Source organism: Bacillus sp. C-3-6, assembly GCF_054509685.1.
Genome location: NZ_JBSSBE010000002.1, coordinates 57,672 through 173,014, shown reverse-complemented (window position 1 = coordinate 173,014; position 115,343 = coordinate 57,672). Strand labels below are relative to the sequence as shown.

General features: G+C 32.1%; 105 protein-coding genes and 21 pseudogenes (1 of these 126 only partly in view). 94 read left to right on the top strand and 32 right to left on the bottom strand.

Annotation, left to right across the window (positions count from 1 at the left end; genetic code table 11):
• Window positions 1–1,990: 1,990 nt before the first annotated feature.
• The 5 genes from ACW0JX_RS27700 to ACW0JX_RS27680 all read left to right on the top strand — a co-directional run bounded on the left by ACW0JX_RS27700 (window position 1,991) and on the right by ACW0JX_RS27680 (window position 9,040).
• Window positions 1,991–3,304: a DUF3854 domain-containing protein gene (locus ACW0JX_RS27700; RefSeq protein ID WP_000021185.1), complete on the top strand. Its 1,314-nt coding sequence runs from the start codon at window positions 1,991–1,993 to the stop codon at window positions 3,302–3,304.
• A gap of 440 nt (window positions 3,305–3,744) precedes the next feature.
• Complete coding sequence (locus tag ACW0JX_RS27695; RefSeq protein ID WP_000533697.1) at window positions 3,745–3,975, top strand: hypothetical protein; 231 nt, start codon at window positions 3,745–3,747, stop codon at window positions 3,973–3,975.
• A 22-nt stretch (window positions 3,976–3,997) separates the two neighbouring features.
• Window positions 3,998–4,969 (top strand): sigma-70 family RNA polymerase sigma factor, encoded by a 972-nt coding sequence (locus ACW0JX_RS27690; protein WP_459245949.1) that lies wholly within the window; start codon window positions 3,998–4,000, stop codon window positions 4,967–4,969.
• A gap of 313 nt (window positions 4,970–5,282) precedes the next feature.
• Window positions 5,283–6,872, top strand: a complete 1,590-nt coding sequence (locus ACW0JX_RS27685) for a hypothetical protein (RefSeq protein WP_459245948.1) — start codon at window positions 5,283–5,285, stop codon at window positions 6,870–6,872.
• Window positions 6,873–6,892: 20 nt separating this feature from the next.
• Window positions 6,893–9,040, top strand: a complete 2,148-nt coding sequence (locus ACW0JX_RS27680; RefSeq protein ID WP_459245947.1) for an adhesin — start codon at window positions 6,893–6,895, stop codon at window positions 9,038–9,040.
• A 119-nt stretch (window positions 9,041–9,159) separates the two neighbouring features.
• Here the strand turns inward: ACW0JX_RS27680 and lepB are convergent, their stop codons facing one another.
• On the bottom strand, window positions 9,160–9,696 hold the full coding sequence (lepB, locus tag ACW0JX_RS27675) for a signal peptidase I (protein WP_454497116.1): 537 nt from the start codon (window positions 9,694–9,696) through the stop codon (window positions 9,160–9,162).
• Between the two features lie 286 nt (window positions 9,697–9,982).
• Between lepB and ACW0JX_RS27670 the strand changes: the two genes are divergently transcribed.
• The 4 genes from ACW0JX_RS27670 (at window position 9,983) to ACW0JX_RS27655 (ending at window position 11,536) form a co-directional block, all read left to right on the top strand.
• The gene (locus ACW0JX_RS27670) at window positions 9,983–10,504 is read left to right on the top strand and encodes a peptide ABC transporter ATP-binding protein (RefSeq protein WP_454497118.1); all 522 of its coding nucleotides are present in this window, start codon (window positions 9,983–9,985) and stop codon (window positions 10,502–10,504) included.
• Between the two features lie 23 nt (window positions 10,505–10,527).
• Window positions 10,528–10,710 carry a hypothetical protein gene (locus ACW0JX_RS27665; RefSeq protein WP_459245946.1) on the top strand — a complete coding sequence of 61 codons (183 nt, stop codon included), beginning with the start codon at window positions 10,528–10,530 and terminating at the stop codon, window positions 10,708–10,710.
• Between the two features lie 343 nt (window positions 10,711–11,053).
• Window positions 11,054–11,371 (top strand): hypothetical protein, encoded by a 318-nt coding sequence (locus tag ACW0JX_RS27660; protein ID WP_454497119.1) that lies wholly within the window; start codon window positions 11,054–11,056, stop codon window positions 11,369–11,371.
• Window positions 11,372–11,407: 36 nt separating this feature from the next.
• Entirely contained in the window at window positions 11,408–11,536 is a 129-nt protein-coding gene (locus ACW0JX_RS27655; protein WP_427272818.1) for a hypothetical protein, read from the top strand.
• Window positions 11,537–11,728: 192 nt separating this feature from the next.
• On the opposite strand, the gene ACW0JX_RS27650 is transcribed toward ACW0JX_RS27655, so the two are convergent.
• Entirely contained in the window at window positions 11,729–12,700 is a 972-nt protein-coding gene (locus ACW0JX_RS27650) for a hypothetical protein (RefSeq protein WP_454497120.1), read from the bottom strand.
• 473 nt (window positions 12,701–13,173) lie between these two features.
• Between ACW0JX_RS27650 and ACW0JX_RS27645 the strand changes: the two genes are divergently transcribed.
• The 16 genes and pseudogenes from ACW0JX_RS27645 to ACW0JX_RS27570 form a co-directional block, all read left to right on the top strand.
• Window positions 13,174–13,422: a hypothetical protein gene (locus tag ACW0JX_RS27645; protein ID WP_454497121.1), complete on the top strand. Its 249-nt coding sequence runs from the start codon at window positions 13,174–13,176 to the stop codon at window positions 13,420–13,422.
• Between the two features lie 85 nt (window positions 13,423–13,507).
• Window positions 13,508–13,852 carry a hypothetical protein gene (locus ACW0JX_RS27640; protein WP_454497122.1) on the top strand — a complete coding sequence of 115 codons (345 nt, stop codon included), beginning with the start codon at window positions 13,508–13,510 and terminating at the stop codon, window positions 13,850–13,852.
• 448 nt (window positions 13,853–14,300) lie between these two features.
• Window positions 14,301–14,642: a DUF4257 domain-containing protein gene (locus tag ACW0JX_RS27635; RefSeq protein WP_025118342.1), complete on the top strand. Its 342-nt coding sequence runs from the start codon at window positions 14,301–14,303 to the stop codon at window positions 14,640–14,642.
• A gap of 93 nt (window positions 14,643–14,735) precedes the next feature.
• Window positions 14,736–14,930 (top strand): hypothetical protein, encoded by a 195-nt coding sequence (locus tag ACW0JX_RS27630; RefSeq protein WP_000087400.1) that lies wholly within the window; start codon window positions 14,736–14,738, stop codon window positions 14,928–14,930.
• A 1,316-nt stretch (window positions 14,931–16,246) separates the two neighbouring features.
• Window positions 16,247–16,447: a hypothetical protein gene (locus ACW0JX_RS27625; protein WP_000572102.1), complete on the top strand. Its 201-nt coding sequence runs from the start codon at window positions 16,247–16,249 to the stop codon at window positions 16,445–16,447.
• A gap of 1 nt (window position 16,448) precedes the next feature.
• The gene (locus ACW0JX_RS27620) at window positions 16,449–16,625 is read left to right on the top strand and encodes a hypothetical protein (RefSeq protein ID WP_168410769.1); all 177 of its coding nucleotides are present in this window, start codon (window positions 16,449–16,451) and stop codon (window positions 16,623–16,625) included.
• A gap of 53 nt (window positions 16,626–16,678) precedes the next feature.
• Window positions 16,679–17,235, top strand: a pseudogene (locus ACW0JX_RS27615) (Sak single strand annealing protein).
• A complete protein-coding gene (locus ACW0JX_RS27610; RefSeq protein ID WP_000472844.1) occupies window positions 17,235–17,456 on the top strand; it encodes a hypothetical protein in 222 nt (73 codons plus the stop codon). The pseudogene ACW0JX_RS27615 and the gene ACW0JX_RS27610 overlap by 1 nt, the downstream one beginning before the upstream one ends.
• Before the next feature lie 125 nt (window positions 17,457–17,581).
• Window positions 17,582–17,737: a DeoR family transcriptional regulator gene (locus tag ACW0JX_RS27605; protein WP_377901793.1), complete on the top strand. Its 156-nt coding sequence runs from the start codon at window positions 17,582–17,584 to the stop codon at window positions 17,735–17,737.
• 7 nt (window positions 17,738–17,744) lie between these two features.
• Window positions 17,745–17,933: pseudogene (locus ACW0JX_RS27600) on the top strand (hypothetical protein); the annotation flags it as partial.
• Window positions 17,906–18,170: pseudogene (locus ACW0JX_RS27595) on the top strand (hypothetical protein). The pseudogenes ACW0JX_RS27600 and ACW0JX_RS27595, both read left to right, overlap by 28 nt.
• Window positions 18,085–18,372: a hypothetical protein gene (locus ACW0JX_RS27590; protein WP_031313036.1), complete on the top strand. Its 288-nt coding sequence runs from the start codon at window positions 18,085–18,087 to the stop codon at window positions 18,370–18,372. Before ACW0JX_RS27595 ends, ACW0JX_RS27590 begins: the two are co-directional and overlap by 86 nt.
• The gene (locus ACW0JX_RS27585; protein ID WP_168410771.1) at window positions 18,369–18,632 is read left to right on the top strand and encodes a hypothetical protein; all 264 of its coding nucleotides are present in this window, start codon (window positions 18,369–18,371) and stop codon (window positions 18,630–18,632) included. The genes ACW0JX_RS27590 and ACW0JX_RS27585 overlap by 4 nt, the downstream gene beginning before the upstream one ends.
• 13 nt (window positions 18,633–18,645) lie before the next feature.
• On the top strand, window positions 18,646–19,059 hold the full coding sequence (locus ACW0JX_RS27580) for a hypothetical protein (RefSeq protein ID WP_000973345.1): 414 nt from the start codon (window positions 18,646–18,648) through the stop codon (window positions 19,057–19,059).
• Window positions 19,060–19,067: 8 nt separating this feature from the next.
• Window positions 19,068–19,202, top strand: coding sequence for a Fur-regulated basic protein FbpA (locus ACW0JX_RS27575; protein ID WP_000375383.1), 135 nt, complete (start codon window positions 19,068–19,070; stop codon window positions 19,200–19,202).
• A gap of 520 nt (window positions 19,203–19,722) precedes the next feature.
• A pseudogene (locus ACW0JX_RS27570) lies at window positions 19,723–19,987 on the top strand (dUTP diphosphatase); the annotation flags it as partial.
• A gap of 306 nt (window positions 19,988–20,293) precedes the next feature.
• Here ACW0JX_RS27570 and ACW0JX_RS27565 read toward each other — a convergent pair.
• The 3 genes from ACW0JX_RS27565 to ACW0JX_RS27555 form a co-directional block, all read right to left on the bottom strand.
• Entirely contained in the window at window positions 20,294–20,458 is a 165-nt protein-coding gene (locus ACW0JX_RS27565; RefSeq protein WP_459245945.1) for a hypothetical protein, read from the bottom strand.
• Window positions 20,459–21,830: 1,372 nt separating this feature from the next.
• The gene (locus ACW0JX_RS27560) at window positions 21,831–22,019 is read right to left on the bottom strand and encodes a hypothetical protein (protein WP_001145518.1); all 189 of its coding nucleotides are present in this window, start codon (window positions 22,017–22,019) and stop codon (window positions 21,831–21,833) included.
• A 390-nt stretch (window positions 22,020–22,409) separates the two neighbouring features.
• On the bottom strand, window positions 22,410–22,622 hold the full coding sequence (locus tag ACW0JX_RS27555) for a hypothetical protein (RefSeq protein ID WP_078386046.1): 213 nt from the start codon (window positions 22,620–22,622) through the stop codon (window positions 22,410–22,412).
• A 546-nt stretch (window positions 22,623–23,168) separates the two neighbouring features.
• Here ACW0JX_RS27555 and ACW0JX_RS27550 point away from each other — a divergent pair.
• Both ACW0JX_RS27550 and ACW0JX_RS27545 read left to right on the top strand, forming a co-directional pair.
• Window positions 23,169–23,360, top strand: a complete 192-nt coding sequence (locus ACW0JX_RS27550) for a hypothetical protein (protein WP_098629858.1) — start codon at window positions 23,169–23,171, stop codon at window positions 23,358–23,360.
• A 218-nt stretch (window positions 23,361–23,578) separates the two neighbouring features.
• Window positions 23,579–23,785 (top strand): hypothetical protein, encoded by a 207-nt coding sequence (locus tag ACW0JX_RS27545; RefSeq protein ID WP_078386047.1) that lies wholly within the window; start codon window positions 23,579–23,581, stop codon window positions 23,783–23,785.
• Between the two features lie 510 nt (window positions 23,786–24,295).
• Here the strand turns inward: ACW0JX_RS27545 and ACW0JX_RS27540 are convergent.
• Together ACW0JX_RS27540 and ACW0JX_RS27535 are read right to left on the bottom strand one after the other, a co-directional pair.
• Window positions 24,296–24,674, bottom strand: a pseudogene (locus ACW0JX_RS27540) (YxeA family protein).
• A 1,259-nt stretch (window positions 24,675–25,933) separates the two neighbouring features.
• Complete coding sequence (locus tag ACW0JX_RS27535; protein WP_098629856.1) at window positions 25,934–26,224, bottom strand: hypothetical protein; 291 nt, start codon at window positions 26,222–26,224, stop codon at window positions 25,934–25,936.
• A gap of 150 nt (window positions 26,225–26,374) precedes the next feature.
• On the opposite strand from ACW0JX_RS27535, the pseudogene ACW0JX_RS27530 reads away from it, so the two are divergent.
• Together ACW0JX_RS27530 and ACW0JX_RS27525 are read left to right on the top strand one after the other, a co-directional pair.
• Window positions 26,375–26,812: pseudogene (locus ACW0JX_RS27530) on the top strand (Holliday junction resolvase RecU).
• A 284-nt stretch (window positions 26,813–27,096) separates the two neighbouring features.
• The gene (locus ACW0JX_RS27525) at window positions 27,097–27,264 is read left to right on the top strand and encodes a hypothetical protein (RefSeq protein ID WP_098629855.1); all 168 of its coding nucleotides are present in this window, start codon (window positions 27,097–27,099) and stop codon (window positions 27,262–27,264) included.
• 393 nt (window positions 27,265–27,657) lie between these two features.
• Here ACW0JX_RS27525 and ACW0JX_RS27520 read toward each other — a convergent pair whose 3' ends face one another.
• Both ACW0JX_RS27520 and tnpA (ACW0JX_RS27515) read right to left on the bottom strand, forming a co-directional pair.
• On the bottom strand, window positions 27,658–28,770 hold the full coding sequence (locus tag ACW0JX_RS27520; RefSeq protein ID WP_459245944.1) for an RNA-guided endonuclease TnpB family protein: 1,113 nt from the start codon (window positions 28,768–28,770) through the stop codon (window positions 27,658–27,660).
• An 11-nt stretch (window positions 28,771–28,781) separates the two neighbouring features.
• Window positions 28,782–29,180 (bottom strand): IS200/IS605 family transposase, encoded by a 399-nt coding sequence (gene tnpA, locus ACW0JX_RS27515; protein ID WP_098629610.1) that lies wholly within the window; start codon window positions 29,178–29,180, stop codon window positions 28,782–28,784.
• A gap of 143 nt (window positions 29,181–29,323) precedes the next feature.
• On the opposite strand from tnpA (ACW0JX_RS27515), the pseudogene ACW0JX_RS27510 reads away from it, so the two are divergent.
• The 9 genes and pseudogenes from ACW0JX_RS27510 to ACW0JX_RS27470 form a co-directional block, all read left to right on the top strand.
• Window positions 29,324–29,769, top strand: a pseudogene (locus tag ACW0JX_RS27510) (hypothetical protein); the annotation flags it as partial.
• Between the two features lie 175 nt (window positions 29,770–29,944).
• A complete protein-coding gene (locus ACW0JX_RS27505) occupies window positions 29,945–30,376 on the top strand; it encodes a hypothetical protein (RefSeq protein WP_098220127.1) in 432 nt (143 codons plus the stop codon).
• Window positions 30,377–30,557: 181 nt separating this feature from the next.
• On the top strand, window positions 30,558–30,821 hold the full coding sequence (locus ACW0JX_RS27500; protein WP_098629665.1) for a DUF3937 family protein: 264 nt from the start codon (window positions 30,558–30,560) through the stop codon (window positions 30,819–30,821).
• Window positions 30,822–30,993: 172 nt separating this feature from the next.
• Window positions 30,994–31,350 (top strand): hypothetical protein, encoded by a 357-nt coding sequence (locus ACW0JX_RS27495; protein WP_098629662.1) that lies wholly within the window; start codon window positions 30,994–30,996, stop codon window positions 31,348–31,350.
• A gap of 186 nt (window positions 31,351–31,536) precedes the next feature.
• A complete protein-coding gene (locus ACW0JX_RS27490) occupies window positions 31,537–31,971 on the top strand; it encodes a hypothetical protein (RefSeq protein ID WP_098629661.1) in 435 nt (144 codons plus the stop codon).
• 648 nt (window positions 31,972–32,619) lie between these two features.
• The gene (locus tag ACW0JX_RS27485) at window positions 32,620–33,219 is read left to right on the top strand and encodes a hypothetical protein (protein WP_078386656.1); all 600 of its coding nucleotides are present in this window, start codon (window positions 32,620–32,622) and stop codon (window positions 33,217–33,219) included.
• A gap of 63 nt (window positions 33,220–33,282) precedes the next feature.
• Window positions 33,283–33,738: pseudogene (locus tag ACW0JX_RS27480) on the top strand (hypothetical protein).
• A gap of 180 nt (window positions 33,739–33,918) precedes the next feature.
• The gene (locus ACW0JX_RS27475) at window positions 33,919–34,083 is read left to right on the top strand and encodes an aspartyl-phosphate phosphatase Spo0E family protein (protein ID WP_078386654.1); all 165 of its coding nucleotides are present in this window, start codon (window positions 33,919–33,921) and stop codon (window positions 34,081–34,083) included.
• Window positions 34,084–34,372: 289 nt separating this feature from the next.
• A complete protein-coding gene (locus tag ACW0JX_RS27470; RefSeq protein WP_109737069.1) occupies window positions 34,373–34,888 on the top strand; it encodes a transposase in 516 nt (171 codons plus the stop codon).
• 134 nt (window positions 34,889–35,022) lie between these two features.
• Here ACW0JX_RS27470 and ACW0JX_RS27465 read toward each other — a convergent pair.
• Window positions 35,023–35,128: pseudogene (locus ACW0JX_RS27465) on the bottom strand (IS6 family transposase); the annotation flags it as partial.
• A 344-nt stretch (window positions 35,129–35,472) separates the two neighbouring features.
• Between ACW0JX_RS27465 and ACW0JX_RS27460 the strand changes: the two are divergent.
• A complete protein-coding gene (locus ACW0JX_RS27460; RefSeq protein ID WP_422118101.1) occupies window positions 35,473–37,074 on the top strand; it encodes an S-layer homology domain-containing protein in 1,602 nt (533 codons plus the stop codon).
• Between the two features lie 385 nt (window positions 37,075–37,459).
• Here ACW0JX_RS27460 and ACW0JX_RS27455 read toward each other — a convergent pair whose 3' ends face one another.
• Window positions 37,460–37,909, bottom strand: coding sequence for a MarR family winged helix-turn-helix transcriptional regulator (locus tag ACW0JX_RS27455; protein ID WP_459245943.1), 450 nt, complete (start codon window positions 37,907–37,909; stop codon window positions 37,460–37,462).
• A 256-nt stretch (window positions 37,910–38,165) separates the two neighbouring features.
• Between ACW0JX_RS27455 and ACW0JX_RS27450 the strand changes: the two genes are divergently transcribed.
• A complete protein-coding gene (locus tag ACW0JX_RS27450) occupies window positions 38,166–39,440 on the top strand; it encodes an alpha/beta hydrolase (protein WP_459245942.1) in 1,275 nt (424 codons plus the stop codon).
• An 812-nt stretch (window positions 39,441–40,252) separates the two neighbouring features.
• On the opposite strand, the gene ACW0JX_RS27445 is transcribed toward ACW0JX_RS27450, so the two are convergent.
• A complete protein-coding gene (locus ACW0JX_RS27445) occupies window positions 40,253–41,767 on the bottom strand; it encodes a sensor histidine kinase (protein ID WP_459245941.1) in 1,515 nt (504 codons plus the stop codon).
• Window positions 41,760–42,425 (bottom strand): response regulator transcription factor, encoded by a 666-nt coding sequence (locus ACW0JX_RS27440; RefSeq protein ID WP_087952324.1) that lies wholly within the window; start codon window positions 42,423–42,425, stop codon window positions 41,760–41,762. Before ACW0JX_RS27440 ends, ACW0JX_RS27445 begins: the two co-directional genes overlap by 8 nt.
• 163 nt (window positions 42,426–42,588) lie before the next feature.
• On the opposite strand from ACW0JX_RS27440, the gene ACW0JX_RS27435 reads away from it, so the two are divergent.
• The 4 genes from ACW0JX_RS27435 to ACW0JX_RS27420 all read left to right on the top strand — a co-directional run bounded on the left by ACW0JX_RS27435 (window position 42,589) and on the right by ACW0JX_RS27420 (window position 47,149).
• A complete protein-coding gene (locus tag ACW0JX_RS27435) occupies window positions 42,589–42,762 on the top strand; it encodes a hypothetical protein (protein WP_459245940.1) in 174 nt (57 codons plus the stop codon).
• A 589-nt stretch (window positions 42,763–43,351) separates the two neighbouring features.
• Entirely contained in the window at window positions 43,352–44,560 is a 1,209-nt protein-coding gene (locus ACW0JX_RS27430) for a S1C family serine protease (protein ID WP_459245939.1), read from the top strand.
• Between the two features lie 469 nt (window positions 44,561–45,029).
• Window positions 45,030–46,451 carry an FtsX-like permease family protein gene (locus tag ACW0JX_RS27425; protein WP_459245938.1) on the top strand — a complete coding sequence of 474 codons (1,422 nt, stop codon included), beginning with the start codon at window positions 45,030–45,032 and terminating at the stop codon, window positions 46,449–46,451.
• Window positions 46,452–46,462: 11 nt separating this feature from the next.
• Window positions 46,463–47,149 (top strand): ABC transporter ATP-binding protein, encoded by a 687-nt coding sequence (locus ACW0JX_RS27420; protein ID WP_087952327.1) that lies wholly within the window; start codon window positions 46,463–46,465, stop codon window positions 47,147–47,149.
• Between the two features lie 153 nt (window positions 47,150–47,302).
• Here ACW0JX_RS27420 and ACW0JX_RS27415 read toward each other — a convergent pair.
• Window positions 47,303–47,576 (bottom strand): annotated as a pseudogene (locus ACW0JX_RS27415) (HU family DNA-binding protein).
• 84 nt (window positions 47,577–47,660) lie between these two features.
• Here ACW0JX_RS27415 and ACW0JX_RS27410 point away from each other — a divergent pair.
• A pseudogene (locus ACW0JX_RS27410) lies at window positions 47,661–48,304 on the top strand (sensor histidine kinase); the annotation flags it as partial.
• A 370-nt stretch (window positions 48,305–48,674) separates the two neighbouring features.
• Here ACW0JX_RS27410 and blaIII read toward each other — a convergent pair.
• Window positions 48,675–49,625 (bottom strand): class A beta-lactamase BlaIII, encoded by a 951-nt coding sequence (gene blaIII / locus ACW0JX_RS27405; RefSeq protein ID WP_087966404.1) that lies wholly within the window; start codon window positions 49,623–49,625, stop codon window positions 48,675–48,677.
• A gap of 673 nt (window positions 49,626–50,298) precedes the next feature.
• On the opposite strand from blaIII, the gene ACW0JX_RS27400 reads away from it, so the two are divergent.
• The 8 genes and pseudogenes from ACW0JX_RS27400 to ACW0JX_RS27365 all read left to right on the top strand — a co-directional run.
• Complete coding sequence (locus tag ACW0JX_RS27400; RefSeq protein ID WP_213747455.1) at window positions 50,299–51,138, top strand: peptidylprolyl isomerase; 840 nt, start codon at window positions 50,299–50,301, stop codon at window positions 51,136–51,138.
• 809 nt (window positions 51,139–51,947) lie between these two features.
• On the top strand, window positions 51,948–52,898 hold the full coding sequence (bla, locus tag ACW0JX_RS27395; RefSeq protein ID WP_459245937.1) for a class A beta-lactamase: 951 nt from the start codon (window positions 51,948–51,950) through the stop codon (window positions 52,896–52,898).
• A 271-nt stretch (window positions 52,899–53,169) separates the two neighbouring features.
• Window positions 53,170–53,874, top strand: coding sequence for a response regulator transcription factor (locus tag ACW0JX_RS27390; protein WP_065705734.1), 705 nt, complete (start codon window positions 53,170–53,172; stop codon window positions 53,872–53,874).
• Window positions 53,874–54,860, top strand: coding sequence for a sensor histidine kinase (locus ACW0JX_RS27385; protein ID WP_459245936.1), 987 nt, complete (start codon window positions 53,874–53,876; stop codon window positions 54,858–54,860). The genes ACW0JX_RS27390 and ACW0JX_RS27385 overlap by 1 nt, the downstream gene beginning before the upstream one ends.
• Window positions 54,861–55,002: 142 nt before the next feature.
• On the top strand, window positions 55,003–55,773 hold the full coding sequence (locus ACW0JX_RS27380; RefSeq protein ID WP_065706018.1) for an ABC transporter ATP-binding protein: 771 nt from the start codon (window positions 55,003–55,005) through the stop codon (window positions 55,771–55,773).
• A complete protein-coding gene (locus ACW0JX_RS27375; protein WP_459245935.1) occupies window positions 55,748–57,721 on the top strand; it encodes an FtsX-like permease family protein in 1,974 nt (657 codons plus the stop codon). Before ACW0JX_RS27380 ends, ACW0JX_RS27375 begins: the two co-directional genes overlap by 26 nt.
• 32 nt (window positions 57,722–57,753) lie before the next feature.
• Complete coding sequence (locus ACW0JX_RS27370; protein WP_459245934.1) at window positions 57,754–58,497, top strand: lipoprotein BA_5634 family protein; 744 nt, start codon at window positions 57,754–57,756, stop codon at window positions 58,495–58,497.
• A gap of 143 nt (window positions 58,498–58,640) precedes the next feature.
• Window positions 58,641–58,790 (top strand): annotated as a pseudogene (locus ACW0JX_RS27365) (6-phospho-beta-glucosidase); the annotation flags it as partial.
• Between the two features lie 115 nt (window positions 58,791–58,905).
• Here the strand turns inward: ACW0JX_RS27365 and ACW0JX_RS27360 are convergent.
• Window positions 58,906–59,241, bottom strand: a pseudogene (locus tag ACW0JX_RS27360) (IS6 family transposase); the annotation flags it as partial.
• A 306-nt stretch (window positions 59,242–59,547) separates the two neighbouring features.
• On the opposite strand from ACW0JX_RS27360, the gene ACW0JX_RS27355 reads away from it, so the two are divergent.
• Complete coding sequence (locus ACW0JX_RS27355; protein ID WP_053564459.1) at window positions 59,548–60,081, top strand: RNA polymerase sigma factor; 534 nt, start codon at window positions 59,548–59,550, stop codon at window positions 60,079–60,081.
• Complete coding sequence (locus ACW0JX_RS27350; RefSeq protein WP_089172193.1) at window positions 60,071–60,901, top strand: anti-sigma factor; 831 nt, start codon at window positions 60,071–60,073, stop codon at window positions 60,899–60,901. The genes ACW0JX_RS27355 and ACW0JX_RS27350 overlap by 11 nt, the downstream gene beginning before the upstream one ends.
• Before the next feature lie 11 nt (window positions 60,902–60,912).
• Here the strand turns inward: ACW0JX_RS27350 and ACW0JX_RS27345 are convergent, their stop codons facing one another.
• Window positions 60,913–62,664, bottom strand: coding sequence for a peptidoglycan D,D-transpeptidase FtsI family protein (locus ACW0JX_RS27345; RefSeq protein WP_459245933.1), 1,752 nt, complete (start codon window positions 62,662–62,664; stop codon window positions 60,913–60,915).
• Window positions 62,665–63,932: 1,268 nt separating this feature from the next.
• On the opposite strand from ACW0JX_RS27345, the pseudogene ACW0JX_RS27340 reads away from it, so the two are divergent.
• Window positions 63,933–64,595: pseudogene (locus tag ACW0JX_RS27340) on the top strand (acyltransferase family protein); the annotation flags it as partial.
• A 168-nt stretch (window positions 64,596–64,763) separates the two neighbouring features.
• Window positions 64,764–65,420 carry a lysozyme family protein gene (locus ACW0JX_RS27335; RefSeq protein ID WP_459245932.1) on the top strand — a complete coding sequence of 219 codons (657 nt, stop codon included), beginning with the start codon at window positions 64,764–64,766 and terminating at the stop codon, window positions 65,418–65,420.
• Between the two features lie 170 nt (window positions 65,421–65,590).
• On the opposite strand, the pseudogene ACW0JX_RS27330 reads toward ACW0JX_RS27335, so the two are convergent.
• Window positions 65,591–65,668: pseudogene (locus tag ACW0JX_RS27330) on the bottom strand (IS6 family transposase); the annotation flags it as partial.
• 163 nt (window positions 65,669–65,831) lie between these two features.
• Between ACW0JX_RS27330 and ACW0JX_RS27325 the strand changes: the two are divergent.
• Complete coding sequence (locus tag ACW0JX_RS27325) at window positions 65,832–67,016, top strand: FtsW/RodA/SpoVE family cell cycle protein (protein WP_459245931.1); 1,185 nt, start codon at window positions 65,832–65,834, stop codon at window positions 67,014–67,016.
• 348 nt (window positions 67,017–67,364) lie between these two features.
• On the opposite strand, the gene ACW0JX_RS27320 is transcribed toward ACW0JX_RS27325, so the two are convergent.
• Window positions 67,365–67,640 (bottom strand): hypothetical protein, encoded by a 276-nt coding sequence (locus ACW0JX_RS27320; protein WP_050845109.1) that lies wholly within the window; start codon window positions 67,638–67,640, stop codon window positions 67,365–67,367.
• A gap of 210 nt (window positions 67,641–67,850) precedes the next feature.
• On the opposite strand from ACW0JX_RS27320, the pseudogene ACW0JX_RS27315 reads away from it, so the two are divergent.
• Window positions 67,851–68,045 (top strand): annotated as a pseudogene (locus tag ACW0JX_RS27315) (sigma-70 family RNA polymerase sigma factor); the annotation flags it as partial.
• 131 nt (window positions 68,046–68,176) lie between these two features.
• Here the strand turns inward: ACW0JX_RS27315 and ACW0JX_RS27310 are convergent.
• The 4 genes from ACW0JX_RS27310 to ACW0JX_RS27295 form a co-directional block, all read right to left on the bottom strand.
• A complete protein-coding gene (locus ACW0JX_RS27310; protein ID WP_459245930.1) occupies window positions 68,177–69,289 on the bottom strand; it encodes an RNA-guided endonuclease TnpB family protein in 1,113 nt (370 codons plus the stop codon).
• Window positions 69,290–69,300: 11 nt separating this feature from the next.
• Window positions 69,301–69,699: an IS200/IS605 family transposase gene (gene tnpA, locus ACW0JX_RS27305; RefSeq protein ID WP_459245929.1), complete on the bottom strand. Its 399-nt coding sequence runs from the start codon at window positions 69,697–69,699 to the stop codon at window positions 69,301–69,303.
• Window positions 69,700–70,299: 600 nt separating this feature from the next.
• Window positions 70,300–70,920 carry an HAD family hydrolase gene (locus ACW0JX_RS27300; RefSeq protein ID WP_454471588.1) on the bottom strand — a complete coding sequence of 207 codons (621 nt, stop codon included), beginning with the start codon at window positions 70,918–70,920 and terminating at the stop codon, window positions 70,300–70,302.
• A 19-nt stretch (window positions 70,921–70,939) separates the two neighbouring features.
• Window positions 70,940–71,704, bottom strand: coding sequence for a DeoR/GlpR family DNA-binding transcription regulator (locus ACW0JX_RS27295; protein ID WP_459245928.1), 765 nt, complete (start codon window positions 71,702–71,704; stop codon window positions 70,940–70,942).
• A 369-nt stretch (window positions 71,705–72,073) separates the two neighbouring features.
• Here ACW0JX_RS27295 and ACW0JX_RS27290 point away from each other — a divergent pair, with 369 nt between their 5' ends.
• Together ACW0JX_RS27290 and ACW0JX_RS27285 are read left to right on the top strand one after the other, a co-directional pair.
• Window positions 72,074–73,426, top strand: a complete 1,353-nt coding sequence (locus ACW0JX_RS27290) for an ABC transporter permease (RefSeq protein WP_459245927.1) — start codon at window positions 72,074–72,076, stop codon at window positions 73,424–73,426.
• Window positions 73,427–73,437: 11 nt separating this feature from the next.
• On the top strand, window positions 73,438–74,118 hold the full coding sequence (locus ACW0JX_RS27285; RefSeq protein WP_168411578.1) for an ATP-binding cassette domain-containing protein: 681 nt from the start codon (window positions 73,438–73,440) through the stop codon (window positions 74,116–74,118).
• A gap of 246 nt (window positions 74,119–74,364) precedes the next feature.
• On the opposite strand, the gene ACW0JX_RS27280 is transcribed toward ACW0JX_RS27285, so the two are convergent.
• Window positions 74,365–74,796 carry an Lrp/AsnC family transcriptional regulator gene (locus tag ACW0JX_RS27280; RefSeq protein WP_048564971.1) on the bottom strand — a complete coding sequence of 144 codons (432 nt, stop codon included), beginning with the start codon at window positions 74,794–74,796 and terminating at the stop codon, window positions 74,365–74,367.
• A 167-nt stretch (window positions 74,797–74,963) separates the two neighbouring features.
• Here ACW0JX_RS27280 and ACW0JX_RS27275 point away from each other — a divergent pair, with 167 nt between their 5' ends.
• The 3 genes from ACW0JX_RS27275 to ACW0JX_RS27265 all read left to right on the top strand — a co-directional run bounded on the left by ACW0JX_RS27275 (window position 74,964) and on the right by ACW0JX_RS27265 (window position 77,435).
• A complete protein-coding gene (locus ACW0JX_RS27275; RefSeq protein WP_459245926.1) occupies window positions 74,964–75,545 on the top strand; it encodes a beta-class carbonic anhydrase in 582 nt (193 codons plus the stop codon).
• 31 nt (window positions 75,546–75,576) lie between these two features.
• Window positions 75,577–76,026, top strand: coding sequence for a cyanase (gene cynS, locus ACW0JX_RS27270; protein WP_048564973.1), 450 nt, complete (start codon window positions 75,577–75,579; stop codon window positions 76,024–76,026).
• A gap of 128 nt (window positions 76,027–76,154) precedes the next feature.
• Window positions 76,155–77,435 carry a purine/pyrimidine permease gene (locus ACW0JX_RS27265; protein WP_459245925.1) on the top strand — a complete coding sequence of 427 codons (1,281 nt, stop codon included), beginning with the start codon at window positions 76,155–76,157 and terminating at the stop codon, window positions 77,433–77,435.
• Between the two features lie 332 nt (window positions 77,436–77,767).
• Here ACW0JX_RS27265 and ACW0JX_RS27260 read toward each other — a convergent pair whose 3' ends face one another.
• Window positions 77,768–79,198, bottom strand: a complete 1,431-nt coding sequence (locus ACW0JX_RS27260) for an IS4 family transposase (protein ID WP_459245924.1) — start codon at window positions 79,196–79,198, stop codon at window positions 77,768–77,770.
• A gap of 174 nt (window positions 79,199–79,372) precedes the next feature.
• On the opposite strand from ACW0JX_RS27260, the gene ACW0JX_RS27255 reads away from it, so the two are divergent.
• From ACW0JX_RS27255 to ACW0JX_RS27235, 5 genes and pseudogenes are all read left to right on the top strand, one after another.
• The gene (locus ACW0JX_RS27255) at window positions 79,373–79,567 is read left to right on the top strand and encodes a helix-turn-helix transcriptional regulator (RefSeq protein ID WP_033700006.1); all 195 of its coding nucleotides are present in this window, start codon (window positions 79,373–79,375) and stop codon (window positions 79,565–79,567) included.
• 17 nt (window positions 79,568–79,584) lie between these two features.
• Entirely contained in the window at window positions 79,585–79,971 is a 387-nt protein-coding gene (locus ACW0JX_RS27250) for a hypothetical protein (protein ID WP_089172254.1), read from the top strand.
• Between the two features lie 45 nt (window positions 79,972–80,016).
• Entirely contained in the window at window positions 80,017–80,349 is a 333-nt protein-coding gene (locus ACW0JX_RS27245; protein WP_089172253.1) for a hypothetical protein, read from the top strand.
• 393 nt (window positions 80,350–80,742) lie between these two features.
• A complete protein-coding gene (locus ACW0JX_RS27240) occupies window positions 80,743–83,286 on the top strand; it encodes a PBP1A family penicillin-binding protein (RefSeq protein ID WP_459245923.1) in 2,544 nt (847 codons plus the stop codon).
• Window positions 83,287–83,354: 68 nt separating this feature from the next.
• Window positions 83,355–84,254: pseudogene (locus ACW0JX_RS27235) on the top strand (IS4 family transposase); the annotation flags it as partial.
• Between the two features lie 245 nt (window positions 84,255–84,499).
• Here ACW0JX_RS27235 and ACW0JX_RS27230 read toward each other — a convergent pair.
• On the bottom strand, window positions 84,500–85,090 hold the full coding sequence (locus tag ACW0JX_RS27230) for an HAD-IA family hydrolase (protein ID WP_390212499.1): 591 nt from the start codon (window positions 85,088–85,090) through the stop codon (window positions 84,500–84,502).
• Between the two features lie 335 nt (window positions 85,091–85,425).
• Between ACW0JX_RS27230 and ACW0JX_RS27225 the strand changes: the two genes are divergently transcribed.
• The 11 genes and pseudogenes from ACW0JX_RS27225 (at window position 85,426) to ACW0JX_RS27175 (ending at window position 96,347) form a co-directional block, all read left to right on the top strand.
• A complete protein-coding gene (locus tag ACW0JX_RS27225; protein ID WP_459245922.1) occupies window positions 85,426–86,097 on the top strand; it encodes a hypothetical protein in 672 nt (223 codons plus the stop codon).
• Between the two features lie 486 nt (window positions 86,098–86,583).
• A pseudogene (locus ACW0JX_RS27220) lies at window positions 86,584–87,239 on the top strand (helix-turn-helix domain-containing protein); the annotation flags it as partial.
• Window positions 87,240–87,391: 152 nt separating this feature from the next.
• The gene (gene tnpA, locus ACW0JX_RS27215; RefSeq protein ID WP_063538542.1) at window positions 87,392–87,790 is read left to right on the top strand and encodes an IS200/IS605 family transposase; all 399 of its coding nucleotides are present in this window, start codon (window positions 87,392–87,394) and stop codon (window positions 87,788–87,790) included.
• Between the two features lie 11 nt (window positions 87,791–87,801).
• Window positions 87,802–88,929 (top strand): RNA-guided endonuclease TnpB family protein, encoded by a 1,128-nt coding sequence (locus ACW0JX_RS27210; protein WP_459245921.1) that lies wholly within the window; start codon window positions 87,802–87,804, stop codon window positions 88,927–88,929.
• Between the two features lie 569 nt (window positions 88,930–89,498).
• Window positions 89,499–90,590 (top strand): low temperature requirement protein A, encoded by a 1,092-nt coding sequence (locus ACW0JX_RS27205; RefSeq protein WP_459245920.1) that lies wholly within the window; start codon window positions 89,499–89,501, stop codon window positions 90,588–90,590.
• A gap of 75 nt (window positions 90,591–90,665) precedes the next feature.
• Window positions 90,666–90,861, top strand: a pseudogene (locus tag ACW0JX_RS27200) (hypothetical protein); the annotation flags it as partial.
• 167 nt (window positions 90,862–91,028) lie between these two features.
• Complete coding sequence (locus tag ACW0JX_RS27195; protein WP_071680125.1) at window positions 91,029–91,721, top strand: response regulator transcription factor; 693 nt, start codon at window positions 91,029–91,031, stop codon at window positions 91,719–91,721.
• The gene (locus tag ACW0JX_RS27190) at window positions 91,718–92,713 is read left to right on the top strand and encodes a sensor histidine kinase (RefSeq protein ID WP_078386253.1); all 996 of its coding nucleotides are present in this window, start codon (window positions 91,718–91,720) and stop codon (window positions 92,711–92,713) included. Before ACW0JX_RS27195 ends, ACW0JX_RS27190 begins: the two co-directional genes overlap by 4 nt.
• 114 nt (window positions 92,714–92,827) lie before the next feature.
• On the top strand, window positions 92,828–93,589 hold the full coding sequence (locus ACW0JX_RS27185; protein WP_459245919.1) for an ABC transporter ATP-binding protein: 762 nt from the start codon (window positions 92,828–92,830) through the stop codon (window positions 93,587–93,589).
• Window positions 93,579–95,426, top strand: coding sequence for an FtsX-like permease family protein (locus ACW0JX_RS27180; protein ID WP_459245918.1), 1,848 nt, complete (start codon window positions 93,579–93,581; stop codon window positions 95,424–95,426). The genes ACW0JX_RS27185 and ACW0JX_RS27180 overlap by 11 nt, the downstream gene beginning before the upstream one ends.
• Before the next feature lie 210 nt (window positions 95,427–95,636).
• On the top strand, window positions 95,637–96,347 hold the full coding sequence (locus ACW0JX_RS27175; protein ID WP_071729441.1) for a TraX family protein: 711 nt from the start codon (window positions 95,637–95,639) through the stop codon (window positions 96,345–96,347).
• Between the two features lie 137 nt (window positions 96,348–96,484).
• On the opposite strand, the gene ACW0JX_RS27170 is transcribed toward ACW0JX_RS27175, so the two are convergent.
• Window positions 96,485–97,003 (bottom strand): GNAT family N-acetyltransferase, encoded by a 519-nt coding sequence (locus ACW0JX_RS27170; protein WP_459245917.1) that lies wholly within the window; start codon window positions 97,001–97,003, stop codon window positions 96,485–96,487.
• Window positions 97,004–97,695: 692 nt separating this feature from the next.
• Here ACW0JX_RS27170 and ACW0JX_RS27165 point away from each other — a divergent pair.
• The 3 genes from ACW0JX_RS27165 (at window position 97,696) to ACW0JX_RS27155 (ending at window position 101,757) form a co-directional block, all read left to right on the top strand.
• The gene (locus ACW0JX_RS27165) at window positions 97,696–99,426 is read left to right on the top strand and encodes a methyl-accepting chemotaxis protein (RefSeq protein ID WP_459245916.1); all 1,731 of its coding nucleotides are present in this window, start codon (window positions 97,696–97,698) and stop codon (window positions 99,424–99,426) included.
• A 355-nt stretch (window positions 99,427–99,781) separates the two neighbouring features.
• The gene (locus ACW0JX_RS27160) at window positions 99,782–100,501 is read left to right on the top strand and encodes a tRNA-dependent cyclodipeptide synthase (protein WP_069604038.1); all 720 of its coding nucleotides are present in this window, start codon (window positions 99,782–99,784) and stop codon (window positions 100,499–100,501) included.
• A 35-nt stretch (window positions 100,502–100,536) separates the two neighbouring features.
• Complete coding sequence (locus ACW0JX_RS27155) at window positions 100,537–101,757, top strand: cytochrome P450, cyclodipeptide synthase-associated (RefSeq protein ID WP_098818587.1); 1,221 nt, start codon at window positions 100,537–100,539, stop codon at window positions 101,755–101,757.
• A gap of 123 nt (window positions 101,758–101,880) precedes the next feature.
• Here the strand turns inward: ACW0JX_RS27155 and ACW0JX_RS27150 are convergent, their stop codons facing one another.
• Window positions 101,881–102,351: a MarR family transcriptional regulator gene (locus ACW0JX_RS27150; RefSeq protein WP_459245915.1), complete on the bottom strand. Its 471-nt coding sequence runs from the start codon at window positions 102,349–102,351 to the stop codon at window positions 101,881–101,883.
• Between the two features lie 286 nt (window positions 102,352–102,637).
• Here ACW0JX_RS27150 and ACW0JX_RS27145 point away from each other — a divergent pair, with 286 nt between their 5' ends.
• Window positions 102,638–103,114 carry a MarR family transcriptional regulator gene (locus tag ACW0JX_RS27145; RefSeq protein WP_069604036.1) on the top strand — a complete coding sequence of 159 codons (477 nt, stop codon included), beginning with the start codon at window positions 102,638–102,640 and terminating at the stop codon, window positions 103,112–103,114.
• Window positions 103,115–103,171: 57 nt separating this feature from the next.
• Entirely contained in the window at window positions 103,172–104,386 is a 1,215-nt protein-coding gene (locus ACW0JX_RS27140) for an MFS transporter (protein WP_459245914.1), read from the top strand.
• 226 nt (window positions 104,387–104,612) lie between these two features.
• Here ACW0JX_RS27140 and ACW0JX_RS27135 read toward each other — a convergent pair whose 3' ends face one another.
• The gene (locus ACW0JX_RS27135) at window positions 104,613–105,608 is read right to left on the bottom strand and encodes a helix-turn-helix domain-containing protein (RefSeq protein WP_000189802.1); all 996 of its coding nucleotides are present in this window, start codon (window positions 105,606–105,608) and stop codon (window positions 104,613–104,615) included.
• Window positions 105,609–105,982: 374 nt separating this feature from the next.
• Here ACW0JX_RS27135 and ACW0JX_RS27130 point away from each other — a divergent pair, with 374 nt between their 5' ends.
• From ACW0JX_RS27130 to ACW0JX_RS27100, 7 genes and pseudogenes are all read left to right on the top strand, one after another.
• Window positions 105,983–107,155 carry a tyrosine-type recombinase/integrase gene (locus ACW0JX_RS27130; protein WP_459245913.1) on the top strand — a complete coding sequence of 391 codons (1,173 nt, stop codon included), beginning with the start codon at window positions 105,983–105,985 and terminating at the stop codon, window positions 107,153–107,155.
• A 144-nt stretch (window positions 107,156–107,299) separates the two neighbouring features.
• Window positions 107,300–107,431: pseudogene (locus ACW0JX_RS27125) on the top strand (small, acid-soluble spore protein, alpha/beta type); the annotation flags it as partial.
• A gap of 647 nt (window positions 107,432–108,078) precedes the next feature.
• On the top strand, window positions 108,079–109,080 hold the full coding sequence (locus ACW0JX_RS27120; protein WP_071715036.1) for a YncE family protein: 1,002 nt from the start codon (window positions 108,079–108,081) through the stop codon (window positions 109,078–109,080).
• Window positions 109,081–109,142: 62 nt separating this feature from the next.
• Window positions 109,143–109,823, top strand: a complete 681-nt coding sequence (locus tag ACW0JX_RS27115) for a hypothetical protein (protein ID WP_459245912.1) — start codon at window positions 109,143–109,145, stop codon at window positions 109,821–109,823.
• Window positions 109,804–111,075, top strand: coding sequence for an MFS transporter (locus ACW0JX_RS27110; RefSeq protein ID WP_459245911.1), 1,272 nt, complete (start codon window positions 109,804–109,806; stop codon window positions 111,073–111,075). Before ACW0JX_RS27115 ends, ACW0JX_RS27110 begins: the two co-directional genes overlap by 20 nt.
• On the top strand, window positions 111,059–112,273 hold the full coding sequence (locus ACW0JX_RS27105) for a DNA glycosylase AlkZ-like family protein (protein ID WP_459245910.1): 1,215 nt from the start codon (window positions 111,059–111,061) through the stop codon (window positions 112,271–112,273). The genes ACW0JX_RS27110 and ACW0JX_RS27105 overlap by 17 nt, the downstream gene beginning before the upstream one ends.
• Before the next feature lie 518 nt (window positions 112,274–112,791).
• Window positions 112,792–113,561 (top strand): annotated as a pseudogene (locus ACW0JX_RS27100) (hypothetical protein).
• 166 nt (window positions 113,562–113,727) lie between these two features.
• Here the strand turns inward: ACW0JX_RS27100 and ACW0JX_RS27095 are convergent.
• Window positions 113,728–113,820 (bottom strand): DUF5065 family protein, encoded by a 93-nt coding sequence (locus ACW0JX_RS27095; protein WP_459245966.1) that lies wholly within the window; start codon window positions 113,818–113,820, stop codon window positions 113,728–113,730.
• 231 nt (window positions 113,821–114,051) lie between these two features.
• Between ACW0JX_RS27095 and ACW0JX_RS27090 the strand changes: the two genes are divergently transcribed.
• Window positions 114,052–114,249, top strand: a complete 198-nt coding sequence (locus ACW0JX_RS27090) for a helix-turn-helix transcriptional regulator (protein ID WP_000116560.1) — start codon at window positions 114,052–114,054, stop codon at window positions 114,247–114,249.
• A 1-nt stretch (window position 114,250) separates the two neighbouring features.
• Complete coding sequence (locus ACW0JX_RS27085) at window positions 114,251–114,721, top strand: DUF6773 family protein (RefSeq protein WP_247610968.1); 471 nt, start codon at window positions 114,251–114,253, stop codon at window positions 114,719–114,721.
• A 292-nt stretch (window positions 114,722–115,013) separates the two neighbouring features.
• Here the strand turns inward: ACW0JX_RS27085 and ACW0JX_RS27080 are convergent, their stop codons facing one another.
• The gene (locus tag ACW0JX_RS27080) at window positions 115,014–115,214 is read right to left on the bottom strand and encodes a helix-turn-helix domain-containing protein (protein ID WP_168411525.1); all 201 of its coding nucleotides are present in this window, start codon (window positions 115,212–115,214) and stop codon (window positions 115,014–115,016) included.
• Window positions 115,204–115,343: the final stretch of a DUF3796 domain-containing protein gene (locus ACW0JX_RS27075; RefSeq protein ID WP_000791799.1), read on the bottom strand. It continues 220 nt past the right edge of the window; 140 of the gene's 360 nt are visible here — the last part of the coding sequence; its start codon lies off the right edge, out of view; the stop codon is at window positions 115,204–115,206. The genes ACW0JX_RS27080 and ACW0JX_RS27075 overlap by 11 nt, the downstream gene beginning before the upstream one ends.

Genomic DNA, 115,343 nt, shown 5'->3' with positions numbered 1-115,343 from the left:
TTTCTTTTTTAATTTTTCAATAGAAACCTGTTGTGGTAGATAAATTTTTAACTAATGCAAATTTCGAAGATCCAAGATCTGCATCTATGCGTATTACAACTACATAATTGTTAATGTTATATCAATGTTTAACGAAAGTTGTTGATATAACATTAACAATATAGACAGTATTTCTCACTACGTATCGCCTTTAGACCATATATCAATGATAAACAAAGGCTGAAAAGCATTGAATTACCGTCGTCATTTGTTATTGTAATTAAATTTTAACTATTTTTTGATAGTGTGAAAACAACTTCTAGGATAGATCATCACTAGATTCGCTTCGAGCAAACCGCCACAGAAGAAAAAAATCACCAATATAGTTTTGGAAATCTTGAAAGTTATAAACACTTCTCCTTTTTGACACCTTATTGTTAATGTTATATCAATATTAATCAGAATAATATCGATAACAAAAGAAAACAATCACTTAACATGTTAATTTCAGGTTATATGTCAATGATAGACAAAGGAAAAACTGTTAATTTTTCGGTGTCACTAATAAGAAACTATCAACTGTATGGAGTTCTTGTTAGTTTCTATGTGCAATTATAGTTCTATTAGAGTATTTTTGATTTTTCATTAGAAAACTGTTGTAGTAAATAAATTTATAATTAATACAGATCGCCAAGACCTGTATTAATGCGTATTTGAACTACTTAATTGTTAATGTCATATTAATGTTAAATGAAAATTATTGATATGACATTAACAATATAGATAGCATTCCTTTCTATGTGTTGTTTTTAGACTATATGTTAATGATAAATAAAGGGTAAAATGCTGTCATTATTTATTATCCCGATTAAATTTTCAACTATGTTTTGATGGTGTCAAGTCATTTTCTAGGATAGATCGTCACTAGATTCACTTCGAGAAAACTGCCGCAGCAGAAAAATTTCAACCGATATAGATTTTGAAATCTTGAAAGCTATAAATGATTCTTCTTTTTTGACACCTTATTGTTAATGTTATGTCAATCTTATTCGAAACGATATCGATAACAAAAGAAAACAGTCAGTTAACATGTTAATTTCAGTTGATATGTTAATAACAAATGAAAAGGTTAAAAACCAGTTATCTTTCCTTCGGTATTAACATGAGATTGATAGTTTCAGGGTGTTTCTTTTTTATGTCTTACTAGCATTGAAACATTTTTATAGGTAGTTTATTAATTAACTTATTTCCGCGCAATCTGTTGCAATGGACTAATGTTCAACTAATATAAATCTTGAAGTTTAGATAGGTGCAAACGTTTTTGATAAGTAATCGCTTGTTAATGTTATGTTGATGTTAACCGGTGGATACTAGTGATAAAGTTGGTGCGCTTCATTTGATATGTTAATCTTAGTTGATATATCAATGTCAAATATAGGTGAGATGTATTGATTTTCTGTTGGTATCAACATGAGATTGATAATTATATGACTGTTTTATAGTCCTTATTCTAAAGTGGTTTTGGGTAGAATTAATTAATTTCAAACAAAATATAATGTTATGATGATTATTTACAAGAAACTGATTATGGTTAACAAGATTGTGCTTAATAGCGCAATTAATTGGTTAGTAGAGATTATACTGTACCAAAAAAAGTATGCAGAAAACCATTAGTGAACGGTTAATAAGGAGGTCCCTTATAGTTTAGTAAATATAGATTGCTAAAATAGTATCTAATTCCGAAGAAGTTCTCGCTTCAAAAGGTCCAAAGGGGGTTAAGCAGTGAGATGCCCATGTATAATTATAGTGTGGAGTTTAATAATATTATAATTAACCTCTAGATTAAATAAAGAATTTTTAGTATATTCTTATTATAACTTGTTAATTTTTTAAATTTCTAGTGATTACATGAAGCCCTTCGGGTTACGGATTAAATTACACGTTTGTGTGGTATTTAACCTCCGTATTCCAAAGGGCTTTTTTATTTGCTCAAGGGGAAAGGAGATATGTGATGTCAATTGAAAAGTTAGCAGCAAGTAGAATATTAAGGCCAGTAAGAAGCATGAATAAGGGGAGTAATGAGAGATGGTTTGAATATTATAGAACAACGTGCCCTATATGTGGTAAGCAAGGATGGTGCATGGTTAATGATTCTGAAACTAAAATAATATGTGGACGAATTTCATCTGAAACAGTATTCGGGGAAGCAGGCTATTTACATATAATAGCTGAAGATCAAAAAAGGGGATATGACTTTTCTCAAAATCAGATGATTAAGGAACATAAGAAGAAAAATGATTACAACCTTGATATTATTTACACTTTATTCCTAGAATTTTTAGACGTGCGAGATGAACATATTAAAATGTTAATGGGATCAAAACGTAGGATTACAAGAGAAGTAATAAATGTTAGAAATTACAAAAGTTTTCCTATTAAACCTTGGGATACTACGAAAGAGCTAATAAAAAAAGTAGGGGGGAAAACAAGCTATATTGTTGGAATTCCAGGATTTTATGCAAAAGAAACAAAGGATGGAAGATATTTTACGTTTGCAGGAAGGAGAGATTCTTTATTAATACCGCAGAGAAATATATATAATCAGATATGCGGTTTTCAATGTAGAATTGATAATCCTGAATATATGACAGTTGTAAAAAATCATAAACCAAGCTTTAAGGCAGAAGTTATTGAGCAGCCCAATACTATAGAGGTGACCTATAAAATCAATGGGAAGATAGAGTCTATATTTAAAGGTAAAATCGATGTTACAGAATGGTATGAGATTAATTATGAAGGTGAAAAATTAGGTGAAGTACAATTAAAGTTAGAAAGTAAATATATTTGGATCAGCTCAGGTGGGAAATTCCATGGAACAGCAGCTGGGAACCCATTGCCAATACATGTAGCAGTACCTAGTCGAGAGTTGAAAAGTTTGGAACGTGGAGAACTAATAAAAAAGGATAATGTATGGATTTCAGAAGGGAGTCTAAAATCTGATATTTCTGCTGAAAACTTAGAGGAGCTTCTAACAAATGAGGAAAAAGTAATGTATGGTACCACAGTTGTATCAATACCAGGGGTTAAAGTATGGAGAATATTAATTGAACCATTAAAAAAAATGGGAGTTAAACAGGCGACGTTCGCTTTAGATATGGACATGATTACAAATTCAGATGTTCAACGGTCGTTATTAGAATGTGCGCAAGCGCTTTATCAAGAAGGGATAAGTATTAATTATGCAAGTTGGGATATTAATCTTGGAAAGGGGCTAGATGATTTACTGTTAAACGATTATATTCCAGCAATAGAGAAAGTGAGATAAACGCTATTTTTATTGAAATAAATTAAGATATATATATTAATAAGGGGTAGAAATGATTAAGTACTTTTCTATACTATAACTAGAATGAGTGGGTTTTATAAAATCGAGGGATGTATTGTATAGAAAAATACAATACATCCATTGTTTTATACGTGTTCTTGATAGTCATCAGGGTTTAAATTGTATATATAAACCTTGATGATTATCAAGATTTATATAAATATAATTAGTTTAATCATAAGTAAATGATGGATATTTTAATATCCTGGTATTTTTTGAAATTTTTAGAATAATTTATTTTACATTTTGTTATAATCCTATATCATATACATACAGGAGAAATTTGGAAGAGTTTTGAAGGCGAAGTTTCGTATCTATGTAATACCGATAGTAGTTTTTAATTAATAAATAATACTATTCATGTATACGAGGTGAAACAAATGGGGAGACGAGTAAGCGAGAAGAAAACAAAAGAGCAGTTTTTATATGAAAGAAGAAGACAATTAGAAATAATGGAAGGTATTAGTAGCATCTGCAAAGGATGCGATATTTATATAGAATTGAGAAAAACGAAAGCACATAAAGAAGTTGCCAATACATGCGCAAGGAATTGTAAGTTGATTAGTAACGTACAAAAGGAGACAAAAATGTTTTTAGAAACAATTCGTTAAAAATGAGAAGGGAGGAATAGGTATGAATCAATCATATAGCAGCTTGAATCGCGATGATTCATTAAATAAAACTATTACACAAGGTTCTACTGCAAGAAGTATTAAGCCAATGGCAAATCTAGAAGAAAACACTTTTGAAATTAAGGAAATTGGGAATTATAAGGTACTATCAAAACAAGAAAGTTTAAAATTATTTCAGCGGTACAAACATGGTGAAAAGGATCTACGTGAGTATTTGTTTCATGTGAATGTAGGACTAGTATTATCTATTGCAAGAAAGTACAAAAACAAGCACCCTGATATAGAGTTTGATGATCTGGTCCAAGAAGGTAATGAGGGAATGTTACGGGCAATGGAAGATTTTAATCCGGCATTAGGGTATTGCTTTTCCACGTACGCTTTTTGGTGGATACAAAAAAGTATGTTAGGAATTATATGTAAAAAAAAGTCCGGATCTTTTAAAATCCCTAATTATGTGAATCAATTTAATTTAAGATATGTCGAGTTAGAAGATAAATATCTACAAATGTACAACAGAACCCCTTCAGTGGAAGAAGTAGCAAAAGAGTTAAATGTAACTAGCGAAACAGTCATTAAGCACAACGTATATTATAAGCGAGCTACTACTATTACTTTGGATGTAGATACAATAAATGAAGATATAGGTATATTAAATCCATTCTATGATGATAGTTCAGCAATTCCGTCAACAAATGAGATGGTAATTGAAGACTTAAATTACGAGATATGGTTAATATTTGATGAAGTATTAAACCCAAAGCAAAAGATGGTACTAAATCTATGTTTTGGTCTTCTAGATGGTATAGTATATTTGCATAAAGAAATTGCAAAAGCACTTATGATAACAACTGAAAGAGTGTCACAAATAAAGGATGAAGCAATTAAAAAATTGAAGAAATGTGACTATAAAGAAGAAATTTTTAATCTATTACATGAAAAGTTGAAAGTAATGGATGAACTTAATATGGTGTGAAAATATATTTTTGTATTCATCAGAATATACAGTATAACGAGCGTGTTGTATCCTTTTTCTGTCTGAAATTTTTAAAAAAGGGGTGTGTTAAGGGGATAACATGTACTAAAAACTCAATAGATGTAAAATAAAAAGAAGGATAAATGGGTGCTACCTGTTTATCCTTTTTTATTTATCATGCTTAAAAAAATAATATTATCTTTATTTTTCCTTAGTTTTTCTATAGAAATATCTCATGATTAATTATGAAGGATAAATAATTTAATTACTCTCATTTATGAGGTACCAATAGAAAGGAGGCCATTGTTGTTATATGCATAATAATAGAAAAAGAAACGTAATTAAAGAAAGGATTAGACAAGAAAAAGAACGACGTGAGCGATTACTAGCAGAGGAAGAAGAACAATATGAGGATGTCTATAAAGATACAATAAGTGAGCAAATACCACAAGAGCATTCAGAACAACCGCGGAACCAACGTGAAGAAAGTGTAAATGTAAATTCACCTAAAAATGAATCTTCAAATAGTAACCCAGCTCTTGATTGGATCACTACAATTCAAAAACAGGCAGGCACTTCTGAAAATGATTTAAAAATAGAAGAAGCAAGGGAACGTGAAGAAGTAGAAGCACGTAGAAAGGCAGAAGAAGAAGCAAGAAAACGAGCAGAAGCGGAAGCACGTAGAAAGGCAGAAGAAGAAGCAAGGAAACGTGAAGAAGCGGAAGCGCGTAGAAGGGCAGAAGAAGAAGCAAGGAAACGTGAAGAAGCGGAAGCGCGTAGAAAAGCAGAGGAAGAAGCAAGAAACCAGGAAGAAGCGGAAGCGCGTAGAAAAGCAGAGGAAGAAGCGAGAAACCAGGCAGAAGCGGAAGCGCGTAGAAAAGCAGAGGAAGAAGCAAGAAAACGAGCAGAAGCAGAAGCGCGTAGAAGAGCCGAAGAAGAAGCAAGAAACCAGGCAGAAGCGGAAGTGCGTAGAAAAGCAGAGGAAGAAGCAAGAAAACGAGCAGAAGCAGAAGCGCATAGAAGGGCCGAAGAAGAAGCAAGAAAAGAGGTAGAAGCTCGACGGAAAGAAGAAGAGAGAAAACTTGAAGAAGTAAGAAAAAGAAGATTAGAGGAAGAAAAGAAAATAAAAGAAGCACAACAGAGACAAAAAATAGTTGTAGCTAAAAGTGAACCAGAAAGTGATGAGATTAATTTAAATAAGGAAAGAGATCTACTAAGTGAAACTAAACCTGAACATGAAGAGAAAGTAGTAATAGATAAAAAAGGAATCCTAAATAATATAAAAAAATATAAGTACGCTATTATAGGAATCGCATCGATTGTTTTATTCATATTAGCAGGTCTTACCTTTAGTAATTTGAAGAATTTACAGGCTGCATCTGCAAATGATGTAAATAGTTTAGAAGTTAATGTGAATTTAATAAATGGATTAAGATTATCTGCAGTTCAAAAATATCAAGATGCTGCCTTGGAATTTGATAAAGTGGATTATAAAAAGTTAGGAAAAGAAGATAAAAAGGCAGTTTTATTTACTTATCTTTTAAGCGGTAAAGCACAAAAGGCTATTGACTTAGAGCAAGATTTTGCAGAATCAGTAGTTTCATATTATATAGCTGTTGATAACTTGAAAAAGGTAAAAGAACTTAAAACTAAAAATTCACTAATTAATTTTGAAATTGCTGCGTTAGATAACAAACATGAAGAAGTTATCAAATTAATAGATCAAGTGCCACTAGATGGTAGAAGAGAAGGAATTATTGTTAATAGTTATTTGAAATTAAATAAATCTGAGGAAGCTAAAAAGTTTGCTCAAAAGGTTGGAAATAAAGATTTACTCGAAAAAATTAGTAATTCTACACCTAATAGTTCTGCTACATCTGTTGCAACTATAAGTGCAGGTTAAGTAATGGGGAGGAATTGATTGTGCCTTTAGATTATTCAAAAATCTTCAAGAAAGTTTTACTTGCAACTACTGCTACTACCTTAAGTGTTGGGGTAGTTTCAGGCTGCTCGCTGTTTTCTTCGGAAAAAAAGAGCACCAAAACAGCATCAGTATCTAAAAAGAAAAAAGATACTGAAAAAGAAAAGAAGAAAGATGAGAAAAAAGATGAAAGTAAGAATGAAACGAATGAAAATTTAAATACTAACGATTTTGATGAAATCATTGATAATGCAAAACGTAGCTCTGATCAAAATTTAGCCGGAATCATTGAAAATAACAAAACTAAAAAGAAATTTGATGATTTAACTGATTCAATTGCTACCGCGGCTATAAATTCAGATAGAAATCTAGCATCAGTTATTGACGGTGATAAATCAAATAATCGTTTTTCAGATTTAAATACTTCAATAGCATCAGCAACAAACAATCCTTCTGTTTCGGATAATAAGGATAGTAAGAACTTTGTATTTGGTGGCGATTTAAATATCAATGATGGGGTTGCTATTGCAGATAATTCAATGCCTCCAGTTAATCATGATAAAAAACCGCCAGCTTCTGGAGATTCTAGTAACGTAGGAGATGCAAAACCACCAACAGGTGGTGAAGGTAATAGTGGCGGGGGAGATATAAAACCATCAACAGGTGGTGAAGGTAATAATGGTGGAGGAAATACAAAACCACCAACAGGCGGAGACGGTAATGATGGTGGAGATGGTAATGATGGTGGAGGCGGTACAAAACCACCAACAGGCGGAGATGGTAATGATGGTGGTACAACAAAACCGGAGAAACCTGAAAAAGATACAGTGGCACCAGTAATTACAGCAAAGCAAGGTGTAACTATACATGTAGGAGATAGTTTAAGTGCAGGCGATTTAGTAGAAGTAAAAGATAATAAAGATCCAAACCCAGTGGTAATAGTGGGAGCGTACGATACAGGTAAGGTAGGGGAAATTCAAGTAACAGTAACGGCAACAGATGCATCAGGAAATAGCTCAAGTACAACAGTAACCGTCAACGTAGTCGAAAAAGAAGAAGAAAAGGATACAGTAGCACCAGTAATTACAGCGAAACAAGGTGTAACTGTTTATGTAGGAGATAGCTTAAATGCAGGAGATTTAGTAGACGTAAGAGATAATAAAGATCTAAACCCAGTAGTAATAGTAGGAGCGTACGATACAAGTAAGGCAGGAGAAATTCAAGTAACAGTAACGGCAACAGATGCATCAGGAAATAGCTCAAGTACAACAGTAACTGTCAACGTAGTCGAAAAAGAAGAAGAAAAGGATACAGAAGCACCAGTAATTACAGCGAAACAAGGTGTAACTGTTTATGTAGGAGATAGCTTAAATGCAGGAGATTTAGTAGACGTAAGAGATAATAAAGATCCAAACCCAGTAGTAACAGTTGGAGTGTATGATACAAGTAAACCAGGTACAATATCAGTTCAAGTAACGGCAACTGATAAGGCGGGTAACAGCTCAACTGCAACGGTAACAGTAAAAGTAGTGGAAAAGGAAGAGGAGAAGGATACGGAAGCACCAGTAATAACAGCAAAACAATATGTAACCGTACATGCGGGAGATAAATTGAGTCCAGGAAGTTTAGTGAGTGTAAAAGATAATAAAGATTCAAACCCAGTAGTAACAGTGGGAGCATACGATACAAGTACGCCAGGTACAATATCAGTTCAAGTAACGGCAACTGATAATACGGGTAACAGCTCAACTGTAACGGTAACAGTAAAAGTAGTAGAAAAGGAAGAGGAGAAGGATACGGAAGCACCAGTAATAACAGCGAAACAAGGTGTAACCGTACATGTGGGAGATAAAGTAAGTCCAGAAAGTTTAGTGAGTGTAAAAGATAATAAAGATCCAAATCCAGTAGTAACAGTAGGAGCGTATGATACAAGTAAGCCAGGCACAATATCAGTTCAAGTAACGGCAACCGATAAGGTAGGAAATAGCTCAACTGAAACAGTAAATGTTATAGTTCTTGAGAAAGAAAAGCCAGAGCAGAAACCAGAGCAGAAACCCGAACAAAAACCAGAACAGAAAACTGCAGGAGCAACTTCTAAAGAGCAGGATAATGGATTACTTGCATCAAATTTTAATGGTGTAGCTAAATAAGATTTTAGAAGGTTCATCTATAAGTTTTTTATCAGTCGAACTTAACTAATCAAAATCATATTGTAAAAAGGTCCGACTTTCCTACAGTTGGACCTTTTTTATATGTTTAATTAATTGTATTAAAATTTCATAAATTTATTTAATGGTTTATAGCGTAAAATTACCTTACCTTCAATATCATTCAAAGATATAAATCCTATTTCTTTAAATCTACTGTCTAAGCTTTCATCACGATTATCCCCTAATACAAAAATTGTATTATTTGGAACCCTTTCGAAACCATAAATATTTTTCAATGAAAAATCAGCTGTTTTACCTTTTGAGTATGCATCTTTTACCTGAAGTCCATTTATATAAAGCATCTGTGATTTATATTCTATTCTATCTCCAGGTAAACCAACTACTCTTTTTATAATTGTTTTTTTATTAGAAGTGTTTTCTAGGGGGGAATTAACAACAACTATATCAAATCTTTGCAGATCGTCTATTGAATGGGTGAGGTGATTAATTAAAACCTTGTCATTATTAAATAAGGTATTTTCCATAGAGACTCCAGAAACCTTATATGGAAAAAAAACGAACTGTCTTAGTAAAAGTAAGGTAACGCCAATTATAAATATTAATATTGGAAAAACAGAAATTAGACGTTTTTTCAATTGTAAATCAAACTCCATTCTGAGGGTTTATAATATTCATCATAACATAAATTTAATGGATTAAATATTCTGAAGATTGTTGTTTTTAAAGGTGTAATTTGTTAAAATTAAGTATACCTTTTTTAATTTCAATTTTTTATATCCATAACTACTATAGCCCTTTCGGGGTTTGAATTTTCAAAGATAGTTTAAGTTTTTTACTTTTACTTTCTTTTTAAATATAACTCCGAAAAGGGCTTTTTTGCGTTTTTTGGAGAACATCACATTGTGAAAGGATGAAGATTTTATGAAGATCAAAAGATTATTTTTAGTATTAGGCGTTTTAGCTATGATGTTTGCTTTTTATAACACCTTTATAAAGGATGAACCTCAAACAGATGCTTTAACTCCAATCAAAATAGAGGATTTGAAACAAAAGATTCAATACGATTACCTGTTTGAAGATGAATTATCACAAAATGTGATTAATGACTTAGGAGGGCAATTCAAATTAATATTTGATGATATTGATAAGAACGGTCACTTAACCATTTATCAAAACAAAAAAGAACTAGAAATGTTTTTAGGAAATCATGTAACTACTGCAGAATTAGCTGATGAATTTACATCAGACTATTTTAGTACAAATAAGAATTACAAAATTACTTATAAAAGTAAACCAAGTTTATTTAATTATGAAGAACCAAGAACTGTTACAAAAGTGAAAAAAGGATTGTTTTTGGTAAAACAAAACGACTTAATTCTGGAATTTAAATATGTACCAAAAATAGATGGATTTCGAATTTCTGAGATTACATATTTAAAATAAAAAATTATTAGGGGGAACTTATTATGGTAAAAATTAGAACGGTGATTGCTGATGCTTTAAGAATTGATGAAGAAGTGAATAGTTTTTTGAAATATTGTAATAATCAAGGGAAAATAGCTAAAGAAATAAAACCAAGTGGGATCATTAATCGTGAATATGATCAAGGCCAACCACTTGTAACCGTTATGGTTGTTTATGAAGAATAAAATTAACTGCAGTTATGAAAGAGACGAGGGTCAGTTCCTTGTCTTTTTTATTTTCTAAGAAGGGCGGATATATAGACTATGAAAATATTGAAAAAAGTAGCCGTCTTTAATTACAAAGAATTTGAGAATTCTTTGTTAGAGATGAATAATTGTGAATTAGATGTGGCTGATATAATGGTACTTGTTGATTTAGCTAAAGTTTATTCGTAAAGATTCATTCTCAGTTAAAGAGCTATTGGATCAGAACTTTCAACTTGAATCTATAGTGGCAGCTGTTGATTATATGCGGCCTAAAATAGTTGGAAATCATACTGTTTTATACAAGATTACAAGGAATAATGCAGTGGATTTGATAAAAGGAAACCCAAGTAAGGAAATAATTAAACAACAAGGAGAAAGTGGGTATACAGAGCAAACAGTGACAGGATTAAGAGTAAAAGGTAAAACTATTTTAGCAATTGTAGCCCAGTTATATCAAGATGTCTTAACAGATGAAGATACTATAGCATCTAGCGACATTTCATGTGATCGAGTAGTAGAATCACAACCACAAAGATGTAATACCAATCGATATTTGATTGTAAACCATCGTATTGTATTTCATGCAAAAAAGGATATAGTAGGGTATTTCCTACAACTGAAGAACAAAGGCAGCATATAATTTAATTTTGTATTTTCATAAAAAGGAGAATGCAAAATGAATAAATGTACATTTGGTGGCAGAGAATCAGATTTTCATGATTCTAAAATTGTAGGCGGTTATCAAATATTAACATATTGCACAGATTGTGAAGAAGAAATTCCTCAAGATCAAAGGGATTTTTAGAAGAAATTTAATTTAGAGAGGGATAACTCAAATGTAGAAGTGAATGGACCAACAAGTTCATTCACTTCTTTTATTTGTGTACTCATAGTACTAATTAGAGTTACTATCTCTAATTGAGCTTATAGATGGTGGTAACTAAACACATGCTAACTATGTTAATAATATGAAAGATCTTCTATGGTACTAATTTTATCATTTCAATCTTTCCTCAATTTTAAGTACTGGGAAGTAATCACCAATCTCATTTGTTTCCTTATCGTTACGAGTCATACTAATACTTCCTATGTTAGCATATGTAATAGTTAGTGTTTGCCAACCTTCATGTTTTAGTAATTCATCTGATAATTGACTGTATCTATTAACTGCCATATCCTTAGCTGGAAATAGATTGTTAGATGCTAATACAATATTTGCTTTTATTTCACCATTTTCAACAGATACGTTATTTAATTTGTCATTTTCTCCAATAGAATAATACTCAATAATTTCTTTTACATTATCAACTGTAAGTTGCTGTGGCGATTGTTCTACTACTGATTCCTTGTCCGCGGTGGGTACCTCTGCTTCTGCTTTTTGTTCAGTCGTTTGTGTTTGAGTATCTTTAGTCGCTACCTCTACTTCTTGCTCAGACGGCTGTGTTTGGGCAGTTTCAGTTTCTGCTTCTACTGGGGCATCTTCTTCAGATATTTTTCCAATACTTTTTTCTGTTGTACCTACTTTATTTCCGTATTGTATATCTACAATATTCCCAGCTGCAATAACATACATATTTGTCGCTTTATTGAACTGATTAATACCATCTTTCCACTCGGTACCTTCTGTATCAGACATTCCTGTTAATAGTTTTGATGTAGATAATTCATATTCTTCCATTGCTTTTATTAGGTTCTTGTGTTGAGTTTCATACTTTTTGTCAGGAACTAAGTCTTTAAATTCTTTAGTTACCTTTCTAAATTCCATAACCGCTTCTTTATACTCTTCTTGTGACGAAGATAGCGAATGGTCTTTCTCTTGTATTTCAGTCATTTTATTGGATGCCTTCCTCATAGCTCCAGTTCCTTTTAAAAATCCTTTTTCATACTTTGTTTCATCTTCTATGTTTCCGCAACCCCCGACAAATAGCATAAGTGGAAGTAATAAATATACGAGCCTAAGCCTTAACATGTTGTAAACCCCTTACTTTCTAATTTTTTGTTTTATTCGTTATAGATTAAATCACTACACTCTTTTTAGGGCTTCTAAAATTAAAGTGTAGTAAACCCAGATTTTAAAATGTATGTATTTGATATTCATCTCAACATCTTAGTTTGCGAATAATATGTTTGAATAATATTGTAATTGTAACATTTAAATTGAATACTGCACTATAAAAATTAGAGAAATTATTTCTTGTTTTGATATACAATTAAATAAAAACAGACCATAAACCAATAATATAATTTAAAGTTTTTGTATTATTTCTAGTTTAAAAATTGGCTGTTTTTGGTTATTGATATGGTATAAAAAGTATATAATTTTTTTCTTTTTCCTTTCTGTAATTAAAGCAACCTATCGGGTTGAAGAGTACGCATTTTTAATGTGTTATGTCTTCTCCTTTTAGGTTGCTTTTTTATTTTGCTTAAAAAAGGAGTGATAATTTGAATCATTTATTGAGACTTTCAGAAACAATACATCCTGTTACTTTAAATGCTTATCGATGGAAAATTACTAAAGGGAAACTTATTACCAAACGATTAATTAGAATTGAAAATATCGATTTAAGAATTGATACAGAACTCGAAGGTGTTAGAGTAGGTGATACAGTTTATATTCATGTAGGAGATGTTATCTCGTATATCACAGCTGCTGAATGGGATCAGTATCAAAAAGAACAAACATGTAATTGAAGATAGTTACAATAGGATGGTAACTAGTAACAGTCGTAATAGAAATTTTTTTAATGAAAACAAATAAAAAGAGGAGTGTATAATCATGAATGTGTCTATTTATAATCGCGAAAATAAAGAGTGGAAAGAGAGAAGAGAAACAAAAAACAACAGTTTTAACGAAGTACTGAAGATATTGCAAATAATTGAAAAAAATATAGGAGGGAATACCTGTATTGCACCGGCAGAAATAGATTTGGGAATTTATCCAGAATTAATAAAGATGGAAAAAATAATACGAAATAAGCTAATAGGATATCAAGAAGATTTTTATTTCTTTGATATATATTATTATTTCTTATTTAAGCGTAAGGTATTGTGGTTAGTACGTGAGACAGGAACTAGAATAATAAATTTATATAATTATGAAAACGTTGAGGAAAGCAGGTAGCATTTGAAATACTGGAATTCTATATTCATCAAAGTTGTAGTGTAATCTACAGCATAATTGATGGCAGGTTGAAAAAAATAAATAATAATTAGGCTTTCGAATTATTAGAAAGTGTAAAACTATCGAAGAATTTGATTTGTTAACTTAAGAAATTTAAATAACAGAATAAATTTTCTGAATTTAAAGATAAAATAAACCTCATTGTGATATAATTTAGTTGCATTTTTTCTTTTTCTTTTTTATATCACTAACTACTTATAGCCTTTCGGGTTAATGAAATTACACAAAAAGGAACTTTATGTTACTTTATTTCATTGTGTAAACAATTCATTTTCCTGGAAGGTTATTTGTTTTTGCCTGAAAGGGGTGATGCTATGTCATAGGAATTAATTATTAAATAGAAACTGCTGCTGCAATGTCAAAAGTTTTTCGAAAAGGGGTGCATATTATGTTGGTTACAGTAATTGTGTCAGTTGTGGCTGGTATGGTCTCAGGATTGGCTAGTCATTACATCACAAACAAAAAGTTTTTGTTGCCTCGTAAGAGCAAGCTTGCATTTCACCCGGGTTTCTTGGGAGAGATGTTTGTAGGCAGTATTGCTTCACTCGTTGGTGTTGCAATGTTTAACCCTGAAACAATGATGGATATTCTTAAGGTGAGTATTCTTGCTGGGATTTCAGGGCAAGCTTTCCTGCTGCACAATCGTTTGGCGACGGAACAAGTAAAAACTGACGAGCTTCAGTCTATTTCAAAGAAATTGACCGAACTCGAAAAAAAGAATAAGGAATAAAGGAGGAGTAATCTGTTATAAATAGAAATAGAGAGATGAGGAGATTTGGTTATGTAACGGCCAAATACAAAGAGTTAAGTTGAGGTGAGCCCCATGTCTCGAAAGGAAGTTTTTGATTATCTAGATGATCAAGAAAAGGAAGATTTAGCAGAATGGACAGAAGAGCTTAAGAATGCTCAATCTACGAAAGCAGTTAAACTTTATTCAAGTAAGATAAAGGAACTGCTAGGAAAGATTGAACAACGAATGATTAATTCAGGAGAGGAAGCAGCGACAGTTAGCTTCTAATTGAATAGCAAGAAATAGAAAAGCTGATGGAGGTTTTATCCATCAGCTTTTCTTTATTATAAAAAAATTTCTAAGAAAACAGAGAAGATGGTTGATTTGCTTTGTTATTAAAAAAATTATGAGGAGTGTTTACAATGAGTACAGATTTATTCATGAAATACTAACGAAACGCGGAATTATTCCAGAAATCGATAGGGCAGCGATGTAAATGATGGAGGAAAGCACATTATCACTGGTAATAGTATCGTCAGTAATATGTTTATTGGAATACCTGGTACACCGAATGAATAGATGTCTGGGACAAAAAATGGGATGGTAACAAGATGACGAATAAGCAGCAGCGTGATGAATATGAACAAAAGAAAATCTTGTGGATCATAAGGAATTTAAGAACTAGAGTTGTGCATAACAGAACAGATAAGGTTGAGGTATAACCACCCTAGCTAATGATAAAAGCCCTACAGGGGATGTAGGGCAAGACTAAGGGTATTGAAGAATTGTCGATTCTAAAAGTAAAGGACTTCTTGGAATGTTATAAGTTTAACATAAAATCTATTAAAACATTATATAAAGATGTTACGAAATTATGAATATAAAAAAACAAAGATAAAAATTATGAAAAAAGTTGATAATCCATAGGAGCCAAAAGGGATTATGTTTGTAATAGCGTTTTTATAGAGTGAATACGACAAGCTCTTGCTTTTCGTAATATTCGGTAATCTAATAGGGGGCCCTACCTAATAGACTGGTTCCTGAGTATTATGATGCCTGAAAGCATCAAAAAAGCCCGTACAGAAGCACAGACCAGTTGTTACACATATCGGTAACTAAATTTTAACAGATTGTTAGGTAGTTATCTAGTGAACTACTCGCCACTTAGCAAAGCTTGAAGTGGGAGCTTCTCAGTTCCACGACGAAAGTAACCTTTCGTCTCCCTGAGCGTTACTTCGGGGTGTTCCACCCCTAGATGTCCAACGCTTGGACGCTCTTTTGGTACGGTTGATATTTTACGCGGGAACCGAATGGCTTGGTTTTCGCACTCTATTTTCTTCCTGCAACCTCATATATCAAGTTATCGAAGAGCTTCATATAGCAAGTTTATCAAAAGTTTTTGGCTATGCCAAACCGAAATTCATCTCCTACCTACCGTTGGGATACGCCCTTCACACGCTTGAGGAAGGAGAATTCTTTCGGGGAGTTCGTTAAAAATGAAAAAACGCTCGATGGCAACGAGCGTTGTAGAGAAAATATTCCCTAAAATTAGCTACATGTATTATAACATACGTTTTCTCTCAGTAAATAAGGAGGAATGAAATATGATTGAAAATCCAATTACTTACGGTAATTATCATGACTCATCAGCAAGAGACTTTATTGAAGAATGTGAAGGTTGCAATGGAGAAATATACTTCGGTGAAAGTTACTTAGATTTTGGTGGTGATTACTTACACGCAGAAACAGAGTGCATTACGCAATATGTAATGTCTCATTCTACAGAGAAAGTGGCAGGTGAATAAGGTGGGAATACAAAGCAAAATTGAAGCTGAAATTCAAATTTTAAAGAGTTTGGTTGAACGATATAAGCAAAGCAAAGAGCCTAACGCTGTATCAATGGTTGTAGCTTACGAATATGGGTTAGAAGCACTTATGAAAGTGTATGAAGCTAGTAAACAAACGGAAATAGCACCATTTTAAAAAAAGGGGAGATTCATATGACAGCTAAAAATTACTTTTCTAAATTAGCTTAAATAGATTGCACGGAACATGTTGAAAAGAAAGGGCGTTTTAGCTACTTATCATAGGTAGTTAATAAACTTCGTGAGGTAGATCCAACAGCAATATGGGAAGTAAAACAACTTAATGGAGGGACTTACTCAAAACAGATTGTGGTTACTTTATAGGGGGTGAATTAACTGTACAAGAAAATCACTAAGTCAAAGTCACCCACTACTAAACAATCAAAACAAGCCGATTGCAGAGCGTAATAGTTTTGACATTAACACGAGTATCCAGCGGTGCTTAGTAAAAGCAATTGCAATTCACGGATTAGGTTTATAAATCTATGCGGGTGAAGATTTACTAGAAATCCAAGTGGACATGATTAATGCTCAACAAGTTAGTGCAATTAAATTAAACATAAAAAAAATTAGCTACTCGTCGAAAAGTAGATGAAGACATGATTAAAGGACAATTAAGTATTAAAGAAATTGGCGAATTGACATTAAAACAAGCAGAAGAAGTACTGAAGAAATCAACAAAGTGGGTTAAAGGCAACATAGCGGTATGCGAAAGGGCGAATGCGTGATGTTTAAGATACCTGTAAGGCGTGGGTCTATGAAGGAGATGTTAATAGCAGTTCGTGATTTAGAAAAACGAGGTTATGACTATGTAACGCCAATTAAACGAATATATAGGGCAGAAAGAACCTTTTATCATGAAGGTAAGTTCAGAGGGAGAGAAAAGGTTCGGTTTACTGGCATGGAGGACAATGTGAGTTATGAGTGTTGGATGAAGAAAGTGAACTAAATGAGCAAATTACTTATACATTAACAACCTTCAATCGTTTTATTAGGATTAATAAAACGATTGTATTAAATGAAGCGATATTTTTACAACAAGTTCATTATTGGTAAATATATTAAAGTATTTCAATGAAGGCTATAACAGTTACGATGAATGGCTTAAGTAATTTCCTTTATCCTTTATGGTCTTCTGCTACATTACGAAGGATAATAAATAAACTTGAGAAGCAAGGGTTACTTATAAAAAGGAATTACAACAAGTTAAAAATAGATCAAACAAAATAGTAAGGTTCAATCTACTATATTTACAACAAGCCTTACAGGAGTGTGTTTAGAGGGTGCGTATTACGAACGGATTGTATCGCGGATTCTCAATAACTTCAGAACGATTACTTTCAAAGAAACAAAGTCTTACAGAAGAAAGACATTATCATTTTTAAAGGGGGAATTAAAATGTGTGCATGTAACGGAACGGGAGTAATTAAGAACGATATGGGTAATGGATGCTTTCAATTTGCACCTTGTATTTGCGAAGCAGGGAATCGCAGTCCTGAAGAAGTGGATAGAAGACGTCATGCCGTTATGGCGGAGCTAAGGGAAATTCATCAATTACAACTGGGGGGGGAAATGGGATGCCACGACTTGGAACGGATTTGGAAAAGGAGAATTACATAATGGCGTTGCAACAAGAAAGGTACATGAAGAAATCTCGTCGTAACTTATATATCGCTTTAGAAGAATTAGACTTAGTGTTTGATGAAAGTGAAGTGATTCAATTAAGAAAAATGTGGGATGAGGATAAAGGTATTCTCGAAATAGCAAAAGAGCTAGGAAGGCATCAACTAGAAATCGCCGCATTAATCATGGATCAGGCAGATAAGAACAAAATCAAATCGCGCCCAATGGGGTTAGGAGCATGAAACAACTAACACTAGAGGATGTAGTCGGAAGTTTTGATTATACTGCAACAAGTACAGCGGATAAGTTTTTGAAACGTAATAGCATTATCACGTATTCAGTAGAGTTTTACGATAAAGACGAGAAATGGAAGCGCCGTTGGTTTGACGCGAAGTCCGGGGGCGCAGCTATAGAAATGGCTAAAAAGAAATACGGGAACATACAAATCATTACCACCCATATTTCAGATAGAACTTTAGAGGAGATTATGAATTTGGATTAGGAGGCATAGCGCCATGATGATAAATAGATGGCTAGAAAAGGAAGATTATCAAGCAGCCGAGAAGAACGGAATTGGCTATAACATGTTATATCGTAGGGTGTATCAAATGGGATGGGATGTTAGTAAGGCAATTAATACACCGCCTCGGAAATATCAATTTAGGGAACAAAAGTGGTTAAGGATAGCATTAGAAAATGGGGTTAAAAAGAAGACATTTTTAACTCGTGTTTATAAAGGGATGTCACCAGAGGAAGCAGCAAAAAAGCCTGTAAAGAAATTAAGAGCAACAATGGAAGATATGGTCAATTTAGCTGAAGAGAACGGTATTTCATATAGCACATTTAGTAAAAGAGTATTAAAAGGAGGATGGAGTCCACAAAGGGCAGCAACTACACCTATAAGGAGACCTAAGAAGAAAAGCGGCTAGGAGGCAACATGGACAGGAAACAAATCTATATCGATGTTTTACTACAAAAAGGAATTTATAAAGAGGAAAAGACAGGTCGACAACTTTATGAGATGACTGAACAAGAGTTGTGGAATCTAATTAAAGGAGTGTATCAAGAATGATGGAAATACAACATGGTGTTTACGAAGTGACTCAATTATTAATCAAAGCAAAGGGAGGTAATTGACACTCCCACGGCTAAAGCCACAAGCTAGCTAACGTCAGTGGGATTCTTACTACCAAAGGCGAAGTCTATTTCTAGTATCGCTGACGTGCAAGATTGCGGTGTGCCATCACCACGCCGTATCCAGTGCATATAGCAGATACGGCACTCATTCTATTACCAAACGAGTCAGATTGTGAGTTCTCAAATGTGTTTTAGCGTCTTGTGCTTGACGACTCAATACATTTTACGGAGTAGAAGAATTTGTTACTTCAACCTCCTATGTATTCTGTTTTGAGAGAACAAGATTGTTTTAGAGACTTTTACTTGCCTATTATGAAAATGATACCAATTCAAATTCTTGATGTAGAGAACGTACCTTCGGTGTTTTATTTGTACATCGCATTTGACCTCATTCTCATCCCATTCCTAAAGTGGGTGCTATCGCACCGTAGTGGGGTTTCCCGTTCGGAAAATCTATAAAAGATGTGGAGTTACCAAGATATGCAAAGTCTGGTGGTGCTGGTTTTGATTTTGTAGCAGCAGAGGACACGATTATATGGCCGGGCCAAACAAAGGTTGTACAAATGGGATTAGCTTTGGAGATTCCACCAGGATATGAAATGCAGCTACGCCCGCGTAGTGGTATGACGCGTAATTCTTGGAACTGAGGATAGTGTACTTGTTGATTACATTGAATTCCTTAAAGAGGCTAGCATGCAAGCTAATATAATTGAAAGAGGGAATCTGGACTTCGGATCAACGGAGGGTGAAATAAAAAAGGCTAGGATTTGCTCCTAGCAAAGAATTATGTCGTACAGAAAGGTAAAAACCTAATGTTTGCAATTTCATTATATAACGTTTCTGGGGTGGAAGAATTAAATCATAGCAATCTTTACGTAACTTTTACATGTGATTGAAATATTTGATAACACAGAAATAGATTTATTAGAAATTGAAATTATTAAAGGGATTTCTGCACATGGAAATCCTAAATGTAATGTATGCGGTAAAGAAATCTTAATAGTACCGAGTTACGTGGTTATTGATTTAGATGAAGATACTGCTTACTAGGAATAGAGCTCCTAGCAAAATTAAAGAAGCAACTAAAATTAAGAACTGGTTTTTCTGTGGTTTTCGAAATTCCCTTATTAAGCTAAAAACGACACTCATTCCGAAACAAATGTATAACAAAATCATTATTGTTCCTGACATACTTAACACTCCTAATATATTGATAATTTAATTATATATCGAAAAGTACGTGTATGTAAATTTTTAACAAAAATTTGCTGGAATAAAAAAATGGCTCTTACTATTACGTAAGAACCCCATAACCGAAGAAAAAAGTCGTATGTGAAACCAAACGGGAATCACAACCATATTTTAACATTTTAATATATAGTTGTCTATACATCGAATTGAAAAAATATTTATTTAAACGAAGGAGCCCTAGATTTAGGGATCTAGAGCTTCTTGTGTGGGTATAATTCACACAATTTATGAAAAGAAAAGAACTTACTGAAGATAACATATAAATGTTTCATAAATGTATCAAAAAAGTGAAAAAATAGTTATTTGAATAGAAAATGATAGCTGGAATATTAAGATTGTATCAGCTGTCACTAAAATAAAAATTTATTTTTATTAGTTGGTTTTTAGTTGATATTTTTACTTCTTTTAGAAGAAATAGTACCAAATATTACTCCTGACATTGCTCCGATTAAAGTCATAAAAATTGCACTCCATGCTGCAAATGACATAACTACACCTCCTAAAAATAACTTATTGTAACTATTTAAAGCTATTGTTTCTTATTCTTTTTAATAGAAATGATGATTGCAACAACTGTTAAGGAAATAAGAGGAGACCACGAAAAGAAAGACATGTAGTATTCTTCTTTCGATAATAATTATAAACATTGTATAAAGCAATTATTACATGTTTATAAATTTGATATACCAAATATGTAATATTGCATATTGAATTGTAGGACGTGGGGAGATGAAGACGATAGTTGAACCAAAACACCATTTTAATAGAGAACATTTAACAGGACCCGATTAGGGGGGACGGGTCCTGTTAATGGAACGATAGATTTTTATGGGATTACCAACAGATTACCATAAAAGGTAATTAAGTTCCATCAGTTAGGTGTTGAGAAAGCTTTTCATAAATGTTTTATTTTACATAACAAGGCAGCAAGCTATAATAGCTAATTGCTTGGTTGTACAATTTTAGAAGTTTCACTAGATACAGATATATGTTGTAACAAAAGTTAAAACATATATCATAAATAAATATTAAAATATTATATATGAAAGAAAAATATATATAAATTTCATTTTGTTTATTTTAAAGCCAAAAAAGAGCACTTTATTAGGTGCTCTCGTGACGAGATCCATTTTGTGAAGACTACCTTATTTTATAAAGAAAGGAACATAGAATATTATATGCGTTTCTTGTTAATTGAGTGTATTTTTACAGACAAAGAGCAGCTAGCAAAAGCTAACTGCTCGGTTCTCCAAGGGGGAATAAGGAGAAAATCTAATGTAATATAAAGTATTGACGGAATATTGAGTTTTATTCACGAGAGATTATATTCCGAAATTTGGATTATGATAGTCGATATTCTCCATATTGACCAGAAAAGAACTAAAAGTTCTAGTGAAATTCCAAGGGTTCTTTTCTTAGTTTTTTGAGATTCTTTTATCAAATAGCCAACAGCACTAATTGCTATAAGAATAAAAAGAATAAGTTCTAGTGTAACTGGCATTTTATCTGCTCCTAAAAAAATCATTTCATATATAACAATTATAAGATATTTAATGGTTATTAGTAGTACACATTTGAAAAAAATAATCCTTTTGTCATAAACAAAAAGGCAGTTGTTTCCGCAACCACCTTTCAATAAAATAAAGCACTTTTTCATGAATAAAATATGGATGATTCTTGAAAAGGTTATAGGGTTTAATCCCATTTTTATAATTCAAGTGACGAACTTAATTTTAAGAAAGGCCTGACTACATTATATGATAGCTTGTCAATAATGCTCACGAGTAAATGAGCAGTTAGCAAAAGTTAACTGCTCTATACAAGGAGATACAAAGAAAACTATTTCAAATGATTTTTTGCATACAGCCTACATATAGTATTGACTGAAAAATTATTTTAAATCCAATTTACTTAAAGTAAACATCCCTACAGATACAATGGCTGCACCTATTGTAGAACCTATCCAATCTCTCCAACTTAATGCATTTAAAGGTGTATCTGTTAGATCCATAATTAAGAAGATGGCAAACATTAATACACCAAATGCTAAGCATCCCCAAAAAGTTTGTAAAGATTTAATTATCCTCTTCCGGAATTTGTTCATATAAATCATCCTTACTAATATCTTGTATTTTTATAAAAAAATTATTGCATGTATGGAAATTGAAAGGAAAGAATATGCAATATTACATATTGAAACTTAACGAAATAATCATTTTTATAAAAAGTGAGGAATAACAATATGATTTAACAGCAGAAGAGATTCCTGAAATATTAAAAACATAAAATCACAAGCAGCCATAACGGGTGCTTTTTTCTTTGTTATAAAGAAATTACACATTAAGCATGTATTTATACGCGCTGTTACGACACGCTAAGGAATAGTAATAAAAAGATGAGACCAATAAAACCGTATAAAAACCAAAAGAATCCTAATACGGGGAATATTTTATGAAAATTAAGCATGATAAACCTCCTTGGGTATATAAAGGATTATAATATATCGTTGGTCTATATAGAAGGAAAAACATAAATTGGTACATGTTAAACGAAGGGTTGAATAAAATGGAAATTCAGATTAAAGGATTCTATATAAATAGGTAGAATCTAATTATTTAGTTCACACTTTAATCCAAGGGGTACAAATTCGATGCGACGTGAAAAGGATTTGTTGAAACAATGGAAGGCGGATTTGCAAGCTATTCAAGAAGAGAAGAGACTGAAGAAGAAGGCTAAGAAAAAGAATAAGAAATATAGCATTCCGGGTAATACAGCTGACTTCATGGGTGGCAAGAATACTTATCGTAAAGAGAATGGGGTTTGGAAACAAAAGAATAAATAAAGTGAGAATAAATGATTTTGATTAAGTGTATGGTAAGTATCGTAGGCGCTGCCGTGTTCTGGTTAGCGTCTTGTTTGATGTTAAGGAAAGATAAGGGGTGAGATAGACTTGCAAATCGAAATATTATTAGTCTGAAACATAGACTAGTAAACAAACTATTTCTAACTTTTAATCATAGAATATGATGAATTCTAATTTTAGAGGAGGGAATCATATCTATGGGATGGGATAATAATTTTGGGCATTCTCGAGATTGTAATAGATTTTGGGATGATTTAGTATTTTGCGGATGTGGTCGTAGACGCAGAAGAAACGATTTTAACAACTGTCATTGTAGACGTGACTGCGATTGTGATGAGTGTCGTCGTAGACGTGATCATGACCGCGATCGTAATCATGATCATGGTGACCATCGAGAGTGGTAAATTCTTTTGAAAGAGTGCATATCTTAATCGCACTCTTTTTTATTATGTTTTTATTAGTACTTATTAATTCGAAGAATACAGTTTCAATTTGATTTAACATCTAACAAAACAAACGAACATAATGAACGTTATTAACGTCCTGATTAGGTCTAGCTAAATAGGATAAGATCTTTACTATCTTGATATTCGGAAATTAAATAATATCCATCACCTAGTAAATGGATTCCTGGGTATTACGATGCGTGAAAACATCAAAAAAGCCCGTACAGAAGCACGGGTCAGTTGTTACACATATTGGTAACCAGATTTTAACAAACTTTCAGAAAGTTAGCTGTTGAAAAATAAAAACGCTCGATGGCAACGAGCGATGTAGAGAAAACATTCCCTAAAATTAGCTACCTATATTATACCATAAGTTTTGTCTCAGTAAATAAGGAGGAATGTGAAAAAAATCAACAAAAAAGACACTCTATGATGTATAAGAGAGTATCTTTTTTGTTGATTGTATACCTATATAATATGTAATTTTTCTTTTACTTTTGAAGGTAAATCGTCTTTTTGAACTTCTTCGTAGGATTTTATCTCTCTATGATTTATTTCTGTATTGTTGTCATCTTTTTGATCTACCATAAAGGTGGATGAAGGAATTTTCTTTAAGAGGTTTATTTTCAGGTTTTACACTTCCGAATGTAACTGTTTTTTCTATCCCGTCCTTATTATAAGTAGATAAAGTATAGAATCGTTGGTTCTCTTTTATCTCACCGTTGTTTGTTATTTGTACATAATATTGTTCTGTTCCCATTCTATTTATAGTAGGTGATCTTTCGCATCCAATAGCAAAACTAGAAAATAGTGCGAGTAATACAGATATAACTAATGATTTTTTCATATAACACTCTCCTTATTTGTGTATATAGAAAATTATAGTAAAGAGTTTATAGCGAAAAAATTGATTTTAGTGACATTAATATTAAAAAACTGTAAGGAGTAGCTCATTAATGATTTTTAATAAAATAGTTAGTGAATGTATTGAACAAAAAAACATGTACAAAAATTGTACATGTATAGTAAAAAACTATGTCTTGTCTAAGTAAATATATGCTTGGCTTATACAAACTGTGAGTATTTTCAAGTAAATTATTTGTTTATAAACAAATATAAAGAGCGTTCTAGAGAACGCTCTTCCACCCAAACTTACAATGAAAAAGAATACGTAACATTGTATGCGTTTTTTTCTCTTTGTGTAGTTTTTCAACAAAAAGAGCGCTTTTAAAGGCGCTCAATGAACAAGATTTATATAAAAAAGGTGCACAAGATATGGTATGTATGCTTCTTAATCTTGGTGCAGATTTAATACAAAATCCTTATTGTAAAGAAAAAGAGATAAGTGCAGTTTTGCTTTTTCACAATTTGGATTAATGCAGTAATGCATAAACGAATGTTCATCGTGTTGTATGTGAGGTGGATCATAAGATACACATGTATATAGTGAGAGCATTTTATATACGCCCTTACAAATTATGGATTAATTTTAACGTAGTTTTAGCTGGTTGAGGAGTAAGAAAAAATCGTTATTTAAATAAAAGAAACCCCGTTTGTCTGCCGGGTTTCTAAGGGTAATCGTCAAGTAATGACGTACTCGACTAAATAACCATATCATGAATTTTTTGGTAAAAATACTGGTAAATGTGTCCAAATAGATGAGGGCATCATTTTCAACAAAAATGCTATTTTATTAGAAAAGGGGAATGAGAAATGGGTTGTGACCATCCAAATGATGAAATGTATTACTTGCCATACATAAAACAATATTACTGTAAGGAATGTGAGTCGTTTTTAATTAAGGACGATGTTAGAGAAGATTAGAATAAAAATTTCATTTTGTATTAAGTTGGAATTTAAAAAGAGCACTTAGTAAAGTGCTCTCGTGACAAACCTCATTTTATAACGACTATTTTATAAAGAAAGGAAATCAGAATATTATATGTGCTCCAGTCAATTGAGTACCTTGTACAAATAAAGAGCAGCTAGCAAAAGCTAACTGCTCAGGTAATGGAATATGGTTCGAAATGGGTTGTTTACAGTATTGACGTAATATTGAGTTTTATTCAGAGGCAAAAATAGTATATGTACAAACTGTAGGCTGAATTAAATAAAAAATAACAGAGTTGCAACGTAGCAAGATAAAACTGAAATAATAGAAAACATGGTTTTAAGTTTTCGGCGTTCTTTTTCATCTTCCGTGGCAAACAAAATATATTTTCGTATTCCAAATACGAATAGCCAAATGCCAAAGGTTAATCCGAACATTCCAACAAAGAAATTAAGATTTGGGAATGAAGTAGAGGTAGTAGCGGATAAAAGTACAGTTTTAATAGATAAATAAGAAAATGTTGTTAAAAGAGAACAATATATGATAGCAATAATCCATTTTTTCATAATAGTTACCTCCTTTTATGAAATAGTGAATTTATGTAAATTAAAATATTATATCATGAAGCACGTTTATTGTATGTAATGGAGACAACTGAACAAAATACTCCTTTTAATAGAAAGTGAGGAATAACAACGGGACTAGGAAACCGTAGGATGGCATTTGGAATGCTTATCAATCTAGCGAATGAAAAAAATGTATCAAAGAGGGGGAGTGGTGCTTATAAGCAAGCGCCCGGCTCCTGTGAAGGTATTAAAAAGTAAAGGTGGCCGTGTACTAAATGAATTTTATAAAGCTAAAAGTACAGTAGACTATGACGGTGTGTATAAGCGAGCTATCGCATTTGAAGCGAAGTCTACAGAGAAAGATACACGTTTTGATTTGAAGAACATTGCACAGCATCAATTGGATTACCTGGAGAAAGCGGAGAAGATGGGAGCAATTTGTTTCTTCCTTATGTTGACGAAGCAGTAGCACCAGCTATGTTTGATGGAATGATTTAATTTGATTAGGATCATAAGAAAGTAGTAAATAGCATTGAAGCAGCAAAAGAGAAAATGGCTAATAAGAAACACAAATTATTAAAGGCCTAATGGATAACGGAACCATACAGAGTGGTGGGGGCTACTCGCGTTATACGTTTCGAAAAGGCACCTATTTAGGTGCTTTTTTGTTTGCATCTTTCGAGATGGACGAGCATATATTGGAATGTGTGGATGGAAACCACTTTATATATCAGAGCACCTATCAATTATGGGTGTTCTTTTATTATGTAAAAATTTTATAAGTTGTGTGAGAGTTGAAAAATAGTATATTATCTTTCTCAATGTACATATTAAGAAAAGTTTTTAATATCATACATAAAAGGCGGGATAATATGAGTGAAAATAAGAAAAATGAAGAATTGAATAAGATAAAGAAGTATTATTTTAATGAGGACAATCAACCAGTAGCTGGTATAGAGTTAATTTTGCCGCCGGATATAGGAATCATGTTAAACCCTAAATCAGTTAATGATGAAAGTAGGGATATTGATAATGAATAAGTTTAATTTAAGCATCCATTCGGGTGCTTTTTTCTTTGTTGTATAGAAATTACACATTAACCCCCTTTAATACATGACTTAGGCATAGTTGGGAATGAGTATCATATCATATAATGACACTGAACGGTTTCCAATATGTTCCCCTATATTTTTTCAAGGGAGAGCACTTATTGGGGGAGTGCTCTCTTTCGTTTGTACATAAGAAGGCTTTCATCATATAATATCAGATCAATATAAATACACCGTTACTCACGTGAACTACCCGCCACTTAACGTCCTAACGGACTGTTTGAAGTGGGGGCTTCTCGGTTAGTCGTTACTTTTGGTAGCTAACGAATTCGTCCTAAGGCAGCCGAGCTAACTCCCTTGTTCCAAGGGTTATTTTATTGCTATCTATGCTAACGCCAATAGGCGTATTGCTTCATTTTTGATATTGATAGCTGCGTTATAATCTCTATCGAGATTTACACCGCATATACAAGAATAGACTCGCTCAGACAATGACATATTTTTCACATTTCCACAACTGCTACATGTTTTTGTGGAAGGAAACCATTTGTCTATTTTCACAAGCTGTTTGCCTTGTTCATTTAGTTTATAAGCTAAGAAAGAAGTGAACATACCCCAAGCATTATCAGCGACGCTTTTTCCAAAATGAAGTACTTTTGATATTCCCTTCATATTTAGATCTTCAATAGCTACAACATCAAAATGAGTAACTAACTCTTTAGACTTATGATGAAGGAAGTGCTTACGTTGGTTTGCTACTTTTTCATGCAGCTTAGCTACACGGATACGTTGTTTATCCCAACGCCCTGAACCTTTTGTACGTCTTGATAATACTCGTTGAGCCTTTGCTAATCGGTCTAACATTTCACGATAGAACTTAGGATAATTGGCTCTCTCATCCTCAGAACTGACGTATAATTGATCCATCGCAAAGTCTAATCCAACAACTGTTTCTACTTCTTTTTGTACGATCTCTTTTTCGTATTCAGTCAAAATGGACACATAGTATTTACCAGTAGGTGTCATAGAAATCGTACATGATTTGATTATATGGCCTTGTGGTATTTCTCTATGCTGTTTGATACGTACCATTTTCAGTTTTGGCAATTTGATATGACCGTTAAGCAACATAATATTTCCGTTCACTACATTCGTTGTATAAGACTTTCTGTCTTTTTTGCTTTTGAATGTTGGGAAGTCATTTTGACCACGAAAGAAATTTTTATAGGCAGTTTGCAAGTTTAGTTGGGCATTTGCCAAAGCTAATGAATCAACTTCTTTTAACCACTCAAATTCTGCTTTGTATTTCGCAGGAGTGGGAAGCTTTTGTTTCTTTAGTTGATCCTTATCATCTTTATGTTTTTCATACGCTTCTTTCCGTTCAGCTAACATTCTGCTATACACAAAACGTACACAACCGAAGGTTTTACGCATAAGATGTGCTTGGTCTTCTGTTGGATACAAACGGAATTTATATGCTTTATTCTGCTTTGTCATATCATTTCACCTCACTTTTCACTTTGATTTTCAATATATGTTTTTACTACGTCTATTGGCGAACCACCAGTAGTTAGCAAGCAAAAACTTCTTGACCAAAACATCTCTTTCCAAAGTTTCTTTTTCACTTGTGGAAAGTCTCTTTTAATAAGTCGAGAACTTGCACTTTTATAAGCATTGATGAATTTTGTCATTTCTGTATTAGGGTGTGCCTTGAACAAAATATGAACATGGTCTACATCATGATTCCATTCAACTAATGTGATGTTATAGTTTTCAGATAGTCGAACAAACATATCTTTTGCATAGTCTGACATATTATCATCAAACACATTTCTTCTGTATTTCACGACCAACACAAGGTGATAATATAACAAGAATACTGAATGGTTATTACTATCTAATTTCATTTATATACCAGCCTTTATAATTTATAAGACTGATTATATCAGAGGCAAAATAAAAAGGAAAACCTTTTGGCTACGCCCTTCACACGCTTGAGGAAGGAGAATTCTTTTGGGAAATTCGTTAAAAATAAGGAGATGATTCATATGGTAACTATGGCGCGAAGAAAAAGCGGAGCTTGTTCAAAAAGGATGCAAAAAATACGCACCCGTGGCGGCGCGAATGAGAATTATGATTGGCAGTGTAATTATATTCAGCAATATTATAGATATTCCTCATGTATTTGCTGATGGTTAAAATCCAGATGTGAATGAGGTATTTAAAGATGTGCAATCAAACGCCGGAAAGATAAAGAATTATATAGAGGGCCAATTATACAATCGTATTGTAAATGCGTTTGAACCGGTTATATTCTTAATTAAAGTGGTGTCATACCCAATAGCATCCGTTGTAGCGTTATGCGGTAGTTTGTTCATTATGGTTGGTAGTCAGGAGCGAGAATTCAGTCTAATTTCAAGGGCAGGTATCGGTTATATAGTGGTGCAAATGATTCCGTTATTTATGAGATTGCTAAGGCTATTTAGTCCTACTTAATGTAGGACTTTTTCATATGATAATAACTATCTATCGTTATTATCAGACAACATATCTTAACTCAACATTCGCAATAAATAGTTTTATATTTCTAAAATTGTAATATATTTACATGTGCGGAAATCGAAAGTATGATGAAGGTGCAAGCTATAAAACTATTAAAGGGGGATTTTTTATGTTAAAGAAACTAGCAATCGGAGCATTAGCAACTGGGATTATGTTGTCTGGAGCTGGCGGTGTAATGGCGGCAGAAAACACACCAGCTTTAAGTAAGGAAAAGGTTGCAGACTTAAATACTTTAAGTACGGCGTATACTACTGTTAATGTCAATGGGAGCACTGTTGAATTTGCTGTAAAAGGCTTAGAAAATCCATTCACTTCAAAGTATTATCAAAAAATAGCTTGGACAAATAGTTATTCGGATCCAAATAATTACAATACATTAGCGGTAGCATATCCACAAAGCGGGAATGGTTATCAGGCATATGGATATGAATCATTAAATAATGTTAAACAAAAAATAGGCTCTGGTCAGACTGTCTATGGTTTCGCCCTAGCAAATAACGGAACCTGGTATCCGGCTGGACAAGCTATAATTAACTATTAAAATTTAAAATAAAAAGGAGTCCTAGTGGGCTCTTTTTTTACTTGTAGGAATTTCTTAACCATCATGGAATACTGTTTATACAATATACAAATATGTATATTGTATTTATTTGGGTTTTTGTATGTTAGAATTATATATAAAGATTTTTATGTATAAAAGAAACTTAAATCAAAAATATCCAATGGGTTTTGAGAGGTGTTATATGTTTACAAATAAGAAATTAATTCGAATTGGTCTAACAATATTTGTATTTTTATGTATAATTGATTTTTCAATCGGTTATTTTCAATCATATCTGGCATCAGCAGCAGATATTAAATGGACAATTCCAGAAATGTGGGAAACTATTTTGATAGATGCTCCTCGAGGTATACTTGTTCTTTTAGGTGCAATCGCTTTGTATGATTTCACAAAACAGACATCAAAAAAAGATGCATCAATCTAATCATGTCTTTCTTCAATTAAAGATTTCATGATAGTAATCTTAAAAAAAAGCCCTGATCAGGGCTTTTTTTTCTTGTTACTGATAATGAGACACTATATCTGACTTACATAAATATCCTATTTGTTCAAATCAATCCTTGCTGATGGTACAATTAAAGCAATGGAGGGGAATTATGGGGATTTATTATGTAATACCACTACTTCTTATAAACGGCACTGCGTTATTCTTATTTTTCTTGTCTGTTTCACCAAAAATTAAGGCTAAAAACCTATCATCGATAATGGTCTGTTTAGGGATAAATCTAATCACAAGTCCAGCGGCTTTTCTTATAGGTGGGATAGCTGATTATGCAGGTGTGGCGGCTAATTATGGGGCTTATTTTGCGGGTGAGTCGGCAACAGCGCCTCCTCTAGTTAGTCGTGTGCTTTATTTTTCGGGAGGATTTCTCTTCATTCAGGGAATACCACTCCTCATACTAACTGTGGCTTTGTGGAAGGTTGCAAGAGCAAAGAAAATAAATCAAGTATAGAAGTACATAATGAAAGGGTGGATTCCTTTTTAAAGGAGGGATCCGTTTTTTTCTTGCTATCGATTATAATGCGTTACGTTAAATAGAATTGTATAGAGCATTCATTTATTTTTCTTTCATAGATCAATTCATAATATAATATAGAAAATATTTTTTTGTTTCGTCGATTAAGGAGGGAATTTAATATTGGAACAAGAAAAGATTGATATTTTAGCTGAAACCTTATTATTGGAGGTTATAACACAAAAGGTTGAAATGATAGAGCAGCTTCCCATTATGCTAAAAGGTATTGACTATTTAGATGGTTGGGCAGAAGTCATTTCAAAAACAACAGAATGTGAAATTTTTGAATCAGATGCACCCAGTGTAATGAATTTTTTTACCGTAGGAGAAAAAGTTTTAATTGAGCTAGAGATGCCATGTCTTATCTCAACATGGCAGGATAGAGAACAACTTCTGAGAATTACAACTACTGTGAAAGCAAAATGCTTAGTTTCTCATGCAGAAGTATTTGATTGGAACAATATGAATAAAATAGAATTGTTAAATCGCCAAAAAGATGTGCAATTTGTAGAGTTAAACTATATAGATACTGAATGTGATGATATTTGTGCTTATTGAATTAGACAAAACAATAAATTCTGGTTTTTTACTTATTTAGTAATTAATGTACTTTTTCTGCGGGTTTAGAATTAGCTAATATCTTATCCATAGATTTTAATAAATCTGAATTCCGTATAATTAAAACAACATTTTCCATGTACTTAAAACCTCCTAAAGTGTTCTTTAAAAATTTCACGTACTATATGTTTAATGTATTTTTATACACCAGATAATCAAGGGAATACTGTCTCTGAAAGGACGTAAATATCGTTTAGAATCTCACACGTAATTATATAAAATATAATCATAATAGCTATATATATCAATATATGATTTTCTGTGTAGGGTTTTCTTTTCAAATATTTCAATTATCTCGAAATAATAGGAACGATTTGTACATTTTTTAAAGTGTAAATCTAGTTAATCGGTAGTTAATTTATTTTTATACAGCCAAATAGCTACATCAAATTGTATTAGTTTTTTGATTCTTGAAAATTTCATAGTAGGAGTTTGATAATTATAATTTATAAGAAGTAAATATGAAAAAGTTAGAGAATTATCTTAGTTATTAAATAGATTCTGCCTATACTTTAAGTAGAGCCCAATTTATTAAATTTAAATAGTTTATATGTTCATATATAGAATTTTGAAGGGGGTAAATTGTAAATGATTCCAACGTCAACATATGTGGCTAAATGGGTATTAGATGACTTAACACTTGCATCAAGACCAAACCAGGGGATCAAACTAAGTACATTTAAAAAGTTAGAAAAACTTTATGTAGAATACAGAGAAATGATTGAGGGAGATACTAGTTTTGAAATTACACATTATCTGCTAGAGTTTATCAATCCACATAATCTTTTTGTAGTAAGAGATGGTTACTATATATTTGATAATAAAGCGATGAAATTTATTAAAGTATCAGGCGATATTCATTTTTTAAATCAAAACTTAGCGTATTGTAATAATGGAGTTGCAGTGGATTTAATAAACGGAAAAATGCATTTTTTAGAAGGGCATTATTATAAAGTTAAGACCTCATATGTTGATTTATTAAAAGGAGAAACTATCCCTGTAATGGTACTAAGTCATTTAGATAATAATGTTGGAGTATCAGTTCCTTTGACAATGTTTAATGAGGAAAGAACTTTTAAAATTTCAGAGAGTTATATAGTGGATCTTGCCTCAAAGAATTGTAACAATGAGAGTGAATTTAGTGAAAAGGGAAACGTAATACGATTTCTAAAACCTTCTATTGTGTAGTTAAGTATATATGTTAATTAAATTCATAATGAATTAAAGAGGGTGAAGTAAATCTCTTTTGAAATGTATACAGCCTTTCGAGATAAAGTAATTATAAAAGATGAATATAAAGGATTGGTGGAATTAATAAATACAGGAAGCTGGGAAGAAGCTACTTTAAAGTTTCCATTTGTTAAAGAATATATAAAAGTTAATCATAGTAAAGATATTCCATTTACAAAGAAACAGATAAATGAAGCATTTGCAGAGGATGATTTTCTATATATGAGGTGGCACATAGGAACCTGGGAAGAAGAGAATGATTATTATACAAATTTAAAAGATAATGAATGGTCATTTATAGCCAATCTAAAGAACTACAGATATCCAGAACATAACGTGGCACCTATCATATTATTTATGAATGTGGTTTTAAAGGAAGTAGCAGCACATATTATAAGGCTGGAAGTTTGATATGGTGAGGCTGATGGACCGGAAGAATACTTTTTTATAAATAATGAATTTAAAAAGAAGCTGTAGCAGTAATTAAATATTGCTGCTTTTTATTTATACACTAGAAATTATTGTTGTTAGCGTTATATATATTCATTTATAATAGAATATGGAAAAATTTACACTGCAATAATAAAGATTTTAGTATATAAGAGCTGAGAGCAGCTCTTTTTATTTTGCTCAGGGGAGTGTGAAAGAGAATAGTATATGTTAGTGACAAAATTAAACAATCTAATAGAAAATAAAAAATTAGAATTAGTAGAACTTGTAAATAAACATGGCTTTAGTCATACAAAAGTACTCCATTTAAGTCAAGAAATTGATAAATTAATTAATAAATATATGAATATAAAAAAAGGAACCCTGCAATAGGGTTCAAAGTTAACAGATATATATAATAAATAAAGAGAATAATTCAATTATATAAGAAATTTGATACTGTAATGTTGAGAAAGTGTAAAATCTTAATTAATTATTTTCGTTTGAAAAGTGATGTGATTACTATTTTAAAATTAAGAACAGAGTTAATAGATAAAGCTGTTTAACGAATTAAGATAACAGAAGACAATATAGTTAGTAAACAGAGAGCGGAACTTACATTTAATTTATATAAAAAGTTACTAGAAATGAATGAACCGAGGCAATTTAGGTGGTGTGATAATTGAACAAGTTAGAAAAACTCTCTAAAGTCTTTGTAATCTTTTTTATTTTGTATGTGATATTACTTATATTTTCTCCAAGTAGAATAGTAGGGAGGTCAGCTATCCAAAAAGATGACATAAAATTACACGTATACGCACAAGCCACTACGGGAGTATCACAAAAAATAAATAAAAGTGATTTAGCTATATTAAAAGAAAAAATTAAAGATACATACCCTAATGTAAAATCTACAGACATTGAGCTTGAAGGTGATACACCTTTTCTTCATGTTGATGATCCAGCTTATATAGGAGAATGTACTGTATACGGAAAAGTTATAGGTACAAAATTAAATGAAACATCGAGAGAAAATACAGTTGCGGTTTTAAAAGTTTCATATTGGGATATACCTATGATTCGATACTTGTTTTATGAAGACTCTGTCGTAAGGCTATCGCTTATAATTTTGTTACCAATCTTTTTTGTTGCACTTTCCATCCTTTGTCTATGTTCTAAGAAAAGTGACCGCTCGTAATAGGTGTTCTTTTTATGTTTACACATAAAATTAGGGGATGCATAATATCTTCAAGGTTAAGTAAAACATATAAAGATTGCTTTTTTACTGTTCTACTATGTTATTCATGTACTTTTGTTGTTTAAGTCGCATACCATCAGGTTACGGAAGCTCAAATTGTACCATAGGTACCAAACTTACTATTAATTGGATTAATTCAGGCCGACAATGCCTCCATTTAAACAAATTTTCCTTTTCCATACTAATCACGCACTTTTTTTAGAGTCATACATATCAGTGTTCAAGATTAGGATATTACTTGAAAGAGTCTTGGAATTTTTGCAACAGAATCGTTTTATACATTAAAAATTATTTATGTTATTTAATTATATTTTTGCAATCGTGCTGTGTTATAATTCTGAAATACTGATATATCTAGTAGGATTTAAAGATTTCGGTTTATCATATGAAGTAGAAAATTAATCCATTATATTTGAGGGTCAGGCTATGATTATTTAAACTATTATTCACGCTATTATTTAGACTAAAAGAAGTACAAGGAGGAAGGTATATCTATTAAGATAGTAGGATATGCCAAATTCAAAATGAATATTAAATTTAATAAAAAAGTAGTAGCATTCACGGCAGGATTAACGGTATTATCTTCACCATTGGTATCGTTTGCAGAGGAACAACAATTAGTAAACAATAAACAACCTACAAACGTTCAGGAACAAAGTAAAACAACATCAGATGAACAGGCTTTAAAAAGTATTGAAGCTAGTTTTAAAGAGGTAGACGGACGTGGTGGAGGTACTGTCGACAATAAGAAAGTAGATAGTCTTCAACGTTCAGAAGGTATTCATGAAGAAACAGGTACATTAACTGTTCCTAACAATTCAAACAGAACAAAACGTAGTCTGTCTCCCATATCACCTAGCACCTCTAGTACAATAAACGGTGTTCCATTCACTGAATGGATTGTTCCAGCAGGTAACGATAATATTCGTCCTCAAAACTACATGAGTCCAAAGTATATTACAATCCATGAGACTGATAATACAAGTGTAGGAGCAGGTGCTAGAAACCACGCTCAATATCTATATAACCAAGCAGTAGGGAACACAGACCGAGCTGCATCGTGGCATTTTACAGTAGACGATAAAGAGATTTATCAACATCTACCATTAAACGAGAACGGATGGCACGCAGGAGACGGTGATGGTTCAGGTAATAGAGAATCTATTGCAATTGAAATCGCAGTTAACAGTGACGGTAACTATAGTAAAGCAGTAGATAATGCTAAGAAACTTGTAGCTTATTTAATGAAAGAAACTGGTGTACCGTTAAATAACATTGTAAAACACCAAAAATGGAGTGGTAAAATCTGTCCTGCTAATATGATTAATAATGGACAATGGGATGCATTCGTAAATGGTGTTGGTGGGTATTATAATAATCTTTATCAACCAAAAGATGACATTACTGGAGGTTGGTATGAAGAAGCTATACGAGAGTTAAATAGAAGGGGTATTATGATAGGGGAAGGAAACGGAGTTTTCGCACCTAATAGAGCGATAACAAGAGCCGAATTTGCTCAATTAATCTCTAAATCTCTAAACCTGCCAGCTGGAGATGCTTCATTTAAAGACCTGAACGATGCAAATTCAACTTTACGAGATGGTATTAAACGTACTGCAAGTGCAGGTATCATTCAAGGTAGAGGAGATGGTTATTTTGACCCAAACACACCTATTACAAGAGAAGAATCAGCAATTATTGTAAACAAGGCTTTACAGTATAAAGGTATATGGGGACCAGTTGTAAACCTACCATTCTCAGACAAAGACCAAGTTAGCTATAAAGAAGACGTACAAAGATTGTATGGTCTAGGTATTGTAAAAGGTAAGGGTGATAATCAATACGACCCTAAAGGAACAACAACTCGTGGTGAAACAGCAACATTCATTCTAAATATGCTACAAGTAATTGAAAATGGTAGTGTTGAAAAGGTAATTGGAACGGCTCAAATTAATGGTATTGGGGTAAATGTTCGAAGCGGATCAGGTACAAACTATTCTATTGTTAGAAAGACAAGTAAAGGCGAAAAAGTTACAGTATATGAAGAAAAGAATGGCTGGCTAAGAATTGGAACAGGGCAGTGGATTTATTATGACTCTAGTTATATCGACTATAGCAGATTATAAAAGATTTAATAGTTAAAAGAACAGGTCATATTTGGATATATCACTTAATCTCAGGTTGTGAAGAAGACTTTCTCCACAACCTGTTTTTGTGGCTGGCTCCCTCTTTACCTACAAATACTGATAAAAAGAGGAAATTCATTATGATGGGGGCATCGGAAAATCAACATAATTAGCGTGTATACAATTAAAAACTAATGTTTTTCTAATAATTAAGTAGAGGCCACCGTACATGCCCATTCAGCTCATATTTTGAAATACCCCAAAACGAAAAAAATGAGCTTTATTGTTACAAGTTAACATAAGATTTCGTTCTGGGGTTACTATAAAATTTTAGCATAATAACGATGTGTTAGTTCTAAAAACTCAAGAAAGCTTTAGAATACTCTTATAGTTGGTCAAGTACATGAACTAGACATCTAATTATTTCAGAGGATTTCTTGATTTGCTCTGCATCAAAATCTGAAAGGTTCGCATTAAGAATATGTTTTAGTTTTTTCTCTCTTTCTAAGTGACAATTTAAACCATTAGGCGTAAGTTGGACATTGACAACTCTCCGGTCGTTATTTGAACGAACACGCTCAACGTAACCAGCCTGTTGTAATCCATTGATTAATTGAGTAATACCAGCGGCGGTAGTTTCTGCTCGATCAGCTAATTCTTTGACTGACAATTCGCCTTCTTCAGCTAATACTTTAAGGGTTCGAGCATGGACCATTGAAACTGCCCCTAATGTACGAGTAGCTCGCCCTCTTAAACGTCCATCGGCTGCAGTCAAACTATATATAGCCTGACTAAGTTCGTCTATTGCAGTTAACTTATTTGAAGAATTTGTCATAACATCACCATTTTCTCATTAACTAAGTACTTAATTATATGAAGTTAACATTAACATATGAAAAAGAGTAGAGTCAAATTAAGTAGAATCTGGCTATTCATTTTTCAAGCAATATTATATATGCTCACTTTAAATCATCAATAAAATAATAAAACGTCTTTATTTATGGTCTTGACAAAAGTACATATTATACTTCATTATTTTAATTAAGTACTTAATAGTTAAGTACTTAATTAAAATGTAAAGGATGATTATTATGACTCAACGTTCACAATCTCAAGGATGGGCTTTAGATATAGCTCTTGCACTTGGTGGGTTTGATGCTTTGCATCCTGAAGCAAAGGCAACTATGGAACAGTTAGGGCACGACCACACTGATTTTGATAAAGTTTTTTCACAAGTAAAGAGTGGAGCAATGATACCAAAAGCATGGGCCACGGTTGCTTCTCAGGCCCAAGAACGTGCAAAACATTATGAACAAAAGGGATTCACTGTTACTGCTCGTGATCTATATCAGCGAGCTGCTGTTATGTGGGGACGTGCACAATACTCATATTTTAATGATGATCCACGAAAATTGGCATTTCGAGAGCGCTGTAACGAATGTGTGGCAGCTATTTCATCACTTGGAGGGGGAACAGTACAACGTATAGTACTAGAATTTGAAGGCAAACAGATATATGCACTACTTCATTTGCCCTCAGGTGAAGTTCACAATGCACCAGCAGTAATATTAGGTCCAGGTATGGATATGATTAAGGAAGACTATATACAGATTGCGCAACGTTATTATACGTCTCGTGGTATTGTAGCTCTATCAATTGAAGGACCGGGTCAAGGTGAATCTGTATCTGAAGGTCTAAAAGTCGATTTGACTAATTACGAACGCGCCGTTAGTTGTTATATCGATTTTCTATTAAAACGGCCTGAGGTTGATCCAAAGCGGATTGGATTTTTTGGTATCAGTATGAGTGGGTATTGGGGGATGCGAGCTGCTGCGAGTGATAATCGTATAAACGCTATAGCGACTTTTGAAGGTGTATATGGTGAATTTGATACCATCTTTAACAGAGCGCAGCCCAGTTTCAAAGCAAATTTTATGTACATGTCTGGTTACACTGATGAAGTTGCTTTTGAAAATGAATTGAGCAGCCAGATGAATTTGTGGAAATTGGCACCAAAGATTACTTGTCCAGTCTTCATGGGAATAGGAGAATTTGATGAACTTACCCGTTTGGAAGAAGCATTAAGTCTGTATGAGTTTGTAGAAGCACCAAAGGAGATACGCGTCTATGAGAATGAATTTCACCCACTTGGTGGAGTAGCTGCAGAAATTTTTCGTTTTGGTGCAGAGTGGGTGGAACTTGCACTTGGAGGAAACTTTAAAGCTAACCATGATGAGCGTTATTATATGCATCGTGATGGGGGTGTTACTGAAGGGACTGCTTTTCCAACTTATTGGCTTGGTGCCCAGCCGACGGAAATTAAAGGACGAAAAAAGTATAATACATTAAATGCTTCTAATAATTAACAAATTTATACGAATTAAAAAAGAAAACAACAAAAATAGTATGTAGCTTTTATTTACACTATTTTTGTTGTTTTCTTCAAAATTTAGACTCCTCATAATTATGGTCATTGGTGAGGATATTCAAAGTGCGGAAGAGTTCGAATTGCTGAAAAACATGGAAAAAAGTGCAGGAAATGTTAAAGGGTTTATAAAGTAGGGGCGACATACTATGTTTTTTCTTGAGCACAACTAGCATACATATATTCTCTAGGAATTAAGTCCAGAATTGTGGAGACAGACAATGACAAATATACGATCTGAGGAACCTGAATTTCATAAAAGGCTAGGTATCATTTGATGGGATTGCAAGACAAATCAAAGTTCCTATTTTGAATTTTTAAGCTGATGGATGTGGGGTTCCCCACATCCATCAGCTTAAAAATTTTATAACGTTCCCAAAACGAGTAAATTGTAAATTCTCACCTGGAGATATCAATTTTCCCGTTTTGGGGTGGATTTGTTTACTTAAGTTGATGGGCATGGGGTACAGCCGAGATACGTGTAAAAATAGGCCATAGCCTTACTTCTATTTCCAACTTTGACCTATTGAGCTTATAAAGGGATTGTTTCTTCTATTGGCCGGGGAATTTTCTGTAAGTCAATTACATAATCCCAAAAGTGTTTTATATGTCTAGTCACATAAGGGCTTAGCCTTTCTAAATCTTGGCGTGAAAAGCTATAGCCTTCTTTTTTTAGTTGCCATACCCAACATAATATGAAAAATCTCAATCTCATTTTTATAGGATGAAATGAGATTGAGACTCTTTTGTTGTTTATTTGCTGCATAATGGAATGGTAACTAAAAATTCTACGCCTTGTTTGGTATTATTTATAGAATACGTGATAAAAAGGGATTCAAAAATTTGTTTTACAATATATAACCCTAAGCCACTCCCTCCCGTATTTCGATTTCTTGACTTTTCGATTCGATAAAATGGTTTGAAAATATGTTGTATATCTTCTTCTTTTATTTTGACACCTGTATTGATAACTCGCATTTGGATGTTGTTTTGTTTAGAATCCTTTGTTAACTTTATATAGACTTTTTCGTTATACGGTGAATACATAATCGCATTATGAATGATGTTTTTACAAGCTTTTTCTAAAAGAGCATAATCCGTATAAACAAAAATGTCAGAATCGACTTCTTTTATTATTTGAATGCCTTTTTGAGAAGCAAAAAATTCGAGTTTTTTTGTGATTGTATCTATTGATTTCGAAAGATTTACTTCTTCTACTTGAAGTTTAAAGGTATGTTGTTCTAATTTTGACATGCTTAAAATTTCGCGAACCAGTTGTTCCAGACTTTCAATTATTTGATAATTTTTCTTTAAATACTGGTCACGATTTTGATAAGGACCGATATTATATATCATCCCTTCTAAGTATCCTTTCATAACAGTAAGAGGAGTTTTTAATTCATGTGCTACAATAGCAAAGAATTCCCTTCGCTTTGTTTCTAGTTCTCTTTCTTTTTCAATATCACTTTTTAATTGCTGATTCGCTTTTTGTAAATCAAAAATTGCTTGTTGTAAATTTATGGACATATCATTCAAGCTATTGGACAATTCTCCTAATTCATCCATAGAACGAACCTCAATTTTTTCAGAGAAATCCAAGTTTGCCATCTTTTGTGCACCTTTATTAATATAAATAAGTGGTTTAGTAATAAACCTTGAATAGAGATAAGCACTTCCTAAACCAATAACCAGTACAATGATACTAATATAGGGTAGAAAACGTACCAAGACCTGTGAAGCTTCATCGATTGGTTGAAATGTTGCGAACACCACAAGCGTTAAGTTAACATCTTGAAACTGTATTGGCTTGGTAGCCTCATATGAATTACGAGATTGAGCCAAGCCCTTTATTGGTACTGTTGTAACAAAACCTTTTGCTGGAGTACCCCCCTGAACAGTACTCCCCTGAACAGTACTCCCCTGAACAGTACTCCCCCGAACAGTACCCTCTTGAATAGTACTTTGAAGAAAAGGATAATAAATGATCCTTCCCTCATTATCTTGAAGATATATCACTGCATTATTTTTTTGTGCGTATTCATCAACAAGTGTTGTTGCATTTTGAAGCGTAAGATCTTTAGATTTATCAATTATTTCTTCGATTCCCGTTTGAAGCTGCTCTGTTTTGTATTTCTCATAAAATTTAGGGAGAAAGAAGTATAAAGTTACATAAATTAAGGTTGCAAAGGCTAATAAAATGAGGGATGTAGTCATAAAGAGTTTATAGGTAATTCTCTTCATCTTCGTGATTTTTACAATCTTATTCATCGATTTTATAACCAATGCCCTTTACTGTTTTAATATAGGGTATATCTAATTTTCTTCGTATGTTTTTCATATGTGTATCAATTATTCGTGTGTCTCCGGTATACTCATATCCCCAAATTTTTTCTACGATATTTTCTCTTGTGAGTACCTTTTTTTCATTTTGAAGTAGTAGTTGCAAAATTTCAAATTCTTTTGTCGTTAGGGGAACTTCAACTTTATTTACATATACTTTATATGCATCGCCATCTACATGTAGTTCTCTAAATACAAAATGATTATCCGTACTTTGATTATTACTTCTTCTAAGTACTGCTTCGACTCGTCTCATCAAAACATGAAAAGAAAAAGGTTTCGTAATATAATCATCGATTCCAAGATCAAATCCTTTCATTTGATCTTGTTCTTCTTCTAGCGCAGTTAGCATAATAATTGGTATATTTGACTGACTTCGAATCATTTTGGCAACTTCAAATCCACTCAGGTTTGGCATCATCACATCTAGAAGAATTAAATCGAAGGACTGCTTATTAAATTGTTTCATGCCCTCTAATCCATCTGATGCAACTATAACTTTATACTGTTGTGTCATTAAAAATTGTTTGATTAATTCTTGTATTTCTTGATCATCCTCTACCACCAGAATGTGATAGTTCTTCATAATATCACCTCTTGTAGTCATTATAACCTTCCAATCTGGAGTTGATGTGGAAACGTATTAGAAACACTATAAAAACTTCACAAGAAAACTACATGTATTTCAAATTAGCTCCAGATGCATGAGATAGGTTATATACATAACAAGACAGAGGGAGGTAATTAAGATGTCACTGGAAACAAACATCATTCTTTCTTTATTAGATGTACAACTGTGGATGGCCCCTCATTCGAATAATAGACGTATAAAAGAGAAAAAACAAAAATTGAAATCAGCACCGTGCTTAAATAAATACACAAGTGTAAATAAAAAACTATATAGGTCTAGTGAACAAAAATAGAGAGGATCAAATTGATTCTTTTTTTTTGTGCATTTAATAACGAGGTACTGAAAATCTTTACTATAACTCTAGATTAACTACATATAGAATACAGATTAGGTTTGTATGCTACATGTATCAAATAGAAAGGAATGATACATGATGTTGACGACTTACACAATCTATCAAATTTTATCCCTTCCTTCTTATTTACACACAAACCTATTACCATCCATTCTCACGAGAACGTTCGGCTCTAAGTTTATAATAAAAGAGTAAAGAACCTAATTGAGGTTATGATTCCTTCTTGCTGCTTTGTGCCAATATCCGTATAACATGCTATGTACATTGAATAATTGATTTGATGAGAGCCGAATAGGCTCTTTTTTTAGAGAACAGATCGAAGTAAGTTCGAAAATCTTTATGTTAATATTTACAGAAAAACCAAAATATACAGTTACCTCTACAAAAAAATAGTTGATTTATGTCTAAACTATGCCTAAAGTTAACATTTTATTTTTGGGAAATGGTGACTCTTAAATATCATATCCATACATTGGAATTCAAATATAAAAATGAAAATACTCAAGTAAAATAAAAGGTGAAAGGAATGCTTACAATGGAACATTTTGATACAAATCAAACAGAAAACAATAGGAATAAAGCCTATAAAAAAACAGGTTATTTTTTTACCGGAATAATTGGTGCAATGATTGGTGCAATTACCATTGGATTGACCTCCCCTTATATAAATGAAAGTAAAGGAAGTGCAGGGCAATCTCCTAAACATAATGAAGTGAACCAGGCTACTCCTACCTCTCACAAACCAGAAGATGTGAGCAATCTTCAAAATATGATTGAATCTGCAAAAGAAGTTGTAGTAGGTGTCATTAACTATAAAAAAAATACAGATCCATTTAATACGCAAGCACAATCAGAAGAAGCTGGTTCAGGGTCAGGGGTCATATATAAAAAAACAGGTAATAAGGCTTTTATTGTTACAAATAATCATGTGATAGACGGTGCGAATAAAATAGAAGTGAAATTGAATAACGGTAAAAAGGTGACCGCTAAAGTAGTAGGAACAGATCCCTTATTAGATTTAGCTGTATTAGAAATTGACGGTACAGATGTAAATAGAGTCGCAACACTTGGAGACTCAGAAAAAATTCGTACAGGGGAAACTGTGATAGCCATTGGGAATCCATTAGGGCTAGAAGGGAGTGTAACAAAGGGGATTATTAGTAGCAAGGAACGAGAAATACCTGTTAGTACCCTTGGAAATCAACAAGTGGATTGGCAAGCACAGGTCATTCAAACAGATGCAGCTATTAATCCTGGGAATAGTGGAGGAGCTTTGTTTAATGAACAGGGTGAAGTCATTGGAATTAATTCGAGTAAAATCGCACAACAAGCAGTGGAAGGAATTGGATTTGCAATCCCGATTCATATAGCCAAAACAACCCTAGAGTCTCTTGAAAAAGAGGGAACAGTTAAACGCCCAATGATGGGTGTACAGTTATTGGATATTGAGAAAATAACAGATTCTGCACGTAATCAATTAAAATTACCAAAAGAGATAACAAGTGGTGCCATGTTGGGGAATATCTCAAGTCAATCACCAGCAGAAAAAGGCGGATTACAACAGTATGATGTTGTGATTGCATTGGATGAACAAAAAATAGAAAATGTCGTTCAATTCCGTAAATATTTATATGAAAAGAAAAAATTGGGGGATACAATTAAAGTAACCGTTTATCGAAATGGTGAAAAACTAACAAAAAACGTGAAATTAACGGATCAAACACGTGCCGCTTAAAAATAAGGCCACCTTTCGGTGGCTTTTTCTATTTTACTAGTTTTAATATGTGCTTTTTGTGTGAGTACTAGATATATCAGAGGTGGTACATGTGATGAAGCAAAAAGAATGCCCACATTGTTTTTCCATGCAAGAAGCTCATTTTCCAGCTACAGTTTCTCATCCTGTACAGTATGGGCTATATATTATATAAAAAGACTTATCCCGTATTTGTTTCCCATCCTTAAGTTAATCATTTGGTGACTGAATTTATTTATATGTACTATCATTCCGTTTGTCCTCATTCCACATTAAATGGACTGAATCCTTACCACTATTAAAAATCGATTGCATATGCTAATTTGTGTTCCAACTTTTGTTGACCAGGTCAATGAATAACTCCAAATAAACTCCAGATAAACTACTGAATATCTTCATATAGACTTTAGATAGCCTATATAGAATACAAGGTATCAAGGAGGTTGAAATAATGAATTTTATAAAACGAGCAATTCTCAGTATGAAACAACGAAAAGGAACAACATTTATTTTGATGGCAGTTTTCTTAATTGTTGTCAATTTAGTATTAGCAGGCTTCACAGTCCAAAACGCAACTCAAAAAGCAGCGGATGCTGCGAGAAAAAAATTGGGGGCAGAGGTTGATCTAGCTCCTGATGTAATGAAGCTACTAGAGAGTGGGCAGGGAGATAAATTTACTCCTCTTACTGACCAATTAGCCGGTAAATTAGCAAAATCAAAGTATGTTAAAAATTATAATTACTTGTTCACAAGTAATGGTACTTCCGATGGATTTAAACATATTGAACCAGCTAATAAAGAGAACAATTCTTCATTTACTAAGATGGCAGGAGAAGGAGACATTCCGACCCTAAGTATATATGGTGTTAGAGAAATGAGTTTACTGGACACATTTAAAAGTGGAGAAAGTAAAATGGTGGATGGCAAACCAATTACAAAGGATGTAGTCGATAAAGATGTTGCTGTTATTGAAAAAAGATTAGCCGTTGAAAACAACCTAAAAGTCGGAGATAAAATTAAAGTAAAAGGAAGTGATTCCAAAACTACACTGGAATACGAGATTATTGGGATTTATGAAACAAGTCGAAAATTGGAAGGGATTTTAGCTAATTTGGGTGACGCTATGTTAGAACCAGCTAACAACATATATACTACCTATAAAGCTGCTCAAAAGAACGCGGGGGGAAAGAACGAGAAGGCAAAAGCAGGTAGTCCTGATGCTACTTCACTTCAAGCGGTATATTCTTTAAAAGACCCATTATTTATTGATGCATTTAAAGAAGAAGCAAAGAAATCAGGTCTTGATTTTAAAGTATTCAAGTTAGATGCACATGACGAAGTATATAAACAAATGGTTGGCCCAATTGAAAACATCGCCTCTACTTCACAAATGATTATCTATATTGTATCTATTGCGGGTGCTATTATCTTAGGATTAATCATTATGTTATCAATTAAAGGGCGTCGTAAGGAAATGGGTATCTTATTGTCCATCGGGGAGAAAAAATGGAAACTAATGGCCCAGTTAGTAGTAGAAGTAGTATGTGTTGCTGTATTAGCGTTTGGATTATCTGTCACAACAGGATCTAAAGTGTCTCAGTTAATAGGAAATAATTTACTCTCTAATGAAATTGCTACAGCAAGCGAAGAAAAAGATGAGTCAAAAAATGGGGTATCAATGATAGTTGAAGCTAATGGTAAGATGCCAAATGAAAAAGAAGATCCAATTGATAAAATTGATGTAAGTGTAACAGGAGAGGATTTAGGAAAAATGGGGGGAATTGGACTAGCTATTGCAATATTAGCAACGCTTCTTCCTGCATTATCTATTCTACGTTTAAATCCAAAACAAATTCTTTTAAAAGATGAATAAGGAGGTCCAATATGGAGACGATTTTACAATTTAAAAACTTAAATTATTATTATGAAAGTAACGGAAAAAAAGTAACGATACTAGATAATGTTAATTTTTCTTTTCAAAAAGGGCACTTTTACACGATTTTAGGGCCATCTGGATCTGGTAAAACCACAACGCTTAGCTTAGGTTGTGGGCTAGATATACCTAAAAATGGTCATGTACTGTATAAAGGCAAGGACATTCGAAAAATTGGTTTAGATCGATACCGTAATCAATATGTATCCGTGATTTTCCAAGCATATAACTTAATTACCTATATGACTGCTCTTCAAAATGTACTAACAGCCATGGAAATTACAGGTGTGAAGGTACAGATTAAAAAAGCAAGAGCATTAGAATTATTAGAGAAGGTAGGACTTACAGAAGTAGAGGCGAAACGAAATGTCTTGCAACTAAGTGGCGGGCAACAACAACGTGTAGCAATTGCTCGAGCACTATCTTGCAATGTAGATTTACTGATTGCCGATGAACCAACAGGAAATCTTGATGAAGAAACAGCAAATGATATTATTGATTTATTTCAGGAGCTCGCCCATCAAGAGAATAAATGTGTAATTGTTGTGACGCATTCACAGGAAGTTGCAAAAAAATCGGATCGGGCTGTTTATTTAAGTAAGAAAAAATTAGCAGTAAAAGATGCGTCTAGCATCTAAAAAACAAATTCTATTATTAGAAGAGTTTGCAGGGTATGGAAATCGTGAAAATGATAAAAAACTAGTTAATTATTTTCCGAAAAAATATATGATTAATCTAAAAAGGAATGGAGATAAAAATCTCCATTCCTTTTTAGATAGATAATTTACTCCTTATTTAACAGCCTCATTTAAAGCTTTCCCAGCTTTAAATGCAGGTACTTTTCCTCCTGGGATATGCATTTTTTCGCCCGTTTGGGGATTGCGCCTAGTACGTGCAGAACGCTCACGTACTTCAAATGTACCAAATCCAATTAACTTGTACGGATTCCTCTTTTTGAAGAGATTGTGTAATTTGATCTAGGATAGCTTGTACAGATGCGGTAGCATCTTTTTTAGTAAGTGATGTTTTCTCGGATACTTGGTTAATTAGTTCGGTTTTATTCATTATGAACCCCATTAAATAATATTTGTTAATTTAATTTTATAGTATAGTATGTTTTCAAGAAAGGGCAAATTTTATATAAATATAATATTAAAAAGTTGTATTTCTATTTTAAAAGATGGTGTTGCTGATCATAAGAGAGATTATTACTTTAAGGCAATGGAAAAAGAAGTAGATAAGATGGATATAATGATTATAGATATGCTTGAGTTAGCAAAGTTTGAGTCTGGTACGTATAAAATGCAGATGAATGTTTTTTATATTGATAATGCTCTCCAGCATATATGTGAACAATTATCTTTGGAGATAGCAAAAAAGCAATTACATGTTCACACACATCTTTCTACGATGGAAGTCATTGCAAATCATCGTCTTATGGAACAAGTAATCTCAAACTTTATCACGAATGCTATTCGTTACACGCCAGAAAAATCCGACATTATTATTTCTACAATAGATGAGCTCAGTCGAATAAAAGTTTGTATTGAGAATAAAGGTGCCCATATTGAAGAAGAGCAATTAGATAAGATTTGGGATCGTTTTACCGGGTTGATACAGCACGACAACGGTCGCAAGGGGGAACAGAACTTGGACTTGCCATTTCAAAAAATATCTTAGAACTTCATGGAGCAGAGTATGGAGTATATAATACAGTTGATGGTGTGTTGTTTTATTTCTATTTACAAAAAAGGTGTAGAATTTTGTTCTACACCTTTTTTCATTTATTATAATCATATTTTAACATTGTTCTTAATGCATAAAAAATAGAAGAAACTTTTCTAAAATGGAAATATAGAGAAACACATTAAGCTAATGTTTCGAGAACCCTCTATAAAGAAACGTATAACTCTTCACAGTTATTTATGAGGCTTTGGCGTGTTTTATTTTCGTCTGGGAACAATTAATTTCTTAAGTCAGTACGTATATGAGGTGCCCCCTATAAGAAAAATATCTGTCTAAATTGAAAAGTTTTTTAGTTGTAACGGTTAATTTTTTGAATTACTTCCGTAACATTAAATGGTCAATTTTTTGTAACATACCTAAAAAAACCGTCACAGTAATGTGACGGAAACATGGAAAATTATTAATGTATTACTATTATTATTTATTTGTAGCTTTTAAAATATTTAAAACGGTTTTGGTTGCATCTGCAATAAGTTTATCATCGTATTTAGCATCTTCTTTATCATGATTAGAGAGGATGGCAAGAACAATTGGTTTTTTATTTGGTGGCCAAATAACTGCAATATCATTCCTTGTTCCATAAGAACCTGCACCTGTTTTATCAGCTACTTCCCATCCTTTTGGTACGCCCGCACGAATTAATTTATCCCCAGTCGTATTTCTCTTCATCCAATCTACTAATAGTTCACGTTTCTCAGATGGTAGTACAGTTCCTAATGTAAAAGACTGAAGTGTCTTAGCGATTGCTTTTGGTGTACTCGTATCATGTGTTTCTCCTGGATTTACTTCATTTAATTCAGGTTCAAATCGCTCGGAATTAGTAACAGTATCACCAATTTCCCTCAAGATTTTTTCAAATGCAGATGGACCACCTAACTTTTTAAGAATTAAATTATGTGCTGTACTGTCACTATATCGAACAGAAGCATCTGCAAGTTCTTTTAATGTCATCCCTGTATCCACATGCTTTTCAGTAATTGGATTATAATTAGAAAGGTCTTCACGCGTATACGTAATCCTTTCATCAAGAGCTTCTATTGAATTCTGACGTAAAAGAGCGCCCACTGCTAATGATTTAGATGTAGAGGCAAATGCAAAACGATCATCTGATTGATAAGAAACAGTTTGATTCGTACCAGTATCCAGTGCATAAATACCAAGCTTGGCATCATATTCTTTTTCAAGTTTAGCAAAAGAATTATCACCAGTATTTTCTTGTTTAATTGGATTTGTTTGTTTCGTTTGTTTAGGTGATTCAGATGGAGTATTACTATTGGAACAGCCTATTAGTGTTACACATGAAAGTAATACGACAGATACAATTTTTTTGTAATGTGTAATGTTAAAGAACTTGCTTAATATGAACATAAATTTTCAACCTCTTTCAAGAATATATGGTTTTTTCCTAGGTTTTTCATACTGATGTAAGTAAAGAGAATATGGGGTAACAATACTTCTACAGCTAAAACTTTATAGCTTAAAGCACATGCAAGATGTTTATATGATTGATAAGCTATTGTTTAAGTTATTCCTTCTTCAATCTCACTTGCAATGCTTTACCTGTAAAAGGATTAAGCTTGTATCTCTTAAATACTCATCCTTCTTTTGCATTCTTTTCCTTTTCAAAATAAAAAGTCCTTTCATATTTTTGTAATACTTAAAAATAGATTTCAAACGTGATTTATTATATCTAAATTGAACATCTAATTTTAGGAACACATTTAATAGACAATCTAAGTAATAAAATTGTTCCACTTTAATTTGAGGAAGAACTTGATGTTTAAATAAAATGAAAGTAAATTTTTAGCCAAAAGTTTACTTTGGAGTTTTAAGCCTGCGGAAAAGGCATAATCCCTTTGTTAGACCTTAATCCAGCTATTAGCTTATACTTAAAAGCAGGGTGAATACCTTTGTTTTTAGTGAATCTATATTACATTTTTAATGGAAATAAACAAAAACTTTTTCTTATAAAAATTTTGTTTTATTAAGGAAATAAAATATACTAGACTATAAATCAATTTATAGAATGAGGTATAATACATTGAATAAACGACATATTTTTATAGGTGCTGCAATGAGCAGTATTTTATTATTATCTGCATGTGGTAATTCTGATAATCTTGTTACATCGAAATCAGGAAATTTGACACAAGAAGAATTTAATAAAAAGTTAAAAGAAACAGCAGGAAAACCTGTTTTACAACAAGTAATGTTAGACAAGATTTTATTAGATAAATATAAAGTTTCAGATGATGAAGCAAAGAAAAAAGTTGAAGAATTAAAAAAACAAATGGGCGATAATTTTAAAGCCTATTTAACACAAGCTGGTGCTAAAGATGAAGATGATCTTAAAACAAAAATAAAAACGCAAATAGCCTTTGAAAAAGCTGTTAAAGCTTCAGTTACGGAAAAGGAAATGAAAGATTACTATAAACCAAAATTAAAGGCAAGTCATATTTTAGTAAAAGATGAAAAAACAGCGGAAGAAATAAAAGAAAAATTAAATAATGGAGAAGATTTTGCAGCATTAGCAAAACAATATTCAGAAGATCCTGGTTCAAAAGAAAAAGGTGGAGAATTGCCTGAGTTTGGTCCAGGTGAAATGGATTCTAAATTTGAAGAAGCTGCTTATAAATTAGAAGCTGGACAAGTAAGTGATCCAATAAAATCTTCTCATGGTTACCATATTATTAAATTAACAGAGAAAAAAGAGTTAAAACCTTTTGATCAAGAAAAAGATAATATTCGTAAGGAACTAGAACAGAAGCGTTCACAAGATCAACAATGGCAACAACAATTCTTTAAAGATTTATTCAAGAAAGCAGATATAAAAATAACAGATAAGGATTTAAAAGATACTTTTAAAGAATTTGAAAAATAAAGCTATGTACAAAAAAAATAACCCCTAGGGGTTATTTTTTTTGTACATAGCTTTAAACTAATGAAATAAAATCTACTTACTTGCCTTAAAAATAAGTAGGGGTGTTCATTTCATTTTTATTATATCATCTTATATCTTAATTATTTCTTTTTATAAAAACTAACTATGTTATTGTCATATTTATGTTAAATAAGGACTCCCGCCAGATTGTTATTAATCTAAAATTATGTAGTACCTCATCGCCATCAACTTAAGAAATTAATTGCTCACCAAAACGAAAAAAATGAGCCGAATTGTATAAATAACTGTAAAAGGGTCAAATTTTCGTTTTGGGGTGGTTCAAAATCTTTAGCTTGATAGCGATGGGGTAGCACCACATGCTCATCAATTTAAGAAAAGTAAACATCCCCAAAATAAAAAAAGGACCTTCTTTCTCAAAATAACTAATTGTAGAGAAAGAAAATTTTTATTTAGAGGGTACTTAAAAAACTTAGTTTGATGATGATGTATGGTGATTGCTACTAGAAGGAATTGAATAAAACCTGATTTGAAATGGGAAATGAAAGCTATCATAGTTGTTATTTTTTGTTAATAGCTTTGTTGTTGATTTAAAATACTGTTAAATGTATGGAACAAACTTATTACTTAGGTTGTCAATTAAGTATACGTATAAAACAGGTGTTCATGATAGTTCGCTCATTTTATGAAAAGTGAGATGCAAGAAGAGTGATATCCGATATCCTCTTTAATTGTATCGATATTTATAACACCTAGAAAAACCATATATTCTTGAAAGAGGTTGAAAATGTATGATAGTCTTAAACAAGTTTTTTAACATTTTACATTACAAAAAGATGGTACCTGTAGTATTTCTTTCATGTGCAACGCTTATAGGCTGTTCTGATGGTAATACTCAATCTGAATCACCTAAACAAACGAAACAAACAAATCCAATTAAACAAGAAACTACTGGTAATAATTCTTTTGCTAAGCTTGAAAAAGAATTTGATGCTAAACTCGGTATTTATGCATTGGACACTGATACGAATCAAACCGTTACGTATCAATCAGATAAACGGTTTGCATACGCATCTACCCACAAAGCTTTAGCAGTGGGAGTACTTTTACAAAAGAAATCAACAGAAGATCTAAATCAAAGAGTTTTGTATACTCGTGAAGATCTTGTTAATTACAATCCAATTACAGAAAAGTATGTTGATACAGGTATGACTCTAAAAGAGCTTGCAGATGCTTCCCTTAGGTATAGTGATAATACTGCACAAAATCTTATTCTTAAACAATTAGGTGGACCTAGTGAATTCAAAAAATCATTGAGAGAAATAGGAGATACAGTTACGAATCCTGAACGTTTTGAACCAGAATTAAACGAAGTGCATCCAGGAGACGTACATGATACTAGTACCCCAAAGGCATTAGCTACTAGCCTTCAGGCTTTTGCACTAGGAGATGTACTTTCAACTGAGAAACGGGATTTATTAATAGATTGGATGAAAAGGAACACTACGGGAGACAACTTAATTCGTGCTGGAGTTCCAGGAGGATGGGAAGTAGCTGATAAGACTGGCTCAGGATCTTATGGAACCAGAAATGATATCGCAATTATTTGGCCACCAAATAAAAAGCCAATTGTTCTTGCGATACTTTCTAATCATGATAAAGAGGATGCTAAATACGATGATAAGCTTATTGCAGAAGCAACCAAGATAGTGTTAGATGCTTTAAAAGCGACAAATAAATGAAAATAGTAATTAGTTATTAAAATTTCCCCTTTTTTCCGTCACAATACTGTGACGGTCTTTTTGTGTATTTTAAAAAGAATCGACTTAAGTGAAGAAAAAAGATAGAAACAATCCCTATTGAATTTATTAATTAAGTAACAACAAATATACGCTTTATTGGATACTCATTGCATTTGAGGAGGTATGTAAGATATCATCTTTTTTAAATAAATAAAACATAAAACGCTAAACGAACTATAAAAATTACACCTAAATTAAAGGAGAGTACAAAATGAATACAATCATGATTGTAGAAGATGATATGAAAATTGCTGAATTACTGGGAACTCATATAAAAAAATATGGATACCAAAGTGTTATTATAGAGGATTTTGAAAATATCTTAGAAATATTTCAAGAGATAAAACCAGATCTAGTGCTATTAGATGTAAATTTACCTAATTTTGACGGCTATTATTGGTGTCGTCAAATACGAGCTATTTCTACTTGTCCAATTGTATTTCTATCTGCAAGGAGTGGAGAGATGGATCAAGTTATGGCTTTAGAAAATGGTGGTGATGACTACATTACAAAACCTTTTTATTATGAAGTTGTAATGTCTAAAATCCGTAGTCAACTCAGAAGAGCATACGGTGAATATGCTCCTAAAGTAAAAGAACGAATAGTTGAGCAATCAGGATTATTCCTGTTCCCAGAAAGAATGGAACTTCAACTAAATGACAAGAAAATTTTACTTACTAGAAAGGAAACAACTTTATTGGAAATATTGATAACAAAGTCTCCGCTCCTTGTAAAACGTGAAGTGATTTTAGAACAACTATGGGATAGTTCATATATAGACGAGAATACATTGAGTGTAAATATAGGTAGAATTAGAAGGAAGTTGCAAGATTTAGGTATTGAAAACGCACTAGAGACAGTTCGTGGTGCTGGATATCGATTGCATGCTACTTGGAAGAGGGAAGGAAAGGAATAATGAAATTATTTTTAAAAGAACATATTCCACTCATTTGTTATACATTTGCCCAATTGCTTATCATCCTTTTTATATATTGGTTTGATGGTTATCCACATATTTTGACAGCATTATATTCTGTATTTTTGGGTGTTTTTTTATTAATGGGTTATCTAATATATCGTTATTATAGTCACCGTTCATTCTACAAGCGTCTATCAACACCAATGGAAGCTTTAAATGAGTCAATAAAAGATAGTGATTTGACGCCATTATCGATGGCCTTAGATAAAGTCCTACAAACTCAATATCAATATTATCAAAACCAATTAAAAAAATGGGAACGAAAACAACAAGAACAAATGACTTTTATGAATCAATGGGTTCATCAAATGAAAACACCTCTTTCTATTATTGAGTTAATTACACAAGATGCAGATGACTCTCGATTTGACAGTATTAATGAAGAAACGGAAAGAATCAAAAAAGGATTAGAAATGGTCTTATATGTTGCTCGTTTAGAAACATTTGAACAGGATTTTCATGTGGATAGATTGCAGTTATTGGAAATGATTGATTCTGCTATTCATGAAAATAAACGTCTATTTATACGTAGTTATGTATATCCAGAGGTAAAAGTAGATCCGAATCTTATTGTAGAAACAGATAAGAAATGGTTTCGATTTATACTCAATCAAGTACTGTCAAATGCAATTAAATATTCATCAAGTAAGAAAGAAAAAGTAATAGTATCGGCGTGTTCAAAAGGACGAGCAATTATTTTGGAAGTAAAAGATTATGGGGTTGGTATTCCTACTGCTGATTTACCACGTGTTTTCAATCCATTTTATACTGGAGAAAATGGTAGGAAATATAAAGAGTCTACGGGAATGGGATTATATCTTGTTAAAGAAGTATGTGAAAAATTAAATCATAAGATTGAGCTAGAATCTGAGGTAGGTAAGGGAACAAAAGTTAGAATCATATTTCCGTATGCATCTCGTTAACCGATGAAAGGTATACTTTTCATCGGTTTTTCTTTTGAATCTTACAAACTTGTTAGATAACTGTTAGGGAAATCGATATGAGACATACTATATATAGGTTACACTTCATGTATCGAAAAGAGAAATGGAAGGTGAAATACTTGTGGAGATACTACATGTTTCAGATTTAGGGAAGGTTTATCCTGGGAAAATTTCTTATACAGCATTATCCCATATTGATTTAAAAATAAACAAAGGTGAATTTGTAGGAATTATGGGACCATCTGGGAGTGGTAAAACAACGCTATTAAATATGGTGTCTACTATAGATGCTCCAACATCAGGAGAAGTATTAATTCATGGAGAAAATCCGTATCTGTTATCTCCAAATCAGCTGTCTTTATTTCGAAGACGTGAATTAGGGTTTGTTTTTCAATCATTTAATCTCCTTAATACATTGACAGTGAAAGAAAATATTGTTCTTCCACTTACGCTTGATGGTGTCAGTCCTAGAGAAATGGAAGGGAAAGTAGAAGCTATTGCTAAAAAACTAGGGATAACTGAAATATTAGATAAACGTACGTATGAAATTTCTGGTGGGCAGGCACAAAGAACTGCAATCGCACGTGCCACTATTCATAATCCGAAATTGTTACTTGCGGATGAGCCTACAGGAAATCTGGATTCAAAATCTGCTAGTGATGTGATGGAATTATTGACAAAGCTTAATAAAGAAAATAGCACAACGATGATGTTAGTGACACATGATGCAATGGCTGCAAGTTATTGTGATCGCATTGTGTTTATTAAAGATGGACAGTTATACAATGAGATTTATTGTGGAGATAATCGAAAAGTATTCTATCAAAAAATTCTAGAGGTTTTAGCATTATTAGGAGGAAATGCAAATGACTTTTCGACAATTCGCATTTAATAACGTCATTCGAAGTAAACGAACATATTTGGCTCATTTTTTAAGTAGTACGTTTGCTATTATGATTTTCTTCACTTATGCATTACTTGCATTTCATCCTAATTTACAAGGCAATCTTGCTGCCAGCAGTGTAACAATCAATACATTCGCAAAGTCAGGATTACAGATATCGCAGGGGTTAATATTTTTCTTCTCATTCTTTTTTATCCTATATTCTGTAAGTGCATTTTTAAAAACAAGAAAAAAAGATTTTGGAATTCTAATGCTACATGGGATGTCACGTTCACAGTTGAACAGATTAGTATTTATTGAAAATATAATAATTGGTATCGGTTCGATTTTAACAGGAATTACAATTGGAATGGCGTTCTCTAAGTTCATCTTAATTATGAGCAACCATCTGTTAATGATTGATAAAGGACTCCCATTTTACATGCCCTTTAAAGCAATTGGAATAACATTTGGAGCTTTCTTCTTATTATTTTTATTTATTTCACTTTTCACTTCTCGATTAGTAAATGTAGAGCAATTAGTGGAATTAATAAAAGCAGAAGAAAAGCCAAAACCTGAACCCAAAGCATCCCTTTGGCTATCTTTTTTCGCACTAATTTGTATGGGATTAGGATATACGGCTGTTTTCCATAGTGTTAATGCAATTCATTACAAGGATGTGAAATATGTATTATTCATGATGGCGACAGGGGTGAGCCTTGTTGTACTTGGAACGTACTTCTTATTTACACAGCTCAGTGTGTATGTGTTACGTGCATTAAAGAAAAGGGAAAATATTTTCTTTAAGAAAACAAACATACTCACCATTTCAGATTTAATGTATCAATTAAAAGATAATGCAAAAATGTTTTTTATGGTCACTATTATATCTGCCGTTGCCTTCACAGCAGTGGGGACTTGTATGGGATTAGGTAACTCATCTATGGCTGAATCGAATAGTCCCTTTGCATTTTCTTATAAGTCTTATAATAATAACCCCTTAGAAAAAGAGCATCTAAAAAAAATAGAAAGCGAACTCAATAATGGTAGGTTTAAATTCCATCAAGTAGCTTATTCAACAAAACAAAGTCGTGATACTCTCTATAACAATAATATATTATCAACCGTTATAAAATTAAGTGATTATAATAAGTTAGCTAAGGTATTTGGTTTTAAAAAAGAAAGTCTAAAAAATGAAAATGATAGCCTTGTCATACCTTCAAGAAAAGTTGCTAATACAAAATTGAATCAAAGTAACTTTCAATTGTTGTATAGAGATATGAAAAAAGATATGCATGTAAATAAAATACTTACTCCGAAAGAATTACAAGATACAATGGTAACGATAATTATTGTACCAGACGTTGTATATAATCAAATGATAGTAGATCCAGAGAATCACTTTTTTGAAACCACTATTAATGGTTTTATTGTGAAAGATTGGGAGAAAACAAAAAAAGTTGCGGAAAATCTTTTAGCTGCTTTTCAGAAAGATAATACAAGTAAAATTGAGGATATAGTAGACAACGGAAAATATACATTTTCGACTTTAATTCTTGAATGGATAGTGATGAAGCAAAGTTTTGGACTTGCATCTATCATGAGTGTATTAATAGGCATTGTTTTCTTTACGTTTGCTGCAAGCTTTTTATATTTCCGATTATACACAGACTTAGAACAAAATCAGCAGCAGTATAAAATGATAGCAAAAGTTGGTTTAAGTAAACCGGAATTAAAGAAAATTGTGTCACGTCAACTGGCATTACTATTCTTTTTACCCATTGTAATAGCAATTATCCATAGTGCCGTAGCTTTTATGGCCTTGCAAAAGTTAGCTGATTTTTCAGTCTTTGGTAGTTCCGTTATAGTATTGGTTTGTTTTTTAGTTTTGCAAATTATATACTTTTACTTTGTTCGATCTCAATACTTGAAAAAAATGTATAAAACGATTTTTTAATTTAAATATAATTAAAAGAAGGAGAATATAGATTGAAAAAAAGAATTGGATTATTAATAGTAGCTAGTATTTCGATTACCATGTTAGGAGCATGTTCATTATTTGGTACAAAAGACTCTCCAGCAAATGGAATTTCAATAGAAGTAGGAGCGATAAACGAACAAACAAGAAGCTCTATAATTGACTCATACAAAGATATAACAAGCTCACAAGACCTATATCAATTAAAAGAAGGGACGATAGATAATAACACACTCGACATAAAGCTACCGACTAATTTGGGGGATTCTATGGATACTGCTACTAGTAATTTACTATTTATTAGTAGAACAACTGCTGAAAAAATGAATAAGAAGGGACTTATACGTGAAAGGGATAATAACGAGGGGCTTCTATCTTCAGACTCTCTTGATTCGCTACCCAAAATAGAAAAAGATGAAACTATCATATTTGCAAATAAAGAATATAAAGACTTGAAAGAACTAACATTTGATAAGAAAAAAATGAATGTTCAATATAAAGGGGATGCATGGCTATCCCCATATCGTGGTGGATCCAATGAAATCCTATTAATTGTAGATGATACATTATTTAAAGAAATAAATGGGAAAGAAAAAACAAGACAATTTCTATCTTTTAATAAATCTTTTGGGAATCTTAATTTAGTCAATCAGGGGAAAGAACCAGAATTAATAAAGGAAATAAATAAATTGAATACGGCTTTAGGTACTGAGGGTAAGGGAGCCGTTGAATTTGTAAATATTAAAGAAAAGTAAAAGAGTAGAAAAAGTTTAGAACGTAATAATCATCTTTGAAAAAATCATTTATTGATTTTTCAAAGATGATTATTTTTAAGGACACAAATAAGTGGACCTGATTTTTTAGTCATAATAAAAAATTTAATACTTACCAAGTACGCTCACAGACTGAATTAGAAATGAAAAAATTGATTGGAATGATTTATGTTAATCGTGATAATGAAAGTAATGGATCAATTAAACGATACAAAAAAGATTTGTTTCATTGGTATAAGTATATAATTCAAACAAATGGCGAAATTATTGTTTGATAAAAAACATTTTAGACTATTAGGGGTGCGGAAGAGATTCTGCCTATAAGGCGAAATTATTTACAAAACAGTTAAGAAGACCTTATGTTATATTTTAGAGAAAGCATTCGTAGCGGATGCTTTTTTCTTTTTTTAACTGTTTAATTGCTATAGGATAAGCCGGATTCTTATCGATTGTTATCACACGTGGCTTTGAAACATAAAAAGACCGCAAAGCTTTCTTGAAAAAGTGCTTTGCAGCCTTTTGGTCTCTTGTTTTGCTTAGACAAAAATCGATTGTGCTTCCTTTCGAATCAACAGCACGGTACAGGTACAGCCATGGTCTTTTAACTTTTATATATGTTTCATCAACTTTCCAAGAATTATTGGTTTGCTGCAGGTGATGACGAATTCGTTTGTCCAATTTAGGTCCATACTGATGAAACCAACGCATAATCATGGTATGAGAAATGATAGCGTTTTTTTCTTATCTTTCTATGCAATCATAAATTATTTATCTCGAAAAAGTGAGTGGGGAAGAGAGCGAATGAAAATCATAACGCGTCAGCTTATTTCAATGATATTCTTGTCTTTAATTAAATTAGTCTTTATATCTATTCACAGTGTGTACTTTATACTGTCCATTGGCGTTAATTACAATGGTAATATAAAAAATAAACAAGGGAACAAATGAAACTTGTATCTTGTCTATATATTGAAACCATAATAAAAGTGAGGGCAGTTTTTATGTTTATTCAAATAAGTTTGAGGTGTGGAAATGGAACAGACGTTTATTGAAAAGTGTAATCATGATGAGCTGGACTATGTTATAAAAGACTATTGGCAAGATGTATGGAATTATTCATTTATTATTACGAAAGATCCACACTTATCAGATGATATCACACAAGATGTATTTATAAAGGTGTTTAAAAATTGGAATTCATTTCGAAAGGAGTCATCTGTTAAAACGTGGATATTAAAAATCACAAGAAATACGGCAATAAACTATTTGAAATCCTCCTATTTTAAAAGGATATCTTTAATAGGATTTTTTAGTGACGATAAGCAATCCCTGTCAGCAGAACAAGAATTTTTTAACCAAGAAGAGATGAATGAAGTGTGGAAGGTTGTATTAAAACTACCTAAAAAGCACCGTGAAATAATTATATTGGACGCAAAATATGAATTATCTTATGAAGAAATGGCTGAAACATTAGGGGTATCCATTGGAACTGTAAAATCGAGATTAAGTAGAGCGAGAAGTAAAGTTTCAAAACTAATAGGGGAGGGTAGTAGTGATGAACAGTAAAAAAAATCCTGACTGGTATAGTAAATTGAAAAAAGGCCCAATGGAGCATCGGAAAGATGAAGAAGAATTTATTTATAAAATAAAGCAATCGGTATATCAAAATAGTGAAGTGGATTCTGTAACAAATAAGAGACCATTTCGTAAAAAAGTATTGCCTGTTGTAGTTGTGTTGGTTTGTACAATGTTATTTTTTATTGTTCAACAACCTTGGCCGGATGATAATAAATCACCGGTAGAAAGTAGTACTCAAATTAAGCCTAAAACAAAAGATGAATCTGCTCAAGATCCATCATTAAAACAATTTATGAATGATTTATATCAAAGCACAAATTCAAAAAATGAAAATGACCTGTATAAAGCGTTAAATGATGAAGTTCTATTTAAAGGGAAGAGTTATAAGAAGGATGAATTGAAGTTTGATGAAGATATTTTTCATGAGTTGCAAGTTGCCCTTGCGATGGGGGGAGAATTTGTAAATGATAAGAAGAAAGTTTACAAAGTGCCAAGTGGAATGACAGAAAGTAATCAATCAAAGCAAGAACACTATATATATGCAACTGTTACTGGAAACAAAACGAAAATTTTAGCTGAACCAAAACGAGAATCAAAAGTTTTATATGAAGTATCTAATGAAATGGTAAAAGCTTGGATCCCGGAAAAAGTGCAAAATGATAGATATATAAAAATATCGACTATTAACGGTGATACTACTGGATATGTACAAAAAAAGTACGTTTTAACTGATATTAAATATTCATTTATGCTCGAAAAGAATAATGAAGGTATATGGAAAATAATAAATATAGATTCTATATGGTAAAAGAGGAAGGTTCACTTTAATGAACCTTCCTCTTTGTTTTTATTCTCTTTTTGAAGTGTATGCCAGAACGCTAAAACTTCTGCTGTAACGAGAGCAGCGATGTTTTGTTCTGAATTACTACCAGGAATAACGACAGAAATGGCGATTTGTGGATCTTCGGTAGGAGCATATGAAATGAAAAGAGAATGATTTATCATTCTTTCTTGCTCATTGGGAGAACCTGTACTACCCGTTTTACCTGCGACATGAAAAGGTAAATTTTTAATCTCTTCTATATTTTGACTCATTCCACCTTGCACGACACGCCAAAATTCCATAGGATAACGGTTTGAACTTTCTAAAATTGGTTTAAACTTTTTTGTTTCCTTACCGTCTTGACCAATAGTAGCACCTACAATTTGAGGTTTGTATTTATCACCTTTACTTGCCAAAGTTGCTGCATATTGAGCGAGTTGAAGAGGAGTATGCACTTCATTTCCTCCCCAAGAGGCATTTAATAAAGCAGAAATCCCATTTTCAAATTTATTAGATGGATGCAATTCATATTGTCCGTCTTCTTCAAAGGGCAAATCAATCCCGGTTTTAGAACGTAGGCCAAATTGCATTAAATAATCTGTCCATATATGTGCCACTTTTTCTATATTTCCATTATTTTGGTTAAATAAGGGCAGAGCTACTTTTGCTGTCATAAATGTGTTAGATGAATTAATGATAGCCTGTCTCGGTGTAATCTCACCTGTTGGCGTTCCAGGTGCATTCGTAATGTTATTTTGATTATCATACTGAAAAGTACCTTTATCTAAATAAGTATCTTCAGGTTGAAAAAGCTTTTCGTTTAATCCAATCAAAATAGTGAGTGGTTTTATAGTCGAAGCCATATTTACATAAGATTCACCATACTTTAATTTTCGAATTGCTTTATTTTGCGAAAGTGATTTAAAGTTTTCATTTTTAGATGATACATGTGTATTTGGATTAAATACTGCCGAGTTGGCCATAGTTAAAATTGCGCCAGTTTTTACATCGGTGACTACAACATAACCAGCTTTAGCATCAGGTGTTTTCTTAATTTGCGATCTTAATGCTTCTTCTGCTTTTTGCTGCAATTTAGAGTCTAGGGTTAGCCGGACATCTTTTCCTTTTTGTACGTTTTGAATGTTCCAGAAGAAGTTTTTATTACCAATCTTAAAAATAAGAGTTTTTCCTGATTTTCCTTTTAAATCATTTTCATATTGCAGCTCAATCCCACTTTTTCCAACAAGCATATGCTTTGAATTAAGGTCATTTTCTACATACCCAACTACCTGTGAACCAATTTCCTGTTTAGGATAATATCGAATCCATTCGTCTTCAATTATTACATTATTAGGTTTGTTTTTGTTTATGAATGCAAGTTCATCCTCAGTTATATCAGAGTATAACGGTATATCATTCATAGTTTGCTTTTTACAAGATTGCTGTAATTGTGATTTTATGTCCTCTGCCGAAATGTCATGTTGAAATTCTTTTGAAAATTGATTGAAAAAAGCTAATGTGTTTGATGCATCTTGTTTCGATAGCTTTTTATCATTAGAAGTGCAATATAGAGACTTAACTTTCTTATTTATAGCTAGTATTACACCATTTTGATCAAAAATCTTTCCTCTTTCAGCTGAAGAAGTTGCGATAGTAATTGAAATGAAGTTGATTTTTAATAAAATTAGTAAAATCAAACCTACAATAGAAAGAACCGCAAAAAATCTCCATCTTTTTGTATGTAACATATAACCCTCCCTTATGTAGCCTATTTCATCTTATAGTTAATTATTTTTTTTGTAAATGTGGAACAACCTTATTACTTAGGTTTTCTATTAAGTATTACAGCATGAAGAAAGGAATAATTAGCATGAAAAGTTACTAACAAGTCTATTTATAAGTTTAATATGAGTCAGACAGACTATAACAAGGGTTTAGAAAACAGTTTTAAAGTGCTTTCTAAAAGACAATACAAATTTTTAACGATTATTATTTTATAATTTATGCTTAATTAAATACGAAAATTTTCTTCAAAAGATACACAGATTGACTATGTACTGTTTATATCAGGAATGTAACGAAACATAAGCACAATATGTACAATTCTCCAACTGCGCTAGTATGGTGATTTTTATTAACGGCAAAATAACTTTTAAAATACGTAAATATGTTTATGTGAGTCAATAAATTTAATAAAATCTTTAAAAAATTTTTAGATAAAATTTCTTTTTTCTTTCTATATTTATTCTATAATTTATGCATAAATATGAAAAATGCTTTTAAAAGATCCACAATTTTCTGTAGTGTTTATATCGGAAGTTTAAAGAAAAGTAAACAAAATATATTTACTTTACTCACTACACTAGTATAGTCATCTATATTAATAACAAAAGCTATAATTTACAAGGAGAACACCTTATGAGTAAGAGAATAAACGAATTAGAATCAAATGAGGACTAGCGGCTATAACAGTTATATTTGGACATTTTTGTTTAATGATAACATAATTTGGAGATGCAAATTTTCTTGTTTTGTGTATTTGCTTTTCTTGGCTTGATTGTGAGGGGGTCTTACCCCTTTTTAGTAGACAAAAAGAAAAAGACTAAGTTATCAGTGTGTTTTGATATTCAATTGGGGCACAATGGTTTAATTTTTGGTAACTGTGGAACAAATTTATTACTTAGATTGTCTATTAATTGTAATCCTAAAAATATAGTCGAACAGTAATAATGGGGTGATTTCTGCTAAAAGTAATGTGATAAGAACAATATTTAAAGTTAGATTACCTAAAAAAAAGAGTTCAAAAATTTAAAGTTTACCCTACTTTTTATTTTAATAGTTCCTTCTATCCTATACGTATATATGTACAATTCTCCCACTACACTAGTATAGTGGCCTTTATTAACAGTAAAATCTACAATTTACAAGGAGAAGACTTTATGAGTAAGAGAATAAAAGAGTTAGATTCTATACGGGGATTAGCAGCTATTACAGTGGTAATCGGACATTTTTGTTATTAGCTCAAGAAATGCGCATCTTTATCGTGTTTCCCTTGTTATTCCTTCTGTTTTATAAACAGAGTTGGAAGAAAACAATACTGTTTGCTATGAGCTTTTCTTTAATTGGTATTTTCCTTAATATGTTGCATATTGGGAAAGCTGAGGGATTTTATAATGGTTATGCCGATACACTGCATTTCACATCTATGTTTATGGTCGGAATGTTACTTTTTAAGCATCAGGAAAAACTTACCCACTTATATAGAAATATGAAAAATTTAAAAAGAAATCTTCTTATCACACTAGGAATCTTTCTATATGTATACTCTACTGGAATTTTGCTGATTTCTCGTAGTGATACGGCTTTCCTATTTAAGGATTGGGGTGTCGTAATTGGCGTTAGTATACTGATTATAATGGCCATGAATAATCTAAAGGTAAAAGAAATTTTAAATAAGAGTGTATTTGTATACTTAGGAGAAATTTCATATAGTATCTATTTATGTCATTTTCCAATCATGATGGTACTATTTAAACTTTTGTATACAAAAATACCTATCCTTTTCCTTCTTATCTTATGTATTACAATGACAATACTTTGTTCTATAGTATCGTATCATTTAATTGAAAAGAAATGTATCAATTGGGCAAAACAAAGGACAGCAAAGTTCAAAAAAAAGTGTGACATTTGTAGGGGTACGGAAACGATTCAAAGAATAACCCGCTTTGAAAAAACCTCCAATTCAGGCGGTTGTTTTTTCTTTAAATTCCTATATTAAACTTTACACCTAAAAAAATAATTTTGAGTCCAAAGAGGTACGGATTTTTTATAGGAGGAGGAGCAATGTATGAAGCATACGATTAAAAAACGATTTATTATATTATTCTTTATTAGTATTTTAGGTTTAGGAACCATGTCTGTAATATTTTATGTTAAGCATAAAACCAATATTCAAAGAAATAAAGCGATTGCTACCGAACAACGTTTATTGCAATATGAGCTAACCGTGAAAAGAGAATTAGAAAAATATAATTTAGAAGGTAAAACAGCAGTTTTATTAGGAATTATGTACCAAGAGAGTAGAGGTGAGGGAAACGACCCTATGCAGTCTTCTGAATCACTGGGATTAAAGCCAAATGAAATTCAAGAGACAAGCTTGAGCATTGAACAAGGGGTCAAACACTTTGCTCAAATGTACAAATATGGAACGGAAAAAGATGTTAGCATGGAGACAATTATTCAAAGCTATAATATGGGACCAGGGTATATTGATTTTATTGCTAGTCAAGAAGTTAAACAACACTCGGAAGACTCGGCCAAAAATTTTTCTAAGATGAAAGTTGATCAAAATCCAGAGATGTACACTTGTGGTGGAAATAAAAAAAATTTTAGGTATCCATATTGTTATGGTGATTTCACATATGCAACAAGGGTGAATGAAAAAGCAAAGCTTATTGAAGAACTTCTCCAAAAAAATTCAAAGAGTAATTCAGAAAAATTATAATGTAAGAATTTTAGGATTCGTGTGAGGTATTTATTAAACTAGGTCATAGTGATACCCGTATTCTAAAAATGGTCTGACTACATGCTTGGTTCAGATGAGTTTGGATTGACTCATGCAAAGTAGGCAGGACTTAAAAAGCACTCCACCAAGTAACGAGAATTTAGGTTTTACCGTAGGTACCATTTCACGTTCAACAAAATAATATTAGGCTCATAATGTCTCCATTTAAATAAACTTTCCTTATCCACACTAATCAGTCACCTTTTAAAGTAGCCTCATCAGTATGGGTAATTTTGAGAATGTTCAATATCTCCTTATTATTGTAAAATTATATTAATGAATGTTAATGTACACATAAAAAACAGGATAGTTCCTATAAAAAGTAAATACCACAATGTCTAGGGGGTTGAAATGGTGGGGAAAATAGTTTTTTTAAAAAAATTAGATAAGAAACTAATATTCATTTTATTCATATTATGTATCACCAGTATTGTTGCAATATACAGTAGTCAGCAAACCGGGCAATATGGTAACCAAAATTTTGCTATGAAACAAATGGTAAATTACGCCATAGGTTTTGTTCTATTATTAATTGTTGCCAATATCGATTTAGATCAATTACAAAAATTAGCTTGGCCGATTTATATTGTGGGGTTCATCTCAATTATCATTTTAAAGGTATTACCAGTGTCAAGTTTTACACCTGAAATATTAGGGGCAAAAAGATGGTTTAGATTTCCAATTATTGGTGCTATTCAACCAGCTGAATTTTTTAAGCTTGCCTTAATTCTTCTGGCCGCAAGTTTAGTCGTAAAACATAATGCACAGTATATAGCACGGACATTTCAAACTGATTTACTTTTGATTGGTAAAATATGTTTGATAACTATTCCACCTGCGTTACTTGTATATAGTCAACCCGATACGGGAATGGTGTTCCTATATATAGCAGCCATTGCATGTATTATATTTATGTCAGGAATCCAAAAAAAGTTAATCGTACTATGTGCAGGAATTCCGATGACTGTATTGTCTGCTTTAATATTTATATACGTAAAATATCCAGATATTTTCTTCAATAAGTTAGTTACTTTATTAAAGCCCCATCAACAATCGCGAATTTTAGGCTGGTTAGATCCATTTCAGCATACAGATCAGGGATATCAAACTCAACAATCAATTTTAGCTGTTGGTAGTGGGGGGATAGAAGGAAAAGGCCTCGGTTCTGGAAATGTTTATATTCCAGAAAAACATACTGATTTCATTTTTGCCACAATTGCCGAAGAAGGCGGTTTTATAGTTGCCACTTTTATAATATGTATATTCTTCTTAATGCTTTCCCGAATACTTATAATTGGTAATTCCGCAGATAATTTATTCGGCACCTTACTATGTGCAGGAATTGTAGGCGTTCTAATGTTACAATTTTTTCAAAATATCGGTATGATTGTGGGATTAATGCCTGTCAAAGGTATTGCACTTCCATTTTTATCATATGGAGGAAGCTCTTTATTTTCGAACATGTTAATGATGGGGCTTATTTTATCCACACGAAAAACATACAAAGAATATATGTTTTCAGTGAATCAGCACTAAATATCAAATAAGAAGTACTTATACCTTAAACTATTCGTAGAATAATACGTGATGAATAAAAAAGGTTACAGAGCTATAATCAAGTATTGTTAATAGACCGAGGGAGGAGAATAATAAACATTCTTCTCCCTTTGTCTGTAATTAGAGTTTGCATATATAAATATACGTTGTAAGGAATTGCTGGAATGAATTTTAAGGTTACAAAGGGGGAGCACGCACATTTTAACGTTTTTATACGCTAAGGGATTCTCAAAACTCCATAACGCGAGTTAAATTGAGAATCAAATTACATCTAGTTTGATTCATAAAAGATTGGCGTCATAGACTGCTGGATAAAAACACAGGGTTTTATCTCTGTGTTTCTTCAAATTTTCGTTTTTGAATATAAGCTTGAGCATGGATAATTTCTTCCTGAAGTTCTTTTAATTCTTTCATAGATTCTGTTTCAATAGTCATATAGGTAGTAACTAAACTAATCATCATATCCATCTTCTCTACTATATTTTGAATGACCTGTACAGATTGCTCTTTTTTAGGGTGTTGTATTGCTGTTAATACATCTTCCATATAATTGTTCTTTCTTTTCTGGATATCATAAATAAACTGTTTTGTGTTTGAGTTCAGTAGTTTTTCCTCCTCTTTAGATATCTTTCTATTCTATCATATTTAAATGGGAAACATTGGATTTTGTGGAATTTACACCAGCCTAATTGCTTAACGTAATCTATATATTTCTAAAGAGATGATAAATATATATTTTTTATCAAACTTGGAACTTTATCATGGTTACTGTCCAATATATATAGTGAAATCAATTTTAAGGAGGTTGCCTGTTTGGCTAGTAATGACAACATAAGCAACTGGATAGACCGTCTGTTATCCGGTGACGAAGAAGATTTTGAATATATATTTGATTTAACAATTCAGTGAATATATGACACCGTATTTGCTATAGTTAAAAATGGTTATGAAACAAATGAATTTGTAAATGAGGTTTACTTTCAACTATGGAAATCAATCGTGAACTACACGCCACTTAACGTCCTAGCGGACTGTTTGAAGTGGGGGCTTCTCGGTTAGTCGTTACTTTTGGTAGCTAACGAATTCGTCCTAAGACAGCCGAGCTAACTCCCTTGTTCCAAGGGTTATTTTATTGCTATCTATGCTAACGCCAATAGGCGTATTGCTTCATTTTTGATATTGATAGCTGCGTTATAATCTCTATCGAGATTTACACCGCATATACAAGAATAGACTCGCTCAGACAATGGCATATTTTTCACATTTCCACAACTGCTACATGTTTTTGTGGAAGGAAACCATTTGTCTATTTTCACAAGCTGTTTGCCTTGTTCATTTAGTTTGTAAGCTAAGAAAGAAGTGAACATACCCCAAGCATTATCAGCGACGCTTTTTCCAAAATGAAGTGCTTGCGATATTCCCTTCATATTTAGATCTTCAATAGCTACAACATCAAAATGAGTAACTAACTCTTTAGACTTATGATGAAGGAAGTTCTTACGTTGGTTTGCTACTTTTTCATGCAGCTTAGCTACACGGATACGTTGTTTATTCCAGCGCCCTGAACCTTTTGTACGTCTTGATAATACTCGTTGAGCATTTGCTAATCGGTCTAACATTTCACGATAGAACTTAGGATAATTGGCTCTCTCATCCTCAGAACTGACGTATAATTGATCCATCGCAAAGTCTAATCCAACAACTGTTTCTACTTCTTTTTGTACGATCTCTTTTTCGTATTCAGTCAAAATGGACACATAGTATTTACCAGTAGGTGTCATAGAAATCGTACATGATTTGATTATATGGCCTTGTGGTATTTCTCTATGCTGTTTGATACGTACCATTTTCAGTTTTGGCAATTTGATATGACCGTTAAGCAACATAATATTTCCGTTCACTACATTCGTTGTATAAGACTTTCTGTCTTTTTTGCTTTTGAATGTTGGGAAGTCGTTTTGACCACGAAAGAAATTTTTATAGGCAGTTTGCAAGTTTAGTTGAGCATTTGTCAAAGCTAATGAATCCACTTCTTTTAACCACTCAAATTCTGCTTTGTATTTTGCAGGAGTGGGAAGCTTTTGTTTCTTTAGTTGATCCTTATCATCTTTATGTTTTTCATACGCTTCTTTCCGTTCAGCTAACATTCTGTTATACACGAAACGTACACAACCGAAGGTTTTACGCATAAGATGTGCTTGGTCTTCTGTTGGATACAAACGGAATTTATATGCTTTATTCTGCTTTGTCATATCATTTCACCTCACTTTTCACTTTGATTTTCAATATATGTTTTTACTACGTCTATTGACGAACCACCAGTAGTTAGCAAGCAAAAACTTCTTGACCAAAACATCTCTTTCCAAAGTTTCTTTTTCACTTGCGGAAAGTCTCTTTTAATAAGTCGAGAACTTGCACTTTTATAAGCATTGATGAATTTTGTCATTTCTGTATTAGGGTGTGCCTTGAACAAAATATGAACATGGTCTACATCATAATTCCATTCAACTAATGTGATGTTATAGTTTTCAGATAGTCGAACAAACATATCTTTTGCATAGCCTGACATATCATCATCAAACACATTTCTTCTGTATTTCACGACCAACACAAGGTGATAATATAACAAGAATACTGAATGGTTATTACTATCTAATTTCATTTATATACCAGCCTTTATAATTTATAAGACTGATTATATCAGAGGCAAAATAAAAAGGAAAACCTTTTGGCTACGCCAAACCGAAATTCATCTCCCACCTACCGTTGGGCTACGCCCTTCACACGCTTGAGGAAGGAGAATTCTTTCCGGAAATTCGTTAAAATATGATCAATCTAGGCCTTTTTATTTTGGTTAAATGGCATTGTCTATAAACAAATTAGTCAATGGCGTTTACATAAATAACTGTAGAGAGAAAAACTTTGTTATGGGGGTGTTTAAAATATTAAGTTGATAGGCAAGTGATGTTACCCTATTCCTATCAAGCTAATACTTTGATTATCATTTTATCTATTAATTAGCCGTAAGTTAATTATTAACCCATAAACTTGCCGGAATTTTAATATAAACCATAAAGACAACTAGAGTTAACGTGTTCTTAGCTAAAAAAACTAGAATATCAATAAAGCCTTCACTGAAAGATAGCACCAACAATAACCGAATTTCTTTCGCTAATCCTATAAATAAAAAGTCGATTTCCTGTACGTTAAGAAATCGACTTTTTAGTGAGTAACTTAATTTCTTTATTAGACTCGAGCTTGGTTAAATTAAATTTAAAATATCTTTTGGTGTATTTAATACATAATCAGCCTTTTCAAAACCTTCTTTTGTCTTTGAACCCCATAAAGCGAGTGCGAATTTAACACCAGCACTTTTCGCACATTGCATATCGTATATAGAGTCGCCGATGTATACTGACTCATTATTAGGAACATCTAATTGTTTCAAACAAGCTAATAATGGTTCAGGGTGTGGTTTGTGTTTATCCGTATCACACGCACAAATTATACGTTCAAAATGATCGCTTAGACCAAATGGCTCGAACTCGTCTATTAATTCTTGCTTAGTTTTTGATGTAACAATCCCTAGCTTTAATTTACTAAGGGATAACTCTTTAATAACGTCCTCTAATTCTTCAAACACCGAAACTTCATGGGAAAAATCTAGTACGGATTTGCACCATTTCGGATGGACAACGTCTATATTTTTAACATTTAATTTTTTTAAGGTTTCTTTTCCAGGAATCCCTAATGCAAATCTTAAATTCTGTAACGCAAAATCTTCCTTTAGTTCTTCTTTTAAAACTTTTTGTAAGGATTTTAGTATTGCTTTTTCTGTGTCTAAAATTGTGCCGTCTACGTCAAAAACAAGAGATGTAATCAAAATAAATCCTCCCGATTTTTTAATCTTCACTTGCAATTACTACTTCAACACCGTTTTCTTTCAAAGTGTTATATAAATCACTAGACATAACTTGATTTGTAATGAATGTGTCTATAGATTCAAGCGTTAAACCCTTATAATTTCGTCGCTGATTCCATTTAGTGTGATCTGCCACTAAAATAACTTGATCAGCATGTTTTATTAATTCACGCTTGAAATAAATATCTTCTTCAAAACCATAGTATATCCCGTCTTCTGTAATACCTGCGGTTCCAATGAATACCTTGTCAAAGTGATAATCTTTGAGTTTTTCAGTGGTCGAAGTCCCCGTAGTATGTCGAGAAACCTTATTTAAAGTTCCTCCCAAAAGGTGAATAGTCGTATCTTCAGAGTGAGCTAACATATAAGCAGTATCAATAGAGTTTGTCACAATAGTTACGTTCTTTGATTGTAAATGTTGCGCTACAAAGTTGACAGTTGTTGAAACGTCTAAATAAATCATGTCATTGTTTGCAATTATATTTGCAGCCTTCATTCCAATCAATTTTTTCGTTTCTAATTCAGTCTTTGACCGCACTTGATAAGTATCAATTTTCTTATGAAAAGTAGCTAAAGCCAATCCGCCATAAGTTCTAACTATTGCTTTGTTTTTTGAAAGTTTTACTATATCTCTTCTTGCAGTATCTCTTGAGATATGAAACATTTCACACATTTTTTTTATATTCATAGTTTTATTTGTTTCTAAATAATTAAAGACTCGTATCAATCGTTCTTCTTGATTCATAAGTAACCTCCATAAGAATATATTAAGTTAAAGTAAGTTATTATGCAAGTTAGTTTAAGTTATATTGTATGATAACACTCCTATAATTAAGTTATATTAAGTGTTTTTGGTGAAACTTTATTTTTAATGCCTTTATAATTTTAAGCGATTTTATGATGGATTTAAAATTTTATCGTTGTAAGCATAAATTTTCCAAAGTGGCAAGGTTATGGTCTAAATCACAGTTTATATGTCCAAATTAAAAAGATTACTTGCAATTATCCAGAAGCTTTTGCACCAGAACCTCATATAAACTCCACATATCTCTAGACAATCTACATTTAAACTCCAGATGGATACTTTACTATGGCATCAAGGAGGTTAGAAAACATGAATTTTATCAAACGATCATTTTTGAGTTTACAATCAAGAAAGGGAAAGTCACTTATATTACTTGCTATTTTTCTAGTTGTTACTAATTTGGTATTCGCTGGTTTTACGATTCAAAGTGCGTCCAGTAAAGCAACAGATTTGGCTAGACAACAATTAGGAGCTGATATCAACTTAAGAATTGATATAAATAAGTATTTGGAAGAACAAAACAGTAATCAAAATGCTAATGAAGCAAGAAAGGTACCAAGTATCGAAAAAAAAGAAGCTGATAAATTAAAGAACTCTAAGTATTTAGATCACTATAATTATCTAAAAAGTGCTATTGCTGAGCTGAAAGCGCTTCATAATATCGAACCATCTGGAGGAGCTCAATCATTTGGTCCAAATAATAATTTAAATTTTACTTTACAGGGTGTTAGAGACTTTTCTTTATTAGAAGCTGCTCAAGACAAAAAATTAAAACTTGTTGAAGGAGAGGGAATTACGTCAAAAACAGTAGGAAAAAACGTTGCTATGATTGAAAAAAAACTAGCTGAAAAAAACACTTTAAAAGTGGGTGATAAATTACAGATAGGTGAAGTAATGGATGAGGAACTTACCACGAAAGAGCTAGAAATTATAGGTATATATGAATCTAAAGAAGAGGCTCCATCTTTTGGAGGACAATCTTTTGCTTTATTAGAGCCTGCTAATCAAATATATGTACCGTATTCTGTTATGAATTCACTGGAAAATGCAATCTATTCATTAAAGGATCCTAAGGATATTGATGCATTTAAAGAAGAAGCAAAAAAAATGGGGTTACCAGCGTACTATGAATTAGATGCACATGATAACGTTTATAAACAGATGATTGGTCCAATCGAGAATATTGCATCTTTTTCGAAAACGATTGTAATTATGGTGTCTAGTGCAGGTGCAACGATTTTAGGATTAATAATTATGCTCTCTATTAAGGAACGTAGAAAAGAAATGGGAATTTTGTTATCTATAGGCGAGAAAAAGTGGAAGTTAATGGGTCAATTACTAGTTGAGGTATTATGTATTGCTGTATTAGCTTTTGGTTTATCTTTAGCAACAGGAGAGAAAGTTTCTCAAAAAGTGGGGGATAATCTGTTGTCTAGTGAAATAGAAAAGAATGAAGATAAACCGGAAGATCCTATAGCAAAGTTCAGCGGTAACCCTGCTGCAGACGTAGATCCGGTTGATAATATAGAGGTAAGTATTTCAACTGAAGATTTAGGAAAAGTAGGGGGGATTGGATTAGGAATCGCTATGCTAGGAACGATTCTTCCGGCATTATCCATTCTTCGTTTAAATCCAAAACAGATTTTATTAAAAGACGAATAAGGAGAATTTATATGGAGACAATTTTACAGTTTAAAAATATCAATTATCATTATGAAAGTAATAATAAGAGAACTACAATCTTACAAAATGTAAATTTTTCTTTTCAAACTGGAAGTTTTTATACTATCTTAGGGCCATCTGGTTCAGGAAAAACAACAACTCTTAGTTTAGCCAGTGGATTAGACGTTCCAAAAAGTGGATATGTCTTATATAAAGGAACGGATATACGTAAAATTGGTCTCGACTACTATCGAAATCAGTATGTATCAATTATCTTTCAATCTTATAATCTCATTACGTATATGACCGCACTTCAAAATGTTATAACAGCAATGGAAATAACAGGAGTCGATGTAAAAGACAAAAAGATAAGAGCATTGGAGCTACTAAAAAAAGTAGGATTGACAGAAATAGAAGCAAAAAGGAATGTGTTACAGCTTAGCGGTGGGCAACAACAACGTGTCGCAATCGCTCGTGCATTATCTTGTAATGTAGATTTGTTGATTGCAGATGAACCGACTGGAAACTTAGATCAAGAAACGTCCATGGAAATTATTGAGTTGTTTAAAGAGTTAGCACATAAAGAAAATAAATGTATTATTGTTGTAACTCATTCACAAGACGTAGCCAAACAGTCAGATAAAGCTGTTTATCTACAAAAACAGAATTTAGTTGTACAAGATGTTTCTTGAAAAACGAATGTGTTTACTTTAGAGAAAACAAAGGATGACTTAACTTCAAAGTAACATATTTCTGCCCAACAATTCAGCACGATTGTTGAATAGAATGACTTGCATTTTTTAAACAACTTTAAAAAGCCTTACTACACACAAATTGTAGTAAGGCTCTGACTATTTAAGATAAAAATTAAACGATTTTCTAATCTCTATACGAATAGGGATTAGAAAATAACGTATCCCCTCCGAAGAAAAGAGACTTTATTTTAACTTTCCTATTGATAGGTTAACACGATAATTCCCATACTTTAATAGTCTCCCTAGAAAGTTATCCAATTCTTCATTAGAAGCAAAATGTGTTTTTAATAAATAACATCCTTCACCACTTATACGATGTACTTCAGAAATTTCTTCTTCTTTTTGAAAGAAATTCATAAACTCTTGATGATTAGCTGATGTTACAAACAAAGTAACAAATGCAGTCACTGTTTGTCCTAGTTTGATTCGGTTTATTGCGATTGTATATTGTTCAATAATCCCTAAATCCTCTAATCTCCGAATTCGATTTCCTACAGCCTGCCCCGTCATATGTATTTTTTGGCCTAATTCTTTCCATTGTATTCTTGAGTTTTCTCCTAATAATTTCAGTATCTCAAAATCTGTTTGATCAATAATATAAACCAATCCTTTCATCGTGAAAGTAGAAAAGCAGAAAGTGTTTCGCCAACTTATTCAGCTTATCGATACAATTCACTATACTAAGTTTATCCTCTTACATCGCATTGTTTATCAGTTATATTTACTTATAACACAGAGGACGCAACAAAAAAATACATCTAGATTTAAAGGAGGTTACAAATATGTTATTACAAGATATTTTATCGTTCAATGAAAAATTTGTAGAAAATAAGGAATACGCCCCCAGTGAAGCAAAAAAAATGCCTAAGAAACGTATGGTTGTTGTTTCTTGCATGGATGCTCGTTTAATTGAGCTACTTCCAAAAGCTTTAGATATACACGATGGAGATGCAAAAGTTATCAGAAATGCAGGTGGTAAGATTGCTTCTCCTTTCGATAGTGTTATGCAAAGTGTTGTAGCATCAGTATATGATCTAAATGCAGATGAAATCTTTCTTATCGGACACCATAGATGTGGGGCGGGTCAAACTAATCCCAAAGGAACAATTCAAAAGATATTAGACCGTGGAGTAGCTTCACCAGAAATTATATCAGCTATTGAATATGCTGGTGTTGACCTTGAAAAATGGTTATTTGGATTCGATGATGTCTGCGATTCAACTCAAGCTAATGTTGATTTAGTAAGAAATCATCCACTTATTCCAAAAGATGTTCCTGTACATGGTTTAGTTATTGATCCTCACACAGGTAAATTAGATTTAGTAGTTGATGGATATAAAACATTAAGTGGTATGAAAAATTAATTATTACTTAAATGAAGGGAAGTTATTAGATATGAATAGACAAGAAGTCACGCAAAAAATTATGGAAGCAAAAATCGCAAAAGGCTTAACATGGGAAGAAATTTCAAAAGTAAGTGAAAACTCTGAGACTTGGGTTGTAACAGCATTATTAGGACAAGCTACAATGACACGTCCGGAAGCAGAAAAAATCGGTAAGCTATTGGAATTAGATGAAGAAGTAGTTCAGGCATTAACAGTAGTTCCACTTAGAGGTCAAGTAATGCAAATGCCTCCTACTGACCCAATCTTATATCGATTATATGAAATGATGTTACAATACGCACCAACTCTTAGAGAGTTAATCTTAGAAAAAGCCGGTGAAGGTGTAATGAGTGCAATTAACTTCAATCTAGGTGTAGATACACAAGAAGATCCAAAAGGTGGCGATCCTCGTATCGTTATTACACTTAACGGGAAATTCTTACCGTTCCGTACATGGTAATTAATTAAAAATCTATCTATATAATTAAAATGATTTTATAGAGTTACAAAATCCATCCTTTTTAATTTAACTGTATAGAAAGGATGGATTTTTTACTATGAGATTCTTTTTCGGTAAAGGAGAATAATATGAATAAAAAATACTTTAATACAAGCTTTAATATTCTACAGTGGTTTGTTTTTTTATTAGCAAATGCAATTGCATTACCTATCATTATTGGCGGTATATTCCATTTATCAATAGAAGATATTTCAACATTAATGCAGCGCACTTTTTTAGTCGTGGGAGTAAGTTCATTTATACAAGCTTTGTTTGGACATAAATATCCCATTGCGGATGGTCCAGCGGGTTCATGGATAAGTATATTTGTCATACTAGGACAAGTCGCTATGCATCAGGGACAAAGTGCAAAAGACGTGTTGCAACTTTTAGAAGGTGGATTAATTATTGCAGGTATATTACTCTTCGTTCTTGGTATAACAGGGCTTGTTCATCGAATCTTACGTTTATTTACCCCTTTAGTTATAGGAACTTTTCTTTTAACCTTAGCACTTCAGCTTAGTGGTGTGTTACTAAAAGGAATGATGGGATTACAAGGATCTGCAACTCATCCTGACTATCCAACAGCTACTATTGCACTCTTTGTTTTTGCCCTTATTACTTTCTTATCAATTAAAGGGAAAGGATGGATGAAAAGTTACGCTGTGTTACTTGGAATCTCATTTGGTTGGCTTTTGTATGCTGTTTTAGGAAAATCATCTCATATGCCTTCACACACACAGCTAGTTAAGTTACCACAGATATTCGCTTGGGGGACACCTAGATTCGATATTGGAATGACCCTAACTGCAACTTTATTTACATTTCTTTTAGTTGCAAATACAATTGCGGCTATTTCAGCTGTAAAACAAGTAGCTCCCTTATCTAAAGAAAATGAAAAGCAAATACTCAACCGTGGTATATGGGGCGGAGGTATATCACATATTATCTCATCGTTATTCTCTACAATTGGAATTGTACCATTACCTGCATCAGCGGGATTTATTCAACTAACAGGACAAAGAAAAGTGAATTCATTCCTTATAGCAAGTCTTATATTAGCAGGAATTTCGTTTATTCCCTCAATTGTAAGCTTTATATCCTTGCTTCCAGGCCCTATTGCTAATGCTGCCCTTTTAGCAACATTTGTCCAAGTAATAGGCATTTCATTTCAATCGATTTTACGTGAAGAATTAAATCAACGCCGATTAACTATATTAGGAATTACATTATTAATCAGTTTAGGAATAATGTTTCTTCCGGAAAGCGCATTTAGCGGAATTCCTTCTTCCTTACAATATGTTTTAAGTAATGGATTACTCGTAGGTACCATGATCGTCATTCTACTGGAACAGTTTTGGAAAAAGTAAAGGATTTATAAAAAGGAGTATTAGATAGATTTAATGATTGATTTTTTAGATGAAACTGCAACAGTAAAAAGAAATATTTTAATCTCATTAGAAAAGTATTAGAGGGCTTAACTTAGTGAAAGCATAAAGTGAGTGTAAACTAAAAGAAGCATAAGTTGGAAAAAATGTCCATTTTATGTTTCTTGTTATAAGGGGTAGCACCACATTGCTATCAAGCTAAGTTTATGCAAAGTCAATTTTAGACGAGATTGTTTCTTTTTTCTAAAGGGCAAGTGTAGAAGATTGAAAGATTTGCATACGAAATAAACCCTAACGGGTTTCACTTTTTTGAATTAAGCGGCTTGATTATCAGACAGGGTACAATTGTAAACGACACCTAATATATCAAAGACTGTTTTTTTCTCATATCGATGAGATTTCCGCCCGTTTTGCTGTAGGAGATTGAACAGGCGAAGTAACACCTTTGATAGCTCTTGGGTGTTTTTTTGTATAGTTTGGAATAGAAGAAGAAAATAGTCTTTAATCATATATATGGCTTTATACTCACTAAGCTCTCGTTTTTTCTTTATGAGGAGCAATTGGCGCATTTGAAACATGATAGAAGAACAGAGTAGAATGGCAATCAATTGACCATATAAATGGCACTCCAATCGTTCTGGTTTTATCTTTTTACAATGATGAATTTGAAAGAATGACTTCCACGTTTTAAATAAAATTTCGATTTGCCAACGCAAAGAATACCAGTCATGTACCTGTCCCATCGGGACAATATCTGTAGGGGTGTTTGTCATATATACATTGATACCACTGAGTCGTTTACTACGAGGAGAATATTTTATTCCTTTCTTTTTTTCTCTTACAGCTTGATCATGTAATCGTTTTTGTTGCTGTTGTTTTGTTAATTGATGAACAATTACACGAGCTGGCACTTTATCAATCATTCCTACATAAGCATCAGCTATTTCACATGTTTGTCCTGGTTGAAGGGAGTTCATTAACGTCTCCATATCTATCTGTATATACTCTGTACCTTTCTTAATGCTTCCATCTTGAAAATAATCAGGGCTAGGATTTTTTTGATACATACGTGTATTCGACTTGATACGAGAGATATAGTAGGCCTCTTTATCTTGTATATATTGAAGATCTTTTAAATGAAAATAACCTAAATCACGGATACATAAATCATTCGCTGTCACAGTTGGGGCACACAGAGAGCCGTAAGTGCGATCATGTTGTTTACCTGGACCTGTATGAATATGTAGGAACTGTCCACTTAACAAATCATACTCAAGTTGAATTTTTATCCCAGCTGTATGGCTGCATCCTACTGCACCTGGATAAACCGATGAAAATACATCCGGGAGTTGAAATGCAGTTGAATCTAAAATACGAATACGCTTGAAAACAGAAGTGTATGGAGAAGAAATCGGCATAGATGCGGCCAATTTTTTGCTTAGTAGTTCGGCTAGTAGGTGTTGTAAAAGTTGGACGGCCGCCTTATTAAACCGTTGATTCAGTCCTTCAGGACTGATGAGTACTTCCGTTGATGCTTCTAAACAGCTAGATAACTGAGTTAAAGAAGTCATAGCTACATTTTGGCTCACCCATACACATAAAGCGACTAAATCTTTTGCTTGGTACTTACTAGTTCGTTGTACAAAACCAACTTCTCTAGCAAGATTCCGTAATGTATTTGGAGATAAAAAACTTTGAATCTCTTGAGCAAATAGTTGTAATTCATCAGATACGGAAATAGACATACAAAAACGCCATCCTTTCCTATGATTTTACAGAAAGCATAGCGTATTTTTTCATTTTAGGGGGTATTTTGTTTATATTTTATAAATGTAAAAAGTTTTTGACATTTATTACTTAAGTAGGTAAACTAATAATGTAAAAAGTTTTTGACAAAATTAGGGGTGATGTTTATATAAATGGAGAACGTAATTCGGATTTTACGTAAGGAGAAAAAACTTTCCCAAGATGATTTAGCTAAATTATGTCATGTTTCAAGGCAAACGATTAATGCAATAGAAAATAATAAATATGATCCTACATTGGAACTTGCTTTTAGTTTGGCGAAAAATCTTGGTGTAACAGTTGATCAATTGTTTATTTATAAAAGCTAGATGAGGAGAAATAACAAATGAAGAATGGAATTAATATCGTATTTACTAGTTTTTACATTTTGATTATGGGTTTACTTGCGCTTGAGTGGTATCAGAAGCAACAGCTCTCTATCACCACGTTATTTGTAGCTACGCTCATTTTGCAATCATTATTCATGAAGAGAATTTTAAAAGGTAAAAAAGAGAACGATCATTTTATCGATGAAATGTTTTTACATATCAGACAGAAAAGCTTAGCAATTTGTTGTTTTATTATGTATGTATTAACTGTAGGTATTTTATTTATATCAGAAGGAACATGGAACTTTAACCATATGCATAACAAACCGTTAATCTTTTTAGTCTTTTTATATCCTATCGTTTACCAAATTAGCCATATGTTTGTTGGAAGGCGTAATTCTTAATTTGGATGCATAAACAATAAATTTATTTGTAAAGGAAAGATTAGAATGGAAATTATTTTAATAATTATTTTGGTTGGAATATTTAGCTTATTTACACGCAACTTAGCAGGGGAAGGTGGAGGTTTATCAAAGGGCGATGAACGTCAAAAAATAATATTTAAGGACGCTTCCATTACAAGTTGGCAAGTTATCCTTTTTTATGCTTTAGTACGTCTATTGGCAATCACACCATTTATAAAGCAATTATTTGTTAATGAAAAAACATCCATCCTTTTATCCAATTCTTTTTTTACAAATGGTGGAGATATCTTAGTTGTCGGTTTATTAGGATATACGATAGGGATTTTTAGTAGTTATATAAAGCGTACGCAAATTTGATAGTAGAGGTTACGCAACAGACTCATCTAGCTAACATTTTGAAGCGCCCCAAAAAGAAAATTTGGTCTTTTCATAGGTGTATATGAGATTTCAGTCCATTTTTTCGTTTTGGGGTATTTGCTTTTCTTAGGTTGATAGCGATGGGGTAGCACCACATGCCCATCAAGCTAAAAATGGATTTTCTATGAAAATCCATTTTTTTAGTTGTGCCACGATTACCGTTTCTGTTTCGTTATCAGATAAGCTCAAATTTCTTCCTCATCTTAAAGTGGAACAAATTTATTACTTAAATTGTCTATTTAGTACACTTTTTAAATATGAATATATTTCTTAAAGTGGCTTCAATAATTTTAAGTAAATCAACAGGAGAATTGAAAGGCAGGAGAAAGTAGCATGTCAGAAAATTATCGTTCTCGAGAGGAGCGACGACAAGTTAAAAAGAAAAAACAGCCTGCTGCTAAGAAACAAAAAGCAAAAGGTAAAACATCATTTTTTCGTAAGTTTTTAGTTAGTTGTTTATTACTTGGTATTGTGGGGTTAGTCGCAGGGGTTGCTACCTTTTTCGTTATGATTAAAGATGCTCCAAAACTTGAGAAAGCAAAACTTGTTAATCCGTTATCCTCAAAAATTTATGATAAAGATGGGAAATTGATATATGAATATGGAAAAGAAAAACGAACGAATATTATGTATGATCAGATTCCTAAGTTAGTAGAAAATGCGTTTTTAGCAACAGAAGATGCACGTTTTTACGAGCACAGTGGCGTAGACTATAAAGGTACTGCACGTGCAGCCTTAGTCAGCCTAAAAGGGGATTACGGCTCTCAAGGTGGAAGTACGATTACACAGCAAGTTATTAAGAATTACTTCTTATCGATGGAAAAAACGTCAAAGAGAAAGGCGCAAGAAATATATTTAGCATATAAGCTAGAACAACAGTATTCAAAACATGAAATTTTAGAAATGTATTTAAATAAAGTTTACTTAGGTAACCGTTCATATGGAATCGCAACAGCAGTCCAAAATTACTATGGTAAGGAATTAAAAGATTTAACACTACCAGAAGTTGCAATGCTTGCTGGTTTAATGAAAGCTCCTAATAACTATGATCCAACGAAAGAACAAAATATCAAAAAAGCAACAGAAAGAAGAAATGTTGTACTTAAATTAATGAATCGACATGGTTATATTACAAAAAAAGAAATGGAAGAAGCATCAAAAGTTCCAGTAACAGAAGGACTTAAGAAAGCAACTGAACAAAAAGAAATGCCCTATCCGGCTTTTATGGATGCGGTTGTGAAAGAAGTTGAAAAAGAGTTGCCAGATGTTAATATCGGATCTGACGGTTTAGAAATTTATACAACATTAGATCCAAAGGCACAGGATTTTGCGGACAAACTTTTAAATAAAGATATTATTAATTATCCAAATGAGAAATTCCAAGGGGCTTTCACATTTATGGATACGAAAACAGGAGAAGTACGTGCAATTGGTAGTGGGCGTGGTGAAAATAAAGCTGTTTTTAAAGGACATAATATTGCAATTGAATTAAATCGCTCAGCAGGTTCAACGATGAAACCAATTTTTGATTACGCTCCTGCAATTGAATATTTAAAATGGGCTACTTACCATCAAATTGATGACTCTCCATTTAAGTACTCAACGGGACAAGAAGTTAGAAATGCAGATAGAAAGCATTTAGGACTAATTACAATGCGTGATGCATTGAAGACGTCCCGAAATATCCCGGCAATAAAAACTGCAAAAGAAGTAGGAATTAATAGATCAAAAGGTTTCTCTGAAAAGCTAGGTATTACATTTAATGTAGCACCGACCGAATCAACAGCGATTGGTACAAATGAAGCGTCGCCGACTGAAATTGCAGGTGCTTATGCGGCATTTGGTAATGATGGTAAGTATACGAGGCCACATTTTGTTAAGAAAGTCATTTATTCAGATGGTAAAACAAAAAGCTTTGAGCAAAAGTCAAAACGAGTTATGAAGGATTCTACAGCATATATGATTACTGATATGCTTCGTACTTTTGTTTCATCTGGATTAGGTACAACAGCTAATATAAGTTCTTTAGATATAGCGGGTAAAACAGGTACAACAAACTATTCTTTAGAACAAATAGCACAATATAATCTACCAGAAAGTGCAACTCGTGATAGTTGGTTTGCTGGTTATACACCACAATATACGATGGCAGTATGGACCGGATATACAAAGGATAGTAAAGATGATTATATTAGTAGTAAAAATACGAAAATAGCTCAATTGATTTTTAAAGAAATGATGAGTAAGTTTGCTACAGATAAGTCACAATTTAAAATGCCGAACAGTGTAGTTCAAGAAGGTAGCGAATTACGTATTAAAGGTGAGAAGCGTGATTCTTCTCCAAATACGAAAATAGCAAGTACGACTGAACAGCCGAGTGAAAATAAGCAAAAAGAAAAGCAAAAGAAACTAGAAGAGCAAAAACAGAGTGAGCCAAATAATGGTAGTGACCAAGGAAATACAACACCACCAAACAATGGTAATGGCCAAGGAAATACAACGCCGCCAAAAAGTGGAAGTGACCAAGGGAATACAACACCACCAAAAGGTGGAAGTGACCAGGGAAATACAACGCCACCAAAAGGTGGAAGTGACCAGGGAAATACAACGCCACCAAAAAGTGGAAGTGACCAAGGGAATACAACACCACCAAAAGGTGGAAGTGACCAGGGAAATACAACATCACCAAAAGGTGGAAGTGACCAGGGAAATACAACGCCACCAAAAAGTGGAAGTGACCAAGGAAATACAACGCCACCAAAAAGTGGTAGTGATCAAGGGAATACAATACCATCAAACAATGAGGATGACCATGGAACGCCACCGCCACCAAGTAATGATGGGAATACAAGAGAGGCTCCAGATAATAATGGATAATAAGTAATCATATAATCAAAAAAACGCTATTCTCTTTGTAGAAAAATACAGAAAGGATGGCGTTTTTTATGACGCTATCCTTTCTGTATGAGTTTCATTTATTCGCTAAAGAACTCCAGCGATATCTATCTCCAAGTATCCTTCAAAAGCTCGTATAGGAGAAGGGTTTCGTAAAATTTAAAAGTAAGTATGACGCAAGAGAGTTGGCCGATTTATGCATTTGGATTAGTCAACACGTAGCATTTCTTCGAGAAATCTTTACTTCTCTTCGCGCACAAAAACGCTGTTTAAACCACTCACTTTCTGCACATATAATCTCTACTTTCAATCGTATCCGTATTCTAGATGCAACAGTGTTTCAACTACCTGGTCAATTCGCCTCCCACTATCAAGGTTCAGGTGGGAGTAGTAATAAGGCAGACATGAAAATTCAATTGGAATATGATTTACTTAGCGGTCAATTCATTAACGTGCAGCTTGGACCAGGAAAGAATAATGATAAAACATATGGTACCATCTGTCTTGAAACCGTAAAAGCAGGCGATTTGTGTATACGTGATCTAGGCTACTTCGATTTGATAGACTTACAAACCATTCAGGATAAAGAGGCTTACTATATCTCACGGTTGAAGTTGAATACACGTATTTATATAAAGAACCCTGACCCAGAATACTTCAATAATGGTACGTTAAAAAAGTAAACAGAATACATCCGGCTTGATATTACACAAATGATGTAGGATCTAATCACTGGTGAAACGATAGAAACCCACGAGGCATACATTGGTCAAAATCAGAAGCTTCCAGCACGTGTCATTATCCATCGTTTAACCGATGATCAAACGCAAACAAGCCTGAAAAATCAAGCGATACGTAAAAAGAAAGAAGGCATTGTCATGAAGGATAAAAGTAAACGTTTAATGGGCATGGGGTCCCGCCACATCACTATCACGCTAACAAAACTCCCCTAAAATGACAAAAAACGCTATTCTTTCTGTAGAATCATAAGAAAGGATAGTGTTTTTGATGAATATTCATAAAAAGTACGTCACCCTTTCTTATTAACATAAGAGAATAGTAACGTGCTTTTAACTTCAAGAATAGTCTAAATCCTTAAGTTGATGGATGTGTGGCAGGACCCCTATTTGAGTTAAGTTAATGGCTGGAGACATTGAACCCATAGAAAAATCGAGGTATAGCACCTTTATATCATTTATTGTTGATTATGCACTTGTCTTAATGATGGAATATCCGTATTAAAGAAGTCCAAGTAGTCGTGTAAATGGTAATCTGCTACATCACTTTGTCCTTGATACATGCAGGTTACAATTCCTAATTCTTTTGCAGGTAACAAATCTAGTTCCCTGTCTCCAATAGCTAGGTCAATTCTGTGTTTTTGATGCAAATGAATATATGATGCTGGATTAGGTTTGCGAGGAAAACCATCATCAATTGTAACCATATCTACAAAGTATTTGTCCCAGCCATAGTATTTTAAAATTTCTAAAACGCCATCTCTATGCTTATGTGTCATGATTACATTCTTATCTGCGACCTTTAAAATCTCTTCCACACCATGAAATGGTTTCATATCTTTTGGAGACAATTTTTTCTTTAATCTTTTAATTTTTTCTTTCTGATTGCTAGAGATATTATAGTAATTCACGGCATGGGAATATGAAATTTTCAACTTTTCATAAATTTCCTGTTTGTCTACCGCTTCTCCTAACACTAAAGAGAGCATTTTTGTATAAGCAGGATATGTATCAAATAAGGTTCCGTCAAAATCCCATAGAATATTCAATTAAATCACCTTTTCTGTAGTTATCTTGACATAAATTCGACAAAAAAACGCAAACTCCTTTTCCTAATATATTACTATGTTCCAGTTAAGGAAAAGAATGTATAGACACGCTAAAATAAGGAGTTTGCACAGTTTACTCAAAATCTTCGTTTTGGGGCAATCTTAATTTCTTGACTTGATGGGCATGTGGCGGTACCCTGAATAAGCCTTAATGCAAGAATTGGTTTTATCAATCGGATATAGTACGTGACATTTTATAAATTAAATGCTTGTGTATAGATATAATGTTTTATTCTACAATTGATTAGAACGATAAAATATAAAGGGAAGATTTTATGGCTAATAATCTTATAGAAAAGAATTGGATTGATGATTTTATTAAAACAGATGCATTTTCAGAAGCTTTAGGTATGGTATGGCGGAATGGTTATGAAACAGGAGGTTACTTTCAATTTACTCATAAGTCACAAGCGATAGTAAAAAAGTTTGCTGATTTCTTTGGGAGAGAAACAAGATCAAGATATTGTGAAGATAAAGGGTATATGGAATGGTATATGTCTATGAATAGTGACCATTCATTTATCAGAAAAGTAAAAGAATTCGGTTGGACACCGATACGAGAAAAATCTAGGTTATTTCCTAAAGGTGAGTTCAACAAAGAAGTATTCGTTAAAAATTATATATTATTGAGGCATGAACTTGGAACGATAAAAGTTAAACGACCTGAAAATAAAATTTATGTTAGACCACGTTTGCGCATTCATGGATCCACAGATATCTTGGAGCATTTAAATAATTTTATGTTTGAAGAATTAGGCATTAAGAAGAAAAAGTTACAAACTGACGGGAAAATACCCAAAGCGAAAATTTTATATTTTCAATCATTTAAAGATATAGAAAGTATTTTGAAATATATTGGTGCCTCAGAAACATTAGAAACGTTGTATTCGTTTGATTTAGGATTTCATAATGCTGAAGAATTTAAGAAGACCAATCCACGGAAGTAAGCAGGTTTTTAGGAGGGGGATTACTATCTCATTGTACAAAAATGTAATATTTTATGATTATAAGAATAGTTTTCAACTATTAATCTAATGTAAAATTAGTGAGAAGTTTATTTTATAACAAAATGTTAACTAAAAAAGAGTTAGAAGTGATCATTTGAATAAATTAATATTAGTGTCTTTATTGGCTACATTTTGTTTAAATATCGCAGGATGTTCTAATGATATGGCTACACCAAGAGATAATTCTAAATCCTCAACACCTAAGAAGGTTAAATGCATCAACAAAGCATGGTACAAAAAAACATATGTTATGTAATAGTTTAAAGAAACTTTAAATAGTTGATGATAAAGGAACAATGATAATGTGTTAATCATAATATTTTTTACAATATGACTAAACTCTCTTAATTTACCTAAAAAGACTATCGGTAATGAAGTGCACCCCAATTGTTAGACACATAATTAACAATTGGAGGTGCATTTTTTATGGCTAAATTTTCTTCAAAAGATAAAATACAAGTAGTAAAACGATATCTAGAAGGTATGGAAGGCGGAAAAACCATTGCTAATTCTATAGGGGTTCAACCTAGAGAACTTTATCAATGGATTAAACGGTTTGAATTTTCAGGGGAAAAGGCGTTTGAAAAATGCTATACAACTTACTCTCTCGAGTATAAACTAGATGTAATTCATTATATGAATGAAAATGGGACATCTCTGAGAGAAACAGCTGCTTTTTTTAATATTCCTTCTTGCGAAACACTCCGAAAATGGAAAGTAGCTTATGAAACAGAAGGATTAGATGCCCTAAAATCAAAGAAAAAGTGGCGTCTAACCATGGCAAAAGAAAAAGCTAAGCTAGAACATTTAAAACAAAACGAAGTATCTCTTGAAGGTTCTATAGAAGTGCTACAAGCAGAGAATGAACGTCTGCGTATGGAAAATGACTATTTAAAAAGTTGAATGTCTTAGTTCAAAAGAAGAAAACATCACAGACCGAGACAAAGCGCAATGGATTTATGATAAATACAAGGTCGTTGACCTTGTGAAAGTCGCTAATATCGCTCGTAGTACGTATTACATTGGAATTACGTAATCGAGGCCATGCATTAAATCATAAAAACGTTCGACGTTTAACGAATTTCCCGAAAGAATTCTCCTTCCTCAAGCGTGTGAAGGGCGTAGCCCAACGGTAGGTGGGAGATGAATTTCGGTTTGGCGTAGCCAAAAGGTTTTCCTTTTTATTTTGCCTCTGATATAATCAGTCTTATAAATTATAAAGGCTGGTATATAAATGAAATTAGATAGTAATAACCATTCAGTATTCTTGTTGTATTATCACCTTGTATTGGTTGTGAAATACAGAAGAAATGTGTTTGATGATGATATGTCAGACTATGCAAAAGATATGTTTGTTCGACTATCTGAAAACTATAACATCACATTAGTTGAATGGAATCATGATGTAGACCATGTTCATATTTTGTTCAAGGCACACCCTAATACAGAAATGACAAAATTTATCAATGCTTATAAAAGTGCAAGTTCTCGACTTATTAAAAGAGACTTTCCGCAAGTGAAAAAGAAACTTTGGAAAGAGATGTTTTGGTCAAGAAGTTTTTGCTTGCTAACTACTGGTGGTTCGCCAATAGACGTAGTAAAAACATATATTGAAAGTCAAAGTGAAAAGTGAGGTGAAATGATATGACAAAGCAGAATAAAGCATATAAATTCCGTTTGTATCCAACAGAAGACCAAGCGCATCTTATGTGTAAAACCTTCGGTTGTGTACGTTTCGTGTATAACAGAATGTTAGCTGAACGGAAAGAAGCGTATGAAAAACATAAAGATGATAAGGATCAACTAAAGAAACAAAAGCTTCCCACTCCTGCAAAATACAAAGCAGAATTTGAGTGGTTAAAAGAAGTGGATTCATTAGCTTTGGCAAATGCTCAACTAAACTTGCAAACTGCCTATAAAAATTTCTTTCGTGGTCAAAATGACTTCCCAACATTCAAAAGCAAAAAAGACAGAAAGTCTTATACAACGAATGTAGTGAACGGAAATATTATGTTGCTTAACGGTCATATCAAATTGCCAAAACTGAAAATGGTACGTATCAAACAGCATAGAGAAATACCACAAGACCATATAATCAAGTCATGTACGATTTCTATGACACCTACTGGTAAATACTATGTGTCCATTTTGACTGAATACGAAAAAGAGATCGTACAAAAAGAAGTAGAAACAGTTGTTGGATTAGACTTTGCGATGGATGGATTATACGTCAGTTCTGAGGATGAGAGAGCCAATTATCCTAAGTTCTATCGTGAAATGTTAGACCGATTAGCAAAGGCTCAACGAGTATTATCAAGACGTACAAAAGGTTCAGGGCGTTGGGATAAACAACGTATCCGTGTAGCTAAGCTGCATGAAAAAGTAGCAAACCAACGTAAGAACTTCCTTCATCATAAGTCTAAAGAGTTAGTTACTCATTTTGATGTTGTAGCTATTGAAGATCTAAATATGAAGGGAATATCAAAAGTACTTCATTTTGGAAAAAGCGTCGCTGATAATGCTTGGGGTATGTTCACTTCTTTCTTAGCTTATAAACTAAATGAACAAGGCAAACAGCTTGTGAAAATAGACAAATGGTTTCCTTCCACAAAAACATGTAGCAGTTGTGGAAATGTGAAAAATATGTCATTGTCTGAGCGAGTCTACTCTTGTATATGCGGTGTAAATCTCGATAGAGATTATAACGCAGCTATCAATATCAAAAATGAAGCAATACGCCTATTAGCGTTAGCATATATAGCAATAAAATAACCCTTGGAACAAGGGAGTTAGCTCGGCTGTCTTAGGACGAATTCGTTAGCTACCAAAAGTAACGACTAACCGAGAAGCCCCGACTTCAAACAGTCCGTTAGGACGTTAAGTGGCGGGTAGTTCACAGAGATCCTTGTATTGTTAAGGTCTCTATTTCATTTTATTAATTAGTATGATATACCATCACAGCACCAGAAAAACTAATATAAGATAGTATCCATACAATAAAAAACGTTATCATTTCTAATCTATCCTGTTTAGAAATGATAACGTTTTTTTGTACTTAAAGGTATTAAAATTTCTTAAGTTGATGGGCATGTAGGGTGACCCCTATATGGTGGAGATAGAATTTTAGCGGATAAAATAGGAGAAAAACTAAATGGCCTAAAAGTGTTGTATTTTAATATTGAAATTTTAAGGGTAGTCAACTATATAAAATGTAACACTGACCTTCCAGGGGATTATGTTGAATACAATAATGAGGAGAAATGGTTTATGTCTATATTATTTTCTCTTCCAATTACTATATATTTTTAGCATACTATTAACTATAAGGAGGGAGTGCAGAAATGGAAGAAAAGAAAGTGACGTGGTTAGAACTCTTTTATGATTTGTTATTTGTGGCGGCAGTGACGGCTGCGACTCATGTCTTACTTCATGTTGAAGATGGTCAAATCCATGCAGAGTATTTGGTGAAATTTGTCTTAATTTTTATTCCAATCTGGTGGGCTTGGGTAGGGCAAACCATCTTTGTTAACCGGTTTGGAAAAGATTTATTTCATCAAAGAATTTTTTTGATCCTGCAAATGTTTTTTGTCCTAATAATGACATCAAGCTTATCAGCTGATTTTGATCCTTATTATCTTTCTTTTTTAATTGGCTATATTGGCTTAAGGGTCGTGACTGCAATTCAATATCTTGTTGTCCAGCGTATAGAAGAGGGGGCTCGAAAAAAAGCTGCACTCTTTTTAGGAAGATATTTTTGGATTGGAATCGTTATTTCATTATTATCCGTCTTTTTTGATTCTTGGATTCGATATGCTGTGTTATATTTGGGGATTCTTATCGATATTATTGTCCCACTGCTTGGAAGGAAGTGTTTAGAAAAGGTTCCTACAAATACAGCCCACTTGTTAGAGAGATTTGGTCTATTTTCCATTATTCTCTTTGGGGAAGCTCTTGTAAGCACTCTTGTGGTCATTCAACCTAAACAAGGAAATTGGGATTCAATAAGCTTTGCGATCATTTCATTTATCCTCATTATTTCGATGTGGTGGCAATATTTCGATAACATGGAGAAGAAACTCGACAAGTCAAGACAAACTTCTGGTCAAATTATTATTTACGGTCATCTATTTATTTTAATGTCTTTGAGTATGGTTGCAGCATCCATTAGATTATTATTTTTACATGAGGTCTATTATTCTTTTATCTTATATTTTGTTTTTGGTTCTGTATTGCTCTATTTTCTGTCAACTACAATTGTTTTTCATCAATACAGGTTTGAACAACACCGCTTGAACATTTATCATTTATGCTTGTTTTTAGGAATTTTAGCAGTCTTTTTTGTTATTAATTTAATTATAGTAGTGCCGAATATTGTAATAATAGGACAATTAACCTTATTTTTTATCATCTATGCTAAATTAACAAGTACATAAATAAAAGCATCAAATAAATCAGTATCAAACTATGATACTGGTTTATATGTATATATTGGTAGCTTTTACATTTTGATATTAAATCTTATTATTCACGGTGACTCTGATGCAACTATACCTTTTGAGTTAAGTGGAAACGCACATATGATTCCATCCCTGATAGTAAACTTGCTCTAATACAGGGTGTCCTCATGGATTAAACGCAATTCATGCAAAAGAATGTACTGAACATTACCAATTCAAAAGTTGGTTATTCTATATTACTAAATAAGTATTTATTCATAGGTAGCAGATCGTGTTTTTATGTTTGGGAGTAAAACTAGATAATTTTTAAATGTAGTATAGTAATGATATCAATGACATAATAGGATTATCAAATAGCAGTACATAACTATTTATTGATTAAAAACAGTGTCATTAATGATATAGGAGGATTAAATGTATAAATTATTGATTGTAGAAGATGAAATGAATATTGCAAGCACACTTAAAGATCATCTTGAAAAATACGGTTATCACTGTCTTGTTGTAGAAAATTTCCAAAAGGTGCTTGAGTATTTCCATGAATTTCAACCCCATTTAGTTATAATGGATGTTACTCTTCCTGCATTTGATGGTTATTATTGGTGTCGTAAAATAAGACAAATATCAAAATGCCCAATTGTGATTCTTTCTGCTCGTATGAATGAATCAGATCAAGTTTATGGGATAGAAAATGGCGCTGATGATTTCATTACAAAGCCTTTTTTATTAGGAGTTGTACTTGCAAAAATAAACGGACAAATTCGTCGTGTTTATGGAGAGTATGCAAAGAATGAACACATTCGAATTTTAAAACAAGGGAATACCATTTTAAATATGGATACCGTGCGACTGCATACCTTAAAAAAAGAAGAACCATTAACGGTAAAAGAACTTCAACTTTTTGTAATGTTTTTTGAAGCGTACCCTAATGTTGTAACAAGGCAGCAACTACTCACGGCTATTTGGGATGAGGAAGAATTTGTTGAGGAAAATACATTAACAGTAAATATTGCAAGACTACGTAAGAAATTAGAAGGCATTAATTCTGATTTAGAAATAAATACTATACGAGGAATTGGATATCAGTTAACGGAGAGATTAATATGAAATTATTTTTAAAAGATCATATTAGCTTTATTATTCTTTATATTATTACATTTATTAGTCTGCCAATTATTATTCATCAATTAGATGGATTCGAAAATCATTACGCTTATTTTATCTTTTTAGCTCTTTCTTTATTAGTCACTTTACTTATTTTTCGTTATTTATGTCGCAAGAAAATGTACCAACATCTTGAAAGAACGGATATAAGTTTTGATAATATCTCTATTTACCAACCGATTTCTCCGATTGAACGAGCATATGCAAAGAAAATGAGAAACGTTCAATCTTTATTTCTTTCAAAAGAAGATGATTATAAGAATTCTTTAAAAGATCAGCAATTAATGATTTCTCATGCTGTTCATCAAATGAAAACCCCTCTTTCTGTTATCCAATTACTTATACAATCAAATCAATGGAAAGAACCAAGTACCATGGTCGAATGGCAAAAGGTAAAAATTGAATGCGATAAACTCAATTTCTCATTAAATCAATTATTAACATATAGCCGTTCAACCAAATTATTAGCTGATATAAAGATAGAAGGTATTTTTTTAAAACATGTAGTACAGGAAGTTATTAATGATTTAAGAGACTATTTTATAGAGGAAGAAATTTTTCCTAAAAGTAATATACCAGAACACATACTGTTATACTCAGACCGGAAATGGATTAAGGTGGTTATATATCAGCTATTAAGTAATGCTGTCAAATATGGAGATAAAAACTCTTCAATTATAATTTCTTACGAAAATGAGAAATTACTTATTAAAAATGAAGGAGAAACAATACCTGAAAGTGAAATAAAGCGTGTATTTGAGTTGTTTTATACAGGAACAAAGGGGCGTATAAAAGGTGAAGCAACTGGTATCGGTCTTTATTTAGTGAAAAGCATATTAACTACATTAAATCATCCATACTTTTTATACTCTAACAATAATGAAACAATATTTACAATTGAATTTACAGGCAATATTGAGACGGCTGCTAAATAAGGTAGCCGTTTTAAATGTGACAATTTTGTCATATTGCTGTCACTTTGAGAGATGTTAAGAAATAAAAAAGCCACTTATAATTCAATACTGTAAGATACAAGGGAGTGAAACATAATGTCAAAAACTATTTTAGATGTAAAAGACCTTCAAAAAGAATACAATGGAGAAATTGTCTATAAAGCATTGAAGGGTATTGATTTTAAATTAGAAAGTAATGAATTTGTTGCAGTCATGGGACCTTCGGGAAGTGGCAAAACAACATTTCTTAATTGTATTTCAACAATTGATCAACCCACGACTGGATCCGTTAAAATCAATTCAAAAAACCCTTATGAATTAAGTGATGATGGACTAGCAAAGTTTCGACGCAAAGAATTAGGTTTTGTCTTTCAAGACTTTAATCTTGTTCATACCTTAACAGTAGAGGAAAATATTTTATTACCTTTAGTACTTGATTCTGTAGAAGCTGTTGAGATGAACAAACGTTTAGAGAAAGTTGCAATGTTTTTGAGGATTAAAGAAATTTTAAAAAAGCGTACATTTGAAATTTCAGGTGGACAAAAACAGCGTGTGGCAATCGCTCGAGCTGTTATTCACGAACCAGGATTATTGTTGGCTGATGAGCCAACAGGTAACTTGGATTCTAAAGCAGTAAATGATGTAATGAATTTGTTTGAGTCAATTAATAAAACGTTTAACACAGCAATTTTAATGGTGACACATGATCCTTATGTGGCAAGTTTTGCACATCGAGTTATCTTTATAAAAGATGGGATTCTTTATAATGAAGTGTATCGTGGAAATAATAAAAAGAAGTTTTATCAGGAAATCATGGACACTCTTACATTTTTAGGTGGTGGCCAGTATGAGTTTTAATCATATTGTCTTTCAAAACATTTTACGTGACAAGTGGACATATATTTCTTACTTTTTAAGCAGTGTATTTTCTATTTTAATATTTTTCTTATTTTCAATAATAGCATTTCATCCGATGGCTAAGGTTATCCAGATAGGAAGTACACTTAGTCTCGGAATGATTCTTATGAGTTTTATTGTTTACATTTTTTCGTTTCTGTTTATTTTCTATTCGATGTTTTCGTTCTTGAAAAAGAAAACAAAAAACCTTGGTATTTTTATGATTACTGGAGCATCTATGAAACAAGTACGAAAAATGATGTTCAGAGAAAATATGATTATTGCTGGTGCAGCAATTTTCACAGCGATTGTGTTGGGGCTTGTAATTGCTCCTTTGTTTTTAATGGTTACTAAAACTGTTTTAGATGCAAATAGCTTTGGTATGTATATACCGGTACAAGCCGTAGGATTAACGATTGTTCTATTTACAATTCTATTCTTGTTAGTCTCTAAATTTATTACACGTTTTATTAACAAAGAAGAAGCTGTTCATCTTTTAAAAGCAGATGTAACACAAGAAAAGTTAATAGAACCTGCACCATGGAAGTTATTACTTTCTATGATAACGAGTGGATTTTTAGTATTTTCACTTATGTCAGAAATGAATTGGATTGAATCGTACGGAATGGTATTTTATATTTTATTCTTTATAAGTTCCCTATTGGCCATATATTTTATTATAACGCAGGGAATTCTGTTTTCAATTCGTGTCTTACAAAAACGACCATCATACTTAAAAAAAACAAATATGCTTTACATTTCAAACTTAAAAGCAAAAGGACGCTCTCATGCACAGCTTATTTACTTATTAACTATCCTATTGTTAGGAGTGTTTTTATGTGCAATTTTACTGTACAGTTCTTATTACAATACAGATAAGGTAGCAGAGTCTAAATCTCCTTATAGCTTCCAATATATATCATTACCAGAAAATACAACGGAAAAGGAAGACATTTCATTTATTGAAGCTACATTATCAAAAGACGGAAGTTATGATGCATATTATTCAGCTTTTAAAACAGATCAACAAAGAAATATCGGTTTTATGTCAGTTTCGAATTATAATGCATTGGGCTTTCATAAAACAATTTCACTAAAGGATAATGAATACTATGTTGCAGCTGGAAATTACTACGAACTTCCAAACACTGACCTAATTCATGAATACCCGTTTCCAGTTGAAAAGCTTAAATATGCGGGTTTTGAGAAACGAAACATTTTAATGACAGGTCACCAAAGGGTATACTATATTGTCCCTGATACGATTTATGAAAAAATCGATTATCCTGTATTAAAAGTATTTGCATATGAACTTAAGGATTGGTCAGAAAAGTTCGCCTTATCAGAAACGATTTTCTCTAAGGTTTCACCAACACCGAATAAACACCAAATTTTTTCTAAAGTTGATATAAATAAGACTGAAAAAGCTACAGCAAGCTTGTTCTTTTTTATTGGCTTTATGATGAGCCTTATATTTTTGAGCGCAGCAATGAGTATTCTGTATTTCTATATGCAAACGTCAATTGAAAGAGAAAAAGAAAAATATGCAGGAATTCGAAAAATCGGTTTTTCTGTAAAAGAATTAGCTTCTGTTGTGACTAAGGAGTTAACAACATTAATCTTTATCCCATTTGCACTTGCAGCTGTTCTTTTATGTGGGACCACAATTGGGCTAAGTAAACATTTTTCACCAGCTATTTACGGGGTTACAGCAATAGGGGTTGGAGTATTTTTAATGTTATTTGTGATAAGCTTTTTCGTTATTCGACAAAGTTATTTGAAAAAACTAATGAATTAAAAATATGTGCTTTTAATTGTTAAGCTATATAGTCTAAGTATAATAAATTAAGTTTATATGAGTTTTTAATATTCAGGAGGTTCTCTTTTTACAAAAACCTCCTGTAAATACAATTATTACTTTTTATGAAAGTATATTAGTTATGTAAGAAAACAAAAGAGTGTTTGCAAAAGGTTAATGGTATCATGTAAAGTGGAGGTTTTAGATTTTATGAGGTTAAATGCTTTTCAATTAAAGATTTTTGCAATGATCCTTATGGTCATTGATCACGTGTATGCTTATATTCCTGGTATGCCAATGTGGATGCATCATCCAGGACGTATTGTAGCACCTATTTTCTTCTATTTTGTAGTGGAAGGGTTCTTTTATACAAGAAATCGTAAAAAGTATGCTACACGTATATTTATATGGGCAGCGATTATGTTTGCGGGTTCAGCTCTAATTCAGTACATATTCCCAAGGGAAAGTGGACTTCACAATAATATTTTCTTGTCACTTGGAATGAGTATTGTTTTACTTTGTATGATTGATTATACGAAACGTACAAAAAACTATTTATTAGGAATTCCCGCTACGATTATTGTGGCTACATTAGGAATGTTTACAGAAGCAAGTTTTATGGGCGTCATCATGACATTAATCTTCTATTTCTTTAAAGAAAAGAAAATATGGTTAATTATCACATATGTATTACTTTCATTACCGGAAGTCCCAACGTTACTTATGGCGGGAGAAATTTTCACGGATATGGGTTTATTTGGTTATAATAACCAATGGATGATGGTATTCGCTTTACCATTCTTCTTTTTATACAATGGAGAGCGTGGTTTAAATAATAGACTTACAAAATATATGTTTTATATTTTCTATCCGGTTCATTTATGGATTATCTATACAGTTGGATATTTTGTGGGTAAATAAAGAAAAAGCTTTGCATAATATGCAAAGCTTTTTCTTCTATTCTAGTATTCTCACTTTACATAGTAACTTGTCTTCCCATAAAGAACAAAACCTTGTATATAAACTTTTTCATCCTATTCATATATGTGTTGTTACTCTTACTCAACACATAAGTTTGAAATTTCCTTCCAGGCATACGCAACATCCTCTACTACTGTTCCTCCAAACGTACTAGTCCTATGAATATATTCTTTTCCTCCCATACGTTCATAAAAACCAAGTCCAGATTTATTTTGTTTCATTACCCAAACCATCATAGAATAAATACCTTTTTCTTTAAAATGCTTAGCGATAGCTGAAATAAGCTGCCTACCAACACCTAATCCTCTACATTCCTGTAAGAGATAAAGCGAATATAGTTCTCCATAAAAATTCTTCTCATTAATACGTTTACCTGATGCAAAACCTATAATATTCCCTGTATCATTAATCGCAACATAAATAAAAGGTTCATTTTCGTTATTTAAAAAATCAATCCATCTTTTTGCTGCATCTTCGTACGATAATTTATCCAGATAATCGTCAGGTACTAGACCACGATAAGTAGTCCTCCAACTATTAACATAAACCTTTGAAACGCCCTTTATATCTTCTTTATTTGCTTTCCTAATTTCCAAGTTAAGTGCCTCCAATGTAAAACAGTAAAATAATAAAATTTATTATAACATTCTTTCTTCAATCCCAGTTGGCTTAATAAGTGTTATTCTATAATATGGCTCGTTTGCGGAACAAAAAAATCCTGCATATCATACAGGACTTTTAATCAAACTTTATTATAAAATATCCGACTTTATTTTAAATCAAAAACAATGAAATATTTATTAGATATACCAAGGATTTTTACAAAGAGATAATAGGCAAAAAACTCATTTTAAATAACGTTGGAAATAAAAGTAAGTATATGACCTGTTTTTACACGTATCTCGGTTGTACCCCAAATAGAATGAATTACAATATAAAAATGTGATTACCTCATTAGCGTTATATTGACGAATAACAGGGTTCTCGCCACATCACCATCAAGCTAATATTTTAAAGTACTCCCAAAATAAAATTGTTATCTCTCTACAGTTATTTATGTGAATTCAGCTCGTTTTTTGTTTTGGGTGAAAATTATTTTTTAACTTGATGGCAATGTGGTGCTACCCCTTAATGCTCAAGTGGCGAAATCTTTTACTGAAAAAATTTTATTATTATTACTTTTTTAAATTATGTATATTTATATATTTAAAAAATAAATATCGTATATTCCAGATTATTATTATACAATATATCAATTGAACTATATATGGGAATGGAGAGTTTTTAGTTGGAATTATTGAGAAACAGTAAGATTGGTACAAAACTAAACATACTAATAGGTATATCAAGTATTGCCTGTATAGTATTATCCCTAATAGGATTTTGGGGATTAGAAAAAGGAAAGAGTGCTTCTTCTAATATGTATGAAGATAATTTAAAATCAGTTGATTGGATAGGGACGATAGAATCTAACTTTTATCATGTTAATATGAATTTTATGGAAATAATGGTATCCAAAGATGAAAAAAGAATGAACGATTTGATAAAAGAGATGGATGTAATTCGTAAAGAAAATGATCAGTTATTAAAGCTGTTCGAAACTAAAGTTAGTTCAAATAAAGAAAAAGAGCTATTTAGCAAATTTCAGGAAGAGTTTAATGAATTAAGAACACAGATGAAAAAGGCACAAGAATTAGGGAAATCTAATAATGAAGAAGCCTACGCTTATTATCTAAAAGAAATCGAACCCAATATGAAAAAAACAATCCAGTCCATTCGTGAACTAATTGTATATAACAGTAATAATGCAGAGCAGTTACAACAAGTTAACAATAACAGTGCTCAAAATACAATGATAATGTTTGTAGGCCTTTCAATTTTAGCAATTATCATAGTTATATTGATTGGATATCTTATTAAGTTAACTATACGACAACCACTATTATTATTGCAAAATGATATGAAGAAAGTAGCTGCTGGTGATTTAACAATACGTACTTCTTATAAAGCAAATAATGAGCTAGGAAATATAGTACAGTCTTTTAATAGTATGTTAAATAATCTACAACAATTAATTGCAAGTGTTAAATCGACAACACAAGAAGTTATTTCTTCTACGGAGGGTGTTTTACAAGACACAATGCGAGCATCTAATATTTCGAATGAGGTTGTTCAGACTATTTCTGAAGTAAAAGTAAAAATAGCAGGACAGGTAACTAGCATTCAAGAGAGTTCATCTTCAATGGATGAAATAACAATTGGTGTGCAAACTGTAGCTGAATCTTCAGCTGTAGTTGCTGAGGTAGCAGTAACTACCACAGAACAAATACATATTGGTAGTGAAGTGATAAAGCACTCAATTCTTCAAATGAACAGTGTTCATGATGTCGTGGAGGAAACATCAAAAGTAATAGATAGACTTGTTACACGTACACAACAGATTGATACAGCTCTGAATGCAATCACTAATATTGCCGAGCAAACTAACCTTCTAGCCTTAAACGCTGCTATTGAAGCAGCACGTGCTGGAGAGAATGGGAAAGGGTTTGCAGTGGTTGCAGCAGAAGTGAGGGATTTGGCTGAAAAGTCTAAAGAATCCGCGAATGAAATTAACCATTTAGTCAAATCTATTCAACAAGATACTCAAGACACAGTTCATGTCATGCAAAAAGGAGAACAAAAGGCAGCAGAAGGAAAGGAAGCGGCTCACCAAGCAGATCAAACATTCTCATCTATTATGAGAGATATTGACAAAATCACAAGTCAAATTCAAGAAGTCTCTGCAGCAACAGAAGAGATGTCTGCCGGCACAGAAGAAGTAAATGCGTCTCTTTCACTAGTAGCTGATACTGCAACACAAGTAGAAAGAGAAACAATTCAAACAGTACAATCAATTCAATCACAAGCAGTTTCAATTCAAAAAATTGCAAATCAATCCAACAAGATGAAAGAAAAGGTGAATGCATTAACAGAATTGCTTTCTAAATTTATTATTGAAGAGCAAAAAAACGAGAAATAAAATATATTATATAAAAAAGTACAGGTCCTTAATTAAAGACTTGTACTTTTTTATTATGAATAACTGTAAGTTGTGAAATAAATTTCTATTTTGTAAACAATTGTGAACAGAATTTTAATTTTTTGTTTTGTTTATTTTTTCTGAATAATATATATTGACAAAATAATGGTAGCGATATAGAATTGGTTTTGTTCACCGGTGAACATTATGCGTTTTTTTGTTTAGTATTATTTTTATTCACCATTTCTAACATCAAGATATTCTATCTCTTATTTTACGTAGTTTGAAGTATTATTGGTTACTCAAAATCAATAAAACGGTTTATATTGATAAAATTATTTAAAGGGATGATTGTATGACGAATGCTATAGCGGTAAGAAATGTACGAAAGTTTAGTTCTCAACCCTTATCTACTAATTGTGCTGAAATATTAAAACGTAGTAAGCATGCAATAATAGGTATTAGTCCGTTTAATAGTAGATTTTCTGATGAATATATTAATAGACTTATTGAATGGGCATTACATACTTTTGATGATGTTAGTGTTTTATTAGCTGGAAAAGAAGCTGCAAATTTACTTGAGGCTTTAGGAACACCAAAAGGTAAAGCGGAAAGAAAGGTTAGGAAAGAAGTATCTCGTAATAGAAGATCAGCTGAAAAGGCACTTAAAGAGCATGGTGGTAATGTAAACGCTATTCATACTTTTTCTGATTTTAATGACAACAATGCATATAGCTGCATGAGGGCAGAAGCAGAACATATTTTTTTAAGCGAAACTGATTTTCGAAATGCTTGCTTAGAAATGTCACATGCAGCCATCTTAGGTAGGGCAAGGGGTACTAATATAGATATTGATCAAATATCAAATGACATGCTAAATATTGCAGTAGAATATGTAATTGCAGAACTCCCATTTTTCATTGGCGGAGCTGAAATTTTAGGAGCTCAAGAAGCTGTACTTATTTATCACAAACCATGGGAGCTTGGTGAACAGATAGTTCGAAATGATTTTTCTATCAAGATGAAACCAAATCAAGGATATTTAATGGTTCAAGAATTGGAAGATTTATCTTAGCAAATAGTAAGTATCCAATACAAGGGGGAAGAAATATGTCAAATACTATACAAACGGTAAATATATTAACAGAGGAATTTCAAGAAAATCCATATAAGTATTTTTCATACCTACGTCAGAATGACCCAGTACATTACGAAGGTGAGATTGATAGTTATTTTATTAGCAGATATCAAGATGTCCGTAATATATTGAATGATACTGAAACATTTACAACAAAATCATTAGCTGAACGTGCTGAGCCAGTAATGCGTGGACCAGTATTAGCACAAATGCGTGGAAAAGAGCATGTTGCGAAAAGAAAAATTGTTTTAAGAAGTTTTATGGGAGATGCTTTACAAAAATTAATGCCTTTAATTAAAAAGAATGCAGAAGATTTACTATTTCCACACCTTCCAAATGGAAAGATAGATTTAATTAATGATTTTGGCAGAACATTTGCTGTTTATGTAACAATGGATATGATTGGATTAGATAAGAAAGATCATAAGAAGATAGGAGAATGGCATAGCGGTGTAGCTGACTTTATTACCAGTATAAATCAACAACCAGAGGCAAAAAAACATTCTCTTTGGTGCAGTGAACAGTTAGCTAATTATTTAGAACCAATTATTAAAGAGCGAAGATTAAACCCACAGGAAGACTTAATTTCTAAATTATGCAGTGCAAAATATGAAGGAATAGCTATGACTGATACTGATATTCTAGCATTGATTTTAAATATATTATTAGCTGCAACAGAACCTGGTGATAAGACTCTTGCTTTATTAATTTATAATTTAATTAACCAACCGAAACAACTGCAAGATGTATTAAGTGATCGTTCATTAGTACCATTAGCTATTGCAGAAACTTTACGTTACAATCCACCAGTGCAATTAATCCCACGTCAATTGTCAAAAGATACGGAAATAAGTGGTATCCAACTATCCAAAGGAACTACGGTATTTTGTATGATTGGTGCAGCGAACCGTGACCCTAATGCATTTGAAAGACCTGATGAATTCAACATTTATCGTCCGGATCTTGATATTAAAAAGGCATTTAGTGGTGCTGCAAGACATCTTGCATTCGGATCAGGTATTCATAATTGCGTAGGGGCAGCGTTTGCGAAATCAGAAATTGAAATAGTTGTAAATGTAGTCTTAGATAATATGAAAAATATTAAATTAGAAGAAGATTTTCAATATGTTGAAAAAGGACTTTATACACGTGGACCTATTTCCATGCCTATTCTTTTTGATAAGTTAGTTTAAAAAAACATGGCTATTTTAGTTATTAATATAATTCAATTTTTACTAAGGGGCTAAAACCCCTTAGTTTTTCTATTTTTATGAGAATGTCAACACATATACCTTCTAAGCTGATATAACAAAAAATTAAATACATTGTTTCCATGCTTCTAAAAATTTTGTTACAACTTGTAACTCGGAATCATTAAATTGTTGGAATAACTCACTGTAACGCTCATGTGCAATTTTGTGTAATTTTTTATGAACAATGGCTAATTGTATTCCCTTATCAGTTAAAGTATAAAAGATTTCCTTCTTATTATCTGTATTTTGATGCGTCAATAAAATTTTATTATCAATAAGAACGCGAATAGCTTTAGAGATGGTTGCTTTAGAAATAATAAGTTCCATAGATAGTAGAGAGTTATTCATTTGTTGTTTACTCTCATGAATAACCGAAACAATATGTAGTTGCGTTAGAGTCCAATTTTTATTTATATTTTCATATTCACTAACTAATTCTTTTATCATCTCTTGAGATGCATATTTTTTCTTTTCTCTTGTTATGACAAAGTCTTCAATAGCTTTTAAGGTTTGTTCATGGACAAAATTTGTCATAATAATCTCCCCTATCTAGAATTATTGTTTACCGGTTAACAATATAAAGTTTACCAGTAAACAATAATTGAGTCAACAATTTAAAAAAACGACTTTTATGCATTGAAACTAACTCTTTAATATAATAGGACTTTATTAGGGTAAATTGTGAAATATAGATACATTAAAGGTTCTTACATAATTAGTTAAATTTCAATTTAGCAATTGACAATTGCTAAATGAGGATATAAAATCAAAATAGTTTACCGGTAAACAAAAAAAGACAAAGAAGGGTAGAAACATTTAAATGAATAAGGGCATAAAACAGAAAATTTACGATAATTATCTACATTTGTTACATCTCAATGAACAAAAGGCAGATAAGGATATTGAGACTTTTTTTAAGCAAGCAAAAATGGAAGAAATAGAACATGTACCGACAAATATGACAAGTATACACGTAATTGCCTGTATTGGTGAAAATCAGCCAATAAATAATATTACAATTGCAAGGAAAATGAATTTATCTAAAGCGAATATCACAAAAATTAACACCAAATTAATAAAAGAAAATTTAATCACTCGTTTTCAGTCAGTTGATAACAAAAAGGAGGTATATTATCAACTTACTCCGGCAGGACAATCACTTTGTGAATTACATCAGAAAATTCATGACCAGAAAGAAGATGAATTTTATCAGTTCGTTGATTCATTTTCTGAAATTGAACAAAACGCAATATTGAAGTTTTTACAAAATATAAACGATAAAATGTTGGAGAAATAAATTTATTATAACTTAAATAAATTAGCTAATTATTAATAATCTTTTAGGAGGGATAGCATGAACCGTGTTAAATCAAGTGCTTCTTTTCTTTTATATTTGTTGTGTATTAGTGCTTTTTTCGCTTCTTTAAATCAAAATATATATTCTCCAATAATCCCCATAATTCGGGATTCATTCCAAGTATCTATAACAATGGTTAACCTTTCCGTTTCTATATTTATTTTTATTACGGCAATTATGCAAATTGTTTTTGGTTCTATAATTGATTTTAAAGGTGCTAGGACTATTCTTATTCCGAGTATAATTTTAACAATTATAGCGAGTATTGGTTGTGCAATTACAAGTAACTTTACAGTATTTTTAATATGTAGAATTTTACAGGCTGTAGGGACTGCTGCAATACCACTTATTGCTGCAACTACAATTGGTACTGTATTTCAAGGAGAACAACGAGGAAGTGCAATGGGTACATATCAGACCATGTTATCCATTGCACCTGCTGTTGCACCTGTGCTAGGAGGTTTTATTGGGGAAAAATATAATTACCCAGGTGTTTTCTGGCTACTTGTAGCAGTATCTGTAATTCTATTTATAACTAATTGGATATATTTCCCTAATGATTGTGTAGGAAGTAAAAAAGAATTGAGTGGGAAAACACTTATATCTCACTATGCTTCTATATTTAAAAGCAAAGTGGGCAGTTCCATATTAATATTAAGTTTCTTTGCATTTTTTCTTTATTTCTCCTTCCTTGTTTACTTACCAATTTTATTAACTGATCATTATCAATTAAGTTTACAGGTAGTGGGTTTACTTTACTTACCAATGGCTATTAGTTTAATAATTGGCAGCATGACTTTTAAAACAATTCAATCAAAAATTTCACAAAAAAAGCTTTTTATAACTGGAAATATAGTATTAGCTTTGAGCGTTATATTATTTGCTGTGACACACTCGAAAACTTTAATTGGCGTAACAGTTGCTTTAATTCTTCACGGAATATCAATTGGTATCCTTACTCCTTTATTTGCTACTATGATTGCAAATGAATTTGAACATAATAGAGGAAGTGCAATGGGAATGTTTAACTTTATTAGATATATGGGAATGGCTGTAGGACCTATTGTTTCGGGGGTATTATTAGCACATTTCACACCTACAGTTGTATTTGCTCTATTTGGTGGGTTTTTTATCTTTCTCTCTTTTGGCATGCTTATACGGATTAGTAAAAGATCTATTAAAATTGTGCCAAAACAAGAAAATCTAAAATAAGAAAATGATTTATCATAAAGAATTAATAGTATATAGAATATACAGTTAAATTATTATCCATAATAAAATTATGGTAAATTAAAAGGTAGTTTTGTTCATAATAAAATGTGTAATATATTGTTTCTTTTTTAGTTTTCAATAAGAGAAATTAGATTTAGTTAAGTAATAAAAAAAGTGTAGAAAGGTTTTATTTCTACGCTTTTTTTATTTGATATCAAATTTATTGCTATTCTAAATTTTTTATATAAGATTTTACAGCTTGCAATAGAAATTCTTCCTGTCCCATACCTGCATCCGCTGCCATTTGCACTACTTTTTGCTTGAATTCATAATCTGCATGAAAAGTTAATGGCTCTACATTACTTTTAAAGTAAACTCCCTCTACATGTGGAAGGATAGTACCTGATTTCATATGAGAATATAAGTATTTAATCTCTTCTTGAAACTGTAATGGATCAACTTGTAATACGAAAGGTTTAATTTCTAATTTAATAGTATCAGATGAAATACTCAATCGCATATTTGTGACACCTAGCTCTTTGTAAAATAAATTTATTAGATTATAAGTAATGGAATTAAATAGCTGAGGTTTTTTAAATGAAAAAGATAAATACCCTCGTTTGGTAATTACAGCTTGTTTATGGAAAGGTTCAAAGGAGTAATTATGTTCCTTATAAGTGGATAGAGGGAAAATTTCTTCGTCTTCTGTAAGAATCTTGCCGTCTGCTCCATTGATTTCTATTACCCTAGCTATTTTTCCAGTATGTTGATGTGTTAATAATTGATATAAATATATCTCTTCTTGTTGAATCTTAGTAATGAATGTTTTTCGCTCTTTTGTTTTAGTTTTTTCATAATCAAGCATAAAAATCTCTAGCTCTTCTTCATCGATAAGATATACTTGTTTTCCACGTTTTTCTACCATTGTCGCGGGTAATTTTCCAGATTTGATGTATGTAAAGATAGTAGATGGTGCAACATTAAGAATTTCAGCTACTTCTTTCGTGCTAAGGCCTTTAACCTCATTTTTATTTTTTAAACGTTCAATGTCCTCTAAATAGAAAATCTTACTACCAAATTGCTTCCAGTTATCTTTATATACACATTCTATAAATCCATCTTTTTCTTTTTTTAAAATTGTTTGTACCGTTACTCCCAATAAGTCGGCTGCCTCTTTTGTCGTTACAGTAGGTTTGGTAATGAACAATAAATCTTGTGTCATGCAAGGACACCTCCATAACTATTGTTTGCTAGTAATTTAGACATGTATATATCATAACAGAATATGACTTATATTTAAAATAAGAAATAGAATTTATTAAAGTTCTTATAAGATTTTATAGTTTAATAAAGTTTTATAGTTAATTTAACAGTATATAAGTTTTTAAAGGTAATTAGTTAATTATTAAACAACATCTATTCACTAAAAAATTATAAAAAAACATAAGTATAGGATAATAGAGAAGAATGTAGGATTCTTATAGAAAGAAAATGAATTATCATTTGTATAATAGATAGAAGTAAAATAAAATAATAAATATAGGTAATAAAGAGAATTATATTTATAATCTTCAATAGAAGAGGTGAAGTCAAAATATGGACAATAACAATATAAAAGAAAATGCACCTATTATAAGCGATAATAGTAAGTATATTGATACACATGTAGAGAATATAAGTGGTATCATTCCTTATCTGCATAACAATGGTTATGTAGATAAGGTGGAAGAGAAGATGGAGGTTGCAGAAAAAGAGGGGAAGAGTAAGTATACGTATTTAAGTGATATAGAAGTCATTTATCATTTTGTACATTTACAAAAAGATATGGATGAGAAGAAGAATAGAAAAGAGGATACGAAAAAGAGTTATATATCTGAAATCTTGTCATTTTGTCAGTGCATGGTGCAGCATGCGGAAGAGTTTGAATTAGATGGGGAAGAAGTACAGAAAAAGGACTCTTTATTGAAAACCTTACAACCTTGGCATATTCGTAAGTACAATTCTTGGTTGAAACAAGTAGAGAACGGTAGGAACGGTGGCACATATGCAGTCGCAACACTTGCGAAGAAAACAGTGCTCATTCGTTCTTTTTTAAAACATCTTCATGTATTTTCTTATATTGAAAAGCCTCTTCATCAAGAACTGCAGCGTGCCAATGTAAATGAACAGGATCGGCCAAATCGGGATTTATCCTATGATGAAGTGATGAAAATTTTAGGGTTTTATAAAGAACAAGGGCATTTAGTAAACTATACAATTTTACTAGCTCTAGCAAGTACCGGTGCAAGAATTCAAGAATTGTGCACCGCGAGAGTGAAAGACTTACATTATGACGGAAAGTATTGGTTAAAAGTCACAGGAAAAGGAGATAAAGTACGTGAACTTTTCATTCCTGAGCATTTATTCCAATGTATTAGCGAAATGAGACGGAGAAGAGGATTCCAAACTATATTGGGCCGGGGAGATGAATGTCCTTTATTCGTAAATCAAAGAGGGAATTTTTATAATCCGAAAACGTTGTCAAATCAGGTAACAGGCATGATAAAAAAGACAAATTTAGATTTTCTAAAGTATCGTGAAAATCCTGTAACGGCACATACATTCCGTCATGCTTTTGCAATCATGGCAGTTGAACAAGGAAATGCAGATTTATATCATTTAATGCAAACACTTGGGCACGAAAATTTTCAAACAACAAAGATCTATTTAGAGAAGCATATGAAACGAAAGAATAATGTGGGGGCTTCATTTGCAGATATGTTGATATAAGATTTCAATATAAAAACCTTATTTTATTATGTGTTTTTTATATAATTAATAAGAGTTTTATTCGTATGAAAAATAATACGAAAGCTGGTTATTGATAAAAAATACATTCAATCAAAAGTACTTTTGTAGTTATGTTTAGTGACAGCTTGTAAATTAGGAGTTACACTTGGAATAGATACATCAGCACGTGCAAATGGCTCTGTCGGTGGAGAAATTACAAAACGTTTAGTTCGAATGGCTGAAGAGCAATTAACAGGTCAATACAGATTACACTAATTTAAAATAACAAAAGGAAAAAAGGTCCATAAAACGGATCTTTTTTTCCTTTTATTTACACGAAATCTGAAAATTTGTTTTCATAACTTTAAAATGACCTTTCAGATTCGTTTTTAAGAGACTTTGTTTATTGTAACAATACTATAAGTATAGAATCATATTAAACTCTTTAAAAGTAATATGGAGTCTTTTTAACGTTATTCAAATAAAACTTCTGTTTTTTATTATTTTAAGATGTAGTTTGCAAGAATTCATCTACAAATTCTAGAAATGGATATTGACCAATTACCAGATGAGCTATAGTAAAAAAGGCTCAAGTCAACAAAAGTTAAAAATTGTATAACCAATTATCTATCATTGTGTTCTCAATGAATAGTGTTTTTTGGGTTAAATGTGTCTAAACGTAAGTTTTCTTTTTCAATATGGTAATCCCTATTAGTTAAGTGAAGAATAGAATGGAATCAAAAAAGGAGATAGAGGAAGGCATTTTTTTATAATCAAATAATGAAAATATTAAGGAATATATTTAGATAATTTAATAGTATTTTTATACAAATATTTATCAAAAACTATTACTTTATAAGGTATTGATTATTATAAAGGAAATTTATAGAATTATTTCTGTAATACAAAACAAATGACAAGGAGTGATTGGTCTGAAACGTTTAGCATATGTAACAAATACAGATTCTAATGATATTTCTGTTGTTGATTTAACAGAAAATAAGGAAGTTGGTCGTATTCCTATCGGTGGGAGCCCTCGAGGAGGAATGGCGATCGACCAAAAAGGTGTGTACGGTTATGTTTCTAATTGTGCGGGAAATACAATCTCTATAATTGACTTAGCGAATAACCGTGAAGTTACTCGTGTAACTGTTGGATTGTCACCACGTGGAGTAGCTTTAACCCCAGACAGCTCATTGTTATTTGTTTCAAATTCTGGTTCTGCTGATGTATCAGTAATAGACACTTCTAAACGAGAAGAAATAACGAGAATTCCTGTAGGAGATAATCCTCGTGCTTTATCTGTTACTCCAGATGGAAAGTATATAAATATACCTTGTTGGGGAGCAGATTCTATCTCGGTTGTTGAAATCAACTATAATAACCCAGTAGAAATGAAAGAAAATTATAGGTTATACCTTGGTAAAGATGCAAAACCTTATCACGTATTTTCTCACTATGATGGAAAACACGCATATTCAGCCAACACTCATAGACATACAGTTTCCGTAATTGACTTACTAGATATGAAAGTAAAAAATGAAATTCCTGTGGGTTATGGTCCACGCGCAGTTATTGCCGATCCAAAAGAACCTTTTTTATATGTAAGCTGTGAAGCTTCAAATGCAGTAAGCGTAATAGATACATTACAACAAAAAGAGGTTAAACAAATTCCTGTTGGGCCGACACCACGCGGACTAAAAATCGATGAAGCAAAACATGTGATTTTATGCTCAGCATTTAGCCGACATCTCTCACCAGATTTAATGCATGATGCAAATTCTTTAAGTGTAATCGATTTAAAAAAGAAAGAAAAAGTTGATGTAATAAAGGTAGGACTCGGACCATGTAGTATTAATATTTACGATCCTGTTCATTATGAAAATCAAATAAATAGTAATGATAAAGAATATATTAAATCTTAATAATTTATTGGGAAGGGGGCGTTTTACGCTCCCTTTCTTTCACAATTAAGGAGAGTGTTGTAATGGATAAAGTTACTTTTTACCCTTTAACGGAATGGGCAATTTTACCTGAAAAAGAGGAAGTTAATTTATCGAGCGAAAATTTTTCCGAAATACGTTGGTTTCATAAAAAAAGAAAAAAAGGAGCTTGCTGGCCATACAAATTTGCCAAGGAATTAGGTTGGATTATACGCTCACCTATCGATGTAGTAATAGAACCTGTTGAAGAAGTTCAGGTATCGGTGGAAAGCACAACAGATTTAGAAGAAATACAACACCTTCGAGGGATTGATTTTTGGGTAAAACGTGATGATATATATATTGGTTTAAAACCAGATGGATGGTTTAGAATTCATCAATCAATAATTGATGGTGTTTGGCATAGTATGTTTGTTCCGAATGGTGAGGGATCATTTGAATGGAAATTAGGATGGAATGTTGAGATTCCAAAAGATTTTGTCTTACTTTTCCAGCCTTTAGAAGGCATAAGTGAGTTTATTACACACCCTGGTCTCCTAACATCTAAAATGTTACCATCTTTTCATCGTGGTTTAGGACTTCCTATTGCTTTTGAACCCAGAAAGAAAAAACAAATCTTGAGAGGAGAACCGCTTGGAAAAATGTATGTATTCCATAAATCAGCATTGAGTTTAAAAGAGGAAGTAATTATGAGGGAGAGAATATATGAACCTAATGAAATATAAACCTTTATTAGTCAATCCACGTTTTTTATTACTTTGGATAGGTTCATTTATTTCAGGTATAGGTGACGCAGTTGCAGTAATTGTTATAATATGGACAATATATAATCAAACTTTTAGTCCTCTTTTTATTACATTGGCATTAATATGTTTAGAGCTTCCCTCTATATTACTTGGCCCTCTGTGGGGAGTATATGTAGATCGTTCTCCAAGAACTCTCATAGTATTAGCAAATATAATTCGTGGATGCCTATTCCTATATTTATTAATTGTTCCTTTGGATTCAATTGCAAACTTTGCTTTATTTTTGGGCCTCCTATGTATATCGAGTTCTTTAGCACCAATTACTAAAGCTGGAGAGAATATGGTTGTTCCTAAAACGGTAGAAAAAACAAATTTGGTTACTGCGAATTCTCTCATGTATATTCAATTTGATTTAGCATTAGTTGTAGGACCATTAATTGGTGGAATACTTGCTTCACAAGAATACATTCAAATTGCTTTTATATTTAACGCTATTACATTTTTTATTTCTGCAATCTTTTTTATGTACGTTTTTCCTAAAAAGCAATTAGTAAAAGGTATAGAAAAGCAAGAGCAAAAGCTTTCTCAAAAATTCAGTAGTTGGAATACTGAGTTTAGAGAGGGATTGTCTTATAGTTTTCAAAATAAAAGTATTGCTTCTTTAATGATAATTAGTTTTCTATGGAACTTATTAATTTGGGGTACATCACCTACACTTCTTCCAATTTTTAATAAGAACCAACTAATGGAGGGTGCAACAGGCTATGGGATGCTTGGTGCTGCTACATCCTTTGGAATTGTGATAGGTTCACTAGTTATCGGTGCTTTAAAAGTTAAACACAGTCTATATGAACTTGTTATGTTCTCGATTATTCTTCATGGGATAGTGTATGCTTTCCTTTTTATAGTATCGGATTTATGGGTTGCTGTAATGCTATTTTCATTATCTGGTATTATTTCAGCACCAGCAATGATTTATATGAGAACGATTGTTCAACAGCATGTTCCTGAAGAAAAGTTGGGGCGCATTTTTACTGTTCTATCCTCATTTGGAGCATTTGGTTTTCCTCTTGGGACAACTTTAGCAAGTACATTTGTAATGAATTTTGGTGAGCCACTTGTTTCTGTAGCTTTTTTAATATTTGGAGGGATTTTATCACTAACGGTAATTATTTTATCAATTATAACTCGAAGCAATAAGAAAGGGATGTCAAATGTACAAAATTTCTAAAGAAAAAGCAATTCGAATGTTTCTTTATAGACAAAACCTTTATTATGAGCCCAAATTGCAAGGGAAAGAGGGGATTATACGTATATTAGAGGATTTAGGTTTAATACAAATAGATACAATAAATATTTTTTCTAGAAGTCATAATTTAGTTTTTCATTCTCGATTAAAATCATATAAAGAATCGGACCTTATTGAATTGTATCAAGAGAGACAAGTATTTGAGTCATATGTTCACGCTATGTCATTACTACCTACTAATCAATTTAAGTATACTTCTCATCGTTTATTTGAATTTAAGCAGTCTTTATTTGTTAAATTGAGTAAAGAAGAAATTGACTTTATATTGAGTGTTTATCATCTTATACTCACTAGCAATCCTTTGACTACAAAAGAAATAAGTGAAAATTTCTATACAGCAAAAACAGATCTTGCGAATTGGGAAATGAGCCCAGTTCGTTCAGCCTTAGATAATCTTTGGCGAAGTGGTATGGTGCAAGTAATTAGGGATTTAAAATTTAATAAACTATACATACCAAGTGATACCTGTGAAAAAAATGAAATGGGAGTCTTTAATTTTGAAGAAACGTATAGTTATTACTGCATAAGTGCGTTGAAATCTATGGGAATTGCTAGTGCAAAAGATATAGCTGATTACTATCGAATTAAATTAAATATAGTTAATCAAACAATAACTAGATTAATAGAGAAAAATGTAATTAAACCTATTAATATTGAACATGTCACGGAATTATTTTATATTCTTGAAGTCGATCAAGATTTTATATTTGGCAATACATTAAATGATGAACCACAACATATGTCTTTTTTATCACCATTTGATAATTTAATCTGGTATCGAATTCGATTGATGAATCTCTTTGAAGTAGACTATCGTTTAGAAAGTTATTTACCAAAAAATCAAAGAAAATATGGTTATTATGCTTTACCAATTTTAATAAAAGGAAAGATTATTGGAACTATTGATTTAAAATTAGATAAAAAACTTAACGTTTTATTCATTGAAAATTTGTTTTTTTATAATTCTTTTGATGCAGTGTACTATAAAAATGAATTTGAGATTTTAATTAAAAAATATATGGATATATTTAATGTGAAAAACTTAAAAATTTCTAATGATTTTTGGGGAAAAGTTAACTATGGTCAAACACTAAATAAATTAATAGAAGCAATAATTTAATTATGCTATCAATTATTCTTACATATATTAAATATACTTTTTGTAAAATCAACTTTAGAATAACTTTTATATTTTACAACTAAATTAAACTATTTAGAGTCTATTAAAGAAAACCAAGAAACATATTGGTATGAGTATAGAAAATTACAAGATTGGTTGCAAGAACAGCAACTAAGTACTAGTTTCATTAGGTGGGTTGAACGGAGAATGAAGAATTAGCTATTGATTTAACATTTAGAACTGTCTGAAAGATAAAAATGATCATTTTGAAATAACGCGCATATCATCATTAAGGAATAGTTAATTGATATATGAGAAACGAAGCATCCAGAGGGGTGCTTTTTCTTTTAGAATAGAAATGCCCTTGTTGACTATATTTTAAATATAATTAAATATTACGGTCCGTGAAGTTTTATAAATTGAAGAGATATTAGATTACATTTAATAAAAGGAGGGGAGAATAGAAAATAAGAGTATGATTCAAATGTATTTACTATTATAAAGATGGAGGGGATGTTATGAACGCATTTTTTAAAAGGTGTAAACGGCCTTTAAACGCGTTAAATGCTGCCAATACATACTTAGATAATTTATTGCAAACTAAAAACATATCTGCAGCTCATAATACTGACCTTATTTTGTATTGCCACAGTATACTTACCTTCCCCCGCATTTACGTTCAATTTTATAAATAATATAGATATCGTGTTACAATATGCGTTTAAAGCATTATGTTTTTCGCTTCCTATCTCATTGGTATTTTTATTTATAATGTGGGAACAAAGATTTTTATTTTCTAAAAAAATCACTTTCCAGCAGCTAAAAATTTCTTTTTTCTGTGCTTTCATTATTTATGGCTATTATGTTGTTATTTTTAGCCGTACTAATATCTTTTACAACATTCAGAGGAGCATCTAATCCCATTGGGAATGAAGGGATTACTAATATGCTTCACAAAACACCTGGGATTGCAATTCAATTAATCGGAGAAAACATTATGTTTGTATCTATATTGTTCTTTTGGCATAAGATCATACGTTCCTTCAAAATAAGCCCCATAGCTTCTATTACAATCTCTTTAATATTGTCTGGAAGCTCATTTGGATTACTCCATCTCTCTACGTATAACAATAATTGGGTACAATGTTTAACTTTCATTGGAATACCAGCTATCACTCAAATGATTTTCTTTCTAATATTTAAAAATATTCATATGGGATACATACTTCACTTCAATTACAATTTAATCATTATACTTTTTAACTATATAGCTTCAATTTACCACTAAAAATAAAAGAAAAGGCACCCCTGCTGCAAGGTACCTTTTCTAAGGGGTATAACTCATTAGCTAAGCGGCCGTTGGTCAAGTATACCGCCTAGACTATTACATGAGTTATGTTTTTATTATACATTGATCATATCAAAAATATTATCATTAGTGAAATTAACTTTTATTATTTTTTAATTTTAAAGCTGCCACCATAATAATTATGTTTATCAATTTTCATAACATCTACAAATAATCCTGGCCTATAAACTGATGTAATAGGTGTTACAAAGCTCCCATAAATATGCGCAGTACCAGAATCATAATTTGTTTTTTATTTTTGTGAGATAGTTTTAGAGATAAAAACACTAGAAATGGAAAAATAAAGGATAAAAGTAATTTATATACGCCCTAATGTAAAGTATATATTGCATTTATTTTGTTTATAATTTAATATATAGAATATAAGATAAAAGAAGTAAAGATTATCTTTACAAACGGGGTGTATTTAATGTCAGTAAGCAAAATAAAAATTGCAAGAACAGAAAAGGGGCTAACTCAACAAGAATTAGCTGGGCTTGTAAATGTTACCCGACAAACCATTGGCCTTATTGAACTTAATAAATACAATCCATCTTTAAAGCTTTGTATTGATATAGCTAAATCACTCGATAAAACTTTAGATGAATTATTTTGGGAGGAAAAATAGAATGGAAAAATTAAAAAATTTGTTTTCACTCAGTACACATTCAGATGAAAGAATTCAACAAATCGAAATGAAGATTTGGGCTCAAACTGGAATTGTTGTCCTACTTATAGCTTTTGCTGATTTTATAATAAGAGGAGCATATCTACACCGTCCATTTCTAGAATGGGCTGCTTCATTAGCCATTATAATTTTTTATATGATATTCTTTTTTATTAAATCTATTCTGACTGGTGTTTATGAAACAGATATTAATAATAAAGAACAATTAAATGAAAAATTAAAAGAAAAAATGAGTAATACCTTTATTTTTTGTTGTGTCGCAATAGGTGCTACCACATACAAATATAACTTACCTGAAGATTTTGTTGGATGGTTATCAGTAATAGCAAGATTTATTATACTTTTCGCTTTCCTATTTGGTATTCAATATCTTATTACAGTATTAGCATGGAAGAAATCAAATAAAATTTAATAAGTATAGACAAAAAAGCTTATCTTTTAGCACTTAATGATAAGCTTTTTATTATTTTTTCATCTTTTTTCGTTTTGGGGTACAATAAATTTCTTAGCTTGATAGCGATGTGGCGGCCCCCTAAATGGTTTGAAAATCCTTATTGAATTAACACTAAAAAGAATCTATTTGAAAAAAATTAATCAAAATGAATTCCCATGTTTAAAGTCTGATTGTAGACTTTATAAAAAGATTGATCAAAACTCATGAACATATCAATTACAAAAGTTAACTTATTTGTACTAGAATTATTCTATTCTTCAAACCAAAACAGAGTCTCGATAGGCGCTTTTAAAACCTTTGCAATATCATAAGTAAGTTTGAATGAAGGGTTATATTTTCCGTTTTCGAGATTGCCAATTGTTTCTCTTCTAACCCCAATCTTATTAGCTAAATCTTCCTGAGACATATTTAACCTTACTCTATATTCTTTCATTCGAGTCTTAAGTGGCATCTTGCATTCCTTTCTTTTCTCTACGCTCAAATATTTCTAAATTAATTAAGAAGGTACCTAATGGTGCAAAAACTGAAATAATAACAAGGAAACGAATTATATGTAGATTTTCAAAAATAAAAATACTCA

What these genes read in the sequence shown, in the direction of transcription:
- cynS (WP_048564973.1), top strand. Translation starts at nt 75,577, where the DNA reads ATGAATAGACAAGAAGTCACGCAAAAAATTATGGAAGCAAAAATCGCA.
- ACW0JX_RS27210 (WP_459245921.1), top strand. Translation starts at nt 87,802, where the DNA reads ATGACAAAGCAGAATAAAGCATATAAATTCCGTTTGTATCCAACAGAA.
- ACW0JX_RS27475 (WP_078386654.1), top strand. Translation starts at nt 33,919, where the DNA reads ATGTTAGTGACAAAATTAAACAATCTAATAGAAAATAAAAAATTAGAA.
- ACW0JX_RS27255 (WP_033700006.1), top strand. Translation starts at nt 79,373, where the DNA reads ATGGAGAACGTAATTCGGATTTTACGTAAGGAGAAAAAACTTTCCCAA.
- ACW0JX_RS27090 (WP_000116560.1), top strand. Translation starts at nt 114,052, where the DNA reads ATGTCAGTAAGCAAAATAAAAATTGCAAGAACAGAAAAGGGGCTAACT.
- ACW0JX_RS27195 (WP_071680125.1), top strand. Translation starts at nt 91,029, where the DNA reads ATGTATAAATTATTGATTGTAGAAGATGAAATGAATATTGCAAGCACA.
- ACW0JX_RS27625 (WP_000572102.1), top strand. Translation starts at nt 16,247, where the DNA reads ATGATTGAAAATCCAATTACTTACGGTAATTATCATGACTCATCAGCA.
- ACW0JX_RS27700 (WP_000021185.1), top strand. Translation starts at nt 1,991, where the DNA reads ATGTCAATTGAAAAGTTAGCAGCAAGTAGAATATTAAGGCCAGTAAGA.
- ACW0JX_RS27160 (WP_069604038.1), top strand. Translation starts at nt 99,782, where the DNA reads ATGACGAATGCTATAGCGGTAAGAAATGTACGAAAGTTTAGTTCTCAA.
- ACW0JX_RS27280 (WP_048564971.1), bottom strand. Translation starts at nt 74,796, where the DNA reads ATGAAAGGATTGGTTTATATTATTGATCAAACAGATTTTGAGATACTG.
- ACW0JX_RS27285 (WP_168411578.1), top strand. Translation starts at nt 73,438, where the DNA reads ATGGAGACAATTTTACAGTTTAAAAATATCAATTATCATTATGAAAGT.
- ACW0JX_RS27665 (WP_459245946.1), top strand. Translation starts at nt 10,528, where the DNA reads ATGGTAAAAATTAGAACGGTGATTGCTGATGCTTTAAGAATTGATGAA.
- ACW0JX_RS27085 (WP_247610968.1), top strand. Translation starts at nt 114,251, where the DNA reads ATGGAAAAATTAAAAAATTTGTTTTCACTCAGTACACATTCAGATGAA.
- ACW0JX_RS27265 (WP_459245925.1), top strand. Translation starts at nt 76,155, where the DNA reads ATGAATAAAAAATACTTTAATACAAGCTTTAATATTCTACAGTGGTTT.
- ACW0JX_RS27325 (WP_459245931.1), top strand. Translation starts at nt 65,832, where the DNA reads ATGGTGGGGAAAATAGTTTTTTTAAAAAAATTAGATAAGAAACTAATA.
- ACW0JX_RS27455 (WP_459245943.1), bottom strand. Translation starts at nt 37,909, where the DNA reads ATGACAAATTCTTCAAATAAGTTAACTGCAATAGACGAACTTAGTCAG.
- ACW0JX_RS27175 (WP_071729441.1), top strand. Translation starts at nt 95,637, where the DNA reads ATGAGGTTAAATGCTTTTCAATTAAAGATTTTTGCAATGATCCTTATG.
- ACW0JX_RS27520 (WP_459245944.1), bottom strand. Translation starts at nt 28,770, where the DNA reads ATGACAAAGCAGAATAAAGCATATAAATTCCGTTTGTATCCAACAGAA.
- ACW0JX_RS27295 (WP_459245928.1), bottom strand. Translation starts at nt 71,704, where the DNA reads ATGAATCAAGAAGAACGATTGATACGAGTCTTTAATTATTTAGAAACA.
- ACW0JX_RS27565 (WP_459245945.1), bottom strand. Translation starts at nt 20,458, where the DNA reads ATGTCAGGAACAATAATGATTTTGTTATACATTTGTTTCGGAATGAGT.
- ACW0JX_RS27310 (WP_459245930.1), bottom strand. Translation starts at nt 69,289, where the DNA reads ATGACAAAGCAGAATAAAGCATATAAATTCCGTTTGTATCCAACAGAA.
- ACW0JX_RS27290 (WP_459245927.1), top strand. Translation starts at nt 72,074, where the DNA reads ATGAATTTTATCAAACGATCATTTTTGAGTTTACAATCAAGAAAGGGA.
- tnpA (WP_459245929.1), bottom strand. Translation starts at nt 69,699, where the DNA reads ATGAAATTAGATAGTAATAACCATTCAGTATTCTTGTTATATTATCAC.
- tnpA (WP_063538542.1), top strand. Translation starts at nt 87,392, where the DNA reads ATGAAATTAGATAGTAATAACCATTCAGTATTCTTGTTGTATTATCAC.
- ACW0JX_RS27190 (WP_078386253.1), top strand. Translation starts at nt 91,718, where the DNA reads ATGAAATTATTTTTAAAAGATCATATTAGCTTTATTATTCTTTATATT.
- ACW0JX_RS27180 (WP_459245918.1), top strand. Translation starts at nt 93,579, where the DNA reads ATGAGTTTTAATCATATTGTCTTTCAAAACATTTTACGTGACAAGTGG.
- ACW0JX_RS27610 (WP_000472844.1), top strand. Translation starts at nt 17,235, where the DNA reads ATGTTTAAGATACCTGTAAGGCGTGGGTCTATGAAGGAGATGTTAATA.
- ACW0JX_RS27695 (WP_000533697.1), top strand. Translation starts at nt 3,745, where the DNA reads ATGGGGAGACGAGTAAGCGAGAAGAAAACAAAAGAGCAGTTTTTATAT.
- ACW0JX_RS27140 (WP_459245914.1), top strand. Translation starts at nt 103,172, where the DNA reads ATGAACCGTGTTAAATCAAGTGCTTCTTTTCTTTTATATTTGTTGTGT.
- ACW0JX_RS27110 (WP_459245911.1), top strand. Translation starts at nt 109,804, where the DNA reads ATGAACCTAATGAAATATAAACCTTTATTAGTCAATCCACGTTTTTTA.
- ACW0JX_RS27435 (WP_459245940.1), top strand. Translation starts at nt 42,589, where the DNA reads ATGTCACTGGAAACAAACATCATTCTTTCTTTATTAGATGTACAACTG.
- ACW0JX_RS27550 (WP_098629858.1), top strand. Translation starts at nt 23,169, where the DNA reads ATGCGACGTGAAAAGGATTTGTTGAAACAATGGAAGGCGGATTTGCAA.
- ACW0JX_RS27580 (WP_000973345.1), top strand. Translation starts at nt 18,646, where the DNA reads ATGATGATAAATAGATGGCTAGAAAAGGAAGATTATCAAGCAGCCGAG.
- ACW0JX_RS27375 (WP_459245935.1), top strand. Translation starts at nt 55,748, where the DNA reads ATGACTTTTCGACAATTCGCATTTAATAACGTCATTCGAAGTAAACGA.
- ACW0JX_RS27485 (WP_078386656.1), top strand. Translation starts at nt 32,620, where the DNA reads ATGATTCCAACGTCAACATATGTGGCTAAATGGGTATTAGATGACTTA.
- ACW0JX_RS27500 (WP_098629665.1), top strand. Translation starts at nt 30,558, where the DNA reads ATGGGTTTTGAGAGGTGTTATATGTTTACAAATAAGAAATTAATTCGA.
- ACW0JX_RS27585 (WP_168410771.1), top strand. Translation starts at nt 18,369, where the DNA reads ATGAAACAACTAACACTAGAGGATGTAGTCGGAAGTTTTGATTATACT.
- ACW0JX_RS27545 (WP_078386047.1), top strand. Translation starts at nt 23,579, where the DNA reads ATGGGATGGGATAATAATTTTGGGCATTCTCGAGATTGTAATAGATTT.
- ACW0JX_RS27440 (WP_087952324.1), bottom strand. Translation starts at nt 42,425, where the DNA reads ATGAAGAACTATCACATTCTGGTGGTAGAGGATGATCAAGAAATACAA.
- ACW0JX_RS27105 (WP_459245910.1), top strand. Translation starts at nt 111,059, where the DNA reads ATGTACAAAATTTCTAAAGAAAAAGCAATTCGAATGTTTCTTTATAGA.
- ACW0JX_RS27240 (WP_459245923.1), top strand. Translation starts at nt 80,743, where the DNA reads ATGTCAGAAAATTATCGTTCTCGAGAGGAGCGACGACAAGTTAAAAAG.
- ACW0JX_RS27525 (WP_098629855.1), top strand. Translation starts at nt 27,097, where the DNA reads ATGAGTGAAAATAAGAAAAATGAAGAATTGAATAAGATAAAGAAGTAT.
- ACW0JX_RS27245 (WP_089172253.1), top strand. Translation starts at nt 80,017, where the DNA reads ATGGAAATTATTTTAATAATTATTTTGGTTGGAATATTTAGCTTATTT.
- ACW0JX_RS27690 (WP_459245949.1), top strand. Translation starts at nt 3,998, where the DNA reads ATGAATCAATCATATAGCAGCTTGAATCGCGATGATTCATTAAATAAA.
- ACW0JX_RS27420 (WP_087952327.1), top strand. Translation starts at nt 46,463, where the DNA reads ATGGAGACGATTTTACAATTTAAAAACTTAAATTATTATTATGAAAGT.
- ACW0JX_RS27205 (WP_459245920.1), top strand. Translation starts at nt 89,499, where the DNA reads ATGGAAGAAAAGAAAGTGACGTGGTTAGAACTCTTTTATGATTTGTTA.
- ACW0JX_RS27350 (WP_089172193.1), top strand. Translation starts at nt 60,071, where the DNA reads ATGAACAGTAAAAAAAATCCTGACTGGTATAGTAAATTGAAAAAAGGC.
- ACW0JX_RS27115 (WP_459245912.1), top strand. Translation starts at nt 109,143, where the DNA reads ATGGATAAAGTTACTTTTTACCCTTTAACGGAATGGGCAATTTTACCT.
- ACW0JX_RS27630 (WP_000087400.1), top strand. Translation starts at nt 14,736, where the DNA reads ATGTCTCGAAAGGAAGTTTTTGATTATCTAGATGATCAAGAAAAGGAA.
- ACW0JX_RS27145 (WP_069604036.1), top strand. Translation starts at nt 102,638, where the DNA reads ATGAATAAGGGCATAAAACAGAAAATTTACGATAATTATCTACATTTG.
- ACW0JX_RS27605 (WP_377901793.1), top strand. Translation starts at nt 17,582, where the DNA reads ATGAAGGCTATAACAGTTACGATGAATGGCTTAAGTAATTTCCTTTAT.
- ACW0JX_RS27535 (WP_098629856.1), bottom strand. Translation starts at nt 26,224, where the DNA reads ATGAAAAAATGGATTATTGCTATCATATATTGTTCTCTTTTAACAACA.
- ACW0JX_RS27445 (WP_459245941.1), bottom strand. Translation starts at nt 41,767, where the DNA reads ATGAATAAGATTGTAAAAATCACGAAGATGAAGAGAATTACCTATAAA.
- ACW0JX_RS27430 (WP_459245939.1), top strand. Translation starts at nt 43,352, where the DNA reads ATGCTTACAATGGAACATTTTGATACAAATCAAACAGAAAACAATAGG.
- ACW0JX_RS27385 (WP_459245936.1), top strand. Translation starts at nt 53,874, where the DNA reads ATGAAATTATTTTTAAAAGAACATATTCCACTCATTTGTTATACATTT.
- ACW0JX_RS27355 (WP_053564459.1), top strand. Translation starts at nt 59,548, where the DNA reads ATGGAACAGACGTTTATTGAAAAGTGTAATCATGATGAGCTGGACTAT.
- ACW0JX_RS27250 (WP_089172254.1), top strand. Translation starts at nt 79,585, where the DNA reads ATGAAGAATGGAATTAATATCGTATTTACTAGTTTTTACATTTTGATT.
- bla (WP_459245937.1), top strand. Translation starts at nt 51,948, where the DNA reads ATGATAGTCTTAAACAAGTTTTTTAACATTTTACATTACAAAAAGATG.
- ACW0JX_RS27260 (WP_459245924.1), bottom strand. Translation starts at nt 79,198, where the DNA reads ATGTCTATTTCCGTATCTGATGAATTACAACTATTTGCTCAAGAGATT.
- ACW0JX_RS27560 (WP_001145518.1), bottom strand. Translation starts at nt 22,019, where the DNA reads ATGCCAGTTACACTAGAACTTATTCTTTTTATTCTTATAGCAATTAGT.
- ACW0JX_RS27650 (WP_454497120.1), bottom strand. Translation starts at nt 12,700, where the DNA reads ATGTTAAGGCTTAGGCTCGTATATTTATTACTTCCACTTATGCTATTT.
- ACW0JX_RS27425 (WP_459245938.1), top strand. Translation starts at nt 45,030, where the DNA reads ATGAATTTTATAAAACGAGCAATTCTCAGTATGAAACAACGAAAAGGA.
- ACW0JX_RS27590 (WP_031313036.1), top strand. Translation starts at nt 18,085, where the DNA reads ATGCCACGACTTGGAACGGATTTGGAAAAGGAGAATTACATAATGGCG.
- ACW0JX_RS27460 (WP_422118101.1), top strand. Translation starts at nt 35,473, where the DNA reads ATGAATATTAAATTTAATAAAAAAGTAGTAGCATTCACGGCAGGATTA.
- blaIII (WP_087966404.1), bottom strand. Translation starts at nt 49,625, where the DNA reads ATGTTCATATTAAGCAAGTTCTTTAACATTACACATTACAAAAAAATT.
- ACW0JX_RS27495 (WP_098629662.1), top strand. Translation starts at nt 30,994, where the DNA reads ATGGGGATTTATTATGTAATACCACTACTTCTTATAAACGGCACTGCG.
- tnpA (WP_098629610.1), bottom strand. Translation starts at nt 29,180, where the DNA reads ATGAAATTAGATAGTAATAACCATTCAGTATTCTTGTTATATTATCAC.
- ACW0JX_RS27225 (WP_459245922.1), top strand. Translation starts at nt 85,426, where the DNA reads ATGGCTAATAATCTTATAGAAAAGAATTGGATTGATGATTTTATTAAA.
- ACW0JX_RS27335 (WP_459245932.1), top strand. Translation starts at nt 64,764, where the DNA reads ATGAAGCATACGATTAAAAAACGATTTATTATATTATTCTTTATTAGT.
- ACW0JX_RS27345 (WP_459245933.1), bottom strand. Translation starts at nt 62,664, where the DNA reads ATGTTACATACAAAAAGATGGAGATTTTTTGCGGTTCTTTCTATTGTA.
- ACW0JX_RS27555 (WP_078386046.1), bottom strand. Translation starts at nt 22,622, where the DNA reads ATGAACAAATTCCGGAAGAGGATAATTAAATCTTTACAAACTTTTTGG.
- ACW0JX_RS27135 (WP_000189802.1), bottom strand. Translation starts at nt 105,608, where the DNA reads ATGACACAAGATTTATTGTTCATTACCAAACCTACTGTAACGACAAAA.
- ACW0JX_RS27655 (WP_427272818.1), top strand. Translation starts at nt 11,408, where the DNA reads ATGAATAAATGTACATTTGGTGGCAGAGAATCAGATTTTCATGATTCT.
- ACW0JX_RS27150 (WP_459245915.1), bottom strand. Translation starts at nt 102,351, where the DNA reads ATGACAAATTTTGTCCATGAACAAACCTTAAAAGCTATTGAAGACTTT.
- ACW0JX_RS27275 (WP_459245926.1), top strand. Translation starts at nt 74,964, where the DNA reads ATGTTATTACAAGATATTTTATCGTTCAATGAAAAATTTGTAGAAAAT.
- ACW0JX_RS27685 (WP_459245948.1), top strand. Translation starts at nt 5,283, where the DNA reads ATGCATAATAATAGAAAAAGAAACGTAATTAAAGAAAGGATTAGACAA.
- ACW0JX_RS27130 (WP_459245913.1), top strand. Translation starts at nt 105,983, where the DNA reads ATGGACAATAACAATATAAAAGAAAATGCACCTATTATAAGCGATAAT.
- ACW0JX_RS27390 (WP_065705734.1), top strand. Translation starts at nt 53,170, where the DNA reads ATGAATACAATCATGATTGTAGAAGATGATATGAAAATTGCTGAATTA.
- ACW0JX_RS27185 (WP_459245919.1), top strand. Translation starts at nt 92,828, where the DNA reads ATGTCAAAAACTATTTTAGATGTAAAAGACCTTCAAAAAGAATACAAT.
- ACW0JX_RS27635 (WP_025118342.1), top strand. Translation starts at nt 14,301, where the DNA reads ATGTTGGTTACAGTAATTGTGTCAGTTGTGGCTGGTATGGTCTCAGGA.
- ACW0JX_RS27575 (WP_000375383.1), top strand. Translation starts at nt 19,068, where the DNA reads ATGGACAGGAAACAAATCTATATCGATGTTTTACTACAAAAAGGAATT.
- ACW0JX_RS27450 (WP_459245942.1), top strand. Translation starts at nt 38,166, where the DNA reads ATGACTCAACGTTCACAATCTCAAGGATGGGCTTTAGATATAGCTCTT.
- ACW0JX_RS27640 (WP_454497122.1), top strand. Translation starts at nt 13,508, where the DNA reads ATGAATGTGTCTATTTATAATCGCGAAAATAAAGAGTGGAAAGAGAGA.
- ACW0JX_RS27670 (WP_454497118.1), top strand. Translation starts at nt 9,983, where the DNA reads ATGAAGATCAAAAGATTATTTTTAGTATTAGGCGTTTTAGCTATGATG.
- ACW0JX_RS27155 (WP_098818587.1), top strand. Translation starts at nt 100,537, where the DNA reads ATGTCAAATACTATACAAACGGTAAATATATTAACAGAGGAATTTCAA.
- ACW0JX_RS27080 (WP_168411525.1), bottom strand. Translation starts at nt 115,214, where the DNA reads ATGCCACTTAAGACTCGAATGAAAGAATATAGAGTAAGGTTAAATATG.
- ACW0JX_RS27505 (WP_098220127.1), top strand. Translation starts at nt 29,945, where the DNA reads ATGTTAAAGAAACTAGCAATCGGAGCATTAGCAACTGGGATTATGTTG.